We start from the raw sequence: 108,266 nt of genomic DNA, 5'->3' as shown, positions 1-108,266 counted from the left end.
GATAGATATAGGCGTAAGGCACCCATTTTCGCGCGAGTAAATCGTAGTTGAGGAACATCGTGGTAAAGCCTTCGACATCGCGCAGTTTCTGCATACCGAGAAGGATCATCGACACCGAGATGAACCAGCCAAGTGTCTGCCATGTGATTGCTCCGAGAAATCCAATGGAAAGTGCCACTGCGGTAAGCGCTGCAACAGCGAACAAATACAACACAGGTCGATAGGTTGTTGCTGTAGGATCCCAGCCGGTTAGTTTCTCGCGCAGGTCTGTGTAGCCACCAACGCGTTCGCCCTCGATCCAGGCCTGGGGTGTCGTATTGACGTCGTGCTTAGCCTTGAAGGCATCCACTTCGGCGCGGGTTCGGAACAGCCGGTCATCGACGTCATAGCCCTGACGTTCGAGAAGCCAACGCGCCTTTTGCCCGGATGGGCATAGATGATCTGGCAAGGCCATTCGGTAAAGCACAGCAGTTTTGCCAACCGCTTCTTCAGCCGGATTTGTTTCAATTTCAGCAACATCGCGTGCGTCTTTAGGCATTGGCTTCTCCGTTTGCGTGCTTCGTATGCGGGTGCGGTGCTTGCGTTTGAACTGCCTAGGTCTATATACCCCCCTAGGGTATATAATCAAGACCGCGAGATTTAATCCCGTGTTCTCTCGACTTTTTCTCTGCCACCATGCGAAAAGAAGGCCATGCACAACAATCGCGAAGCCACGCTAAAACGTCTCAATCGCCTTGAAGGGCAGGTCCGCGGAATCGCCCGGATGGTCGAAGAAGATCGTTATTGCGTCGATGTCCTGACACAGATCGCGGCAGTCCGCGCGGCGCTCAAAGGCGTCGAAAAGCTCGTGATAGATGATCACGCGTCACACTGCATCGAAGATGCGCTCGCCTCGGGGGACCGAGAGGATCAGCGGGCTAAATTCACTGAATTGCTCGAATTGCTCGACAAGGCGCGCGGCTAAGTCGTTAGAGATTGACGGGTGGTGTCGTTACACTAGTGATCGTTGCGGTTGCCAATAGGATTAGGACCACAGCTAGCATTTCAACTGAAATAGACCGTCGAAGCGCATGTGCCGCGCCAGGTTTCCCAGCGCGCAAAGCAGGGACGAGCCTCACCTTATTGAAGGCCGCAAAGCCCAGAAGTACCGCAACAATCGCGACTTTGAGCAAAAGCCCTAAGCCATAGGCGGTTCCAAATAATGCAGTGACGGAGCCTGAAAGGAGCCAGGAGAGCGCTGTGCCTGCAAGGATCAGAACGGCCACTCCGAAAGCAGCGACATTGCCAAAGTGGTGCAACACGTCAACGCCCGAGGGAGTAAGCGCCGCGCGGCGCAAAGGTATAAGTGCACCGACCCAAAAAGCTGCGGCCAGAATGTGAAGAGCAAGCAAGACAGCAAGAACCATCCTGGGATCACCCAGAGCGTGGCCCACCTGAGCAAAAGATATGGCCACGGCAAGGCTGCCCACCAAAGCAATCCATTGCCCAATACGAGGCACCAAAACCGCCAGTATCGCAAGTTCGCCAAATCCACGCCAAATCGCGGCGGTGCCAAGTGGGCTTTCCCAAACAAACCCGAGCATCATCGGGTCCGTTGCGCCCTCAAATCCCATCCCAGATATGCGGGCGGCACGAATGCCAAAACGTATAGCCAACACAGCCAGGCCAACCAGTACCGCACCGACGGCAAGCTGCCTAGCAAGGCGCAGGACAGACGCCTCGGCGCGCTTCGCAAAGATGAAGGAAAACAAGACGCCCCCAATCGCGAGCAGAACCGCGCCATAGCCAATCGCTTTGGCTACAATGGCCAAGACGGCAAGACCGTCGATTGGGGCCAGTCCGGTCACTCCGCGACCGTGAAGGAGAAGCTACCCTGCATCGGGTGACCGTCTGAGGCCATGCCGCGCCAGTCGAAACGGTAGCTTCCAGGCGCAAGCGCATCCAATGGCACTGCTCGGAATTCCGTTGCTGGTTCCATACCGGTCTCGCGTTCGATTTCGATGTCATCATCGGTTGCAGTCAGCGTGACTGAAATGATGCGCATCGGATCATCGAACCGCATCGAAAGCTCCGAAACTTCCGTGACAGTCGCACCATCAGCAGGTGTCGTTGCTTCGGACTTGGAATGCGCTGCAGCAACCACCGGAGCGGCTGCGACGGCCAAGCCAAGAAGAAATTGTTTGATCATCTGAATTCTCCTTTATTCGGACTGGGAATTGAGTCTGTCGTGATGCTCTCGAATATCACTGGGCCAGGTTGATTTAATGAAGGATAGCACGGCAATGATCTCTTCATCGCTGAGCACTTCTTCATAGACAGGCATACCGGATGGGGGTGCATTCTCCATCAGTCCGGCAAGCCCATATTTGGTCAGGGTGAAGAGCGTTTCATCGTCGTGGTGCCACGTGTGCCCGGTCGCGTCATGCGGCGGTGCTGGTAGCAAACCATCTTCGCCCCGCATCCGCCAGTTCGGTTGCCCTTCGAGGCGCGCCCCGTGGCACGCAGCACATTGAGCCACGTAGATGCCCTGACCAAGGGCGACCACTTCAGCGTCATCGGGTGACAACAGACCGACCCCATCGGAGGGTTGGGCCATGACAAAGGCGGCGGCGAAACCGGCGAGCGCGAGCCCGCCGGTCATAAGAACTGCCTTGCGACTTGCCATCACGTGTCGAAGGGCTGTGCTGTACCAGCTCGGTAGTACACCGTTCCGGTGCCCGCCTCTCCGCCAAATGCAATGACGTCGTAACGGGCGGACGGATCATCTCCCATGCCGGGGGAACCCATCGGCATGCCCGGAACGGCAAGCCCGGTGACGTCTGGGCGATCCTGCAGGACTGCTTCCAATGCTTCAAACGGAACATGCCCTTCGAAGACATATCCATCCGCTTCAATGGTGTGACAGGATGCCAGTTCAAGCGGTATGCCGCGTTCTGACTTCTGCGCCTCGGGGTCGGTCAGCTCTGCGACAGTGACAGCGTAGCCGCGTGCGCGGGCCAAATCGGCCCATGCGTGACAGCATCCGCACCCGGGAGAGGCGAGAACGTGCATAGGCGTACCTGCGCGCGCAGGAAGAGCGGCCACGACAAGAGCCGCTGCGGAAAGATTAGTGAAGTGACGACGTGTGATCATGTCTGTCGGTCCTTTGATTTGAAAGTTGAATGGATTGCGGACAAGCGCCCGTTGCCGTTCAAACTTTCGGAGGACCGGTCGGAACAGCCCGTGTTAGGTTCGAGAACTCGAAATCAGCATAAAGCACACCAATGACCATTTCGCGTGAGGGACTAACTGGCAAAATCGCCGTCGTGACTACAAGATCACCAAAACAGGGCGTTGATCCCATGCCGCCCGTGGTATCACAGCAGTCCGCAAGCGCCTTCTCTGCATCAGCCACCGGATCGTTTTCTGTCATTTCGGCGTGGTGGTCAGCGTGATCCGATCCATAGTTCAAGCCATGCATAACAGACGCGGTGGAAGCACCGGCGAACGCAACAACAAGAATGATCGACAGCACTAAGCGAAACATACCAAATACCTACTGGGGGTATATGGTTTTGACAAGTCACGAGGATGTGTCGCCGTTGGACAACCTAGTTGCACCCATTATGGTTGCGCCACATCTCCGGATCATGCCCGTCAGGAACGGCGTCACATGGATCATCTGAGTAGCCGCGCAGCACCGAATACTGGGTCACTTGAGTGTCAGTCAGCAATGGCAAAGTCAGCAGGTGCGCGTTGAGGTGAACCAGGCGTAAGTTTGCCCGCGCCTCACCTGCCTCCACGACGAGCCGCTCAAGTGTCCCTGCATCCGGCGCACCAAGTTGAAAAGCTTCGTCCAGCGATTGTTCCGCCGCGACGAACCGCTCCCCAGCAGTTATGGCGTCTGCCCGCATCTGCGCCCGGATCACCTCGATGTCGTGGCGCTGCTGTTCGGTCAGACCGATTTCATCGGCAAGCTCAAGGAGATGCGTTGGCCCGGGAACGCCATTCAGCTCGGCGGCGCGTGCAAGACCCCAACCGCCGCCACGTGCGATCTCTTCCAAGTCGTCCTCGGAAAGGGATTTGATAAGGCGCGTTTCTTGCCCTGCATAGTCCGATGGGGCTGAGCCGTGGTTTCCAGAGTGGTTTTGAGCAAAGGCAAAGGTGGGCAAGAACAGCATGAGAAATGCGAAGCGCTTGGTTGTCATGTTTGATATCCTTGTTTGATCCGGTATTTGCGCAAAGACATTGCATATGATGAGCAACATGAAACATGATATAAATCATGTTAGATCATTGGCTCACATCATTCGAAGGCGCATCTGTTCGAACACTAGACGCAGGCGCGTATCTTTTTCGGCGTAACGATAAGGTTGAAATGGCTTTCCTTGTAAGAGAGGGCCAGGTGCTTCTTCGGCGAGCTCTGAAAGATGGCGGGCTTCTCACGTTGCACATTGCCAACGCGGGCGATCTGGTCGCTGAAGCGTCCTTGTTTGCAGATCAGTATCACTGCGATGCGGTGACGGATCGGACGACAAAGTTTTCGGCCATACCTAAGGCGCAGCTTTTGAAGGACCTTGAGAACGGTTCTTGGGGGGGAAATCTATCGGTAAGAGCATTTGAGCGAACGACCAGAGAACTTCAGGCACTGCGGACGCGCATTGAGATCATGCGTTTGCGAAAGGTAACAGATCGGCTGGATGCCTATCTCGAACTTAATGGACCTCCAAAAGAAGGCCGTTGGGTACACGTCTCCGATTGGATTGGGGTGACGCCACCCGCTCTTTACCGCGAGCTTGCGAAGCGTCGACGGGATAATTTGGCATGAGCCTAGACGCAAATACCCTTGTTCAGATAGCAGACTTTCTGTGCCCGATAGCAACCAGATAGGTTCAGACTTTAGGTGCTTGCGAAGTCGGTTCTCCTCCATAAAATGAACTAGAGAGGAAAGATAATGTTGCCTGAGCAATTTTCCGGTGGGTGCTCGTGTGGAGCAGTCCGATACAAATCCGAAGGTGTTGCCCGCTACATGGGTAACTGCCATTGCCGCGATTGCCAGCAGGCCACTGGAAGTGCCTATTTTCCAGCTGTGCTGGTGAAACAAACTGATTTCAGTTTAGAGAAAGGTGAACCAAAGTGGTTCGAGCGCCAAGCTGATCGCGGCCATGCAATGCTTCGCGGTTTCTGCGCTGAATGTGGATCACCGCTGTTTCTGATCAACCAGGCAAGCGAAGGAGCAATGATCCTGTTCGCGGGTAGTTTGGATGATCCGAGTTGGTACCAGCCAAGCCGTGACATTTACGTGAAGAGCGCACAGCCTTGGGATCAAATGGACCCCAGTCTTCCGAAAGCTGATGGAATGCCTACCTAGCTTTTTAGTATTGTTACATTTTTGGTGTCAGTCGCAATCCGACCTTGGCTCGTTGCGTACCTCAGAAGAACCTCCCCACACGTGACGCGTACTGTTCGAACGCGCTTCCGTATTGATCCTTGAGCCAAGGCTCCTCGGAAAATGGCGCTGCAATAAGCACCACTATTCCAGCCAGTCCTACGACTATAGCCCAAGGCGCTGCTGACAAGATCATCCAGCCAAATACGATGCCAATGTCAGCCATGTACTGCGGGTTCCGCGAGTAGCCATACATGCCTTCTGTGCGAAGGGTCCCTTTGGCTCCACCAGTCTGCCGCACCCCGAAGTGTGAGACTTCCATCCACACGACGATATTGCCGATCAGGATGAGAGGCAGGCCGACGCCAAACCGCAACCAACTCGGTATGGCCAGATCAGCCCACCCCCAAATACCCAGCAGGATGAGAACCCCGAACAGCGTGAATGTTGGCACCCAGACAAAGAAAGGCGTGAGTGTCGTGTATCGTCTTGGCGGCCATATCCGCCGCTCAGGAAAGGCGATCGACCAGAGGATTGCTGCAAGGGTCATAGCGGTAACCGCCAGACCCAGAAAAATGAGAAATCCCTGCATCATGCCTCCGCGTGTTCGTGGTCGATTATTTCCCGTCGTTCTGCGAGGGCTTGCCGCACGATCTGGAAAGCCGATGATAGAAACAGCCCCGCCATGATTGTTGCAACGATCAGGTCAGGCCAACCCGTTGCAGTGCCCCAGACGCCCAAGGCGGCGAACATGACGGCGACGTTGCCGATGGCGTCATTGCGAGAGCATAGCCAGACAGATCGCACATTGGCGTCACCGTCTTTGTAGCGCGCCAGCAAGACCACACTGGCAAGGTTTGTGAGCAATGCCAGAAAGCCAACAACACCCATGATCTCGGCTGTGGGAACCCCGACATAAAAGATGCGGTAGCCGGTCGATCCGAATACCCAAAGTCCCATCAGCAACAGGCTAAAACCCTTGAAAAGTGCGGCATTGGTACGGGCGCGAAGAGAGGCACCAATGACGGCCAGAGAAATGCCATAGGTCATTGCATCACCCGCAAAGTCGAGAGCGTCGGCTTGCAACGCCTGTGACTTCGCCAGATGGCCAGCCGTCATTTCAACTGCGAACATCGTCGCGTTCAATGCAATGACGATCCAAAGCCTTCGCTTGTAATCGTCTGATACGCCGTCAAATTTGGTGTCGTGTCCGCAGCAACCTGACATGGGTGAATCCTCTTTCATCTTACGTTGGTGATAGTGTAATGTCTCTAGTGACTAGAGGTTCAAGAGGTTTCTTCATGTTTTCTATCGGCGAGCTTTCAAAACGCACAAAGGTCAAGGTTCCAACCATTCGTTACTATGAAGAAATGGGACTTTTGGCAGAGGCCGAGCGCACAAGTGGCAACCAAAGACGCTACGATAAGGAAGGATTGGAACGACTGAGTTTCATTCGTCACGCTCGTGATCTGGGATTTTCGATTGAGGCTATTCTGTCCCTCATCGAGCTCCAGGAACACCCGGATCGTTCTTGCCAAGCTGCTACGGAGATTGCGACATCGCAGCTCACGGATGTGCGCGCCAAAATCAAACGGTTGCGCGCTTTGGAGAAAGAACTCGTTCGAATGTCCAAGGGATGTGAAGGTGATGGCGTAGCCGAGGATTGTTATGTTCTGGCGTCACTCGCTGATCATAAGCTTTGCAGGCGCGAGCATTGATATGAACAACGCTCTTAGCAGCAGGATTTGCCTTCTTGGATAGGTGGACATGGAACCGTTGCGTAAGAACAGTAGACGCAGCAATCCCCCTCTAGCGGTTTCATGACGGTCTGACATGACTTGCATTCATAAAACCACTGGCAGGCATCGGTCGGCATAGTCTCGGTTTCAACGTGCCCGCAAGATGGACAGGTGAGAGTCGATTGCAGCACTACTTTTGCGTCTTCTGTCGCCATATCGCGCACCCCGTGAGTATGAGAAATCCTGCCAATATCGGCAGCAAGAAAGCATCGCTGTAGACGACACCAAGTAAGCCCGTCAGACCAAGCGCGGTCAGCGCGACCGGCAGCAACGGCGTGAAGCAACAGAGCGCGGCCAAGATCGTGCCACCCACCCCGAGCGCCAGGAGTTTGTTCTTCATCGAGTCGATCTCCACAAATCCCACATAAAACGTTGCGCTGACGCCTCCCAGAGCGGCGAAGACAGCGCGATCAAAAAGGCGATAGATGCAAGTGACGTCCAGATAATTGCAGACCGCCTGCGCGTTGAGCATGGCTTGCGCCGCAGCACCCGATACCAAGCCCAAACGAGGGCAATCGCGACACCTGCAAGAATGAACCCTCGATAAGCGATGAATGGCCCAAGCATGGTGAGCCATGCACCGCCAAGGCCCAGTATCGAAAGGCCGATAGGCAAAACGCAACATGACGCCGACAACAGCGCCAAAAGCGCAGCGAAGGGCATCAATAGGCGGGCAGCGATGCCGGTGTCCGCCAAGGGTTGTTGATTTGCATTCATGTCCATTTTACTTTTCTACTTCCTGTAGCCACTATAGGAGCAAGCGAAATGTTCACCATCGGCAAAGCGTCAGAACAAAGCGGCGTGAACATCGAAACGATCCGATACTATGAACGAGAGGGTGTTGTTCCGAAACCGGGGCGCTCGGCAGGAGGGCGTCGGCTGTACTCGTCAGATGAAATCGCCAAACTCAGGTTCGTGCGCCGGTGTCGCGATTTGGGCTTCCCGATCTCGATTATTCAGACCTTTCTATCTCTGACCGAGCAGAGTGACCGATCCTGTGGCGAGGTGAAAGCAATGGCTGAGAACCATCTGGGTGAGATCACCGCCAAGATTGAGAACTTAGTGCGCCTCCAAGACGCGCTCTTGAGCCTTTCCAAGAACTGCGACGATGGCTCTGCGGCTTGTCCTATGTTGGACGCTTTGATGAAGGATGGCTTTGGCGGCAGCCTACACGAGTAAAGCAGCCGTTAGCTTGAGTTTCGCGAACGGTATCTCTGTCCCATTATCTTTCATATTGGCGAAGCGTACGGCGAAAGTTCGGTCTTGGCTCAGGCACAATCGGGGCCTCTGATCGACCGGTATGGCGACATCAGCTGCGACACAGCGATGAACGCGCCGCGCGTGCGAACTAATGCTGCTTCAGCAACAGCCGCGCCTGCATAAGTCCGGTTTGTCCCGCATCCTACCAGTTCGCGCACGGCGCAGCGAAGGTCCGGTCTACAACTTCTCCGTCACTCCATGGCTCTAAGGCTAGTCAGTGAACACCTGTCTCGCTGACGCCAGTCGCATCCAATCCCGGCCGCCGAACGCGACAAGAGCGAGATAAATCTGCCCGGCGTCTACATCCGGTTTGAATACGATGGTCAGTCGCTGACCGGCGCCGCCATGGCGCACGAGCCATCCATCCAGTTTGTCGTTCAGCCTGACACCTGAATTTGGATTTGAGGCAATCGCTTCTAAGAGCGCGTCTACTTCATCCAGGCGACGGCTCGCGGCTGCAACGTCACCATCGGTCACCTCAACAATATGATCAACGATACCGATAAGGTCACGTTCGAAGAACGGATGCCTGATAAATCGCATCAGGTCTTTTTGGCCATCGCGGCAAGATGGGCCCGTGCGCTGGCCGTGACGTCGGACGCTTCGCCGACGGGTTCCCATTGGTCGAGTGGAAGAGACAGGCGGCGTTCCAATTCTGCTTCGAGCAAAGTTCGTTCGCGATCTCGCTCTGCCTTGGCCTTCGCCAATTCACCCGAAACAGCCGCGCTCATATTTGGGTACTCTCCAGCTTCGACCAGTTCCTTGGCAAATGTGTAGGCCGTGTCGGTGAAACTGACGGATTGCTTTTGAACGCTCATAGTAGCTCCTCTGGTGCTCCAACAGACTACCATCGCCAGTCTTCCTTTTCAATTGCTTTCAGGGGCAGGTGGTCGGACGTATCTTGAAGCCGACGTGCCCGGCCTCCCCAGCTCGCCAGCCATGTCGCAGGGGAGAACGGCCCTTCGGTCCGTCGCGCATTCGGCCATGCGGCCTCACCGCGGCGTCGCACCTAGGCCCCCGGTTTGCCCGCCTCGCGAGCACGTCCCTCCCCGGCCGCTCCGCCGGATTGCGCTCTGGTCTGTTTTGGCCCGAGGCCAAAACGATCCCGTCGCTCCATCCGTCTCCCGCGTCCGGTCGGGCTGTTTGCCTGCTCGGGTCGGGCAAACCTACCGTCAAAACACACACACATGAGTGCGGAAGCATATCCTCCGGATGGCCCCCAAATCAGCCCGCGTCAAGGATCGCAAAACTTTTCGGCGAGGGCGGGGCATGTTGCGCGGGATGGTCCCGTGCGTGAGGGTGCGCGTGTCTCGGGTGTCGCGCGCGGAAAACTTTTGCCCCCGGGCAAGCCGGCGGCTGCGCCGTCCCTGACCCGGCCAGATTCGGAAACCAGGCATTCGGCCATGCCACCACACTCACGTGGTGGTCGAACAACCGAACACTGGAGAACAGACATGGCTTACGACAATGCGAACACTTACGAGACCATCGAGCTTTTCGGACTGACCGAGAAGGACGCACAACTCCCGATCCCCGAGGATCACATCCTGACCGACCACATCATCCGCGAGAGCTTCGAGGCTCTGCTCGGTCAATTGCGAAATACCGGGCTCGAGGCGGAAATCGAACCGCTGGCGTACGGGCTCGCCACCATCCTGCAGCGCCGCAAGGTGGCGCTTGGCAAGGAGGTCGACCGCACCGCCGACAAGATCGGTGCGCTGGCAAAATCCCACGACGGATCAGAGATCGCCGAGACCGCGCTCGAAGAAGCGCAGGCGCGCTTTCTGCAGCTGCGCGAGATTGTCAGCGCCATCGAGGTGATGAGCGAGGCAGCGGCGGAATGCTACGAGATCGAGACGGGTCACGCCTTCATCCCGGCAGCCGGCTCGCGCGCGAGCGTCCGGGCGCAGGAGACCGGCGCGGTCTTCGAGGCGCGGCAGCTCCTCGAGCAGCACGACCGCGAGACTGCCGAGAAATCGAAAGTCGAGGGGGTGCCCCTGATCGTCTCAGGCGCCACCGACTGGACCGATGTCGATGTGATCTTCAACACGCTCGACAAGGTTCGCGAACGGATCAAGCAGAACCGCAACCAGGAGATCTTCCTCTGCCACAAGGGTGGCAAGCACGGGGCGGAGATGATCGCGGCTCGGTGGGCCCGGGCACGCGGGATAGCACAGGCGCGCTTCGATCCGCGCTGGTCCGCGCACGGGCGGGCGGCACCGTTCAAGTGCAACGACGAAATGCTGGACGACAAGTTCGCCGCGACGGGGGTTGTCCTCTTCGGCGGCAACGGGGTCGCGCTGAACCTCGGGCAGAAGGCGGAAGCGAAAGGCCTGACGGTCATGCGGGTTGCGGACCCGGCGAAGAAGACTGCGCAGGATTGAAGAAAGGGGGTCGCCTCCGGGTGGCCCTTTCGTCGCTCCTCATGGACGTGGTGGTGTCCTCACGTCCTTTTGCCTAGCAATTTTATCTTTTGATAGGTATATGCGTGCCAAGCAAAACTTTGAAATGATTGGCATGACCCCACTTAGCAGCATCGCGATGAGCGCTTACACCGATCTGGTGCGCCTTCTGAAAGACGACGCCCTATCCGGCGTGGAAGGCAAACCAACGCTCAAGGAGCGCGGCGACAAGGCCTATTGGTACGCCGCGCGACGCGTCGGAACGGAGATGCGCTTCATCTATATCGGCGAAGACAGCTACGAGACGCGTGCACGTATCGACCGGATTGAAGAGCTGCGCGCGACCGCCAAGGATCGGCAGGCAGAACGGTCGCGGCTCGTTCGCCTCCTGCGCGCCGAAGGCATGACCCCCACCGACCGGGCCACCGGGTCCATCCTGTCGGCGATGGCGGCGGCCGGGACTTTCCGTTTGGGTGGCACCATCGTCGGGACAAACGCGTTCCGGCTCTATGAGGGCGAGCTAGGTGTTCGTTTGCCCTTGGGCGGCATGGCTAATACCGGCGACATCGACATCGCCCAGTTCGAAAAGCTCAGTGTGGCGCTGCAGGATCAGGTTGACCCTGGTCTCGCCGAGACCTTCTCGGCGCTCAAATTTGATCCCTTACCGGCTCTTGACCAAGGCCGGACCTGGCGATGGGCGCAAGGCGGCAGTGGCCAGTTGGTCGAGTTTCTAACACCGGCATTCGGAGATGAGACCATCCGTGATCTGCCAGCATTGGGCGTGAACGCCCAAGGATTGAACTATCTCAACTTCCTGATTGCCGAACCGATTCATGCGGCGGCGATCTATCGATCCGGCATACTCGTGCAGGTCCCGCGCCCGGAGCGCTATGCGATCCACAAACTGATCATTGCGGATCGGCGGCGGGACGGGGAGGGGAGCCTAAAGTCGGCCAAGGATCGAGAGCAAGCAGCCTTCCTGATCGAAGCGATGGCCGAGGACCGCCCTGATGATCTGGCCCGCGCCTATGCCGCTGCTCTGGAGGTTGGCCCACGCTGGCGGGAGCACATCGGAAACTCGCTGAAGCGGATGCCGGGGACAAAGGCGATCCTCGAGAGCTTGGGCGCATAATGGTGGAGGCGAGGACATACAGGATCCACCCTGCTATTGATCTGCCGCTCTCAAGATCACGTGCCAATCCTGCCCGGCTCCCAGGACGCGTAAGATGATCAACTGATCTTGCTCAACCCGATAAATGATCAGATGCTCAGCGCTGGGATGGATGCGGACAGGTGGATCGAACTCTGGGCGCTCGCGTGCCATCTCCGGCATGAAGAGTAACCGATCGAAGGTATCTTCCAGGATGTCGGTGTAGCGGTCGGCCTGCGCCATCGACCATGTTTGTGCTGTGTAAAACCAGATGTCTTCCAGATCTCGCTGGGCGGCGGGTGTCAGCCGGTAGGCGGTGAGATTACTTGCGGGCATGCTTCTCCCGCATCCGCGCCTTGAACGTCTTGAAGTCGAATGGCTCGGGGTCGCCGCTCTTGAGGCCTTCATCGATCGCTTGCTGCAAAGCATCGATCGCTTGCGCGCGCTCCTGGTCACGGCGGATAAGGTGACGCACATAATCACTCGTATTGCTGAAGCTGCCATCCTTCAGTCGTGCTTCAACCCAGGTCTTCATCGGATCGGGGAGAGAAACATTCATCGTCGCCATAGCAGTCCTCCTTCATTGACCCAAGATATCATCACCTGCCATATCTTGTCAAAGAAGTTGGCAATATTTGCCATGATCTTGACTACCGTCAACTTCGTGCGCGTCACATGGTGGGCCCTTCGGGGGTTCGAGCAGCCATGTGAGGTAGTCCTGATCAGAAGGTGGGTCGGGGTCGCGCTTGGCGCGGCCCTTTCGTCATGTCTCATGGTGCGTGCAATCGGTCACGCGTGATCGGCAGTCTGCGGCGGCCAGCACCGTTATCCCTTTACCCAGTCCGTCAGAGTGCGGCCCATCCGCATCGGTGCGGGCTGGGGATGGTGCGCACCTCAGACACATCGTCCGCAGCGCAAGACGCGAGGGGTCGAGACATCGCACATGAGGCTGAAGAGCTGCACGTCCCTCGGGGCGTGTTTCGGAACATCGCATCCACGCGGGCGGGCATCATCAGCACCCCGGCCAGGTTCGGCAGGACGTGGACGCGGATGGTGGCGACTGCGTGATGGCACAGGTCAATCGGGTCCCTCCTTTTTGCTATGCATGTGGATCGCACGGGGTCGGCCCGTTCGTGCCCTCAGCTCACGCTTCGGCAAGCACAAATACGGCTTCCACGGCGGAGCCGCGGACCCTCCGCATTTGCGCTTGCGACCGTGCCTCTTGCCCCCGTGCCGGGTGATCCCCATCGCAACAAGGAGTAACCCAAATGACCAACCACTACGTCGCCACCGTCCCCGTCAAGTTCACCGATACCGATGGCCAGGAGCGCACCCGTTTTCAGCGCGTGGGTGCGATGTTCCGCAACACCCGCAACGGGGATGGCTCGGAGTTCTTCAGCCTCAAGCTCGACTTTCCGGTCGCGGTCTCGGAGCTGGTGATGTTCCCGCCGAGCGCGAAGGACCCTCAGGACTGAATCCTCTGATGAAGATGGGCCGCCCCGAGACGATCTCGAGGCGGCCTGATCCCGGTTCCAGGGATGCCGGGTCCGGCGGTTAGATCGCCCGAGGCGACCTCACGAAGCCGCCGGTCGCTGCGTATTGAACGGACGCACTTCCCCCGGAATGATCAGGCCGCGACAGACCGGCCAGTCAGCCTCAAGGGGGCCATCCGCAAAAACCTATCGGCCAGGGCCTCCCGGTTTTTGCGGCAGAGATTTGGCGGAGCCAAATCTGGCCCTCCTTGACCCTGCCTGTCCGCCCTGTCGGTGGGGTTTGCGCCCGCCCGCGGTTCCGTCCGAACACGTGCGTGTTCGGCCAGACCCTCGGGCGCTGCTGGGGAAGGGGACCCATTGGACAGGTGGGTCGCCCGGTGGTGAGGGCGGCAGGCCCGCGCCCCTGCGGGCCGCGGGGGAAGCGGACACCAAGGCTGCCTGGGACTGAATGCACCGTAAATATATAATTGACAGCTTAGTATATTATCGTAAGGTAGGGGCAGCCTTGGTGGAAGGTGGCAGGAAATAGGGGGTCTTTCTTCGCATGTCGCGCTCAAAACGTCTCTCAGATGCGGACCGCATGGAGATCGTTCGCGAGGCTGCGGAAGGCGTTTCCACTTCGGTGCTTGCTGAGCGGTTTGGCGTGTCTCCGCGGGCGATCCAGTACACGCTCAAAGCCGATGCGGAGCGCCAGACAGATGCCGCAATTCCGGTCTCGGCGGTCAGTGTGAAGGTCACGGCTGCGGAGCTTGCGGCGCTCGACGCGGTGTTGGCGAAGGCCGGGATCGAGAGCCGGGCCGAGGGGCTTCGGCGGCTCATCCAGGCGGCAGGCGGGGTGTTCGTTCCGGACGCGCAGATGGCAGCAGAGATGGCGCGCTACCGCGCTTCTCTGCACGAGGTCGGGAATGGGGTCGGGCAGATCGCCAAGCAGATGACGCGGGCCAACCGGATGGGGCACGCGGCCGTGGCGCGCGCGAATGCCGAGTTCACCGAATTGCGCCTTGCGCAGATGCGGGGGCTGGCGCGGTTCATTCTGGATTCCGCCGACGAGATCGACCTGCTCCTGCGCCGCCGTCGGGATGCGATGCAGCTCGAGGCTACGGCCGCGCTGAAGGAGTTTGCCCATGCGGCTGAATGATGCAGTCGACGCCGTCACCGGCGAGGTGTTCCGGGATGGCTGGAGCCGCATCCGAGGCTCGATGCAGGGGCTGCATGTCGCCAAGCAGAGCCAGCTTGTGCGCGCGGCAGCCGGGCACCGTCCGGCGGTCTTCAAGGCGATCCGGGGCGGGGGGACGCATACCAAATCGCAGCTGATGAACCAGCTCGAGTACCTCACCACCAAGTCCACCCATATCGTGGACAGTAGCGGGTTTCTGGATGGCAAGGCGAGGCTTGAGGCGAAGGACATCAAGGACCTCACCGAGCGCTTTGCCAAACGGTGGGATGCGGGCTTCAAACCCAAGCTTGGTCAGACCACCCACATGCTCATGTCCTTCCCCATCGGCACCCGCGGCGAGGATGTGCGCGACATTGCGACGGATGTGGCCGAGCGGTTCTTCCAGACCGATGAGGGGCATTTCGATTACATCATTGCTGTGCACGAGGACCGCGATCATCCCCATGCGCATCTGGTGCTGAACCGCCGCTCGCAGGAAGGCGAGTTCTTTTTCCTCGGTCGCAACCACCGCTTCAATTATGACGACTTCCGCCTCGCCATGGTCGAGGAGGCGGAAAAGTATGGCGTGCGCCTTGAGGCCACGCGCCGCGTCGATCGCGGTGTCGTGCATTACCCCGCCCGAGCTAGCGAGGTCTACGCCGCGAAAGAAGAGGGTCGCGCGCCACGCGAGCGGGAACGTGTGGGGGCCGACCTGACCCGGACGCTCGCGGAGATCGCCAACACCAGGACCGTCTACCATTCGCTTGCCGCGGAAGCCTCGCGGGAGGCTCGCGAGGATATTGCGGCAGCCCTCTTCCGCGCGGGCGAGGTGCTCGCGCATGGCGGGCAGGTGGACCGAACAGGAGATGTCTATATGGCCGAGGATCAGAGTTTCGAGGATCTGAGAAGCCTCTATGCGGAGAAGCTTGCGCGGGTGCAGGGCATGGTCGCCGAGAAGTCTGACGCGGAACGTCCCGTGCTGGAAAAGCGCCTCATCGAGATCCAGGCGCAGGTCCAGCACATGCAGCCTCTCGGATTGCGTTCGAGCACGTTGTCTGAGGCGCCGTCGAAAGGCGGGGTCTACTCCGACGCAAACATCCAAGAGAACCAATTGGAGCGCCTCACTGAGCCGCGCCTGCGCTCACGGATCGACGCTGCTCTGCGGGGCACGGGTATCAGCACATCGGAAGTGGTGGCCCGGATCGAGACTGGGGCCTCCAATGCTGCGCTGGAGCATCAATGGATCGCTGATGATCTCTCCAAGGTGGCCGAGGCGCGCGATCTGAACCTCGAACGCCGCGCCGATCTGGAACAGGCGCGCGTCATTCTCAACGATGTGCATGTGGAGCTTGGCACGCTGTTGGAGCGAGAGAACGTGCCGCGCCGGGATGGGGTCATGGAAGCGGAAGCGGTCAGCGAGCGGTTCCATTATCACGAGGACGCCGTGCGGGCGATGGAAGGGACAATCCGTCAGGAGATGCGCGCAGACGGCCTGACCGCGCAGCAGATAGAGGACCGGGATTGGGAGGTGGTCTCACGGGCGGAGCGCCGGATTGAGACGGAGCAGCGCACGTATCTCGAAGCACACCCGGGCCTGCTCGCACGCCCCGGCGATGTGATTAACCGGTCTGAGCCCTACAGGGAGACCATCACCGAAGCGACCCGCGCCAGCGAGATCACCCGCGAGGTCGACCGGATCATGGAAGGACGCGACCTCCGCACGCCCATTGCGGATGCTGTCACGGATGATTTGCGCGCGCGCTACCCGGACATGCCGTCCCACCTCGCCCGTGGGCTCGGTGCGACCTATGCGGCCGTCGTCGAGATCCGGGACACAGAGGCTATCAATCAGGTCCGCCGTGAAACCGAGATGCGCGACGGGCTTGGGGTTGGCACGCGCGACGACATCCTCGCGGCCCGCGATGAAACTGCACCGCAGTCTGACCGTACCGACCGTCTCGCAGACGAAATCGCGCGTGTCTTGGACCATGAGCGGGCGGGGAAGTTGTCCGCGCCTTTCGAGACCGAGGCGGAGCGGGACGCATTTCGCGACGAGATCGCGCGGGTGCTGGACGTTCGCCAACTCGACCGGCTCACATCTGGCGATGCCGATGCGCTGGAGAAGGTTCTCGAGGACCGCCTCGACCGGCTCTATGTCGCCAAAGTCTATCTGCAATCCGATGCCGCGACGGCCAACACGGAGGCCTTGCGCCAGGTGGTCGATGATCTTGCCGACACCGAATATGAAAAACACCGCGCGACAGACGTGGATGGCGAGATCGAGCGGGGTCAGGTCCATTGAACGCGTCCATGGGAAAGGCGCGGATCGCGGCCGGTGTGTTTCTCGTCACGCTTGTGACCGCCGCCATGGGCTATACTATCGTCTCGGCGGTACTGACCTACCAGGATCTCGGCTTCGGGGCTGAGATCGACTTTGCCTACATCGCGCAGAACTATCTGACGATCCGCGATCGCCGCCCCGAGGATGCCCAGCTCATCCATCTGATCATCGGCAGCTTTGCCGCCGCCGGCCTGATGCTGAGCCTCGCCCTCTCGGGGTCCGCCCTGACACGGTTTGGCCAGACCCATTGGCAGACCGCGCGTGAGATGAAGGCCAACGGCTTCTTCGGGGCGCCCGGTACGGGGTTCATCCTCGGCAAGCTGGGGCCGCCGGGCTCCCGCGCCAATTACATTTGCTCCAAGGTCTTCCCGCATGCGCTGATCGTGGCCCCCACGGGCCGCGGCAAGACCACGGGCTTTGTCATTCCGAACCTGCTGACCTGGCAAGGCTCCGCCGTGACACTTGATGTGAAGGGCGAGTGTTTCGAGGCCACGGCCCGCCACCGCGCTGCCCAAGGCGACAAGGTGTATCGCTTTGCCCCCACCGATTGGGAGGGCAAGCGCACGCATCGCTACAACCCGCTCCTGCGTATCTTCGAGCTGAAAGATCCCGCGCGCCAGCAGATGGAACTGCAGCTCCTGGCGACGCTTTTTCTGCAAAGCGACAACGACCGCGTGCAAGGCCTCCTCAAGGGCGGGATCGATCTCTTCGTGGCGGCAGGGCTTTTGGCCTTCCAGCGCAAACGTCCGACCTTGGGCGAGATCTACCGCATCGCCGCCTCGGGCGGGAACAAGCAGAAGGAGTATTTCGCACGGGGCCATGAGGTCGACAACAGGGCCGCCAAGCTGATCTTCACGCGGTTGGCTTCGACCAACAATGACACCCTGACCTCTTACGTCTCGCTCCTGATGACCTCGGGGCTCGATCAATGGCAGAACCCGGCCATCGATGAGGCGACGGCGGCGTCGGATTTTGATTTCCGAACGATCCGCAAGAAACCCTTCTCCGTCTACCTCGTGGTCCAACCGTTGATGGTGAAGCCGCTGGCGCCGCTGATCCGGCTCTTCTTTTCCGATCTCCTCTCCGCCATGCAGGAAAAGGACCCCGGGCCGGATGAGCCCTGGCCCGTGATGATCATGCTCGACGAGTTCAATCGTTTGGGCAAGATGCCCATTGTGGTCGAGAGCATAGAGACCCTGCGCACCTATCGCGGTCACCTGGCCGTGGTCACGCAAACGATCCCAGCCCTCGATGAAATCTATGGCGAGAACACCCGCCGTGCCCTGCAGGGCAATGCGGGCGTGAAGCTCTACCTTACTCCTTCGGATGAAAAGACTGTCGAGGAGCTGAGCAAGGCGGTCGGCAAGACCACGAAGACCGTGGTCACTCGCTCGCAGTCTATCGGCAAGAACCCCTTTGAAGGGCGTAGCCAATCCACACGGACCGAAGAGAGCTCTCTGCTCCCCGAAGACGAGGCGCGCCGCCTGCCGCTTGATGAGATCGTTATGGTCATCGATGCGCAAATGCCTGTCCGTGCAAAGCGGATTCAATATTTTGACGACCGGCTCTTCAAGGCGATCCACGCGGCGCAATCAGGCGAGTTGCCGTTTCCGAAGCCGGGGGGAGGGGGATCGCAGGGCAATCTCCCGTTGAGCGTGCGCGCCATGCCGATGACTCCGCCTTCGAACGGACCAGGTGGGTCTGACGCCGTTGTGGAGACCGCACACCAAGATGCTGGCAGCCAAACGTCAAAGCAAACCGACGTCGCTCCAAAAAAGACCGCGCCTGTCGTTCAAACCGTTATCGCCGAGGAACAGCGCCAGATGGAGATGGATTTTGGAAGCCAGGTCGCCGATGCAGAGGCAGCGAGCGTAGCTGATGAGGCGCAGATGCGCTCTGCAGTCGATGGCTTGGACGACATGGAAGCGATGCTGCGAGAGGAGGATGGTGAAAGGCTGGTTGCGCGATAGGGTGGCGGGCATGGCGACCTGCGCGTAGCTTCCGTAACGCTGAATGTCACAAACGATGCTTTTTGACGCCGAAAAAAGGGGCTGGTTTGCATGACCGTTCGATCTTTCGCTCGGAACGTCGTGGGCAGGGTCCAGCCATCTCCACCTTGTTCAGATTATGCCCCGAGACGGCGCAGCCGCTTGTCGATCTCGGCGGGGGGTAGGAAGACCGCCTCATCCGCCCGCCAGATTTGCAGGGCGGAGACAAGAAGCCCGACATCGCAGGCTTCGGCGGCGTGCAGCTCGTCGATGATCCAGAGGACGCCATGAACGCGCACCGCGCGAGCGGTGGCGACCTTGCGTAGAAGGTTGTCGCCGGTCAGGAGGATGCCGTTTTCCTGGCAGGTTGTCGTCACGAGGGCGAAGCAATCATTGGCCGACAGGCGGCTATGTTCCCGCTTTAGAGCGAAAACCCGCGCGACCTCTTCCCCCGGCAGATCGTAGGTGGCGAGGCCACCGTCTTCGAGCATCCGCCATTCCTGCGCCGTGAAATCGAGCAGCTCCTCCTCACGGATGGGCAGGGGCACGATGAAGCGATAGGGCAGCCGCAGCAGGACGTGCAGCAACTCTCCCTTCTTCAAGTCGATCAGACAGGACGCATCATTGACGACAACACAGGTCACTGGTCACGAGGCCCCCTGATGTCGCGTTCGACAACGCTCAAGGGGAGCCCGAGCATCTGCGCCGCCCGCACGGGGGAAATCATCTCCTCGCCGAGGGCGCGCCAGACGAGGCGCTCGAAGCGCTGCGGCTTCTCGAAGGCCGCAAAGCCCTCGCCTGGACCGATAGGCTCCGGCTCCTCGCGCCGCCAGCTTCGCGCATAGGTCTTGAACGCATATTCCACAGCGCTCTTCGACAGGATGCCCACCTGGCCGAGCCGCACGAGCATCGCGGCGGCGGAGACGCCATAGGTGCGCTTGAGCCGCATGATCTCTATCCAGGTCATGCCGTGACGGTTTCGGCCAGCTTCCTCTTCCAGATGCTCACGCGGAATGAGGAACGCCCCCGCGAAGCGGTGCATCGAGGGCTCCTTTTTCAGTGCGGCATTGCCGGTTTCGGTGATGATCCGGTGCGCGAGTTCGTGGGCGAGGTTGAAGCGCTTGCGTTCGACATTGGTGTGCCGCGAGACGACGATCACCTCAGTCGGTGCGCCCTCCGCCCGTTCGACATGACAGGCCAGCCCGTTGATGCGTTCCGGGAGATCGGCCTCGATGACCTTGAGTCCCTTGTCTTCGAGCAGGGCGGTCATACTCGGGATCGGGTCGATCCCAAGCTGCCACTCGCGCCGCACGTCCCGCGCCTTGGCGTCGATGGCCTCTTCATCGGCCACCATGTCCACGCGCAGCGCGGCGAAGGGGTCTTCAGCGGGGTGCATATCGAGGATGTTCTCGATGGCGAGATAGTCTTCGAGCTTCTCGATGACGATGGATTCCGCCATCGCGCGATCCTGCGCCGAGGCGGTCGAGTTCTTTCGCCACTCGACGCTTTCCAGAGCTTCGACCTGACCGCCGAGCAGGAAGTCCAGTGACACGCCGAGCGCCTTGCCGAGGCCGACCAGCACTGACGAGGACGGCATCATCTTGTCCGCCTCGTATTTGCTGATGGCCTGCGCTGACACGCTTGGGGTTACGCGCTCCGCGAGCGCTTGCATGGATAGACCCGCCCGCTTGCGGGCAAGCCTGAGTCTTTGTCCGAACATGATCCTCTCCCGGCGGTTATTGTTGTGGTTGATAAACGCCATTTCTTCCTGTATATTTAAACACAAGGTTGTCGCATCGTCAACCGAAATCGACACGTGAGGCTTGAAATGTCTAAGAAAAATCAGCATGTTGTGCCGCATGAAAGCGGTTGGGCAGTGAAGGGGGCGGGTAACTCCCGCGCGTCTTCCGTCCACGGCACGCAGCGCGAGGCCATCACGGCCGCGCGGGAATCCGCCATTCGTCAGGGCAGCGAGATGCTGATCCACGGCGAGAACGGTCGCATCCGCGAGCGCAACACCTATGGCAAGGACCCGTATCCGCCGAAAGGCTGAAGGGCATAAGCGGAATGGATGTCAGGATGAGCAACGGTGGGAACAACAGGCAGATACGTCGCATCCTCTCCATCGACGGGGGCGGGATTAAGGGCACGATGCCCGCTGCATTCCTCGCGGGGCTCGAGGAAGATCTGGGCCAGCCTATTGGGCGCTATTTCGATCTCATCGCGGGCACATCGACGGGTGGCATCATCGCACTCGGCCTTGGCCTCGGCCGCACGGCAAAGGAACTGCTCGAGCTTTACGAGCGTCGCGGGCCTGTCATCTTCGGTCAGGACAATGCGGATGATGAACCGCTGGGGAGGATACGGCAGGCATGGCGCACCCTCACCGCCACAGGTCGGCACGTAGTCGGTCCAAAGCACGATGCGGCAATTCTTGCCCGTGAACTCAAGGCCGTTCTCAACAACGATCTGATCGGGCAATCACAGACCCGGTTGGTGATCCCGGCGTGGGATGCCGATCTCCGCAGCCCTTATATCTACAAGACCGCGCATCACACACGCCTGCAAACCGATTATCGCAAGACTGCGCTTGATGCCGCCCTGGCTACGGCAGCGGCACCTACGTATTTCAAGCGACATCGCACTGCTGATGATATTGGCCTGACCGATGGCGGGACATGGGCCAACAATCCCACAGCCATTGCTGTCGTCGAAGCCATCACTCTTCTGGGGTGGCATCCGTCAGACCTGCGCATTCTGAGCCTGGGGTGTCTGGACGAAGTCTACATGCTGCCCGAAAGTCCAGGGTTTGCCGGACTCGGCCTCAAAGTCCTCAACCTTTACGCGGATGGGCAATCACACGGCGCCCTCGGCATGGCAAAACTCCTGACGGGACACCCTTACGATGGGGATCGCATCTACCGCATTTCGCCGTCTGTCCCGAGCGGGTTTTTTACCTTGGATGACACCACGAAGATCGGCCGCCTCAAGGGCCTCGGTATGTCAGAAGCCCGAAAAGCAAAGCCCCACCTGACCCCGATCTTTTTCACCCAGCCTGCCGATACCTTCGTGCCGGTCTATCAACTCAAGGAGAAAGCGGCATGAATCAGATGTTGCGACAGCCGCTGACCGACTGTGATATTCGGCGGCGCATGCAGATATTCACCATCCTGGACGAGATAGGCGAGGATCTGGACCTCACTGAAACCCAGTTTGATCGTGCGCGCCAGAGCTATGGTGCCGTCGGAGACTGGCTGTCCGGTTCAACTGATCCCCTACTCGTCAGTGTTCTGGTCTATCTCCAAGGGTCCAGTGCGCTTGGAACGGCCGTGAAGCCAATCGGGCGGCGGGAATTCGATGTCGATCTGATCTGCTTTTGTGCAGGTATCGCGTCTGGCATCTCACCAGCGACCCTGAAGGCGGCGGTTGGAAACCGGCTCAAGGAACACGCCACCTATGTGCGCCTTCTCGAAGAAAAAAAGCGTTGTTGGCGTCTCAACTATGCGGGGGACTTCCACCTCGACCTATCCCCGACGATAGCAAACCCGGTCTGCGGCAACCGGGGCGAATTGGTGCCCGACCGGGCTCTGAAGGAATGGCATCCGACAAACCCGCGGGCCTACAAGACCCTGTTCGATGAGCGCGCCGCACTCCGGCCTACCTTTGTGGGCAAGTTTATCGCCATGCAGCGGGACGAGGCGACGGTGGAGCCGTTCCCCGTCCGAGAAGCAGTGAAAGGCATCCTGCGCCGCATCGTGCAATTGCTCAAACGGCACCGCGACGTTTTTTATCAGAACAACACGCAAGACGTGGCCCCGATTTCCGTTATCATTACCACCCTTGCGATGCAGTCCTATGCCTATTGCGTGCGCAACCACGTCTTCCATGACGAAATGGATCTGTTGGTCGAAACGATCAGGATGATGCCGCACTTCATCGACCGCCCCATTCTGGACGGACGGCGGGGCTATGCCATCCTGAACGAGACAACCAACGGGGAAAACTTCGCCGACAATTGGAACAAGGATGAACGCCGGGCACCAGCATTCTATGCGTGGCACGCACAAGCTCTGTCCGACTTTGAAGTCCTTCGCGATGCTGTTGGTCAGGACCGTGTGTCATTGAACATGGAGCGTTCGTTCGGTTCCGGTGTCACCGGACGGGTTCTCGGCAACCGCGTCAATGCGGTGTCGGATGGTCGCAAATCGGGTCTGCTTTCTGTCGCACCTGTGGTCGGGCTGACGACATCGAAGGTCGCAGCATCAACGACCGTGCCCACAAATACGTTCTTCGGTGATTGATGATAGGACGAGGCGGGCAATACGACCTGACCCTGTCGCAGCAGCTGCTGTTCCTGAAGGCAAGCCCGACTATCAGTGGTGTGGGGCAGGTCCGCGCAAACAAATTGACATGGCAAGAGCCTATACAACCGACCGCCTTGGCGCGCTCCTACCTTGCCACTATCACGTTTCAGCCGGGTCAAACGCCCGGTGTTCAGATAGACGACCCGGATCTGGAGTTGCTGGCGGCAGGGCGTCCTTTGCCTCACGTCTACAGAGATCCGCTGCGCCTTTGTCTTTATCTTCCAGGTGCCAGGGAATGGGACGCGCGGAAGCGGATCGACCAAACCATCATTCCGTGGACTTACCTTTGGCTCTATTATTTCGAAGATTGGCTTTGGTCAGACGACTGGAAAGGTGAAGGGCAACACCCCGGCGAAGAGCCTGAGCCAGTTGGCAATCGAGCGATGCGCAGGGCCGTGGCTCGGTGCTGAAATTGTCCATTCGTTTTTGGCCACGTGCCTTGTGTCGCGAGGGGTCAACCGTTTAGCGATGACAAAACCCGCGGCGAAACCTTTGCGGTTTTGGCAAGTTTTTGGCACATGGCTGTCACCGCCTGCCCAACCTACCGAGTCTTGAAAGCTGTGCCAGCATTCGGGCGCCTGTTCCGTTTGCGTCACCCGGACGAGCCGCAGTTGGCCCTCCAGCAGTATTTGGTCGGCTCGGCAAGGCTTGCACGCCAAAGAATTGTCGCGCTCGAAGGGCTGCGTATTCAGCCCCAGTTGCGCCACCGATGGCATAGCGATTGTAAACTTGTTGGCTACCTGCAAGCCCTCTGGCGAAGGCATAGCTTCCCCCGAACCCGGCCGAGAGTGCTGGCATCATGATGTTTCCGGAAATCGCCCGAACCAAGAAAGGCGTTGCTATGATGAAACCCTTTGCCATCAGCACCATCATGAAAAATGGGATAAGGGCCCCTATGTTCGAGGCTCCCTCCGGGTCGCCCAGCTCGGCAAGAAGCGCCCGAGAGACCCCCGTGATCGTCGCGAACACGCCGGCGACTACGATCGGATACATCGCGAATGAAATGAGCGCGGATAACCAGCGCGCGAAATAATCCTTGGTCACCTCGAACAGGGTCAAGAAGATCATCACTGGCGCAATGCCAATTAGCAGAGCGATCATGAGCCGCGACGCCACAACAATGAACGCCGCCAACCCGCCAAGAATCGAGAGCAGCAGAACCCCAAGTGTATCAAGCAAGGCACCCGCCATCCAGTTCAGCTCAGATCCCGCAGCATTCAGATAGTCCCCGAGCGCTGCAATCAGTTCGTCAAATTCCTCTGCAAAGGTACCGGACGGACCAGGTGATCCGCCGCCGACAGAAGCCACAAGTGCCCCGGCAATGCTGTCAATTCCGTTCAGTATTGCTGAGGCAAGCGCATTGAACTGGACCCAGTTGGCCGCGAAGACCCCTATAAGTCCGACCTTCACGGCCAGCCAAAAGGCAGTTCGGCCGTCCATGGCGCGATACTGGTAGATCATGTTGATGAAGACCAGAATGACAACTAGTGTTGTGCCCAGAACCAGCAACGTGCCGACCGTTGCTGCGACCGCACCAAACTGAGTTTCGGCAGCGGTATCTAGATACCCTTCGGACGTTTCCACGAAGTAGGTGACGACACTCATGGATTGCTACCAGTTGCCAGCTGCTACGCAGATTGGCATGGCGGCGCGGCGCAGATCATTTGCCTGTCGTCGGTATTCGGACGTCGCTTCGACAACGTCCCAGTATTTAGATGAAGCATAGCGCTCTGTGTAGAAGCGTACGGCGTCCTCCCAAGTTGGATACCGTGTGGGACAGTCGCAGTTTTGCGAGTCTACGACGCGCTCCATGCTTTGAGCCCGATATATCTGTTGGATCAAAAGGCGCTTATAGGATTCGCGCACATTGATGTTCTGCATCCACTTCGGCTCAGGTGGCTGGTCTGGGCAAACATTTGGGTGGTTGTCGAGCGTCGGGATCAGGTTCCGCTCGGCTACGCCAGCAGTTGTGCCAAAGATCAAGAGCAGGCCAGCGACTGCAATAGCCCGTGTCATTCCGATGCCGCCTTCATTGTACCAGTCTCACGCTTCAAGAAAGTGGTGTAGCCGTAGTCGCCGGCTTCGGCGGTGATAACCTCCCACCCTTCCGCGCCGCGCTCATTCAAAGCACGTCGCACCTCGTCGTAGTCCTTTTGCTTCTTCACCGGAAAGAACAGGATGTCATATTCAAAGGTTTTCATGGGGAAGTTCCAATCTCAGTTGCGCCGGGGAGGTAGAATTCGGTGATGCCGCGTTTGCCGTCATGGCGACCGGCCTGGATGATCACGTCAATGGAATTCTCAATGTACTGGATCATATCGGTATAAGTCATCGGGATCTCGGTCTTGAGCGCCGCGATGGCCAGGCGCTGCACGGCGAGTTGCGGGGTCTCGGCGTGTAGCGTGGTCATGGACCCGCCATGGCCGGTGTTAATCGCCTCGAGGAAGGTCATGGCCTCCTTGCCGCGCACTTCGCCGAGGATGATCCGGTCGGGACGCATCCGAAGTGTCGCGGTGAGTAGTACATCGGCGGTCTGGAGTTCCGCATCGCGATTGGCGATGAGGGTCACGGCATTCGGCTGGGTCGGCAGAAGCTCGGCGGCTTCCTCGATGGTGACGATGCGTTCCTCGGATGGCACATGAGAGAGGATCTTGCGCGCGGCGACGGTCTTGCCGGTGGAGGTGCCGCCCGAGACGATCATGTTGAGCTTGTTGTCGACGCAGAAGGCCAGGGCATCGTCGATGACGCCAGACGCCACGACCTCGCGCAGTTCCCGGGTTTTCTCGAGGCGGAGTTCTTCCAGCTTGCGCTCTTTGCCATAGAGGAAATCAAGCGCGATCCCGTCGAGCGGCAGGCTCGAGAAGAACCGCAGGCTGATCGACATCGCCGAGAGCACGGCAGGCGGTGTGATGACCTGTGCCCGGATCGGGCGGCCCTTGTACGTGATCGAGACCGAGACGATCGGGCGGTCCTTGCTCATGGTGGTATTGGCGGAAGAGGCGATCTGGTTGCCGAGGTCTTTCACTTCCGTTGCGGTCAACGCCTGATCAAGCCTGCGCATGAAGTGATCGCCCTGGAATTCTCCCCAGCAGCTGCCGTCAGGGTTGATGCAGATCTCGATGACATCGTCCCGGGCGGCGGCGTCGATCCGATCAAGCGAGGTTTGGAGATAGCTCAGCGACATGGACTCAGAAGATCTCCAGATCGCGGTCGACCATGACCGTCACGCGGGCGCCTTGGTCGACATAGATAACGGGGCCGATGGAAAGATAATCGCCAATCACGCTGTCCGTGGCATCGGCAAGATCATCGCCCACGTCTTCGAGCAAATCCGCGGCGGTCTCGTCTTGGACGTTTGCAGCGGCGGCGCTTGGCGCGGCGGAGATCAGCGAAATCAACGCCGCTGAGCCAAAGCGCTCATCAAACCGGGTGTCGACAAAGCCGGTCACGCCGGAGCGCCCCAATTCGTCACCCCCGAAAGAGCTGATCTGGATGGTCTGGTTGTCGGGCAGGATGATCCGGTCCCAGGCGATGGTGACCCGGCGCTGCGCGATATCGACGCCTGAGCGATAGCGCCCGATGAGACGGGACCCGCGCGGGATCAGGAGGCGGGAGCCATCGAAGCTGTAGATATCTTCGGAGACAACTGCCCGGGTCTGGCCGGGCAGGGAGCTGTCGAGGGCGGTTTCCATGACGGCCTGGATCATCGTGCCCTGGATGATGGTGTTGGACGGGTTGGCGATGACTTCTGCCTGCGTCACCGACGTGGGAAGCGCGCCGTTCAGCACGAAATCCGTCACCTCGCCAAACGTGCGTTCGGTTAGGGCCGTCTCATTCGCACCGGATGCACCTCCAAAAGCGATCGTCGGCGAGGTGATGCGGCGCTCCTGGAATGCGCGTTCCTCAGCCGCGCGGCGTTCGAGTTCCGCCAGCCGCCGTTCCTCCTCCTCCCGGCGCAGGCGCTCTTCTTCCCGCGCGCGCAGCTCGTCCTCTGTGGGTCCGACAGGTGCGGGAATGGGACGGTTGGCCTCAAGCTGCGCGAGTTCGAGGTCCATGCGGAGTTGCTCGAGCGCGCGGTCGCGCGCCGTGAGCTCATCGCGAAACTGCTGTTGCGCGGCTTCTGACGCTGCTTGCAGCGCCGCGATTTGGGCAGTCAGCGCATCGATGGCTTCGGCGGCAGCCGTGTCTTCCTCCACGACGGGCTCGGGCGCGTTGCGCAATTCCTCGATCTGGGCCTGAAGGGCGGTAAGCTGCGCCAAAAGCTCGGCGTTCGGTTCCACCGGTTCCGGTGCGACCAGAACGACTTCAGGTTCGGGTGGGGGGAGGGTTTCGATGGCGCCGAAGCCGTCGCCCTCGTTCTGGAACACGTCCGGTGTCGCTGTGGGCAGGGCTTCTTCTTCCTCGGGTTGCGACAGTAGATAGAGCAATGCACTGCCTGCCCCGATCACGAGGACGACGACTAGTGCGAGCAGCGGCGAGCGTCGCGGGGCAGGGGGCGAACCTGCGCCTTTGCCTTGTTCGAGAGCCGCGAGACGTTTCTCGAGGTCTGCGTTTCCGGTGTCACTCATGAGCCTACCCCCGCAGGCGGTGTGACCTCGATACAGACCACCTCGTCACCGATCCGCAAAACCCATTGCCTGTTCACACCTGAGACCCGGATCACGCCGTCATCGGTCGCTTGGGTGTTGACTGTCCGTTCGCGGCCATTCGTGTAGCGAAAGATTGCGGGCACCGGCGCATTCCGCGGAAATACGAAATACGTGAAGGTCCCGTCATCCCAGACGCGGGTCGGGGTGAATTCAGTGCGCGCGCTGGCACTGTAATTGTAGTTCGGGGCTTGGGCCGCGATGGCGCGTGTGGGCCGCACATTGTCTTCGGGGTAGCGGAACTGCACCACGTAAAAGGTCGGGCTGCGGGTCTCCTGGACGTTGAAGTAGTAGCTGCGGCGGTTGGTATAGACCGTCACATTGGTATGGACGCCGCGCGCAACGGGCTTGATCGCGAAGGCTTGCCCGCCTGGCACGCCATCGATCTCGAAGCCCTCTGTGTCCCCTGCGATGATCGAGCGGATGCTTTCGCCCTCGCCGAACTCGACCGTGGTCACATGGGTGAGCGACACACTGAGGCGGTAGACCTGGCCTTCCTGGTAGGTGGCCAGCCGCACCCGATTGTCGTTGGGTCCGCCGCGCGGGATCGCTTCGGCATGGGCGAGGACCGGCAGCAGGGCAACTAGGCCAGCAACAAAGAACTTACTGATCAAACTAATTCTCCAATCTGTCGGAGCGGATGGAATATTCGAGCACGGTGAAGCCGAAGGGGTTGGTCCAGACCTCATCGATGGAGCGGCGGGTCTCGGGACGGAACTCGAAGAGCAGCGTCGCAGTGAAGAGGCCCGTCTGGACGCCATTGATGGATGTCAGGCGCTTGCGCAGGCGAACCGTGGCGCGGTTCGTTCCAATGCGATTGATGCTGAGGATTTCCACATCGAGCCGGGCATTGGGGCCATAAACCGTCGGCGGGTAGGTCTCGTTGGCGCTGTTCCAGATCTGGCGCAACCCTCTCTCGGCCGCACCGTCCGAGCGGCGCAGAACACTGCGGATGCGCAGATCATTGTCGAGCTGGTTGTAAACCTCTCGGTCGGTAACATAGCGGAAGACCTCCGCCTCGATGATGGCCTGGTTGGCGGTGACCGACGTCGCGCCCACCGAAGCCTCGGGCAGGGCAAAGCCGGTGGCGGGATCATAAGGCACGACCACAGGCGGCGGATCGACATCGAGGATCGCGACAGCCGCCGCGCTCAGGCATCCGAGAATGCCGAAGATGAGCCCGATGAGCCCAAGGCGCTGCCAGAGCCGTTCACGACGCAGCGCGCCATAGACCAGCTCTTCTTCGATGATTTCCTGTTCACTCGCCACGCGTCACACCTCAGCTCGGCGTTTCGAAACAAGCTGAATCGGTTCTTCGCTGCCTCTCGCTTCGCTCGTACGCGAAAACCGATGTTTGATTTTCTGGGTCAATTTCGAAACGCCTTAATCCGCACGCAACTCGGGAAGTGTGAAATCCATGAAGCGCTGCTCTTCAGCGATGGTGGCGGCATCGATCACGCCGCCTGTACCGTCGCCCACGGTCTGCACGGCTTCGAGCTGCCACATGGCGACGAGCGCAATGGCGAGTTCCGCCGTCACGCGCGTGTTGAGATCCACGCTTTCCTTGAGTTCATCCATTTCATCGATCAGCCCGACGAGCCGGTCGACACGTTCGAGTGATAGGCCGGCATCTTCGTAGCTGTTCTGGGCCGCCGCCGAGACGAGCGCGCCGGTTGTGGCTTGGGTCGCCACTCGGTTCGCGCCCGGATTGCCGCTGGTGGCCATTTCCGAAAGCGTGTCATCGTCAAATCCGAGATCGGCCAGGACCCGGTCCATCTGGGTTTCGATCTCGCCCGCGCCAGAGCCCGAGAGGCCTGAGAAATCGCCCGTCTTGATGGCTTCAATGGTGGCGAGGATGTCTCCGAACTCCTGATCGAGCAGGCCGTTCAGCTCGTCCTCCATCTCGGTACGGATGATTTCTGGAAGTTCGGCAAGACGGGTCAGCGCCTCGTAGGTTCTTTGCAGCTCCGCGAGTTGGTCCGTGAGTGTCGCAAGCTGTTCGCGGAGCTGCGTCAGCTGCTCGTTTTGCAGGATCTCGTCTTCGATCATCTGCCGGAGCTGCTGGATGTTTTGCGCGATGTTCTGGGTGTCGACGACGGGTACGCCCTGCGCTGCGGCGGGGGCGGGAGTGGTGAAATGCAGGCCAATCCCAAGTGTCGTGGCCAAAGCCGTCTTCATGAGTAAATGTCCCATCAGTCTATCTCCCTGATCGTGAATTCCATGAACGCGCCCTCGGCCATGCGGGCGCTGACCTGTGCCAGTTCCTCGGCGGAGAGGACGCGGGTGCGCGCCGCCTGTAGCCGGATGCGGGCCGCGACGAGACGCACGAGTTCGGCGCGGGCATAGGTGTTGAGCGCGATGCTTTCCTGCACGTCTTCCGTCTCAGAAATCCGCTGGACGATGGCTTGGATGCGCAGGGCGGCTTGCCTGATCGCGGCGGGTGAGTTGTTGCCATAGAAGGCCGCACCATGCCCGGTGATCGAGAGGTTGGCATTGGCCAGCAGAGCCGGGTCGATCGTACCGAGCGCTTCGATCCCGCCGATGCGGCCCAGGTAGAGATTGTAGCGTTCGGGGATGACCTGAACGTAGTGCTGGGTCTCGCGGAAGGGTGGCACGCCCCCATATTCGAACACGCGACCGGGTCCGGCGTTGTAGGCCGCGAGGGCGTTGATGATATTGCCGTCAAAGGTGTTGAGCTGGGCTGCCAGATACCGCGCGCCGCCATGCACCTGCAGGTAGGGGCTGTCATAATATTCCGGGTTGATACCAAGATCGCTGGCGGTGCCGGGCATGATCTGGGTGAGGCCAAAAGCGCCGACCGGCGAGCGGGCGCCGATGGTGAAGCGGCTTTCCTGCCAGATGAGAGCCTGCAGCAGGGCTCGCCATTGGACTGGGGAGAGGCCCGCGCGGCCCACGCCCGCTAATCCGCTGGTTTCCCGGGCGACGCGGATGATGAGCTGCTCGATGTTTTCCGCCGCATCGCCAAACATCTGTGCGCCGCCGGGATTGGGGTCGATGTCGGCATTGCCATAGACCGCTTCGACGGAACGGGCTGGATCGCCGCTTCCGTTTTCCAGCCCTGAAACCATCGCGGGTAGGCCCTGACCGCCGAAGCTGGTTTGGGCATCGAGGATGCGTTGCAGGGTTTCCAGTTGGTCGCGTTCGATCTCGGCAATGAGTTCGCGCACGGCAAGCTTGTCCGCCTGCAGGGCCAAGTCGGCCTCGCGATCGCCGGTCTCAATGATATCGCGCGCGGTCAGCCCGCTGTCATTGGTCGGCACACCTTGGGACAGGGCGAGACCGGGCAGCAGGCAAAGGGCCAGGATATGGGGCAGGCTAGACTTCAATGTCGCCCCCCGGCGCGCCAAGGGGTGTGAAGGTGCAATCTGGTGCGACGGGTGCCGTCGAGGCGAGGAAGGTAAAGCAATTGGCCTGCGGTTCCTGGTACTGGGCGCATGAGGCCAAAGCGCCGAGCGCGGTGAGAAGAAACAGAGTACGAATCATGAAAGCCTCCAAAAGTCTGGGCGGTCGCGGTAATCGGCGCCGACGAGCGCCTCGCCTTTTTCCATGCCGCCGAGGATGGTGAGATTGGGCCCGAGGGCGCTCAGATCGGCATCAATGACGATCGAGCCCTGGTCGTCGCGGATGAGGGCCAAGCGGCTGTCGCTGCCGGTGTTGAGAAGCACGTCGAGTTCCTTCTCATGGAGGTTCAGCATCGCGTAGTCGGCCGCATGGGCGCGGATGTTCGGAAGCAGGATTTGTGTGGGCACCGCTTCGACGATGGTCTTGCCGGTTCGGGTGCGCTCGAGCTGGCTGGCGTATTGCGTCATCATTACCGCAACGGTGTTCTGCTTGCGCGCGGTCACGAGCCAGTTCGACAGCCGCTCGGCGAAATACGCGTTGTCGAGCGCCTTCCAGGCCTCGTCGATGACGATGATGGTGGGGCGGCGATCCTCGATCTCGCGCTCGACCCGGCGAAAGAGATAGGAGAGGACCGCCATGCGTTCTTTCTCGGCCTCGCTGTCGAGAATGCCGGTGAGATCGAACCCGACGACATCGCCTTCGAGCGAGAACGTGTCTTCCAGCGTCTGCCCGAAGATCCAGCCATAGCGGCCCTCTTCGGTCCACTCGAGCAAACGCTGGTGCAGATCGCCGCCATCGTCGGTGGAGACAAAGAGCGATGCGAAATCCCGCCAGTTCCGTAAGGCGGGGTTCGTGGCCTGCGCGTTCTGGCGCACCACTTCCTGGATGCGGTTGGTCTGTGCAGGCGTGAGCGGTTTGTCGGCACGATAGAGCAGGGTGGCGAGCCAGTCCGAGAGCCAGGCGGTGCCGCGACTATCTGTTTCGGTCCAAAGCGGGTTGAGGCCTGTGGGTTGGCCGGCTTTCAAAGACGCGTAGCGCCCGCCATTGGCGCGGACCGCCATCTCCATACCGAGACGGTAATCGAAGACGAAGATCCGCGCCCCTGCGCGACGGGCTTGCGTCATGAGGAATGCGGAAAGCACCGACTTGCCGGACCCGGGCCGTCCCATGATCAGGGTATGGCCGCTGGTCGGTTCTTTGTCCGGGCTGCCCTGCTCGTGATAGGAGAACCGGTAGGCGCTCTGTTCGGGCGTTGGTAGATAGGTGATGACCTTGCCCCAGGGTGTCTTCGCGGCGGGTTTGCCTAGCTGGGTCCGATGAAACGCCGCGAAATCCGCGAAGTTGCGATTGGTGATCGCACTGGCGCGCACGCGCTTGGGCTGGTTGCCGGGATGCTGGCTGAGGTAATGCGCCTTGGCGGCGACCCGTTCGCCGATCATCTTCACGCCTTCGGCAGCGGCGGCGTTGACGATCTCGGCGCTGAGCGTTTGCAACTCGTCCAGCGTATCGCAGAAGATCGTCACCACCATGTGGTGCTCGCCGAAGCTCTGGCGTTTGGCCTCCAGATCATCGGCGGCGATGTCGAGCGCTTCCATGAGCGAGAGGGCCGCGTCCTGGCTGGCTTGCATCTGACGCTTTTGCCGCTTGATCCGACCCGCCATGAGGTTCGAGTTGATCGGCGTGAAGGAGTGCGTGACGATCATGTCGACCGGCAGGTTCAGCATGTCGAACATGGTGCAGGAGGTGGCTTCGGAGTATTCCCCGATGGTGAAACTCTTCCCAAAGCGATGGCCCACCACGCCTTCGGAGAGCTCGAAGTGATCCCCCTGAAACGTCACGCGGGTGTTGGCGACGTTGAAGGACAGGAAGCCGTAGGTGTTTGCCGGATAGAGCGGCAGTTCCTGGCCGGTGTTCAGCGCGCCCAGAAAGCCGATCAGCTCGCCGCTTTGCGCTGTTAGCACGCGCGGGTTCAGCTCCGTCAGGCCTGACACGAACATACTCACGGCCTCGCCCAACCGACGCAATCGTTTCTGCGTGACCTCCTTGAGACGATCCGGCGCGCTGCGGTTCAGGAACGGCAGGACGCTTTTCGGGGGCGGGCGGTGAATGACCGTGAGGGTCAGGGTTTTGTCGCGCAGCCCGCTTGTTTCGAGTTTCTCGCGCCAGACACGGTCAACTTTCCCCGCAAAGCTGTCCTCGCGCACGGGCTCGAGGTCCGGTGTGATCGCCTTGGAGACCTTGTGGACGTAGTAACTGAACTCCGGCCCCAGCTGCGCGATGATCCGGGCGAAGAGTGCGGTCACCTTATCGAGATAGGCATCATCGGTCGTATAGCTGTTGACCCCGTCGAGACGGATGCACTGGAAAAGCTCGTTGACCCGCGTCCGCACGGTGCGGTCATTGACCAGGCTGACATAAGGCAGCATATGCGCGAGGCGGGTTTCGCGGGCATACCAGTCCGGCGTCATGGTGCGGGGATCGAGCGTTTCGCCCATGGCAGTATTAGGGCGCATAACTGTCCCCGCCATGAATAGAGCGGTTGCGCGTCGGTGGGGTTTCCTGCAGCGCCGTCATCATCACATCTATGAAGCGCGGGTCCCAATCTGCAGCCTTCCAAAGCACAGGGTAGAGCAGGGCGGCCACGCCCAGCACCGCGATGTGCTGGACCCAGACGAACAGGAGCACCGAGCCAAATAGCCAGACCATCGCGTACATGATGGGCAGGCCCAGAAGCTTCGGCGGGCGCACGAGGCCGAGAAAGAGAGGCGAGCGCTCAGCCACCGGCAAAGACCGCAGCAACGATGGTGGGGGCGGCTGCAACTCCGGCGATGCCGACAAGCACCCAGAGTGCCTGCCGCAGATCGATGATGTTGAAGAACCAGCTCAGGAAAACACCGAGCACGGCGAGCGTCGCGATGACGACGCCAAGCGGGCCGGTCAACGCATCGACGATGCCCTGCAATAGGCTCTGGATCGGGGAGAGGTCGATGCTCTGCGCGAGGGCCGGTTCTGCATTGAGCAGGAAGATCGCCAGTGAGGCGACGAATAGGTTTGAAATCTGTCTCATGAATCTGACTCTTCCAATTGGGCCACGACGGCCATGACGCGCGCGACGTGGTTTTGGGTTTCTCGGTAGGGTGGAATGCCGCCATACTGGCGGACCGCATCCGGGCCGGCGTTGTAGGCTGCGAGGGCAAGACGCGGATCGCCGAACGTCTCCAGCATCATCGCAAGGTAGCGGGCGGAGCCGTCGAGGTTCTGAAGCGGATCACGCGGGTCAACGCCGAGATCGCGCGCCGTCGCGGGCATCAATTGACCAAGGCCAATGGCGCCAGCGCTCGAGACCGCATCCTGTCGGTAGGCGCTCTCCACCTCGATATTGGCGCGATAGAGGGTCAGCCACGCGGTGACGGACAGCTCGGCACGGCGCAGGCCGGGATGCCCGGCGTAGCGAAGGGCAGTGGTCTCGATGGCCGCCAGGACGTCCACGCGGGCCAGGGGCGCAGGCCGCGAGAGGGCTGCAAAACGCAACGTGTCAGGTTCAATAGCTAGGTCTTCTTCACCGAGGATTGCCAGCTCATCAGCCGCCGAACCCTGGCCGATGCCGTCGTTGTAGTTGCGCGCAAATCTGTCCTGAGAGCGAGACGGGGTCAGAGAGCCATCGCTCTCCATGACCAGCACCATCTGCGCAGTTGCGGGACCCGCGAGATACCAGACAAGGAGAAGGCTACTTGCTGCTGCCTTTGTCGGTCGCAGCCAGCGTGTGCGTTGTCCGCTGGCCTTCTTCGAGCGGGACATCGGCGTGGGAGAAACCGATCCCGATGAGGAAGGAGACCACGCCCGTGATGGTTTTGAACTCGCGGATCTTGATGTCGTTATAGGTCGTCCGGGTGCGGGCCGTGACCAGTAGCTTCTCCACGCCCTCGTCAGAGACGACACGCATGATCCAGACCCCGTAATAACTCGGGCCCTTCTTGTGTGCCGACTCCTGGCACAGGATTTCAGCGCTATAGCCGCTTTCCACGAGTTCGCGGAAACGTGCTTCCGTAACCACATTTGGTGCTTCGATGTCCCAGTTCATGGCCCGGCTCACGCTTTCTTCAAACACGCAACGCCCGGGCATTCCTACTTGAAGCCCAGTGTTACGATAGTATACTATTAACTGCAATGATATATTGCAGCAGGTACGGCTGTATCTCGGTTACTCAAACTCTAGGCACGGCCATTGGCATCTATCAAGGAAAATAGGGGTTTCAGAAACCTGCGGTTGAGCCGATGGGTGAAGATTCAGGCTGTGGCCTTGCTGATGCTCGCTCCGGTCGCAAGCCAGGCCGGGTCCTGCCTCGCCCCGGTCCGACCGTTCGTTCCAAGCGATTCGCAGGCCGCCCGGGACTATGCTGACATCATCCGGCAGGACTTCGAGGTCTACATCACGGACATTCAGGACTACTTTCGCTGCCTGGAGCAGGAGCGTGCGCGTGCCTTCGAAGAAGCCCGTGAAGTCAGTCAGGACTACGGCCGGTTTCTCGAACTGGTGGGGGATTGATGGGCGATCGGGTGTGCATCAGGCTTGCACCCAACGGAAACCAGACGCCGATAACACCCTCAAATATCTACTTTTTAGATAACAGATTTCATCCGCTAGCGACGTCACAAAAGGTATGTGACGCGTGGCAAAAACAATCAGAACAAATGGCCAGTTGGCGCTCGTCCGTGCGTTGGTTGATGCACGTCAGAATGCGGGTCTCAGCCAGCAGCAGTTGGCGGCCAAGCTCAAACGCCACCAGTCGTTTGTGGCGCGTCTCGAAAGCGGCGAGCGCCGAATCGACGTCGTGGAGTTTACAGTTCTGGCGAGGGTCATTGGCTTTGACAAAGAAGAAGTCTTGTCGATTGTCGAAGCCGCCACGGAGCCCGACCACAGGATTTGACAGCAAAGAATTTTTGGGACGCCTAGCTTCGTGCGTCCTCATGTGAAGTGAGTTCTTTCAGGAAGAGCAATCAGCCAACATCCACCAAGTGCGGCATGCGGTGCAAGCAAGCACCAAAGCACGTCACGCCGCAAAAGAAGAGCCAAAGTGCAGGAAGTCAGTAAACAGTGAACGATGATAAAGGTGAGGGCGTCGCGATCGCCAATCTGATCGGGACCGATGGGTGCAACACTGTTGGTTGGGTTTATCGCTGGAGTACAGGCGGGCATGCGGTGATGTGGGACGTCCACGGGCCCCAGCCGGTGTCGGAAATCCGGCCGGCTCTCACTGCGGAACAGAAGCAGGAAATCGACTTCGACGGATTGAGACGGATCGGAAGAGACGAGGGCGGATAGGCTCCTCAGCTAGCCGCCAGTTCATCTTTGATGGATAGGGTCCGCCGGCATACCGGGCACTGGGCCCGCACGCGGCGAATGGCTGTAAAGAGTCCAGAGTCCTAGATTCTGCACGCCACGCAAATGACCTGAATCCGCTGCACAAAGCTGTCGTTCGACCTTTTTCAGCCCCGATTTAAGGGGAAGCTCACGCCGCCGCCGAGTTTTCCCGAAAGCGGCCACTGCTTGCTGGCCTCCGTCGCGTGACAAAATGTTGTCAGTACGCAAATGCAAATACACGAATTTGTGTGAAGCGAAGATTCTTATTGAACCTCCAGTTGGTGTAGGTTGTACCTGTCTTATGGAGCATGCGGCACATAATACGCAAATTGACTATTAGGACGGAGACAAGTTCAACATGTTGACAAGACGCCATTTCATCGCAACCACGACTGCTCTTTTTTCAGCCCCGCTGGCGTCGCCCGCTTTCGCCAACACATGGCCATCTGCGTCGCAAAAGGCTACCTGGGACGCGCAAGTTACTCCAGAAAACTTCGTTCTTGAGACATCTAACCCATGGGATCTTGCACCGCGTTTCCTGCCGCAACGGGTCGAGGCGCGGGATGGGCTGGTGCCTGGCGATATCCACGTCGATGCTGTCGCAAGATACCTCTACCACATCGAAGAAGGTGGCACGGCGATGCGATACGGCGTCGCGATTGCGCGCGGCAATCTTTATGAACCGGGCACCTATACGGTGCGCCGTCTGGTTGAGTGGCCGCATTGGACACCCACCCAATCAATGATCGAGCGTGACCCTGTGAACGCCCAGTGGGCTGACGGCATGGAGCCAGGTCCGACAAATGCCCTCGGCTCCCGTGCGATTTACCTCTACGTGGGCCAGCGTGATACGTATCTACGTATTCATGGCACGCCTCACCCCAGATCGATTGGGGGCCGCGCGAGTTCAGGCTGTGTTCGGATGGTGATGGCGCATATCAATGCGCTTTATCCAAATGTCGAAATGGGTTCGACTGTATATCTTTACTCCGCTTCGGATAGCGTGCTCTCAACTAGCTGACAGTCAAAGCATCGTCGATCACAGCAAACGAATGAAAATGGCTCTGATGAATTTAGGGCCGTTTTCGTTGTTACGTCTCAGCGGGCTGTTGAATGCAAATGTGACGGCTATCAGAGGTCCTGAGTGGCAGAGGTGTTCTTTCAACCGGGCCATTGTGCATGTACCAAAAGCAATTGTCGTCGGGGCGCAGGAAGGCCGACATAATGTCCTGATTGGGCCCTGCAATTGCAATCACTTCCTCAGGTATAGAACGTGTCGGGCTTGCGGCTTCAGGCTCGGTCATGGTGACCGCGCAAGCGCTCACGAGCGGTATAAGTGTGAATACGGCTGCACTTCGCTTGATCATCTTTTGGCTCCATTTACCTGAATATTGTTGCTTCGCTGATATGATGAAAGCCATACGATATTCAAGCTTTCCCGCCGTCGGCCTCAAAACTTGCTCCGGCGCGATGTTCGAAGGTGACTATTTGAGGCAGGTTTTCGCGGTTCAAACGAAAATCGGACGCGTTGTCATTTTTCTTCTTGAAGCTCTAGTTGCTGTAGCTCGTATCCTAATCAAAATAGTCGCGAATCTGAGGATAACTCATGCCACACGATGCTGCTCATCATGATCACGATCATGCCGCTTCTTCGCCTGATACAGGCACAAGTTGCTACGGTGGTGATGCTGTTCCGCCAACGCAAGTCAGCGCCTCCGACGGGCGTAGTTTCCACGTCAGCGGTTTGGACTGCGCGGAAGAGGTCTCGATCCTCAACCGCGTCGTCGGACCAAAGGTCGGTGGAGCGGAGTACCTCGCCTTTGATGTTATCAACGCGCGCATGACGGTTCTGGATGGTGGGACGAACCCGTCGTCGAAACAGATTATTGATTTGGTTGCTTCAACAGGCATGACGGCTAAGCCGTGGGATGCCGAGGACGCCAGCGCCGATCAGGCTGCACATTTGAAGAAACAAAAGCAGTTTACGATGTTGAGCGGAGGCTTTTGGGCGGCGGGGTTCATTTACCACCTCGTTGAAACCGGGATTGGCGGGGCCATCGGCATCTTTGCCGGCCATGGGGAATCCGCGATGCCAATGGCGGAGGTTGCCTTGTTCGCTGGCGCAATTCTATTCGGTGTGTGGCTGGTGGCACCTAAAGCATGGTCGTCTGCGCGCCGGATCTCTCCTGATATGAACCTGTTGATGGTGGTTGCCGTTGCCGGTGCCATTGGGCTTGGAGAATTCTTTGAGGCCGCAACTGTTGCGTTTTTCTTCTCACTCTCGCTCTATCTTGAAAGCTGGAGCGTCGGGCGGGCACGCAATGCTGTCTCGGCGCTTCTCGACCTCGCGCCTGCGACGGCGCGGGTAATAAACGAGGATGGGTCTGAGACGGATATTCCCGCCGCGGCCGTCGCTGTCGGAACCAAGTTCATCGTGCGCGGTGGGGACCGCATTCCCCTGGACGGAGAAGTTGTCGGCGGGGCGGGAGCTGTCGATCAGGCGCCCATTACGGGTGAAAGCGCTTTGGTGCCAAAAGAGGCGGGCGACGATGTTTACGCGGGCACCATCAATGGTGAGGGCACGTTGACCGTACGGGCAACGATGGCCGCGTCTGACACGGTTCTGTCCAAGATCATTCGCATGGTTGGCGATGCACATTCGCGTCGCGCTGAGGTCGAACAATGGGTGACAAAGTTCGCCCGCATTTACACTCCAGTTGTGATGGTGTTTGCCATTTTCATTGCCTTAATCCCGCCACTTGTCGCGGGCGGCGACTGGGGCTTTTGGTTCTATAACGCGCTGGTTTTGCTGGTCATCGCCTGTCCATGTGCCTTGGTGATCTCGACCCCAGTGTCCATTGTTGCATCGCTTGCGGCATCCGCCCGAAATGGTGTGCTGATCAAAGGCGGGGCCTATGTCGAAGCCCCCGGGCGCACCACTGCGTTGGCAATGGACAAGACCGGTACGATCACCATGGGTGAGCCCGAGGTTGCGGCCATTTATCCGCTTGGTGGCACAACCGAAGCCGAATTGATGGCACGGGCCGTGGCCCTCGAAGCGCGTTCCTCACATCCTCTAGCACGGGCTATCCTTGGCCGTGCAGAGCGGGACGGAATAAAAATCGTCGCCGCCGAGGATACCCGAACCGTCCCTGGGCGCGGCCTTGAGGGTCAAATGGGCGGTCAGTCCATCTGGCTCGGCTCAGACCGGTTTGCCGAGGAAAAGGGTCTTGGCGGGAATATTCCGGCTGATCTGCGCAATCAGATCGAAGGCGCTGGAAGCACGCTTGTGGCGATCGGTGATGCAAACGGCGTCAACGGCGTTCTCGAACTGCGCGACCGGATCCGGCCAGATGCCAAGGGCATTGTCGCGCGTTTGCACGCACAAGGTGTCAAAAAGATCGTGATGCTGACCGGCGACAACGCGGCCACGGCAAGAGCAGTGGCTGCCGAGGTGGGCATAGATGAGGTGCGGGCCGAACTCCTTCCCGAGGATAAGGTCACGGCCATCGAAGAACTGGTGGCGCAATATACGACCGTCGCGATGATCGGGGACGGAGTGAACGACGCACCGGCAATGGCGCGTGCGCATTACGGCATAGCAATGGGCGCAGTTGGGTCGGATGCTGCGATTGAAACGGCAGACATTGCTTTGATGACGGACGATATTGGCAAACTTCCATGGCTGATCGGGCATTCGCGCAGGACCATGTCGATCATCAAACAGAACATCGGGCTGTCCCTTGCAACCAAGGCCGTCTTCGTCGTGGCGACTGCCTTCGGTATGGCATCCATGTGGGGCGCGATTGCGGCAGACGTCGGGGTCTCGCTTCTCGTTGTCGCCAACGCCTTGCGATTGATAGGAGCACGCGACGGCGACCAAGGACCGCGCAGCGGAGAGCAAGTTGGCGAGGAAATGGCAAAAGGCGCGCTGGCACACGGCCATTGATCGGTGAAAGGCAACGCTGTATCCGATAGGCACAACGAACCTCCAAAGAAGAGGCATAGGGCAGTGATGATAACAAGATTACCGAGACGGCTTTTCCTATCTGGTGCGGTGGCTACATTCTTGGCCGGATGCGCCAACAAATTCAGGTCGTACACTGGCCCTGATGTGACACGCCTGCGCCTCTACAAATCTCAACGACTGCTCGTTCTCGATGGCGCGCAGGGTGTGTTGCGCACTTTCCCGGTCGGGCTTGGTTTTGCCCCCGAAGGACACAAGCAATTCGAGGGCGACGGACGCACGCCCGAAGGAACCTACACCATCGATCGCCGAAATCCCGAGAGCCTGTTTCATCTCTCAATAGGCATTTCTTACCCCAATGCCGAAGACCGTGCTTTCGCGGCTGCTCAGAGCCGGTCTCCAGGGGGTGATATCTTTATCCACGGTGGCCCGAGGCGGGGCATTGATCCGACAAATAAGCAGGACTGGACCGCAGGATGTATTGCGGTCACCGATCGGCAGATTGAAGAGATTTATGCCATGGTGCGCGATGGAACGCCCATCGACATTTATGCCTGAAAACGTGCCCTCCGCAGCGGATACAACAAAAGTACCCCCACGCCACACACGACAAATACATCGGCAAGGTTGAAGGCCGGCCAATACAGGCCAGCGATGTGGAAGCTCAGAAAGTCGGTAACGGCTTGAAATCGGAAGCGATCTACGACGTTACCGAGTGCGCCGCCAATGATAGCACCAAGCGCGACAGCTTCGATGTGATTGTCGCTGCGAAAAAGCATCACGCCGAGAACAGTGCATATCACGAGCGCCAATGCCGACAGTCCCCACCAAGGCATGCCCCCGAACATCCCGAAGCTAACCCCATCATTTTGAACATACACAAGGTCGAAAATGGGTAAGATTTGAATGCCGGTGGCAAACGAGGATGCGTTGTCCATGACAAAGAACTTCGTGACTTGATCCACGAAAAGAGCGATCAACACTGTAGTCAGGCCGGGAAGGATGAATATCTTCATCGTTTTTTACCCGAGCCAGACGTCCAAAAACAGCATGATGACCAAGCCGATCGCAAGGCCGAGCGTGGCCTTGTTCTGATGACCGCTTCGGTGGGTTTCAGGAATGATCTCGTGACTGATAACGTAGAGCATCGCGCCTGCCGCAAACGCCAAACCCCAAGGGAGAAGCGGTTCCGAGATCGTGATGATCCCCGCACCCAAAAGTCCGCCAATGGGTTCAACCATGCCAGTTAATGCGGCGATCCCCCAAGCCCGGACTTTCGAATACCCTTCGCCGAGCAGTGACACCGCGACGGCCAGACCTTCGGGCGCATTCTGCAGCCCGATCCCGATGGCAAGCGGCATACCGCCTGACACACCGTCTGCGCCAAAGCCGACGCCCACCGCCAGCCCTTCGGGAAAGTTGTGGATCGTGATGGCGATGATGAACAACCACACCCTGCGGAGCGATGCTGCCTCAGGCCCTTCGCGACCTGTGCTGAAATGCTCATGCGGTAGTTTCTCGTTCATGAGTGCCACGGCACCCATCCCAAGAAGGATCGCAATACACACAATTGCGGCCGGTGCTGCCTCGTTCACATATCGCAATTCAGCCGCATCAAGAGCAGGAATAATCAGCGAAAAGAAGGATGCAGCAAGCATCACGCCCGCCGCGAAACCAAGTGACAGGTCTCGGGTAGCGCGAGACGGCACGCGACCAAAAAGCACGGGTATTGCGCCAATGGCCGTCATTGAGCCTGCGGCAAGACTACCCAGAAATCCGAGCATAATAGGGGAGAGAGTGTCCAAATTCAGATCTTTCGTTTCAAATGGCTTCAATCGCCAGAATAGCTTGAGAAGACTTCTGTCGACCCGTCGTTGTTGATGAGAAACACGTCGTAGGCCTCACGCCAGCGGCTCTGATCCATACCAGGTGAGCCAAGTGGCATGTCCGGCACCGCGAGGCCTATTGCGTCCGGCCTTTCGCTGAGTAACCTGCGAATATCATCTGCTGGCACGTGGCCCTCGATCACGTAGCCCTCTACCAGACCCGTGTGACAGGACACCATTCTTTGCGGAACGCCATTATCGAGTTTGAAGCGTACAAAAAGGCCCGCAAACATATCTTCACCTGTGGGTTCGAAGCCGTTTTCTTCGAGGTGTTTCATCCACGCTAGGCAGCAACCGCAACCATTCGTCTTAACGACTTCAATTGGGGTCGTTTGGGCAATCGATTGCCCAGCCAATGCGAGCGTGAGCAAGGCGGAGAGTGAGAGTTTTTTCATTATCTAAAGCCTTTCCGACATCGTTTGAGCGACATCCGAATCAAGTAATCCAGTAAACTGGGCCCGGCTCTCATGAAGACGTGCTACAATGTCTGGATTGGTTCCTTCTGCGTTTGCCGCTTCGGCAAGCCGTTCTTCCGACATTGGATCTGTGGGTCGGCCATCCACCCGCACTTCATAATGCAGATTTGGACCCGTCGCAGTTCCTGTCGCGCCAACGCGACCGATAGCCTCACCCGCTGTAACCCTATCTCCGACCGAAAGACCGTCGGGCACGAAACTCAGATGGGCATAGCGGGTCATAGTGTCCGAGCCATGCGCGATCTCGACCACGCGTCCATAGCCGCCGCGTCGGCCAACAAAGGAGATAGTTCCAGGTGCGGTGGCATAAACGGGCGTCCCATGCGGAGCTGCAAAATCGACCCCTGTATGCATGCGCACATCTCCATACACCGGATGTCTGCGGTTGCCATACACCGAACTCAACCGCGCTCCCTTCACAGGCTGCGCGAACACGCGCAACACTTCTCCATCGACAAAAATTGTCGCGTTTCCAGAGTTGTCGTCCGGCCACACGATCTCATAACGGGTTTCGTCGATGGTCAGCGCAGCGAAGGACAGGTGAGGTTGTCCGATAATTTGGTCGCTGAGCCTGGCTTCACGCCACATCAATTGCAACGGTTCGTCGCCTTTCAAATCACGCCGGAAGTCTACAGTCCCCCCCAACATCTCAGCCAAGTCTACGGCAAACCGAGCGGGAACATCTGCCGATGCAAGAGTTGCCGAAATCGAGTTTTGCACCGTCGTATCTGCCGCCCGCAGCACCAAATCAGGCTCAGGCAGTATTCTCCGAGTGGCGGTCTCATCTGTGAAAACCGCTTCGATTTGGACGCCTTCGTCAACAGACAATACGGCTCGTCTCAGCGATCCGGAAACGGAAGTTTCAATCTCGATGCCATATCCGGGTCTAAGCTTGCGCAGGTCATATTCTGCCGCCATGGCCAGAGCTACTTCGGCGCGATCACCAGCAGAAAGGCCCGCCGCAGACAGCAATGCATCTAAGGTTTCACCCGAGGACAAGGTGCCCGACCAGGATACCACTGGCGAGGCCGTTTCCAAAAATGCTCTGTCGTAAGCTAGGGGCTCCGGCGGTTCTGAGGACCAAATGACTTTGTCAGCTGCCGCAATCGTGCTCCAGGAGGGTGCCTCCGTTTGCAGCGACATAGATGGCTGTCGCAAGGGAACGGGCTGCCAATTCGACGCCACAGCAATTGCATCGGGTGCCCGGGACGTTCCCCAGTTGGTCTGGGATGCCAAGATTAGCGTTAGGACTAAAGTAGCGCCTAAGACACCAAAGGCAGGATACCTCAACTTCATGATGTTTCTTCTTCCATTGTCAGGACGCGGCGGATTTTTGGCACCGCGAATTCCCGTTGTTCATGGTAATCTATCGTGCCGGAAAACTGCCCCTCAGCATCAAAGAGAAAGACGCTTGCCGTATGGTTCATTGCATAGTCGCCGCCCTCCGTGGCGACTTTTTCATATCGTGCGCGGAAGCCCGCCGCTGCCCGTGCCGTCGTATCCAGCGTTCCGCTCCAGCCTTGGATGGCAGGGTGAAAATAGCTGATATAGTCGGCCATGGCGTCCACGGTATCGCGTTCTGGGTCTACCGTGATGAATACGACATTCAGGTCCGCAACCTCATCGCCAAGATCGTCGAGCCAACCAGAGATGTCCGACAATGTGGTGGGGCACACATCAGGGCAATATGTGAAGCCGAAAAACACCATTGATGGATTACCGATAAGTGACGCAGGTCCAACGGTTGCCCCGTCCTGGTTGGTCATCTGGAATTCCATTTGGGTAAGCGGCAAAGGTCGCTGAGCCACCGGCTCAGGCGCACCCGGCCCATCAACCTGCCACCAGCCGATGAACAGCGTTAGCGCAACAACGCCGCTCACGGCTGCGCCAAAAGTAAGGAGCGTGCGCCGGTTCATCAGCCCTCCGGCCCGCGGGCGGCAATGCCAAGAATAGGCACATCAACGTTCAGCGTCCCGCCATCAGCAAAGTTCAGTGTCAGCGGAAAGGTCTCCCCTTCGACCATCTTGGTTTGCAAGCGCATCAACATGGCATGCATGCCGCCCGGTTCCAGCGAAACACTTTCGCCCGGAAGAATGGTGATTTCACCGACAGGGCCCATGGAACTGACACCATTTAAATCAGTCGTGGTTTCGTGGATGTCCGGCATCATGGCCAATGGGGTTTCCAGCCCGACCAATGTCACCGGGTCAGAACCCGTGTTGCGCAGGATCATGTAAGCTGCGCCTGGGCGGTTGGTGCCGATAGAAGCGCGGGCCCATGCGTCTTCGACTACAATGTCGCCGGAATCCGCCACAGCAGAGGCGGGCAACCCAATTAAGAGGCTGAATGCGATGGCGATGTAGGCAGTTGATTTCATGGGTTTGTTCCTAATAGCCAATTGTTCAGGATTCATGCGCAGCGACTTCCGCAGCAACGAGGGCGCGCAACTCGTCGGCGCCGAAGGGATCAAGAGGTTTGCCGTTTACAAAGAAAGTGGGGGTGCCACGGATCTCCATCGTTTCAACGTCTGCGCGGTCCTGATTAAGGATTGCAACAGTTTGCGGCGCCCTCATTTGGTCTTGGGCCGCTTCAACGTCAAGGCCAGCCTGTTCCGCAATACTAAGGAGCAAACCCGGCGCAGGTTCACCGTGCGACGCCCAGCGTGGCTGTTGTTCTAGGATCGCTTCTTTGACCGGGATAAAGACACCCTGCATGCGTGCCGCTTCCATTACCCTGATCGCCTCTTCTGACGCCGGGCCATGAAACGGGGTGTATCGAAGAACGACGCGAACCTGATCGCCGTGCTCAGCCATGATGTCCTTTATGATCGGATAGAAAGCACGGCAGGCTTCGCAGGCGGGATCGAAAAATTCCACGATTGTGACGGGGGCGTCCTCGGGTCCCATGATGGGAGAATAGGGACGCATCAGCGCCTCTGTTTGCTCGGATTGAAGCGGTTCGACCACGGCAACTGGTGCAGTGCGGGATTGATTCCAGGCAGCGGCCGCAAATATTGCGAGACCTGCAGCTAATGCGACTAGAACGATTGATTTACTTTTCACGTGCGGGGCTCCTTCAGGGAGATTAACGAAAAGAGTGCGATCAGAGCGAAGGCTATGAGCGCCAAGAGCGGAATTGGGACGCCAAGGAATAACTGGTTATCGCCGGTACAAGACGGGCCAGTCTCGGTGCAGGGTTTGATGGGTTCCGGAAGGATGCCTGTGTAAAGTCCAAGATGCCAAAGCGCGATGGCGGCCCCGCCAATGGCGAGCGCAACGCCGTAGCGGCCGACCCGATGATCCTCCCACCAGAGACCGAGGCCAAGAACGATTACTAAGGGGAACATGAAAGCGCGCTGAAACCAGCACAGATTGCAAGGTGCCTGACCCAGAACCTCACCAATATAGAGCACTGCTAAGGAACTCCCCAAAGCCACGATCCAGGCGGCGGCAAGAGCCGAATCTTTTGCCATCACTCGGCTCATATCTACATCCTCGCCCTTAGATCGGAAACAATCTCTTCAGCTGATGTGCCATATGTCCAAGCCCCGACATATCCGCCTTGGGGATCAAATAGGAACAGCTGGGAGGAATGTCCCATCGTGTATCCATTGGGCGAAGCGGCTTCCTCGATCTTCTCAAAGTACACGCGGAAGGTTTCCGATGTTCGCTTGATCTGATCGGCCGTGCCGGTGAGGCCTACTATATCTGCCTCGAAAGCCGGAACGAACTCTGCCAGTTTTTCGGGCGTATCACGTTCGGGGTCAATCGAGATAAAGAGCGGCTGGACTTTGGCGGCATCGGAGCCGAGCGCATCCATGACAGCGGCAACCTCTGCCAAGGTCGTGGGGCACACATCGGGGCAATTCGCAAAGCCGAAGAAGACGAGCAACCAGCGCCCTGCGAAGTCTTCGTCCGTCTGCACTATGCCTCGGTGATCGGTCAGTTCGAAGTCAGCTTGGAACGCGGGCGCATCAGCGCGCTGTTCTTCTCTGATAGAAAACTGCAAAAAAATGGACCCAACAACCACGATCGCGGTAAGTCCCCAAAGCATTTTTTGTAACGTAGAAAATTTCATTGGTTGTATTGCGCCCGATTCCGCCCATTTTTAAAGCGGTCTAAATGTTCTAGTTGCTAGAGGTTCAAGTTGTTTTTCGGCATTGCGGCGGCGTGTCACGGATCTGTGATTAGGGTGCTGGCTTGCGGATGCCAATAGCTATAGCTACCAACGCTATAGATATGGAGGTCACATGCTGACAATTGGAAGTTTGGGAAAGAAGACCGGAACAAAAGTTCAGACTGTCCGGTATTACGAACAGATCGGCCTGATGCCCGAACCAGGTCGCACCGAAGGCGGGCAGCGGCGCTACGGGGATGCGGAAGTTGACCGCTTGTCCTTTATCCGGCACGCACGCCAGTTGGGGTTTCCCCTTGAAGCGATCCGCGAGCTTCTCGATCTCAGTGATAATCCCGACCGCTCTTGCCATGAGGCGGATTCCATCGCCCGGCGGCAACTCAAGCAGGTAGAACTAAAAATGGATCGGCTGAAAGCGCTGCGCACAGAATTAAAGCGCATGATCCACGAATGCAGCGGAGGCAATACAGCGGACTGCAAGGTTCTCGAGGTTTTGCGCGATCATTCTGAGTGCCTGACCGATCACAATGAAATAGGGGCTTAACCGTTTCCACGGCTCTCAAGCTACTAAAACGAAGAGAACACTTGAACCTAAAGTCACTGTAGCAATTACATCTATCTCAAAGGCGATTCGAGGAGATAAAAATGAGCGCTGGTGATCGGCTGTTGGCAACAACCCCAATCCTAAACTTCAACCACCCGTCGATTACACAACTGATCGAGGACCGAGGGTGGAAAGCCCTTTCCCAACATGATCGGATCGGCGCCGTCTACGATTTTGTCCGCAATGAAATTGCCTTTGGGTACAACCGCGCAGACGATATCCCGGCGGCCGACGTCCTCGATGACGGTTTTGGTCAGTGCAATACCAAGGGCACGTTACTTATGGCCTTGTTGCGCGCGGTAGGTGTGCGGTGTCGCCTTCACGGGTTCACGATCCACAAAGAACTGCAACGGGGCGTTGTACCAGAGCTCGTTTATCCTCTTGCCCCCAATGAGATCGTCCACTCATGGGTTGAGGTGGAGACCGAGATGGGTTGGGCGAACCTCGAAGGGTTCATTCTGGATGCAGAGTTTCTATTGGCGCTCCAATCCGCATTTACCGATTCACCCAGCCTCTGCGGTTATGGGGCGGGAACCGATTGTCTGCAGGCTCCGCCGGTAGAATGGACAGGGGGCGATACCTACATCCAGGAGACAGGCATCGCTCAGGACTTTGGCACTTTCGACGCACCCGACGAGTTCTACGCCGCTCATCAGCAGTCGTTTAGCTTCGTAAAGGGCATATTGTATCGCCATATCATACGCCATTGGATGAATACCCGCGTGCGGCGGATCAGGTCCGGTAACGTGCCGCAAATACCTGGCTTGGCGTTGCCCAATCATAAGCACGAGGAGTCCCGTCATGCCTCATGATCACGGTCACGCGCATATTGATCCCGCTTCTGGCGACCGCCGTGTCTCTATCGCGATCTGGGCCAACGCGCTTCTGACGGTCGCGCAGATCGTCGGCGGGATCTTGTCGGGCAGCCTCGCGCTTATTGCAGATGCGCTCCACAATTTCTCGGACATGGCATCCTTGGTGATCGCTTTTGCAGCTCGGAAAATCGCAAGACGCCCTGCGGACGAGCGCATGACATTCGGCTATGGCCGGATCGAAGTTGTGGCTGCCTTGATCAACTACACCACCCTCATCCTCGTTGGCTTCTATCTCATCTACGAAGGCGGAATGCGTTTGATCGAACCGACCGAAGTGGCCGGTTGGACAGTAGTGATCCTTGGTTCGGTGGCGCTGGTCGTGGACACGTTGACAGCGCTGCTGACCTATTCGATGCAAAAGGGCAGCGTCAACATTCGGGCGCTCTTCCTGCATAACCTGTCTGACGCACTGGCTTCTGTTGCCGTAATTATCGGCGGCTCGCTCATCCTGCTCTATAACATGTGGTGGGTCGATCCGGCGATCACGATCGGCATCGCGCTCTACATCCTCTACCTTGCAGTTACCGAAATCGGTGGCCCTATTCGTATCCTGATGCTCGGAAGCCCACCCAACATCGACAATGATGCCGTTGTTGCTGCAATCAGCGACGTCGATGGTGTGCATGATGTCCACCATGTTCATCTGTGGCAGATGCAAGAGAATGAGGCGGCGCTAGATTGCCATGTCGTGACCGCTGATGGCGCATTCGGCGAAGGGATCAAAGCGGCAGTGAAAGCGCGCCTCGCCGAAGAGTTCGGCATCCGGCACTCCACTCTCGAATTGGAGGATCTGGGGAATGCACACGATGGAGCGCAGCTCTATGGGCATGAGGAGACCAGATAATGATAGAAGTCATCTTGATTTACTTAGGTCTGGGAATTGCTGCGCTGACACTTGCTTCGATCCTTTGGTCAATCGCTTTCCCCGAGCGTCGTATCTGGCCGCCCAAGCGCTACACGTCGATCACACCAATTCTGGTCTGGGTGCCAACGTTTTCGTTGTTTGGCATTCTGATCATGCTTGGCATCTTGGGCTGGGGTGATCTGGCGTTTCCCACCTGGCTGCGTTTCGGGGTCGGGATACCGCTCATTGTGTTCGGCAATGTTGTCGTCTGGTCTGAAGTCGCTCATTTCGGGGTTCCGCAAACGGGCGGCGCGAAAGGTACGCTGAGGACCGCTGGCATGTATCGTTACTCTCGCAATCCTCAGTACTTGGCCGATATCGCGATTGTTGGTGGATGGATGATACTTTCTGCAGCACCATCAACGCTCATTATTGGAACGGCTTCGATCTTGGTTTTGGTAGCTGCGCCATTCGCGGAAGAACCGTGGCTCAAGAAGCAATACGGGTCTGATTTTGAAGAGTATATGGCGTCAACCCGTCGTTTTATCTGAGCCGCCTCGCTAAGAGGCTTTTCGAAGGTTCGTTGACCCTTCAGCTGCGCGAGGCCTGAATCGCCCCTAGGCGCAGCAGGACTTACCTTCTTGAATCGGCGGACATGGAACAGTTGCGTAAGAACAATAGACGCAGCAATCCCCCTCGAGCGGTTTCAAGACTGACTGACATGACTTGCATTCATAGAACCATTGGCAAGCATCTGTCGGCATAGTCTCAGTTTCGACGTGTCCGCAATTTGGACAGGTGAGAGTAGATTGCAGCACTACTTTTGTTTCTTCTGTCGCCATAGCGCGTACCCCGTCAGAATTAGAAATCCTGCCAATATCGGCAGCAAAACGGCATCGTTGTAAACAACGCCAAGTAAGCCCGTCAGGCCAAGCGCTGTCAGTACGACCGGCAGTAACGGTGTGAAGCAACAGAGCGCGGCCAAGATCGTGCCACCCACTCCTAGGGCCAATAGTTTGTTCTTCATTGTGTCGATCTCCACAAATCCCACATAAAACGCTGTGCGGATGCTTCCCACATGGGCGAAGATAGCGCGACCAGAAAGGCGATGGACGCGACTGTAGTCCAGACGATTGTGGACCGCCTGCGCGTTGCACATGGCCTGCGCCGAAGCACCCGATACCATGCCCAAACGAGGGCAATCGCGACTCCGACAAGAATGAAGTCCCGGTAAGCGACGAATGGCCCAAGCATGGTGAGCCATGAACCACCTAGGCCCAGTATCGAAAGGCCGATAGGCAAAACACAGCACGACGCCGAAAACAGCGCCAGAAGTGCTGCGAAGGGCATCACAAGCCTGGAAGCAACGCCAGAGTTCGCCACCGGTTGTTGATTTGCATTCAAATCCATTTTGCTTTTCTACTTCCTGTAGTGACTACAGGAGCAAGCAAAATGTTCACCATCGGCAAAGCGTCGGAACAAAGCGGCGTGAACATCGAAACGATCCGCTACTATGAACGAGAGGGGATTGTTCCGAAGCCGGGGCGATCAGCAGGTGGACGTCGGCTGTACTCGTCCGCTGAGATTGCCAAACTCAGGTTCGTGCGCCGCTGTCGCGATTTGGGCTTTCCGATCTCAATCATACAGACTTTTCTATCGCTCACTGCACAAAAGGGCCGATCCTGTGGTGAAGCGAAGACCATGGCTGAGGACCATTTGGGTGAAATAAACGCGAAGATAGAGAACCTCACTCGCCTCAGAGAAGCGCTCTTGAGCCTTTCCAAGAATTGCGACGATGGAACCGCAGCCTGTCCAATGCTGGACGCTCTGATGAAGGATGGTTTTGGCGACGGGCTACGCGAGTAATGCAGCCGTAAGTTTTTGCTTCGCAAACCGCAACTCTGTCCTGCAACTCAATCATCTGAAGGTGAATTTCGCTAAAATTTGCTCGAACGGCTGCTCTTGCTAGTTTGACGCGATGCATACACCGGATCAATCTCAAACCGACTTCATCGGCGGGTGTCGCGATGCACCGAAACCGGCCGTCGATTCAAAATTACGCAAGGTCGGCTAGGTCCGCTCAGCTGACCTTGGTATCGACAGCAGCGAACGTCCGGTGATTGAGTAGCTCCGAACACTTAGGTCGACACGGATGAATGCCAACACTTTCTTTATCGGCGCTAGTAGTTCACCTGCTCAAAGCCGTAGTTGCCTTCATAGTCACGCCAATCGACGAATACTGAGCGGTGATAGATGCCGGGGCAATTTTGACCCCATCTTTCGAGACCAATATGAGCGGTGGGGAGGGCAGTGATGGAAGTTCTTTGCCAAGCGAACTCACCTTGCGTTCCATATGTGCCAAGAACAACGTTGGCGCTACGTTCGCAATCTCCTTCGCTTCCAGCCTGGTATTGTCTTGCGTACTGGACATTAAAAACGCGAATTGACCGCACGAAATTGAACTCAGGTCCGCTGATATCGATGTCCGCGCGATCTTGAACGAGCTGGGCGGCCCTATCGGCGAGTACAAAGTTAATAGGGGCTTCTGGAGTGCGCCAAGCAGCCTCAATCCGGGTAGCGGCATCTTGCGCTGGAAAAGACTGTTGCGGTCCAGCGCTTTTGTTCTGGAAGAACGCTTCAAAGATGCGGTCTGCACTGTTTGATGAAGGAGAGGTCTCATAGGACGCGCCCATGGGACAGCGCCAGATTTGCAGTGGCGGTTCCACCGGCCAGGGCGTAATCCGCCGGATGAACTCGGCGCGAGCTCTGGCGCAAGGGACTGAATCAGGCCAGCCGCCAGACAGGCACAGGAGGATCGCACAATCGATCGGGTAGGTCTGCGCGCGGGCGGGCATCGGCAGCGAAGAACTTGTCACAGTCAAAGCGACTGCAACCGAGGGGAGGAGCTTCTTGAGTAGATGACGCATGCTAAGGACCCTCTGTGACAGGGATCAGCATACATATGAAAATATACTATCGCAACACTAAGTATAAATACGCATAATGAAGTTTATGTTAAGAAATTGTGTACTTCCCCAATGTTGCAACCAAGTAGAAATGTCACCGGGTTGGCAAAGCAGAAGTGTCACCACTGGTAGCGACGTGAGCAAAGCCTGACAGGGCGGAGACCTCAATTATCGGAGCCCTGGCTGGCTTTGCGGTCCGCGTTTCGCTTGCGGTCTGCGAGGGTGTTCCAGCCGTTGTTGCGGCGTCCGTTCTTCCGGTATCCGTTTCTGGCACTTTCCGGGTGCACCTCGGCTCTGGCGGCGGCCTTGTCCTGCTCAGCCTTGATATGGGCGAGGACCGAGCTGAGATGTTTGTAGTCTGTTATCGCGGCGTGCGTGACGCGCTGCTGATGTGGATTGAAGATGGTGCAGGGCAGGGCGATGCCATTGTGCCGAACCTGGATGCGCCCGTCTGGGAATTCGTAGGTGTCGGCGTATGTACCAACCAGACCGCGCGTCAGATCGTTGACCTCCAGCCGGATGCGTTTGTGGTCGTACTTCAGGGTCAGGTCCTTGCTGACATAGCGTTTGTTGCGCAGACAGAAGATCTCGGCCAGCCGATCCGGTGCGGCGTTCAAGGCACGGTGCAGATTGTCCGGACGGGCAGCGGGCTTTGCGAACCTGTCGTTATAGCGCGCCATGAAGCCAGGGAGGAACGCGTTGCCGTCCTCCATGTTGGAGATGCCTGCGATGCGCAGCTCTTTGACCAGGCGGTCCTGTAACGTCCGGTTCGCACGTTCCACGCGGCCCTTGGCCTGGCTGGTATTGGCGCAGAGAATCTCGATCTGCAGCTCTGCCAGAGCACGCCCGAACTGGGTCATGCCGGTCATGTGCTCGCTGGGTTTTGGCACGCGAAAGACCGTGTGCTTGTCGCTGTAGAACGCGACGGGCGGCCATGCGTCGTTAGATAGCGTTCCAATGCTTCGAAGTAGCTGAAGGTGTTCTCAGACGTGACGAAGCGCAGTTCCATGAGCGTGCTGGTCGCATCGTCAATGAAGACGAGCGGGGTGCAGGGATCGCCCCGATCCTCGAACCAGCGGTGCTCCGAGCCGTCTATCTGAATGAGCTCGCCGAAACACTCTCGGCGAAGTCTGGGTTGATGAAATGTCCGGCGCTGTTTGCGCGAGAGCCAAAGACCGGCACCGGACATCCACTTGCGAACCGTCTCGCGCGAGACTTCAAACCCATGATGCTCGGCCAGCATCTCCGCCGTCAGGGTCGGCCCAAAGTCGGGATAGTTCTCTTTGATCAGCGACAGCGCGTAATCCCGTTTGGCTTTGTGGATACGATTGTTTGGAGGCTTCCCGCGCGCCTTATGTCGGATCCCCGACGCGCCATCCTGACGATAAAGCTTCAACAACCGGAAAACCTGCCGGCGCGTCAGTGCCAGCATGTTTGCTGCATTATCGACGCTCAACCGCCCATCATCGACCTGCGCCAAAACCTCCACGCGCTTCAGCTCGCGCTCGCTCATAACCACCCATCCCATGCACTATCTCCCTTAGTCTAAGAAGGGAGAGTGACATTCCTGAATTGCTCATGGGTGACATTTTAGCTTTGCGGCTACACCCCAAGGAATCCGAAAGTCAATCTTATGTTAATTTATCTTGCCTTTTCGCTGAATACTGAGAACCTGTCATACCTTTGAATTCGAGTTCGTTGAGCATCCCTATCAAACGATTGTACAAAGGAAATCGGACGGCAAGCTGTCTATACGCCGGCCGTCCAACTCGCGTTTGAATGTAGATCTCAAATGCTTAGGCAGCAGCAGCTTTTTTTGCAGATTTGGTTGCATCATTTGCGGCCTTCTGAACGGCAGCAGCAGCCTCATTCGACGCTTCTTTGCCAGCGGCAACAAGCAGTTCAACAGCTTCGGTCTGTGCTTTGCGAGTGATCTCGGCAAAAGCCGTGAGGTTTTTAGTAGCCTGGTCGGCCGCAAAGTTGGCGAAGTCGGTCACCCCCCCCTATAATTGTGAACGGCGGAGCAATACTCGGCCACGGTAGCAGCGCCGCTGTGGTGTCGCGGGCGGCGTAAAAGTCGGCCACTTTTGCCCTTTCGGATTTCGGGAGGGCTTGGGGATATTCACCGTGGACTTGTATTTGAAGGTGCGTCAGGCTCACTTCCAAGATGGCTTGAGCGGGCGCCAGATTGCCCGGGATTTCGGTATCAGCCGGGACTGAAGTGGTCCCAGTATTTTGGACAGGTTTGCAGCGTTTCTAAGGTGTATCGGTTTTAGGTTTCATGCTGCTTTTTGCTCTTCCAAGCCTGCCCAATATGCGTCGTCTGGCGTGAGCCGATCAAGCGCGGAATGTGGCCGCTCGGTATTGTAGAATGCTAACCAATCCTTGATGACGCGTCGGGCCTGGAACCCGTCATTGATTTCTTCGAGATAGATCGCCTCCTGTTTCAGGGAGCGCCACAGCCGCTCGATAAAGATGTTGTCGAGGTAACGACCCCGCCCATCCATCGAGATACGCACGCCTGCATCCGTCAGCGTCGTGATCCAGGCTGATCCGGTGAACTGTGAGCCTTGATCCGTATTGCATATCTCGGGCGGGCCGTATTTGGCGATGGCCTCGTTCAGCGCTTCGACACAGAAGTCCGCGTGCATCGTATTCGATAGCCGCCAGCTTAGCACTTTGCGCGTGGCCCAATCCATGATCGCCACCAAGTAGAGGAAGCCGTTCTTGACCGGCACGAAGGTAATATCTGCGCACCAGACGTGGTTCGGGCGGTCTATTACCATCTTTCTAAGCAAGTACGGATAGACGGGATGCTGCGGATGCGGCTGGCTGGTTCTGGGGCGTTTGTAGATCGCCTCTAGCCCCATCGTCGTCATTAATCGTCTGACGCGATGCCGCCCTACAACTGTGCCCTCTCTTCGTAGATAAGCAGCGATCTGACGACTGCCGAAGAACGGATATTTGGTGAAGACCCGGTCAATCTCTTTCATCATGGCCAGCGTATCCGCGTTGATCCCGACAGACGTGTAATAAAACGCCGAACGCGACAGCCGCACCAGTTTGCACTGCTGGCTAATGCTCAGCTCAGGGTGATCTCGCTCGATCATAGCGCGTTTCTTTGCCGGGCTCATCGCTTCAGCCCTGCGGACAAAAAATCGTTCTCGACCGCCAACCTCCCGATCTTGGCATGCAGTTCTTTGATTTCTGCTTCTGTCGGCCCGCTCTGCTTGCCGCCTGAGAAAACGTCGGCCATCCCGTCGATACCTTGCCGCTTCCATGTGCTGACCTGATTTGGATGCAACTGATGCTTCGCTGCAATCTCCTGCACGGTCTTGTCGCCACGCAGTGCTTCCAAAGCCACCTTGGCCTTAAACTGATCTGTAAAATTCCGGCGCTTCGCCATTTTCGTATCCCTTCATAGGTTTGGGATACACCTTAGCTAACTGTCCAGTTTTCTGGGACCGCTTCAGCTTCTGCATGACGTGCGACGTCCTACAATTTCAGGCTATCTTCAATAGCTCGCCTGCGTCTTCAAAAAAGTGCTTTTGGCAGCCATGTCGCCAGATCCGGCAGTAGCCATATCAACGTGATGCCCACAATCTGCAGACAGATGAACGGTAGCACGCCTGCATATATCTGGCCGGTCGAGATTTCATCCGGGGCCACGCCGCGCAGATAGAACAGCGAAAAGCCGAAGGGCGGCGTCAGGAACGAGGTCTGCAGGTTGATCGCAATCAATACGCCCAGCCAGATCGGATCATGACCCAGTAAGATCAGCGACGGCGTGATCAGCGGCAGCACAATCACCGAGATTTCGACGAAATCCAGAAAGAAGCCCATGATGAAAATCACTATCATGCAAAAGACCAGCGCGCCGTTGGCCCCGCCCGGCATTTCGGCCAGAATGCCCGCCACGCGTTCCTCGCCGCCCAGTCCGATAAAGACAAGGCTGAAGAACCCGGCGGCAATGATCGTTGCAAAGATCATCGAGGTCATGGTCATGGTCGATTTCACCGCCTCTTGCACCATTTGCTTTTGCAGTGCGGCGCGCAAGGCCAGCAGTACCGACAGCCCGCCAACCACCGCAAGCCCGGCATAGAAAATGCCAAGCACATATGCGCCCGAGCTCAGGTCGCTACGCTGAAACCGCACCGGAAAGGCACCCGCCAGAATACCCAGCGCGATCAGGGCAACCGTGCCCAGCAGGATGATGCGTGGGGCGATGCCAATGCGATAGCCGGTCATCAACAGCGCACCGACAGCGCCGACTGATGCGGCCTCGGTCGGGGTGGCGATGCCGCCCAGAATGGCGCCCAGCACGGCGAAGATCAGCAGGACAGGCGGGATCACCGCGCCGACGACCTCGCGCCAGTCGGGTTTGGCGATGTCGAGGGGCGCAGGGGGCATGTCCTGCGGGCGCAGCCATCCGCGCGCCACGATATAGATCAGGTAAAGGCAGACCAGCACCAAGCCGGGGATTACAGCAGCGGCGAAAAACTGGCCTACCGACAGCGCCTCGACCGAAAACTTGCCCTGTTCGTACTGCGCCTGCTGGAACGAGGTGGACATTACGTCCGCCAGAATGATCAGCAGGGTCGAGGGCGGAATAATCTGCCCCAGCGTGCCAGCCGTGCACACGATGCCCGATGCGACCCGCGCGTCATATCCGGCGCGCAGCATGGTGGGCAGGGCAATCATCCCCATCGCCACCACGGTCGCCCCGACAATGCCGGTTGACGCTGCCAGCAACGTGCCGACCAGCACGACCGAAATGCCCAAGCCTCCGCGCAACTGCCCGAACAGCCGGCCCATCGTGTCCAAAAGCCCTTCCGCAATGCGGCTTTTTTCCAGCAAAGCGCCCATCAGTACGAACAGCGGAATGGCGATCAAGACGGGGTTGGTCAGAACGCCAAACACCCGTTGGCCCAACGCGCCCAGCAGGGTGATGTCCATTTGCCCCAGCATCCAGCCCAGATAGGCAAAGATCACGGCAACCCCCGCGATGCTGAACGACACAGGGAACCCAAGAAGGATCGCACCCATGAGGGCTGCGAACATGATAAGGTCGAGATATTCGATCATCAGGTCTCTTTCACGGCCAAAAGGCGGATCAACAGGGCTAGGGATTGCAGCATCACGAGGACACAAAAGGCGGGCATCAGGGATTTCAGCAGGAACACCGCCTCGATCCCGCCCACGGAAATTGGGCCTTCAAGGATCGCCCATGAATTGCGCACCGACGGCCACGACCAGTAAATCAGTGCAATCATCGACGGCATCAGCAGGAACAGATGGCCGAAAATGTCGATCCGGCGGCGTGTCTTTGGCGTTGCCTTGGCATAGAACACGTCCACCCGCACATGCTTGTCGACCAGCAGCGTATAGCCCGCCGCCAGCATGAACAGCGCGGCGTGCATATAAAGAACACTTTCCTGCAACGCGATGGAATTCACGCCGAACGCATAGCGCCCGACAACGATGGTGAACTGCACCAGCATCATGGCCAGCGCCAGCCAGCGCACCACATGGGCGACACCGATGTTTACCTTGTCCAAGGCGTTTGCCAGTTGCTCCATCACCTGCCCCCGATGCGAAAGGTCACGAAGGGCGCAGCCATCGCCGCGCCCTTGTTCGATAGGTCTTAGTACCCCATGACCAGATTACGTGCGTTCATCTGACCGTTGTCAGCATAGACCATGTATTTACCGACCGATGCACGATAGGCCACGAAGCTTTCGGTGATCCGTTTGACCAGCTCGTCATCGTCATTGCGCAGATCGTCGATGACCTCGGCGGCGGCTTTGCCCATGCCGGTGATGACGTCTTCGGGGAACATTTTCACCTGAACGCCGTGCTCGGCCACCATCGCTTGCAGCGACAGGGCGTGCTTGGTGGTGTATTCGGTCCAGACCTGATTATACAGGCTATCACAGGCCGCTTGCACAACCTGTTTCAGGTCGTCGGGCAGGTCGTTGAACACGTCTGCGTTGACGCCGCATTCCTCGGCCGACGATGGCTCGCCCACGCCGGGCCAGTAATAGTTCTTGGCGACCTGGTAATAGCCAAGCGCGCTGTCGGTCCAGGGGCCGATAAATTCGCCCGCGTCCAAAGCGCCGGTTTGCAGGGCCTGGAACATGTCCGGGCCGCTCATCGTCTCGGCCGCCATGCCCATTTTGGCCGCCATTTCGGACGCCAGACCTGTGGTGCGGAACTTCATGCCTTTCAGGTCTTCGGCCGAGTTCACTTCGTTGCGGAACCAACCGCCCCATTGCGGGCCAGAGTTGCCGCACAGGAAAGGCTTGATGCCAAACCGGCCATACATTTCGTCGTAAAGTGCCTGACCGCCGCCATGCACCATCCAGCCGACTTGCTCGTCCGCGCGCAGTCCAAAAGGTTGCGAGCCGAACAACAGGATACCCTTGGATTTCGACCCCCAATAGGCGGGAACAGCGTGATACAGCTCGGCGGTGCCTTCGCTGACCGCGTCAAAGACGCCGCGACCGGGCACAAGCTCTCCGGCAGGGAAAAGTTTGACCTCGATCCGGCCCCCCGACAGGGTCGTGATCCGGTCGGCCAGTTGTTGTGCGGCCACGCCCGGCCCAGGCAGGTTCTTGGGCCACGCTGTGACCATCTTCCACTGGCGCTTGTCCTGCGCGATGGCTGGGGTTGCCAGTGCCGTTGCTGCGGTGCCGATGGCACCCGTGGTCAGAAATGTCCGTCTTTGCATGCGCCTCTCCTCCAATCAGGCAGTTGCGACCTTGGCGTTGGCTAAAGCCGTCCCTTGGTCAAATCCGTGCATAAAGCTATTATGTAAATACATAATAGAGTCAATCATTACGGCGAGAAAACCCGGTCAAGCCAGCAATCCTCGCGCAATGATTGTGCGCTGGATCTCGGATGACCCTTCATAGATGCGGAAAATCCGCAGATCGCGCAGGTAGCGTTCCAGCGGGAAATCGCGGGTATAGCCATAGCCGCCGTGAATTTGCAGCGCCCGGTCGGCAATCCGCCACGCGGCTTCGCTGGCATACAGCTTGGCAAAGGCGGATTCGCTGGAATAGCGCACGCCGGTCCCGCGCAGGGTCGCCGCCCGCATCGCCAGCGCGCGGGCGGCGGCCAGTTCGGTGGCACTGTCGGCCAGCATCCATTGCAGCCCTTGGAAGTCCGCAATCGCATGGCCGCTGACCTGCCGTTCCTTGGCATAGGAAATCGCGGCCTTCAGCGCGGCGTCGGCAATGCCGGTGGCCTGTGCAGCGACTTCGATCCGGCCATTGTCCAGAACCTTCATTGCAGTACGGAACCCCGTGCCTTCGTCGCCCAGACGGTTTTCGTCCGGCACCCAGCAATCAAAGCTGATGCCAAAGACATGCCCGCCCTTCAGGCCCATCGTTTTTTCATTGGGCGCGACGGACACGCCGTCGATTTTCTTCGGTTCAACAATAAAAGCGCTGACACCGCGTGCACCGGCGGCGGGGTCGGTCTTGGCATAGACCACCATGAAATCCGCCGCGCCCGCGTTCGAGATAAAGCACTTGGACCCTTTGATCCGATATCCATCGCCTTCGCGCTTGGCCGTCGTGCGCATGTCGGCGGGGTTCGATCCGGCCTGCGGTTCGGTGAGGGCAAACGCGCCCAACGACGTGCCCGCCGCGGCATCGGGCAGAATGCGGGCCTGCAAATCGGCATCCGCCCCCAGAAGCAGCGAATCCGTGGCCAGAAAATGCGCCGTCAGCATGGATGCGGTGGACCCACAGGCGCCCGCGATCGCTTCGACCGCCGCATACAGCGCGGGGCCGGACAGGCCGATCCCGCCGTGGTCTTCGGGCAGGTTCAGACCCAACAGACCCATGTCCGCCATCGCGTCCAGATGGAGAGTGGCGAACAGCGCCTCTTCGTCGATCTGCGCCGCTTTCGGGGCCAAAACCTCGGTCGAGAACCGTTCGATCTGCGCGACCAGCGCGCGTTCGTCGTCGCTCATCGGATAGGTGGTCATGCGCTTTGCTCCTTGTTCAGAGTGTTCAGAATGTCCCCCGCATCGGCGTTCAGGGCTGGGGCCGGTTTGCGCCCGCCGCGCGGGACGCCGTTGAAATGGACGGGCTGTTCGGGGACGTTCAAAACGCCCAAATCGGGATGCGTAACGGTGGACGCCAGCCCACGCTCGACCGCCTGTGGCGACGCCCAAGCCTGTGCCACCGATTGAATGGAGGATGCCGGAATACCTGCCGCTGACAGTTGGTCCACCACCTGATCCACCGGCAAGGAACCCGCCCACTGGTCGATATACTCGGCGAGCGCTGGTTCGTTTTCGCGGCGCAAAGGGTCGCTGGTAAACCGCGCGTCCTGCACCAGTTCGGGCTGGCCGATCACGTCGCAGAAGGTGGCAAACAGCCGGTCGTTCAGAACCGCCAGCGCGAAATGCCCGTCCGCCGCCGGATAGGTGCCAAAGGGCGCGGACAGCGGGTGGCGGTTTCCGGTGCGCACCGGGGTCTCGCCGCCCATCAGGGTGCGGCAGGCCAGAATGGGCATCATCGACACCAACCCGTCAAACAGCGCCACATCCACATGACGCCCCAGCCCGGTGCGGCTGCGGTCAAACAGCGCCACCATCGTGCCCCAAGCGGCGAACAGGCCACCGGCCACGTCGCCCAAAGCCTCGCCCACCATCGTCGGTGCACCGTCGGGTTCGCCGGTGGCGTCCATCAACCCGCTCATCGCCTGCACGATGATGTCATAGGCGGGTTTTTTGGTGTTTGGCCCGGTCTGCCCGAAACCCGAAACGGACACGTAAACCAGATGGGGAAAATCCTTGGCCAGCGCGTCATAGCTCAGCCCCAGCTTCTCCATCACGCCGGGGCGGAAGTTTTCGATCAGCACGTCGCAGTCGGCCAACAACGCCTTGACCATCGCAATCGCGTCGGGCGATTTCAGGTCCAGCGCAATTGACCGCTTGCCCCGGTTGATTGCCTGAAACAACAGGCTTTCCCCGTCCTTGAACGGGCCGATATGGCGGTAATCGTCGCCGTGCGCGGCTTCGACCTTGATCACATCCGCGCCCAGATCGGCCATCATTGCGGTGCAGTATGGCCCCGCCAGAACGCGGGTGAAATCAAGCACGCGCACCCCGCTGAGGGGTTGGGGCGTTTGGCTGTTGGGGGGCTGAGTGGGCATATGATCCTCCGGTGTTGATCGGTTGAGCATAGGCGCGGTCATGCTATAAGCAGAAATACAGATTACTGATAGAGCGATAAATGCAAGCTATACCCGTCAGCCTTCGCCAGATCGACTATGTCATTGCCGCCGCGGACACCGGCAGCACCGCCGCCGCCGCGCGGGTGTTGAACGTGTCGCAACCATCGGTGTCACTGGCGATTGCCAAGGTCGAGGAACACTTTGGCCGCCCGCTGTTTGCCCGCAGCGCAGGCCAAGGCATTGCCCCCACCGCGTTCGGGCTGCGCAAACTGGGCGCCTTGCGCAGCCTGCGCGCACAGGCGCAATCGGTGCTGGATCACAAAGACAGCGGGGCCGAGGTGCTGAACCTTGGCGTCTTTTCCACCCTTGGCCCACGCTATGCGCCCGCCTTGGTGGGCAGCTTTCAGAAAGTCGCGCCCGACGCCCGGATCGCACTGCACGAAGGCGATCTGGACCGCCTGACCCGCTGGCTGGAAAACGGTCGCATCGACCTCGCATTGATCTATGATTTCGGCCTGCCGTCGTCGCTTAAGATCACACCGCTGGCCGATGTGCGGCCCTATGGGCTGGTCGCGCGGGCGCACCCTTTGGCGGGGCGCGGGACGGTTGCGATGGCGGATTTGCTGACCGATCCGCTGATCCTGATGAACCTGCCGCACAGCCGCAATTACTTCCTGACGCTGGCGCAGATGAACGGCATCCGGCCGCGCATCGCGCATGAAACAAGCTCGGTCGAGATGTTGCGGGCGATGGTTGCCAACCGAATGGGTGTGGGGCTGGTTGCCACCGATATTGCGCAGGATACGGCCTGCGACGGTCAACCCGTCACGCGGCTGGAACTGTCAGACCCGCTTGTGCCGCATCGCATCGCGCTGGCCCGTGCGCCGCATCCGCATACCGCGCCGCTGGTGGCCGCGTTTCACGACCATGTGGCGCGCAGTTTTGACGCCTGACACATTATGTCTGGCCTTTTACGCCTTATGTCTATATCTTTCGGGCTCAATCCGCCGGGTTCACCCGATACCGCACGGTCGAAAGGCACAGCATGTCCATAACCTATCGCGAGGTGAAAGCCGATATCCTGCGCCAGATCACACAAGGCGAACTTGCCCCCGGCAGCTCGATGCCGAACGAGGTTGATCTGGCCGCAAGCTATGGCTGCGCGCGGGCGACTGTCAATCGGGCAATGCGCGAATTGGCGGATGACGGCATCATCGAACGCCGCCGCAAAGCTGGCACGCGGGTCAGGCTGAACCCGATCCGGCAGGTGCGGCTGAACATTCCGATCGTCGGGCAAGAGATCGAGGAACTGGGCGCGGCCTATCGCTATGCGTTGGTGCACGGTCAGGCCGAACCCGCCCCGAACTGGCTGCGCGCGCGTATGGCGTTGAAGCGTGACGACCGGGTGTTGCATCTGACCTGCATGCACTATGCCGATGGCGCGCCGTATCAGCACGAGGATCGCTGGATCAATCTAGGCGCTTTGCCCGAGGCTGAACAGCATGATTTCTCGGATATCGGTCCCAACGAATGGCTGGTGTCGACCGTGCCGTTTACCGATGCGCAGATCAGCTTTCACGCCGTTCAAGCCGACGCCACTATCGCGGATTATCTCGACTGCACCGAAGGCGATGCCCTGTTCCAGGCCGAGCGCATGACGTGGCTTGAGGGGCAGACGATCACTTTTGTGCAATTGACCTATCGCCGCGGCCACCGTATGACGATGCAATACTGACCGCGCGTGAAAAAGCCTGCGCGGAGTGCTCCGCACAGGCCATTAGTTACTTGCCCCAAGATGGGTAAACGCCCTGAATCAAAGGATTGCCGGCAGGTTCAAACCATTCTCGCGGGCGCAGTCTTTGGCGTCGTCATAGCCCGCATCGGCGTGGCGCATGACGCCCGTGGCCGGGTCGTTCCACAAGACACGCTCGATCCGGCGGTCTGCATCTTCAGTGCCGTCACAGCAGATCACCATGCCCGAGTGTTGACTGAAACCCATGCCGACGCCGCCACCATGGTGCAGTGAAACCCAGGTTGCGCCAGATGCGGTATTGAGCAGCGCGTTCAGTAGCGGCCAGTCCGACACCGCATCCGAGCCATCCAGCATCGCCTCGGTTTCGCGATTGGGCGATGCGACTGAGCCTGAGTCCAGATGGTCGCGTCCGATTACGATCGGGGCTTTCAATTCGCCATTGCGCACCATTTCGTTGAACGCCAGGCCCAGCTTGTGACGCACGCCCAGACCGACCCAGCAAATCCGCGCGGGCAGCCCCTGAAACGCGATCCGCTCGCGCGCCATATCCAGCCAGTTGTGCAGGTGGCTGTCCTCGGCCAGGATTTCCTTCACCTTGGCGTCGGTCTTGTAGATGTCTTCCGGGTCGCCCGAAAGGGCCGCCCAACGGAACGGGCCGATGCCACGGCAGAACAGCGGGCGGATATAGGCGGGCACGAAACCGGGGAAATCAAAGGCGTTCTCCAGCCCTTCTTCCAGCGCCATCTGGCGGATATTGTTGCCATAGTCCACGGTCGGAATACCGGCGGCGTGGAAATCGACCATCGCCTTGACCTGCACCTTCATCGAGGCCCGCGCGGCTTTTTCAACGGCTTTCGGATCGCTTTCGCGCTTTTCGCGCCATTCGGCCATCGTCCAGCCCTGCGGCAGATAGCCGTTGATGGGGTCATGGGCGCTGGTCTGGTCGGTGACGATATCGGGGCGGATGCCACGGCGGACAAGTTCGGGATACACATCGGCAGCGTTGGCTTGAAGGGCGACTGACTTGGCTTCGCCGGCCGCGGTCCAGCGGTCGATCATCGCAAGCGCTTCGTCCAGACTGTCGGTCTTTTCGTCCACGTAGCGGGTGCGGAGGCGGAAGTCGATGCTGTCGGGGTTGCATTCGACCGCCAGACAGCAGGCCCCGGCCATCACAGCCGCCAGCGGTTGCGCCCCGCCCATGCCACCCAGACCGCCGGTCAGGATCCACTTGCCCTTCAGGTCGCCACCGTAATGCTGACGCCCGGCTTCGACAAAGGTCTCATAGGTGCCCTGCACGATACCTTGCGAGCCGATATAGATCCAGGAACCTGCTGTCATCTGGCCATACATCGCCAGACCCTTCTTATCCAGCTCGTTAAAATGATCCCACGTCGCCCAATGCGGCACGAGGTTTGAGTTGGCGATCAGAACGCGCGGCGCATCCTTGTGCGTCGGGAACACCCCGACAGGCTTGCCTGATTGCACCAGAAGGGTCTGGTCTTCTTCCAGGTCCCGCAAGGTGGCGACGATCTTGTCGAAATCGTCCCATGTGCGCGCGGCGCGCCCAATGCCGCCATACACAACCAGCTCATGCGGGTTTTCGGCCACGTCGGGGTGCAGGTTGTTCATCAACATCCGCAGGGGCGCTTCGGTGGTCCAGTGCTTGGCCGTCATTTCGGTGCCGGTTGCGGGATAGATGTCGCGGGTGTTCTTGCGCGGATCGCTCATGATGTTCCTTTCAGATCAGGTGCCAGATCGGCCAGAGTTGTCAGAATGGTTTTCAAATACCCGCGCAGCCGCGCGGATTTTTCGGTGTCATAGGTCCAGGGCGCAGCCTCGTCCTTCAGATAGGTGCTTTGTGCCAGCTCCATCTGAATTGCGTGCAGCCCGTCCGCCGGTCGTCCGTAATGGCGCGTTGTCCAGCCGCCCTTGAAGCGGCCGTTGGTGACGCTGGAATAGCCCTCTGCCATCTCGCACAGGTTCTGAACAGCGGCTTCGATCTCTGGGGCGCAAGTGGTGCCCAGATTGGTGCCAATGTTGAAATCGGGGAGCGTGCCGTCGAACAGAAACGGGATGTGCGACCGGATCGAGTGGCAATCATACAGGATCGCAACCCCGTGCAGGTCACGCACCCGCTCAAGCTCGGCCTCAAGGGCTTCGTGATAGGGCGCATGGAAGGCTTGGCGACGGGCCTCGACCTCATCCTCGGTGGGGGGTGTGTTCCAGATATCCTGCCCGTCGAAATCGGTCAGCGGCACCAGCCCGGTGGTGTTCTGACCGGGATAGAGCGATACGCCCGATGGGTCGCGGTTGGCGTCGATCACGTAACGATGGAAGGTTGCGCGGACCGTGGTCGCGCCGGGCAGCAGCCCGTCATAAAGCGTGTGGATGTGCCAATCCGTGTCGTCCAGCCCCTGCCCCCGCGCGTTCAGCCGCGCCTTGATGTCGGCGGGCACGTGGGTGCCAGTATGGGGCAGGCCCAGCACGATGGGGCTGTCGCCCCGGTGGATTTCAACGGGGGTCATGGGTGAAGCTCCGGCATGTGGGTGTTTGTGGCGGCCACAATCGCGTTGGATGCGATCAGCGCTGCCGCTTTTTCCAAGTCAGGCGCAAGGTAACGGTCGTCGCCCAGCGTTTCGACCTGTTCGCGCACGGCGGCGATCACGGATGCCAGCGGCGCACTTGTCTCCAGCGGGGCGCGGAATTCGACACCCTGCGCGGCGCACAGAAGCTCGACGCCAAGGATACGTTCCAGATTGGCGACCATGCGCGACAGGCGCACCGCGCCGTGGGCGGCCATGCTGACGTGATCTTCCTGATTGGCCGAGGTGGGCGTTGAATCCGTCACGCAGGGGTTGGCCAGATGCTTGTTTTCGCTCATCAACGCGGCGGTGGTCACTTCGGCAATCATATAGCCCGAGTTCAGCCCCGGATTGGGCGTCAGGAACGGCGGCAGATCGTGGCTGAGCACCGGATCCACGATCAGGGCAATCCGGCGCTGCGCAATCGCGCCGATCTCGGCAATTGCCAGCGCGATCATGTCAGCGGCAAAGCCCACGGGTTCGGCGTGGAAGTTCCCGCCCGAGACAATCAGCCCGGCTTCGCTCAGCACCAGCGGGTTATCGGTGGCGGCGTTCGCCTCGATCTCTAACGTGCGCGCCGCCATGCGCAGCATGTCCATCGCAGCCCCCGTCACCTGCGGCTGGCAGCGGATGCAATAGGGGTCTTGCACGCGCGTATCGCCTTCGCGGTGACTTTCGCGAATGACCGAGCCATCCAGAAGCGCGCGCATGGTCGCGGCGGCTTCGATCTGGCCTGCATGGCCGCGTAAGCTGTGAATTTCGGGTTGCAACGGCGCGGTCGATCCCATGATCGCGTCCGTGGACATGGCCGATGTGACCAAAGCCGAGCACATCGCCCGCCACGCGCCAAACAGGCCGATCAGGGCATAGGCGGTGGTGAATTGCGTGCCGTTGATCAGGGCCAACCCCTCTTTCGCTCCCAGCACGATGGGGGTCAGGCCTGCGCGGCGCAACGCCTCGGCCCCCGGCAGAACCTTGCCTTCGAACGTCGCTTCGCCGTGGCCGATCATTGCCGCTGCCATATGCGCCAGCGGGGCCAGATCGCCGGACGCGCCGACCGATCCCTGCACCGGGATCACCGGCGTGACGCCCTGCGCCAGCATCCCTTCCAGCAGTTCGACCAGCTCCATCCGCACGCCGGACGCACCGCGCCCCAGCGACAGCAGTTTCAGCGCCATCATCAGGCGGGCGTGGGGTTCGGGGATCGCCTCGCCCACGCCGCAGCAATGGGACAGGATCAGGTTGCGTTGCAGGGTGGCAGTGTCGGACGGGTCAATCTTGACCGAGGCCAGTTTGCCAAAGCCGGTGTTCACGCCGTAAACCGCGTCCGTCCCATTGGCCGCGTCAGCAATCTGTGCCTGCGCCGCACGGATGCCGTCATGGCAGGCCGGATCAAGGCGCACGGCAAGCCCGTCGCGCCAGATCATTTCCAGATCGGCCAGAGTGGTGGCGCCGGGTGTCAGGGTCAGTGTGGTCATGCGATTTCTCCGGTGATACGAAACGCCAACGGATTGAAGCCGATGCGATAAGACAGTTCTGCCGGTTCGGCGATGTCCCAAACGGCTAGATCAGCCACCTGACCGGGCGCAATCGTGCCCAGATCCGTCAGCCCCAGCGCGGCGGCGGCGTGTTGCGTGACGCCGCGCAGCGCTTCTTCTGGTGTCATGCGAAACAGGGTGCAGCCCATGTTCATCGTCAGCAGGATCGAGTTCAGCGGAGAGGTGCCGGGATTCAAATCCGTCGCGAGCGCAATCGGCACCCCATGCTTGCGCAGAAGGTCAAGCGGGGGCTGCTGGGTTTCACGCAGGGTGTAGAACGCACCGGGCAGGATCACGGCCACGGTGCCAGCGTCCGCCATCGCGCGCACGCCGGGTTCGTCCAGATACTCGATATGGTCCGCCGACAACGCGCCATAGCTTGCCGCCAATTTCGCGCCGCCCAAATTGGACAGTTGTTCGGCGTGCAGTTTCACCGGCACGCCAAGGTCGCGGGCCACGTCAAACACGCGGGCGATCTGGGCGGGCTGAAAGGCGATGCCTTCGCAGAACCCGTCCACCGCATCCACCAGCCCTTCGGCGTGGGCGGCGCGCAGGGCGGGGATGCAGACCTCGTCAATATAGTCATCGTCACGACCGGCATATTCGGCGGGCGTGGCGTGGGCGCCAAGGAAGGTGGTCTTGACGCGGATGGGGCGCTGGTCGGCAATCATCCGTGCGACACGCAGCATCCGAAGCTCGGTCTCCGTGTCCAGACCATAGCCCGATTTGATTTCGATGGTCGTCACGCCTTCGGCGATCAGCACGTCAACGCGGCGCAAGGCCTGCGCCAGCAACTCGTCCTCGCTGGCCGCGCGGGTGGCCGTGACGGTCGACACGATGCCACCCCCGGCGCGCGCGACTTCTTCATAGCTGGCCCCGTTCAGGCGCATTTCGAATTCGACCGCGCGGTCGCCGCCATGCACGATATGGGTGTGACAGTCGATCAGGCCGGGTGTCACCACGCGCCCGCCCAGCGACCGTTGATCCAGTCCGGCAAAATCTGCTGGCACGTCTGTCTGAGGCCCGACCCAAGCGATTTTGCCATCCTGAATGGCGATCGCTGCGTCGCGGATCATCCCATAGGGCGCATCGCCATGCGCCATGGTTGCTACGTGCAGATCGGTCAAAAGCTGGAGCATCGCCGTCATAAGATCGGTCCTTTTCGCGAAGTTTCGCCTTTTCTGGTATAATTTTATGTGCAATATGTCTATACATAAAATGAAATACACAGGATAAAGACCATGATCCACGCCCGTCAGGCCTTGCTCGCGTCCGGTTGGGCGCAGGATGTTCGCATCACCCTTAAAGATGGCCGCATTGATCAGATCGCGCCCAATACGGCTGCCCAGACGGGGGACGTGCGCGTTGATACGCTGCTGCCCGCCTTGGGCAACCTGCACTCGCACACGTTCCAGCGCGCGATGGCGGGCATGACCGAGCTGCGCAAGGCCGGGCGCGACAGTTTCTGGACATGGCGCAAGCTGATGTATCGCTTCATGGACCGCCTGACCCCGGAGCAGATCGAGGCCATCGCCGCGCTTGTTTTCGTCGAAATGCAGGAGGCCGGGTATGCCAGCGTGGGCGAGTTTCACTATGTCCACCACCAGCGCGGCGGCGCGCCCTATGATGCGCTGGCCGAATTGTCGCTGCGGGTGATGGCGGCGGCGGGCGAGACCGGCATCGGGCTGACCCATCTGCCGGTGCTGTATACCTATGGCGGGGCGGGCAAGGTGGCGCTGGCCGAAGGGCAGATGCGCTTTGGCAATGATGTCGACCGCTTTGCCGATCTGGTGCAAAGGGCGCGTGCGGGGCTTTCCGCCCTGCCCGATGACGCCCGCGTGGGCATCGCGCCGCATTCGTTGCGCGCCACATCCCCCGACGATCTGGCCCGTGCGCTGGCGGATCATCAGGGCGGGCCGGTGCATATCCACATTTCGGAACAGCCCAAGGAAGTCGAGGACATCCAGAATTGGCTGGGCGCATGTCCTGTCGAGTGGCTTTTGGCCAATGCCCCCGTCGACGCGGGCTGGTGCCTGATCCACGCCACCCACATGACCGAGGGCGAGACCCGCGCGATGGCAGCCTCCGGCGCGGTCGCGGGCCTGTGCCCCATTACAGAAGCGAACCTTGGCGATGGCCCCTTCAACGGCCCCACCTTCCTTGAGGCTGGCGGCGCGTTCGGCGTCGGGTCGGACAGCAACGTCAATATCTCGCTGACTGAAGAACTGCGCACGCTGGAATATTCCCAACGTCTGCGCGACGTGGCACGCAACGTGATGGTAGTCGGCGAAGGCTCGGTCGGGGCAACGCTTTACACAGGTGCGGCCCGCGGCGGCGCGCAGGCTTTGGGCCGCAACGCGGGCGAGATTGCGCCGGGGCGTCTGGCAGATTTGGTCGCCATCGACAGCACTGACCCCACATTGTGCGCCCTGACACCTGACCAGATCCTTGACGGTCTGTGTTTCGCGGCGAAAGACACCGTCATCACTGACCTGTGGTCTGCCGGGCGGCACAATGTGACTGGCGGGCGGCACATCGCGCGCGACGCGGTGGTCGCGCGGTATCGCAGTGCGGTCGCGGACCTGCTCGCCTCGCTTTAGTCTTTAGGGCGCAGGGTGATGGTCAGTGCGACCGCATCCTGCGCCAGATCGAAACGCAACGGCGCGTCGGTGCGGATCGCCGTGTCGCCCACGTCCAAAGCCTTGCCTTCCACCGACGCGGTGCCCGCGATCACATGCAGCACACAGGTCTGCCCGGCTTGCCCGACCTTATACGTGCCAGCATCGCGCAGGGTCTGCGCATCGCCTTCGCACCGCGCGGTGTCGAACATCAGGTTGAAATCACGGATCGGGCCTTGGGTCAGCGTGGCCGTGACGGGTGCCCCTCCGTCGAACCGCACGGGCTGCGCATAACCCGCCTGCAGATCGCCATCCGGCCCATGCAGCACCATGCCATCGCCCTGAATGACCGTCAGGATACGCGTCAGGCCCGGAAAGATGGAAAAAGCCCCGTCGCCATCCACATCCGCCATGCTCAGCCGCCACAAAGTGCCCGTTTTATCCTGTTCTTTGGCGATATTGCGTGTGATCCCGCCACCGTTTTTCCAAGGTGTTTCCACCAAGTCGCATTGCCGAAAAATCATGATCTCTCTACGCAAAACTCGCTTAAGCGCCTCATTTTTAATACTCTCACGCCGACAGAACCACTTCACGACGAGTCCCATTTTACTATTGAGGACGCTCTTGATCCTCACCAAGCGAATCCCAATCCGTCTGCAAGCTTCAGGGAAATATCGGTTGGATGCAAGAAAGACACAGCCATTGACTGGAGGCCAATACCATCGACGTTAAGCCGGCAAACGATTGGCGACGTCAGCCTTTGCGTTTCTGATCATCTAGGCCATTCAGTGAATACCCTACCAAGGGCAGCTGGAGGGCGGCCAGAAAGCGGGGCCATCGTAGCTTCGGCCCGCTCCTCCCAAGTTTTGATGCCATCGAGATGGCGCACCGCGCTCTGTATCGGGCGTCCCCCTGCCCCTCCCATAGCGAGCGGTGCAAATACGGCTCCTCTTCCATCCTCAGCGGCGATCCGACCGGGGGTGACAGCGGCCTCACTCAGGTCACCGACACACCAGTTCAGGTCCGTAGCCTCCACCAAAGCAAGCCGGTGCCGCCAGCTCCCCCCGCATCCGGTCGTCCAAGACCCCGAACTACCCAGCCACGCGAGCCAGATGTGCCGCACAACTTGCTTCTGCCCGCGTCCAGTCTGCCATGGTCGCCCCTTCGGACGGGGCGGCAGATAATCCGGCTCCGCTTCGGGCGGGCTTGCAGAAACCACAAAACCTAATCTGACGTCTCCTCCTCGGGTGCGGCAAGGGGGTCATCGCAATCGTCAAGGTAGCTGGGGCTTTGGGGATCTATATAACCAAATAACGCTGATTGTGCGTGACCCAAGCGGTTTTCCGGGCCATGCCTGCGCCTTTTACTCAGTGCGGGCGCGTGCCCGCCGACCAACCTTTTCCAATCGCGCGCAGCCCAAGTGTCGCGTTGCCCTTAAATCTGAGACGCGACGCGTTAGGCGACAATTTTTGCCCTTAATTGCGAGATTCGGCTGTCATGGGGCCTGCGCTTCTCGCGCGCCTTTGCGCGATGTGATCAACCGCGGCAAGCAGACGTGGCTCCTTATCGAAGGCGCGCAAGAGAGCAACCCTTGCATAGTCGTCGATGCCGGAGCTGACGATGGCTGCTTTAGCCAAGGGACGAGATCGCGCGGCAGCGATTGCGGCGAGGCAGAACAGCCTAACTTCCGATCTGGGGTTCTGTAGAGCGAACGACGGATCCCCGCGGAAGGTCTTAAGCGACATGGCAAAGGTGACTGCGCGCATTGCGCGCCGAAGTTGCTTGGGGCCACGTGATCGCGCGGCGTGTTCCAGCATCCCTGCCCCGCAGCGCGCTCGGTATATCAGTTTTTCGGATATTTGTTCCTCTCCGGGTTGGCCAAGAGTCTGCACAAGTCTCGTCCGGCAAACCTGACAGTCAAATGCCCAAGCCCGCCTCCAATGCCTGAGCAAAAGACCCTCTCTGGAGCATTGCAGGCAATGCTGGAATGGCATCTGAGCCGTCAGCGAGGCTTCTCGTGGCGTCATTGCCGGAAAGGTCAAAGATCGCACAACATCTGGGTCGACCCGTGCGGCGTTGGCAATCTTCTCCACCGCAACCGCGTCGACGCTGAAGTCCAAGGCGGTGCCATGCGCGATATCGATTTTCAGATGAGCCAGCAGTTCCGCGTCATCGCAGTAGTTGGCCGCAGCCAGCCGAGACAACCAACTTGATAACAACTCGTCTGGGATCGGCGCGACAGTCTTCGGCAGCGGGTGCGGCTTCACACCCCGGACTTCTCGAGCCGCCGATTGGCGTTCGCATGGCGCGACCAAACCGGCGTCCATTTTGCGATTGCGTCATCGGTGATGCATTCATTACCTGTGACAATGGCGTAGATGGAAAGATCCTTGATCAGGGCGAAGATGCGCGAGGTCACCCCGCCGGTCAGCGCAAGTATCTGCTTTAGTGACTTGACCTTCAGATTGGATTTCTTCTCGAGGGGCATTGCCGCGATGAGTGTCTGGATCATGTCCGAGAACTCGGCGTCGTCGCGCCAGTTTGGCAGGTGATGTTCGTCCAGCCGCCTGGCAAGCTGGATATCACCACGGATGGCATCGACGGCCTCGCTGACCCCCAAGCAGACCAGTGACACTTCGAGTTCATTGCTGAGATACCGCAGAACATTGAGAAAGCGGCGCTGTTCGCGGTGGGTCCCGGCCAAGAGGTTGTGGACCTCGTCGATCATGATCATCCGCAGGCCAAGGTCGCGCAAAAGCGCGACGACACGGACTTCGAGGGAGGCCACATTTTGAGCGCGCGCGCTCAGTGCCGTGGCCGGTGCCCCGACGGTCGCAAGGATGTGCAGATAGAACCGCCGTTCGTCGGGAGCTGGCGGCGCTTGTAGCAGCAACAGCGGCGTTCGCGTAATTCCCGATGCTGGGTCATATTCCGGTGCGTATTTGCGCGACAGGTTTCGGGCGATCATCGTCTTGCCGATCCCGGAGGCACCATGCACAAGAAGCCCAGGCATACGGGTTTGTCGTGGCGCTTCGATCATGACCTGCAAGCGGTCCAACACCTGTTCCGCCCGTGGAAAGCCGATCCAGATATCCGATTGAATGAGGACGATCCGGCCGTCTTCTTCAGTTGTCCCTGCCCTCAATTCACCATCTCTCCACCTTGAACAATGGGCGCGATGTATCACCCGTATCGATCGCGCGCAGCCCTTCGGTTGTCGAGATGGCCGAGTTGGCGCCCTCCAATGTCCCTTTTCTTTCACGGGATCGGCGTTCGGCCCTCGTCAGGCTCAGGCTTTCAGACTCGATTTGGCGTTGCTGTCGGATCAGCTCAGCCAGGACCAGCTCATTGGATCCGGACTTGCCAACGGCACGGGCATTCCTCATGGCTTCGCGATATTCCCAGAGCGACACAGGCGGAATTTCCAGGTTTCGGTACCGAGCTTCGACGTATCGGTCATTATCCAGTTCGACCCAGATCACCGAGAGGTCGCGAGGGTCGTAGCGGACGACCACCTTTCCATCCCCGCGCCCGATGTGGCCTGCAAGCGCATCGGACCAGTACCGTATCTGGAACAGATGGATGCCGTCACGCCTGACCTTGCGCAGTTCACTTGGCAGAAAGCTCACCCGAAAGGCTTCAATCTCGAAGGGGATATCGCCCATCATTTGCTCTGAGAGCGCCTCCCATTTGGCAACGGGCGTGCAGCCAAGACTTGAATGAATGCTGTTGTTGTAGCGGCAGATTTCCAGAGCAAACCAGCGATCGAAGTCGCTTAAGGTCATCGTGGCCATGCCCTCGGCGTCATAGTCGCCCTTGGCCACGACCGAGGATTGCGTTGTTCCAGGCAACAGGTGCACGGCCCCCATCATCGTGCCGATCAATCGTTCGATGTGCCCTCCGAAATGAGGACTGCCTGGCGGCCGATAGACCAGATCGATCCCCCATTCCGCACATGCCGACCGAAAGGCATGCGACCGGAAATCGCGCCCGTTATCGACGTGGATGCTATGTGGTTTACCCTGCGCGGGCCAAGGAACATTGCACACCAATTCCGCCAGAAGTTCCGCCTTGGGGGCCACAGCCTGTGTCAGGCAAAGCGCCACCGACAGACGCGAAGGTGCCTCGAGAGAGGTGTAATATCCGGTCACCATCCGCGTTGCGACGTCGATCGCCAGCGTGACCCACGGTCGGCCAATTGGTTGGCGCTCAAAACTGTCAACAAGAATGATGTCGGCAGGTGTATGGTCGATTTGCACGACCTCCAGTGGCTGACTGGCCTTGTTCTCGCCTGTGAAGGCCGCAAATTTTTGGCGGGCGGCCTTTGCCCCCTCTCGTGCCTTTGCAACTTCGCGGGCATCCATTGCATCCAGACGACGCTGAACCGTCCGCCGTGTCGGCGGTTGCAAGCCCTGCTGCCAGCACGCGCTGCGGATCTCAGTCACGACGCGCGAGAGGCTCGAACGCTCCCGGCGCAAGAAATATCGGCGAAGATGCTCTTCGATCACCGATTCAACTTTGCCGGATATCAAAGTTGTACCGGCCGGACGACCCCGTTTCCGCGGAGCCAGTGCGCTGGTGCGCCCACCCTCTTCCGCCAGCCGCTTTATCCAACGCCAGACCGTCGCCCTGCTGACACCAAGCTCCCAAACGGCGTCATTGATGCCGCTTTCCAGACTGCCAGCCCCATTGAGATATGCCTGAACAAGCGGACGTAGCACGGCGGCCCTGCGCGACTCTTCAGCACCAACTGCAACGGAGGCTTCGCCATCATCATCCATCGATATTTGCCGCACATGTCTGTGAACCCTGTCTCAGGTTTAAGGGCAAGAATATCGGAATTAAAGGCAAAATCTCATATTTAGGGGCAAAGGACAGCCGTTGATTTCGTTGGATTTCTCATCTCATAATTAAGGGCTACGCGACAGCAGCACGCTCGCCGATTGGGTTGGCACCGCCGCCTTCCACCTTGGCCCGGTGGTCGACAGGCTGGCCGAGTACCTGAAGACATCGACCAAACTCTTCATGGACGAGACCACCGCCCCGGTGCTGGATCCGGGACGAGGCCGGACCAAGACCGGGTATCTCTGGGCGTTGGCCCGCGATGACCGGAGATGGGGCGGCGAGGACCCGCCCGGCGTGGTCTTCACCTATGCCCCGGGCCGCGCCGGGGAAAATGCAGAGAAAATCCTGCAGGGCTTCGACGGCATCCTGCAGCTCGACGGCTATAGTGGCTACAACCGGTTGACGCGTCCCTCCCGCAAGGGCGGCGATCCAATTCGCGTGGCGCATTGTTGGGCCCATGCCCGCAGGAAGCTCAAGGAAGTGTTCGACCGAGACGGCTCGGAGATCGCCGCTGAAGGCCTGCGCCGCATCGCTGAGTTCTACCGTATCGAAACCGAGATCCGCGGCATGGGCCCCGGACAGCGGCTGTCGGCACGGCAGGCCCGCACTGCGCCGCTGATCGCCGGGTTTGGAGAATGGCTGCAAAGCCAGCGCCTGCGCATCTCGGCCAAGTCACGCCTCGGCGAGAAGCTGATCTACATCCATCGCCAATGGGACGGGCTGCAGACCTTCCTGCATGACGGCCGCGTCGAGATCGACTCCAATGCCGTCGAGAATCTGATCCGCCCTATCGCCCTGACGAGAAAGAACGCGCTCTTCGCCGGTCATGACGAAGGCGGCCGAGCCTGGGGCCGCATCGCTTCACTCATCGCCACCGCGAAGGTTAACGACGTCGAGCCCTTCGCTTACCTCAAAGCCACCCTTGAAGCCATCGCTGCCGGCCATCCCGCCAGCCGGATCGACGAACTCCTTCCTTGGAACTTCGAGCCGTCAAGCTGATCCTGGGTGAGGCGGGGGCAACGCTTACGGACAGTTTAGGCTGAATTGATAAGAGAGGGTTTCTGGCACATCGTAACCACCAAGGAGTGGAGATGAGACAGAAACCCGGAACCAAGCAGAGCCACGGCGAGAAGGTCGTAAAGGACATCCGCCGTGCGACCATCTTCGAGATGAACGTGGAAAGCTACAGACGGCGGACGGCGATGGAGGCGAAACGGAAGAGAGGAAGGCCTGCCGCTTACGCGACAATCAAAAATACACCGCTGATTGACGCGGAGCGATAAACAGCTGCAGAAGAAATTCTTGCCAGCGACAATCACGGTGATATCGTCTCCGATGCCGCGACATAGAATCTCATCCTGTTTGTCGCCAGCGTCTCACCCAGATTGTCGCGCTATAGTTCCTGCGATCACTCATGTGGGAGAACAGGGTAATCGATGTATCCCTCGGCCCCGCCGCCATATGCGGTCGCGCCGTCAAGTGCGTTGAGGGGTGCGTTCTGCTGTAGCCGGGCCACCAGGTCCGGGTTGGCAATATAGGGACGACCAAAGGCGATTAGATCGGCGGCGTCACTGCGGCGCGCCGCAATTGCAAGGTCTCTGTCATAGCCATTGTTGGCGATGTAGTTCCCGTTGAAACGCTGCCGCAAGATATTCAGATCAAATCCACCCTCGACGGCTCGTGCTCCGCCCGTCACACCTTCCACAACGTGGAGATAAGCCAGATCAATATCATTCAACTGATCGACAAGTGCGGTGAACACGGGTGCAGGATTGCTGTCCGTAAGGCCATTGGCAGTGCTGATTGGGGATATCCGAAGACCTGTGCGGCCATCATCGCAGATGGCCGCGACAGCTTTCGTGACCTCAAGTGTCAGCCGAATGCGGTTCTCGACCGACCCACCATAGGCATCGGTACGCTGGTTGGCCCCGTCACGCATGAACTGATCGAGTAAGTATCCGTTCGCGGCGTGAATCTCGACGCCATCAAACCCTGCGGCAAGAGCGTTGTGCGTCGCTTGCGCGTAATCTGCGACAATCCCCGGCAACTCCTCCAGGGCCAGCGCCCGCGGTGTGAGTGCTGGTTTCTTTCCATCCGGAGTGAACGCATCCACTTCAGGGCGAACAGCGGAGGGAGCGACAGGCAATATCCCACCGGCCTGCACATCCGGGTGGGACACCCTGCCGACATGCCACAGCTGAGCAAAGATGCGGCCACCCTTGTCATGGACACCGGCCGTGACGGGGCACCAGCTTTCGATTTGCTCGTCGGTCCAGATCCCGGGAGTAAAGGCGTACCCTGTGGCCTGCGGCGAAATGTTCACGCCTTCACTGATGATCAGGCCTGCCGATGCGCGTTGGGCGTAATATTCCTGCATCATTGGGGTGGCGATGTTTTCGGGGGACCGCGCGCGGGTTAGGGGGGCCATTACGATGCGGTTTGACAGCGTATAAGGTCCGACAACGACGGGGGAAAAGAGATCAGTTTCAGGGATGGTTGACATAATAACTCCTCGTCTCCTGGCTGGCAGGAGAGTGAATTTGGGACAAAGGGGTGGGCCGGTTGCTTTGGGCGTGTCGGATGTGGCCAACGCCTGATCCGGTCGTTTTGGGGGCGAATTTGTGGCGGCGGCGCAGGGCTTAGGTTAAAGGCGCTGCGCTGCCGATCGAACTTGCAATGCAGGGTTTCCGATCTACAGATTGGTCATCTGCATCCCTTGTTCCGTGTAACGGCCGCCAGCGGCAGCGCCGCGTGAGAACAAGGTGTCGAGGCGGGTGAGAATGTCCTCGGTTAGTGTGACATCGGCGGCCCCAATATTGTCTTCAAGATAGGTGCGCCGCTTGGTGCCCGGGATCGGAACAATATGATCGCCTTGGGCCAAGACCCATGCGAGCGCCAGTTGCGCAGGCGAGCATCCGGCGCTGTCGGCGATGGCACGGTATTGCTCCAGCAAGTTCAGATTCTGATCCAGATTTCCATCGGCAAAGCGCGGCTGGGTGTGCCGGAAATCATCATCAGCCAGGTCGCTTAGTGTGGTGACCTTGCCGGTCAGAAAGCCGCGCCCAAGCGGGCTGTAGGGTACAAAAGCCGTACCCAATTCGGCGCACGTGGCCAGCATCTCTGCCTCTGGGTCTCGCGACCACAGCGAATACTCTGTCTGAACCGCAGCAACCGGGTGCACCGCATTTGCCCGACGCAAAGTTTGTGCGGAGATTTCGCTTAACCCGATCCCCCTGATCTTACCTTCTTTGATAAGATCGGCCATCGCTCCGACCGTGTCCTCGATCGGGGTCACCCCATCAAGGCGATGCGCGTAATAGAGGTCGATCTGATCAATCCCCAGACGTTTCAGCGACGCCTCGACCGCCTGTTTCATGTAGGCCGGGCTGCTGTCGATGTGTCGTACGGCCGGATCGTCGGATCGGATGATTGCGAACTTGGTCGCCAGCGTGACGTTGTCCCGGTTTTGCCGGACGAAATCCGACAACAAGGTTTCATTCGCGCCGATACCGTAGGTATCGGCGGTATCGTAGAACGTGACACCCAATTCAAGCGCACGGTCCAGCGTTTCATAGGATTGATCGCGGTTGGTCGGGCCGTAGAATTCGGACATGCCCATGCAGCCAAGCCCAATGGCTGATACGGATCCCAGTCCGCCACCCAGATTACGCGTTTTCATGTGTTTTCTCCTTGAATTAGGGTTGTGTGCAACGAGGATCAGCGGCCTGAAAAGCAGCAATCTCTTCGTCGTCGATAGACAGTGGCTCGCAGCCGTGCTCTTTCTCGCAAACAAAATCGTACTCAAAGCCAGCGGCGTGACAGCTCAGGCACTCACGCCCCTCAAAGTTGACCGCGTGGTCGCCCCGGCTGGTAATCGTCGTGCTCTCCGCCGTCACGTCGAGGGCAAGAAATTCCCAGCCATTGCTGTCCGGGTAGTCTGCGCTCGAGTGTTTGATCATCGCTTCAAACGGGACAAGCTGCATCACCGTGCCGACCGGGTATTCGATATCAGGCACGCGGTCGGTAAAAATACGGATGGCTTCCTTGAGCTTTTCCGGGTCGGAATGGAACAGGAAGGTGTTGCGCACTTTGGGGAAATCATAAATGCAGCCAAACATCTCCGAGGTGGCCTCAATCTCATTATTGGCTTGGGCTGAGATTTCGGCCTGGATTGGGAGAGCAACGAATGATGCGACAAGCAAGGCCGCAGCGGTCACCAGTATGGCGTTAAATCGACTACATAGACTTAGTATTTTCATGTGTCTTTCCCTTGGATTAGAGTTGTACGAAGCGGATAGCCGTGTCGCGGGAAATGCACGGCAACCGTTCCCACCTGTGGCGTGTCCCGATGCAGAATGATGCGGGTGTCGTCGATATGGGCCAGCGTACCGTCGATGACTTCCGTGCCAAATTCATCGACCAGAACCTGTACCGGCGCGCCTATCGCGGGATGTGCAGCTCCCGTTTCTGGAAGGGGGGCGGGGGGCGCCGAAAGCGCGATGTTGATCGCTTCAGCAGGCGCCAATTCGGTTCGTGTGCCGTGACCGAACTCCGCAATGCGCGCCATCCATGCCGACAATGCCGGGAACAGCGATAGACCGCTGCCGCTGGCGGCTGTGTCAGCTTTGGCAAAAAACCAAACCACATGATAGAGTGCCAGATCAGTCAGCGCGGGCGTGTCCCCGGCAAAGAAATCGGCACCGCCCAGCAGGTTCTCAAGCCAACCAAGCCCTGTTGTAATTTGGCCGCGATGATAGCCGACATCCGCTTTCAGGCCGTCCAGATCAATCTTGTGATCCCAAAACGCCTCGCGGTCATGGATCAGGGCTGGGGGAACGGCATCAGCGCGCAGACCCATGCTGTAACGAACCACTTGCCAGAACAAAATGCGGTCCGCCCAATTGTCGAGCAACGGGGTTGCTGTGCCCACAGTGTTCGGGGCAAGGGCGCGCGCCGGAAACCGCTGGTCAAGCTCGGCGGCGATCAGGGCGGAATCACAGTAGATATCCGCCCCGATCTGAAGCACTGGGGCCCGCCTGTAGCCACCCGTCAAGGCCAGCAGATCAGCCTTTGGCGCAATAGGAGGCACGATGACCGATGACCATGACAGCCCCTTGAAGCCCATCAAAGTTCTGATTTTTTCGGAATAGGGAGAGGCTTCATAGTGGTGCAGGATCAGGTCGACCATCGTTTTTCTCCTACTTCAGCAGCCCGAGGATATCTTGCGCGGCGGCGGCGGATGAGGCGGGGTTCTGGCCGGTGACCAGTTTTCCGTCACGCAGCACGAAACTGGCCCAATCCGCCCCTTTTTCATACTGGCCACCATTGGCCTTCAGCATGTCTTCCACCAAGAACGGCACAACATCGGTAAGGCCGACGGCCTCTTCTTCGGTGTTGGTAAAACCCGTCACCCGGCGACCAGACACCAGCGGTTTGCCGTCCGCACCTTGGGTGTGGCGGAACACGGCTGGGGCGTGGCAAACTGCGCCTACAGGCAAATCGGCGGCGGCGAAGGCCTCGATCAGGCGTTTGCTGTCCGCGCTTTCGGCCAGATCCCACAAAGGGCCGTGGCCGCCCGGATAGAAGATGGCGTCGAACCCGTCTTCGGTTACATCCGAAAGCTTCAGCGTCGTCGCAAGATGCTTTTGCGTCTCTGGATCGTCTTTGAACCGACGGGTGTCGTTGGTCTGTGCGTCAGCGTTGTCGCTGGACGGATCAATCGGCGGCTGTCCCCCTTTGGGCGAGGCCAGCATAATATCTGCTCCGGCGTCCTTGAAGACGTAATAGGGGGCCGCAAACTCCTCCAGCCAGAAGCCAGTTTTCTTGCCTGTGTCCCCGAGTGTGTCGTGGGATGTCAGTACCATCAGAATTTTCATGTTATTTTCCTATTTTTTCTGGCCGACGCGGATCACGCGCTTGCCAAAGTTTTCGCCATTCAGCAGGCCAATGAAGGCTTCGAGCGCATTTTCCAAACCGTCGATGATCTCTTCGCGGTACTTGATTTGGCCGCTTTCGATCCACGCCCCCATGTCTTTGGCAAAATCCGGGTAGAGGTGGCCGAAGTCGTCAAAGATGATGAAGCCCTGCACCTTGATCTTCTTGCGCAGGATTTGACCCATAAGCCAATTCATCCGGTCCGGTCCTTTGGGCAAGTCAGTCGCATTATACTGAGAGATCAATCCGCAGACCGGCACCCGTGAGTTTGGATTCAACAGCGGGATGACCCCGTCGAGGACCTTGCCGCCGACATTTTCGAAATAGACATCAATGCCATCGGGACAGGCCTTTGCAAGCTGTTCGGCAAAGTCATCTGCCTTGTGATCGATACAGGCGTCAAAACCCAACTCATTGACCGCATGGGCGCATTTTTCTGGCCCGCCCGCGATGCCGACCACGCGGCAGCCAAGGATCTTGCCGATCTGGCCCACAGTGGCCCCGACCGGGCCGGTTGCGGCCGCCACGGCGATGGTTTCGCCCGGCTTTGGCGCGCCAATTTGCGTCAGACCCGCCCAAGCGGTAAATCCGGGCATACCCATGATACCGAGCGCCCAAGACGGGTGTGCAGGCGAGGTGCCCAGATTGGTGGTCCGCGTGCCATCCGACAGCGCATAATCCTGCCAGCCATTGAAGCTGAGCACCCAGTCGCCCGGCGCAAAGCCATCAACCTTTGAGGTGACGACCTGAGCCACTGTGCCGCCCTCCATCACGCCATCAATTTCCACTGGCGCGGCGTAAGATGGCGCATCGCTCATGCGCCCCCGCATATAAGGGTCCAGCGACAGATATTCGGTGCGCAGAAGCATCTGCCCAGCACCGGGGGAGGGGACGTCCCCTTCGACCAAGCGAAGCGTGTCCTTGGTCGGTTCGCCTTTGGGGCGTTCCGCCAACACAAGCTGGCGGTTTACTGTTTCAGTCTGTGCCATGGTCATCATCTCCTACAAGGCTGTTTCAAGAATGCGGCGGGCATCTTCGGGGGTGATGGCATTTTGTTCGCCAAGGGCGGTCATGCCGTGATCCTTCAAGGCGGCGACGATAAGATCAATTTCAGGTGCAGCAATTGCGTAATCGCCGAGTCGGGTTTTGATACCCATCTGTTCAAAGAACCTGCGTGTTGCCTTGATCACGGCATCAATCCGCGCATCATCAGATCCCTCACGGATGTCCCAAACATTAGCAGCATATTGCAGCAGTTTCTCGCGTTTGGGGCCACGTTGGTCGCTCATCAGTGACGGCAACACGACAGCCAGTGTGCGGGCGTGGTCGGTGTCATTGAGCGCAGTAATCTCATGTCCGATCATATGGCTTGCCCAGTCCTGCGGGACACCTGCGCCGATCAGGCCATTCAGTGCCAGTGTTGCCGTCCACATCAGGTTGGCGCGAACGTCATAGTCCTCCGGCGTCTCAAGGGCTTTGGGCCCAAGCTCGATCAGGGTGCGTAGCAGGGTTTCGGCAAAACCGTCCTGAACGCGCGCGGCGGATGGATAGGTCAGATATTGTTCGATGATGTGAACAAACGCGTCGGCCACGCCGTTCGCGATTTGACGGGGCGGCAGCGTGTAAGTGACCTCGGGGTCCAGCACCGAGAAAACCGGGTAGCAATGTGGGCTACCAAACGGAAGCTTAGCGCCCTTCTCGGGATTGGTGATCACAGCGCCAGAGTTCATCTCCGAACCGGTGGCGGGCAAGGTCAACACGGTGCCAAAGGGCAGCGCTTGCGTGATGACCGACCCGCGAGATGTCAGGATGTCCCAGGCGTCGCCATCATATTTGGCCGCCGCCGCGATAAATTTGGTGGCGTCAATAACGGAGCCACCGCCGACAGCCAACAGGAAGGTGATCCCTTCTTGGCCAATCACGTCGACAGCCTTCAGCGCAGTGGCAAAGCGCGGATTGGGCTCAATACCGCCAAATTCGACCAAGGTCCGGCCCGCAAGTGCCGCACGCACCTGACCAAGGACGCCTGTTTTCTCCGCGCTGCCTCCACCATAAAGGATCAGCACCTTTGCGTCAGCCGGAACCTGATCCTTCAGGTCCGCGATACGACCCTTTCCAAACAGGATATGTGTCGGATTGCGAAAGTCAAAATTGTTCATGGGCTCAGTTTCCTTCAGTTTCAATGTGCAGGCGCACGTCAACGTTTCCGCGTGTGGCGTTGGAGTATGGGCAGACCTGGTGCGTCGCTTCGACAAGTCTTTCAGCATCCTCGCGGGTCATGCCCGGCAGATGTGCGGTAATGTCGAGATCAAGTCCGTATCCGCCCTCGGGGCGTTGGCCGATGCCCACCTCAACCGACGTTGATGCCACTTTGGCATCCAGTTTGAGTTGTTTTGCGGTCATTTCCATCGCGCTATCAAAACAGGCCGCATAGCCAAGCGCGAACAACTGCTCGGGGTTCACCCCCGCCTCGCGGCTGTCCGGGCGGACCATCTGGACTGAAAAGCTGCCGTCGTTGAGCGCGGCGGTGCCCGAGCGTCCTCCGGTTGCCGTTGCAGTGGTTGTGTAGAAGATTTTCATGAGCTTCCTTTCGCGAATAGACTGGTCGTCTATCGATGTGTCAAAATTTTTAGGGTTATGGTCCTGGAACGAGCACCTTTGTGGCATTCATAGCGGAATTGAGCGGGGCTTCACTGTGCGAGAGGCTCGCGACGAGGCTAGCTCCAAGCCACATGTGGTAGATCATTTCTGCCGTGGAGCGGGGGTCTTCAAGCGCGGCGATCGTGCCATCGTTCGTTCCCTGTTCAAGGGTCTCCGTCAGGCGCGCGACGATTTCGGACACACTTTTCTGCAAGATATTGCTCATGTTCTCCGAGAGGTCAGCAACCTCTGCGGACAGTTTGACGACCAAGCACCGGTCTTCGAGGTTGGGGCTGATCTGTTTTTTCCGCCACTCTTCGAAATAGGTCAGAAACCGAGACCGTGAATCCATGTCCGGATGCGCAAGCGACGCGTTCAGGCGTGTGCCATACTCCGTCATAAAATCATTCAACAGCGCACAGCCATAAGCTTCCTTGGAGGCGAAATAGTGATAGAACGACCCCTTCGGAACGCCGGCCTCTTTCAAGAGCGCACTCAGGCCGACACCTGTGTAGCCCTGCTTGGCTGTCAGGCGGCGTCCTGTGGTCAATATCTGTGAGCGGGTGTCGTTTTTCTGTTCCATGATCCCAGATATAGTCTCATTAGACCGGTCGTCTATGGGTGGCGTAGCTTTTTCTAATCACAGGGCTGTGAGCGGCGCTGTGAAACGGAGCGGGAAAGGCGCTAGCCAGCATGCACACCAGTTAGCAGCTTTGACATCCAGCCCAGAAAAACAAGCAATGCATACGCAAATCGATGCGGCACGCCCTTAGTTTGCGTTCAGCACTGCTTCCAGCAAACCAGGAAAGCGACGGTCAAGCGCATCTCTTCGCAGTGAAAGCAGGCGACCCCGCCCCTTGGGGATATTCCGGATCACACCTGCTTCGCGCAACACTTTGAACAGGTGCGACTTGGTGGATTTCGCCACTTCCGGATCCATTAAATTGCAGTTTGCCATTTCGACCGGGCCGTCGCGGAGCTGACGCACGATGTCCAACCGGCCCGGATCGCTGAGTGCGAACAAGACTTGCGTCAGTTGCAGCTCCTGTTCCTGCGGGTGCGCAAGATCGGGGCTGACAGTGTCGGGTAAGATACTCATGGTTCGAATATACTTGAACCTTCCGCAGGAAGAAACTAGAGAAAGGTTCGATAAACTTCGAACCCTTATGAAGGACTGCATTCCAAAATGACTACGATTGTGATGTCACCCAAGGCTAGAGAGCGCGCTGGTTTCGCAATCGTGCTTACTGGAAGCGCTCTGATGATGGCGAGCGCGAGCGCGCCGTCCCCCTTTTATCCGCTACTGCAGCAGCAACTTGGTTTTTCGTCTTTGGTCGTGTCGGAGATATTCGCAATTTACGCAATTGCCCTTCTTGCGACACTGTTAGTGGCCGGATCAATCTCGGATCATGTCGGGCGGCGCCCTATTCTGTCGATAGGGTTCGTGCTACTCGCTGTTTCCGCCGCCGGATTCGAGCTGTCAGGTTCTGTGCCTGCGTTGTTGTTGGCTCGTGTAGTACAGGGCGTAGCATGCGGCCTTCTTTTGTCTACGCTGTCGGCTGCGATTACGGATTTTGAACCCCCTGAATTCAAGGGCATCGCGGCGATCTGTAATTCAGTCATCCCCCTCGTCGGGCTGGCCCTGGGGGCCTTGGTATCCGGCTTCGCGATGGAGCACCTTACCGAGCCAAAATTTGATATATTCACTGGGATTGCAATGGCCAGCCTGGTGTTGGCGCTGGCCACATGGGGCTTGCCCGAAACATCGCCACGGCATGAAGGCTTGTTGCAGGCGCTGAAGCCTCGCGTTGGCCTCCCGATCGAAGTCAGGGGCACGTTCTGGCGTGGCGCTCCGACGCTATTCGCGGGCTGGGCCACAGGGGGGCTGTATCTGTCGCTTGGCGCACTCATCATCTCACAGGTTTTTGGTATTCAAAATGTGATTGTCCAGGGCTTCGTGGTCGCATTGCTGGCCGGGGTTGGTGCGCTGGCTTGTTTCATTGCGCGCAACTACTCTGCTCGTGAGGTCACGTTGTTTGGCGCCGCAGCGCTATCAATGGGAACCTTTGCCACTTTGTTTGGCATTCATTACGAAAATCTAGTGCTCTACCTTATTGCGCTCGCCGTTGTGGGGGCGGGTTTCGGCACCTGCTTTTACGGTTTCATCCGCTCGATTATTCCACTGGTACCGGAGGATGTCAGAGGAGAAACTTTCGCTGCGCTATTCTGTATCAGTTACTTGGCATTCGGCTTGCCAGTGGTAATTGCCGGACTTTTGGTGCCGGTATTCGGGCTGAAAGTCGTTGTGATCTGTTACGGCAGTCTGATCGCCTCTCTGGCCTCTCTCGCAGGGCTGATGCGCAAATTTGGTCGAACCGACTAAGGACCCAATCTAGCCTCAACACATTGGCTGCATTACCGAATGCAGCGGGTGATTCAGGCTCTAGACGCGTTAAATGTCCCGGAAGCAAATAGACCGAATTTGACCGTCCCAGACATGGTGTCGCCGTCGCGCGCTCCCAAAAACTTCAACTTCATCGGCATCGGAAGCTCAATCTTTGTGGACCACGCAATGGCTGCTGCGCTAATTTCCAAATCTTGCATTGGACCTTTGCCATTTTTGCCAGCCATCTCTCCAACCGGAACACCACCGTCATTCCCCAATTTCAGTGTCGCATCAAATTCTCCCGTTGGCGCTTTGATAGTAATATTCCAGTATTCCATTAACGAGTTCCTTGCAGGTGTTGCAGAGAGTTGCGTATTATTGTCAAAATGATCTGCGTCTTTCCCAAGAATCTCAATCTCTTTTTCTAGGCGCCTCTGAATGGTGCAAGGAACCTAGTGAGGCATGCCATCGGAACTGGCCAGAGAACAAATACTGGCGATAGCCTTGAGGCACATTATTTGAGCCCGTCGCGCGGCAAAGCTTGTGCGACGGGCTCCCCAGTCGTTATCCAGCAGCGTATTGTGTCGCTTGCCCAGCAACCACGAACCATGTGACCAGCAGCGCGTTTGCGAAGGCGCCTGGCAGATAGCTCGCAGTTCTTTGATAGAGGAATGTGCTGATAATCGCCGCGGTCAGCAGCAGTGGCACAAACTGAAACATGACGATGGTGTTCAGTGGCTCGGATGGTGTCAGCAGTATGCCGTTGGAAAACAACGCGGCGTATTGCATGATCAAGAACACCAGAAACCCACCCATCAGCGCCAGCGCATTCAAGGTGTAGGTTGCGCGCAGGCTTTGCCCCGCAACAGACAGCCCCCCATGCAAAGCGCGCATTGCCAGAACGAAGTAGATCGTAAAGGGCACGAGATAGACCAGCGCAGTCGCAAATCGTTCAGCGGTCAGCAATTTGACACCAACGAACCAGAAGCGAAAATCAACCTTTAGGAAGAAATCGACAATTACAGCCGAAAGGTAGGCCACAAATACCGCAGCCCCCGCCAACACCAGTGACCGGGCGATGTTGATCGGGAAGACGACCGGCTGCGTGCGGATCACGAGCCCGACAAGCCCTGCGACGGCACCGTTGATGACGGCCCAAAACGCAACCTGTGACGTGATGGTCTGAGGGAGCAATGCCGAGGCGGGAAACAACGACTCAGCAAGGGTGAAGAGCGGATAATAGTTCGCCACCGGGAACAGCGCGCTAAACAAAAATATTCCCCACCACTTTGGACCGCGCGTGGTATGCGCCGCAGCCACGGGTGTGGCTTGCAGATCGCGCAACCAGGGCAGGGACAGTAGCCCGTTCAACGTGCCCATGATCAGCACTACGAAGCCTACCAAGCCGATTAATGTGGCAAATTCCTTGTAAAACCAGATTTGGTTGTCGGCAGGCAGCGGGCGCGCGCCGTCCAGCGTTTGCGCAAACCAATCCACCGAATGGCCAATAGCCGCTCGCGATAGGTGATCACCGGGGTGTGTGACAGGTGGTTGCCACAGGATGCGCGCGTTGCCTGCTGCTATGTCGCCATAAATTTTGCCTTCTTCTACAGGCGTTTCAGAACTGAAAAACGCCATCAATTTTGGGCTTTGCTCTACATCATCGGCCTTATCCACGCCCCACATGAGGCTTGAAAATTCGTCGTATGCAGAAAACACGACCGACACGTTGCGTGGCCAGTCTGCGGTACCTTCAGCTGCAAATGGCGCGCCGACGCTGGACCCTTCCAGTACGATAGATTTGTAATCATCGGGATAGGTGGCTGCCGCTGCCAATACTGTCCAGCCGCCCATTGAGTGGCCTTCCATGCCGATGTTATCAACATCAACAATATCGAGACCGCGCAGATATTGCAGCGCTGCGGGCCCGCCGAAACCGGCTGAAAAAGCGGCCCCCTCGGAGTAGCCATGACCCGTTTGGTCAATAGACAGAACCACATAGCCGCGCCGCGAATATTCAATGGCAAAGCCGGATTGAACCTCGCGGGTGTTGATATAGCCATGAACCGCCAGAATGGCCGGCGCTTTTGTTTGGGCCGTGACGCCTTCAGGCACGTAAAGTAGCCCGCTTTGCAGATTGCCATTGGCACCGATAAAGCGGACATCTTTAATGGTGACACCGTTTGTTGTTTGCACCAAGTGAGCCGCAATAGATCCGACAAATACCAACACCAGACCCAAAGCGAATATTCGCCAGTTCGTTTTCATGTTCTGTCTCTCCCTTCCGTTAATTAAAAAGGGGGGCCGATGGCCCCCCTGAATTAGTGATCAGTTGACGCCGTAGGTATCAGCATCAAGCCGGTCATAGATTTCGCTGCGCGCCAATGCAGCGAGTGCCTCCGTGTCGGTACGGTCAACATCTTTCAGCAGCGCTTCCCAGCGGTCGATGATCCCTTTGAAAGCTGTCAGAACTTGATCTGGGTTTTCCACACCGCGCGATGTTGCGTTTTCGATCAGCGCGGTTTCGTCGGCGACAACGAAATCAGCCAACGCTTGCTGCAAGGCCGCGTCAGGGTCCAGAACAGTCATGCCGGCGTCCTTGGCCGAAGCGACGGCTGTGGCAACATCGGCGTCAAAGGCGACGCGGTGCTGCGCCAGCTCATAAGCCATTTCATCGAACAGAACGCGGCGCTGTTCGGCGGTCAGCCCCTGCCAAAACCCTGCGTTATAGCCCCATTCAAACCCTGCGTAGTAGTTGCCGATGGCGAGAGTATTCATCGAGGTGACGACATCCTTGAGGCTAAAGCTGTCGAGGGCATCCGCAGCCGCAACCGCGCAATCCAGCGAGCCTGTGTCAAGCCCGGTGTACATTTCGCTTGACGGGATCGAAACCGGAACGGCACCGACAAATTCGGCAAAGCGGGACCAAGCGCCACCGGCCATGCGCATCCGCTTGCCTTTTACATCCGCTAGGGTCTCAACGTCTGTGTTGCACATCATGAAATACTGCGATGTTGAATAGCCACCGCCGAACACAACGCCATTGTCAGCCCATTCTGCGAGGGCGGCAGGATTTGTCAGGCCGAATTCGGTCGATGCAAAGGCCATGACCATCGGATCGGTATTGTAGAACGCCATGTTGCCGATCAGGTTGGCAATCGGCAGTTCGGCCGGGGTGTAGGTACCGGCATGATAGCTGACCTGCGCCACACCATCGCGTACCCCCTGCAAGGACGAGGCTGGCGGCAGCAAGGAGCCTGCGGAAAACACGCGAAACGTCACCTCGCCATTGGTGCGGTCGGCCACACGTTTGGCAAAGTCCACATAGGGGCCGCGCACCATTGAATGCCGTTCGGCGAAAAAATGGTTTGCGTTATATTCGGCGGCCGCCGCAGGCGCTGCAATGGCCAGGCCAAGCAACGTCGCGTTGAGGGTGTTGGATATTTTCATAGTCGTCTCCTCCAGTTGAAATTTTGTCAGTTGTTCATGAATGACGGCAAGAACAGGCTGATCGCGGGAAAGGCGATCAGCAGGATCAGGGTCAATAGATCCATGGCGATGAACCATGTGGTGCCGGACATGATGTCCTTAAGCTTTACCCGCCCGGCCAGCGCGCCGTGCAGGACATAAAGGTTCAGACCCACGGGTGGTGTAACCAGGCCGATCTCCAGCAGTTTGATGGTGATGATGCCGAACCAGATCAGGTTTACATCCGCCGCTTCCAGTACCGGCAGCAGCACGGGCAAGGTCAGCAGCATCAGACCGATTGAATCGATCACCATGCCAAGGATGACGAACAGCACCGCGATCATCACGATGATGATGATCTGGTTGTCCGACACCGCCAGCATGCCATCAGCCAACGCACGTGGCACACCCGACAGGCCCATGAAACGGGTGAACATGATGGCGCCGATCGAAAGAAAGAAGATCGACGACGTGGCGATCACTGTTTGGCGGATGGCTGTGCCCAGGGCTTGGCGGGTCAGGCTGCGGCGGAAGGCGGCGATGGACAGGGCCAAAAACGCCCCGACACTGCCTGCTTCGGTCGGTGTGAAAAAGCCACCGAATATGCCACCCAACACACCAGAGATCAGCACCGGGAACGGCCAGACGGATAGCAGAAGCGTCCAGAATTTCGGCCATGCGAAGGGGTTTTTTACCGGCGGAGCGAGCGATGGTTTCAGCGTGCAGCGCACCGTGATCATGCCCATATAGACCAGCGCGGAAAGAACACCTGGGATCAGTCCTGCAATGAAAAGCTGGCCTATAGATTGCTCAGTAAAAATCCCGTAGAGCACCATAAGGATGGACGGGGGGATGAGTGAGCCCAATGTGCCGGACGCGGCCACCACTCCTGTCGCCAATGAAGGGTGATAGTTTGCCCGCAGCATTTCGGGCACAGCGATACGCGACATGGCAGCAGTCGTGGCAATGCTCGAGCCCGAGGCAGCAGCGAAAAGACCGCATGCCCCGACACTGGCCGAGGCCAAGCCACCTGGCACCCGCGCCAGCAGCATCCGCAACAGATCAAAGGCGCCTGCCGTCAGGCCGGTACTGGCCGCGATAAAGCCCATCAAAAGAAACATCGGAATGGCCGTCAGCGACCAATCCCCGATAAAGCTGAAGGGCAACGCGCTGATAATACCAAAAGCCGCCGTCAGATTTGTCATAACGGTGATGCCAATAATTGAGACAATCATCAGTGCCACACCAATCGGCGTGCGGATCGAAAGCAGCGCGAACAGGGCGGCAACACCGGCCCAACCAATCATAAGTGCACTCATCCCGCGGCCTCGTCAGTGGTGTTTCGCGTCACGGTTTTTCCTTGAATGACCATGATCGCGCGCAGCAAAGCGGCTATCGCAGCCAGCGTGAAACCAAGGGGCAGCATACAACGGGCGGGCCAGACGATGATCTCTCGACTGCCCATTACCACCTCGCCCACGCGAAACGCGCGGATGGCGTCCTGCCCTGTGCGCCATGCAATCACGGCCAGAACGGCGGCAGTCGCCATCAGCGTCAGCAGCAGACAAACTTTCTGAACCGGTGCCGGGAATAGGTTGAACAACAAATCAACGCTGATTTGGTCATCCTCTAATTCGACAAACGCCATGGGAAGCATGACGATAGCAACCATGTAGTAATAGGATGAAATCTCGACCGTGCCCTGGATGGGGGCATTGAACGCGACCTTCAATACGACATCCAGCGTCACATGCAGCATCATAAAAAGCAGACCCGCGCCGCCTATGTACATCAGCGTTTGCGTTAAGCGTCGAAATGCCGTTTCCATCTTTCCCCCCTTCATGCCACGCAAATTGCATGCGCATGCCTCCGGCTCCTTTCTTTTCTTGTCCAGCAGCTACAGGCAAATACCATTGCTTGATCGGTTGATCGCATTTCGTTATCAGTCTCAGCCAGAGAGGGCATTTCATGCAGAACAAACCATCAAGCCTTGGGATCCGGCATTTGCGCTATGCGCTCGCTGTTGCGGATGCGGGGGGCTTTCGTGCCGCAGCTGAAATGCTCAACATCGCCCAGCCAGCTATTTCGAAAACCGTGCGCGATACCGAAGAAGACATGGGGTTTGAGATCTTTGTTCGAGGCACCAAAACCGTTGAGATCAGTGAAAACGGGAAGCGGTTTCTAGACGATGCGCGTCAGACCGTGGCCCAGTTTGAACGCACCATTCGCGCGTCGCGGCGAAATGGGGTGGGCGATAGGGGCCATATCATTATCGGCTATTCGGCCTTGGCCACGTCCACTCAGTTGTCAGATGGGCTCGAAACGTTTCAGGCACTTTATCCAGGCGTTCAAGTGGAAATGCACGTCATGTCGACCGACACCATGATGCGCAACATCAAAACTGGTGCGATTGATTTGGGTTTTTTGATGGCGCATGACACGGTGCGTGATCCGGGCATTTCGCAGCGTGTTGTCTGGACCTCGCCCATCGGCTTGGTCGCGCCGCATGACGCTGCTGACATGACGTTGGACGCGCTGCGCGCTGCACCGTTTATCATGGGTGTCCGCGAGAATTGGCGGGCGTATCGCGCGCTGTTGGATGACGCATTTGAACAATCGGGCTTCACGCCGATCGTCGAGGACGAGGCATGGGATATTCACGTGATCCTGCAACGCGTCGCGGACGGGCGTGGATATACCTTCCATCCGATCACAGCAGAGTCGGCGATGCCTCGTGCACTGCGGATTATGCCGCTTGAGGAGCTTGATGCCGAGCTTTCGATTGCGATCGCCTGGAGCGCTGCGGCAGATACGTCCCTATTGCGTATGTTTCGCGCGCAATATGCATCGCAGGCAAGTGTGACTGATCGCCAACCGTGATCGGCTGATCGTATATCTCTATTTGTTTTTCGGCCTGCAAAACTTGATTTCGAACGAAACGGACGAATGACAGGATTGAAAGCCATATGGAAAACGACAGCACCGCGCCTTTTCTTCTTGAAGGATCCCGTTGCGGTGTCTTGTTGCTGCATGGCTTTACCAGCACGCCGCAAAGTGTGCGCTATGTGGGCCACCGATTGCACGCGCTTTCCGGTGCCACGGTGATGGCCCCCTTGCTTGCCGGGCATGGGACGACGCCAGAGGATTTTGCCCAAACTGGTTTTCGCGATTGGTTGAAATCTGCAGAGGACGCGTTGGAGGCGCTGAGCGCACGGTGCACTACCGTTTGCGTCGCAGGGTTGTCGTTGGGCGGGACGATCGCGTTGAACCTGTCGATCCGGCGCGGTGATCTGGTTGACAGAGTTGCCACAATCAATGGGTCAACGGGCCTTTATTCACCGCAGCAGATGAAAGCGTTTTTTGATGGCTGCACCGGCGATTTTCAACCCGGTATTGGTTCGGACATTAAAAACCCCGGCTACAAAGAGACCTGCTATGACCGCATTCCAAATGCCGTTACCCAAGAGCGGTATGTTTTGGTGACTGCAACAGGGCAAATGTTGCCACTGCTCGACAAACCTTTGTTGATCCTGCAATCGCGTACGGATCATGTCGTCAGTCCTGAGAACGGCAAACGGATCGAAGGTGCAGTTGCCTCTCGTTCCATCACCTTTTGCTGGCTCGAAAATTCTTATCACGTGGCTACTCTGGATAATGATCGGGACTTGATTGTACAGGAACTTACAAATTTTCTGACCGCAGAATAGCTCTTGTCGCGTTGCCCTTAAATCGGGAGTGGGCAAAACTTGGGGGTGTCTGTGTATGTTGGTGGTTCATTGAGAAGGGAACTACCATGGAAGTGCGGATTATTGTCGAGACGACCCTTGAGAACGGAACCACAAAGAGGCATCATCTTGGCCGTTTGTCCCGCACGTTTCGACCCACGCAGCCTGAGGGGTTCGGGTTGTTGCTCGAAGATGCAAAGACGATCCTCGGGCAGTTGCAGAAAGCGATCCTGCTCGACCAGATCGAGGAGATTTCTCAAGCAAGCAGGATCTGTCCCGACTGCGACGGGGTCCGGGCCATACATGATTATCGGTCTCGGGTGCTCGACACGCTCTTCGGCAGGTTCGAGGTCAAGGTGCCGCGCATTCGCCGCTGTGCCTGCAATGCAAAATCCGATGTTGTGTTGGGCGGACCGCTTTCGCCTCTCGCGCACTTTTTTCCGGATCGATCGACCCCGGAACTGCGACGCCTTCAAGCCGAACTTGGGGCGCGTCATTCCTTCCGGGAAGCGGCGCGTATCCTGGAAACCTTTCGGCCTTGCGCGAAGCAGGTGAACACATCGGTGCGCAATCGACTGGGTAAAGTTGCCCGGGAGATCTGCGACAGCGAGCTGACTGAGCCGCTGGTTCCTTCAGCCGCCGAAGAGGCGCCTGCGCTGACGGTTTTCCTGGACGGTGCGCATATCCGATGCAGACCGGAATACCAGAAACGACACCTCGATGTTGTGGTGGGCAAGATCGAAAGCCACGACAAGTGCCGCCGCTTTGGCCTTGTTCAACAGGCGGTGCTGTCACCTGCCAGCCAGCTTCGCCAGGACTTGAGGGCTCTCGGTTGGGATCGCGGAAAAACCGTCACGGTGATCTCGGACGGGGAACCCGCCCTGCCAAACCTCGTGCGCGGCGCAGTCGGTGGAAAGGTCCGCCACATCCTCGACTGGTGGCACATTTCGATGCGTATTCAGCACATCGAGAACGCGGTGAAGGGCCTGCTGCAGGTCAGGGGCTTTTCCGGCATTCCAGTGCTGTTCAAACGTCCGGCCGAAGCGCTGCGATGGTACCTGTGGCATGGAAAAGTCCTGACTGCCACGACCAGTCTGCAATGGTTGATGGTCGATTGCGCCCGGCTGGGTACAGATGACCGCGTGGCAACTGAAGCCGTCCGGCGGGTGCAAGCCCGGTGCCGGGATCTCTATTCCTACCTTGCGAACAACATGGACAATCTGACCGACTATGGTCGGCGGCAACGTGCGGGGCTTCCGATCTCTTCATCCCGGGCCGAGGGCTGCGTAGACGACATCGGCAACACCCGCATGGGAAAACGTCGCCGAATGAGATGGTCGCCCAAGGGAGCCCACCGCGTGGCCGTTGTGCGTGCCGCCGTTCTCGACGGCCGTCTAACTGGTGCGTACCAAAGAGCAGCCGCATAACCCCCAAGTTTTGCCCACTCCCCCCGCGATCACGCTTTGGCTGGGAAGCACCGTCGGTTAGGCTTGAGCCACACGCAAAACGAATAGCGACGGGCGAGGAGTAATCCTCGCCCGTCGCATTGTTCAGGCGATGTACTTAAAAGCTCAGCAGTTCCGCGATATGATCGGGTGCCTTGGGCACGATCCCATTGGGATTGAGCGCCTTGATCGAATAGTAGCCATGCAGGATGTGATCCATGTTCACCGTTTCCCGCACGCCGGGCAAGTCGAGCATCCGTGTGATGTAGTCGGTGAGCCGGGGGTAGTCCTTGACCTGCCGCCGGTTGGTCTTGAACAGACCATGATAGGCTGCGTCGAACCGGATCAGCGTCACGAAAGCGCGAATGTCCGTTTCCGTCACGCTGTCGCCGAACAGGTAGTCGCCAGTCAGCCGTTCCTCAAGCTCGTCCAGCATGGCGAACACGCCCTCCAGCGCCTCTTCATAGGCAGGCTGAGACGATGCGAAACCAGCCTTGTAGACGCCGTTATTGAGCAAGTCGTAGAGGCGGGGGGTCAGAGCGTCGATCGCGGCTGCCAGGTCCTCGGGATAGAGCCGCAGATCAGAAGGCATGAGATGTTCGAAGGCGGTATCGAACATGCGCAGGATATCGGCGCTTTCGTTGTTCACTATCACATTCCGCTTGGTGTCCCAGAGCACCGGAACCGTTGCGCGCCCGGTGAAGCTTGGATCGGCCTGGGTATAGATCTCGTGCATATAGCGTGACCCGAACAGCGGATCCTCGTCGGCGTCGGGAAAACCACCGAAACGCCATCCCTGATCGGTCAGGGTCGGATTCACCACGGTCACTGGGATCATGTCATCGAGTCCCTTCAGCTTGCGCGCAATCAGCGCACGCGACGCCCAGGGACAGATTAGGGCCACATAAAGCCTGTAGCGGCCAGCTTCGGCCTTGAACCCGCCCTCCCCCGTTGGGCCGGGCGCGCCGTCCGGCGTGATCCAGTTGCGAAAGCTGGAGGTCTGGCGCACAAAGCGGCCATCCTTGTCGGCCTTTTGCACCGGTTGCCAGTTTTCCATCCATTTGCCGTCCATAAGCATGTCCCGGTCTCCTTAGTTCGCGTGAAAGATGAAGGACCGCATCGACACCGATCCAAGATCGATCGCATCGGTCATGAAGGTCAGGTCGTCGCGCGCGTCTGACGCGCCGGCGATTGTCAGCGCCGGCAAGTAGTGATCCACGGTCGGATGTGCCGCCGTGAAGAGGGTGCCCAGCCCTTCCGCATCGGCGAGCGCGCCAAAGTCCCGGTCCGCGAGACAGTCGGCAAAAAACGCATCGAATTCCTGCGCGAAATCCTGCGGCGGGCCACCCCGGCGCATGGCGCGCAAATTGTGGACGACATTGCCCGAGCCGAGGATCAGGACGCCTCGGTCCCGCAGTTCAGATAGATCGCGGCCGATTTCCAGTTGATGTTCCAGCCCCCGCCCCATGTCGACCGAGACCTGAAAGACCGGCACATCCGCATCGGGATAGAGATATTTCAGGACAGCCCAGGTACCGTGGTCGAGACCCCAGGTTTCATCCCCGGCGGCGCGGTGACTGTGGAGAAGCGATATCACTTCACGGGCCAGATCGGGTTGCCCATGGGCCGGATATCGCTCTTGATACAGCGCCTCGGGAAAACCGTAGAAATCGTGAATCGTGCGCGGCATGGCAGAGACATCCACAAGTGTCGTTCCGTTGGTCATCCAATGTGCCGAGACAACGAGGATCGCCTTCGGTCGTGGCAGGCTCTGGCCAAGCAGCGCCCAGGACCGGCTGAACGGGCCGTCTTCGATCGCATGCATCGGGCTTCCGTGCCCGAGAAAGACGACCGGCACCCTATCGGATGGCGCAAACCGATCCTTGAGGTCTCGTAAACTATGTATCCGCATGATGGGCCGCTTTCGATTGTGTCCGAGCGGCCCAAGGGCCGCCCGGAAATGATTGGAAAATCAGGCGAACTGACCCAGTGCCCTTTGCAGCGCAGGGACTTTCAGCGCGAAGGCACCGCGGCCGAGCGCTGCAATCGCGCCCTGCACGACTGCCCAGAAGATCGGGAATTCCCAGCCGCCTCCTTCCGCCGAGAACAGCCAGCCATTCCCGGCATGGACCCAGGTTGCCCCCAGAAGCACCGGGATCAGCGCCAGCGAGACAAGACGCGTGCCGATGCCGAGGATCAGGGCGATGCCACCGACGATCTCGGCCGCGATCGTGAAATAGGCCAGAAGCCCGGGCAGGCCGAGGCTCTCGAAATAGCCGACGGTTCCGGCGATGGTGAAGACGCTGATCTTCAGCCAGCCATGGGCGAGAAAGAGCGAACCGCTCGCGACGCGAAGTGCGAAGGCGGCATAATCAGAGTTTGTGTGCGTGGTCATATCCGTGTCCTTTTGTTGAAAGCCGCCCGGCGACAGCCTGTCTGTGAAGGAACATACGCCTTGCGGATAACTCCCAAAATGACGAAGATGGAGAATGACTTTCCACGATTTGTTCGCAATAGTAACATGGACCTTTTCGATCAGCTCCGCGCCTTCGTCGCCACGGCGCAGTCCGGCTCCTTCACAGGAGCGGCAACTCAACTGGGTATTTCGAACCGATTGACCTCGAAGTATGTGGCCGAGCTCGAGCAACGCCTCGGTCTGCGGCTCTTCCAGCGCACAACCCGAAAAGTCGGGCTGACGCCGGCCGGTTCCGACCTGCTGTCCCGTGCCCCTGCCCTGCTGGACGATCTCGACGACTTGCTGGCAGATGTCTCGGACTCCTCGAAGGGGTTGTCAGGCGTTGTCAGGATTTCCGCTCCGATCACCTTCGGCGAGGTCTACATTGCGGGAATGCTGGCGCGGTTCGCCGAAATCCACCCAGGGATCACCATCGACCTCAGGCTGAGCGATGCCTTCAGCGACCTTGCCGCAGAGGGGATCGACCTTGCCTTTCGGATTGGTCGCTTCGATATCGCCTCTCTCAAGGTCCGACGACTTGGTACGTTCGAGAGCCTCCCCGTCGCCAGCCCGGACTACCTCGCGCGGGTCGGCCGCCCAGAAACGCCAAACGACCTCTCAGAACACAGCTGCATCGTCGATACCAACCGCAGAAACCCCAAGCGTTGGACCTTCGAACAAAACGGCACTCAGGTCGTGGCTCAGATCGAGGGCCGATTTCACGTTAATTCAGCAAGTGCCGCGGTCGATCTAACACGCCGCGGCCTTGGGATCGCGTATGTTCCAAGCTTCGCCTTGTGCGGCGCACTCGATCGCGGCGAGCTGGTCCGGTTGCTTGAAAGCCATACCGGGGAACGCGGCGACGTCGCTGCCGTCTACCTTGAAGGGCGCACACTGCCCCAAAAAGTGCGCGCGCTCATCGATTTTGCTGTTTTGGATTTCGGAACTACAAGATCAATCTAGAACGCGACCCGCCACATCCTGAAGCGTCCTTGCCCTGTCACTTCTCGGATCAGGCCTCTCTCTCCCATCCAGGCGAGGTTCCGCTGGACAGCCGTGCGACTTGCGCCTGTCAAGGTCTCGGCCATTGGGGCCGACACCAAAGGCCACTCTGTCAACGCCGAACATAGAGCCATCGGAGTTCGTCCCGAAAGCTGGGATGTTGTTTCTTCTGCCCGGGACCCCCATGCTTCGATCTCATCTAGATGACGCATCGCCGTCAGAATTGCGCTGTTCATCCCATCCAACCAGCGGGCCAAGCGTTCAGCTGGTGAGCTCGAGGCACGTAGCCCCCCTGCCCCACCCATAGCGAGCGGTGCGAAGATGGCGCCGCTTCCGTCGCTGGCAGCGATCCTGGACGCGGTGACGGCGGCTTCGATCTGGTCGCCGTGGTGTCCGAGGCCCGCCAGACTCCAGAGATGAAAGCCCATGCAAGCCCGCGTGACCGGGTGGAGCTCGGCTGCGGCGGCCATGACGTCCAGCCATCCGCCCGCGCGATCTTGGAGCCGCTCAGCGCTGTCTTCGATGGTCTCGGGATCGCGGCGATCCAGGAAGGCGGCCAAGTCAGCCTCCGGTCCGGGACCGCCGATCAGGCGCCGAGCAGCCCATCCAACCCTTGCCAGTGCATTTGGGTCATCCTGTGCGCCCGAGAGCCGCATCGATACCCAGAGCGCCAGACGATCAGAACTCACCCGATCCCCTGCGAACCAGCTGAGGTCCGCCGCCTCGATGAGGGCCAGGCGATGCCGCCAGCCTTCCGGGCCACGCTGCAGCCGGTCATCCAGAGCTCCTAGGCGTCCAGCCACGCGTGCCAGTCGCGCAGCGTGAAGCCCCTCTGCCTTTGCCCAGTCATTGACGACAGCAGTTTCGGGCGGTTCCGCCCGCGGCCCGGGAGGCAAATCATCCGGTTCTTCTTCGAGTGGCCCAGGCAAAAACCAGAGATCGTCTTCGTGAGCCTCCGCCTCCCCCTCGATGGTGATGAGGGGATTGTCGAAATCATCATTTAAAGTAGAGGCTTGCGGCTTCATATGTGCAAAATACAGAGCTTTTGCACATTACCCAAGCGTTTTTCTGGCCGTTGCTTGCGCCCTTTATATAGTACGCGCGCGCGGCTGTCGGCGGAACCCCTCAGATCACGCTCAGCGCAAGGAAACCAAGGGTTTTTGGACGAGCACGACGAGAGAGCGCCTACTTGCATTCGTTTACAAACGGTCGTTTATTAGTGGTATGTAAAACTGTAAAAAGCATGATTTGATGCCCTTGATAGGCTACGCGCGAGTTTCCACAGAGGATCAGACCCCCCTGCCCCAGTCTGAGGCCCTTCAATCTGCGGGTTGCGTAGAGATCTTTGAAGAACACGCCTCAGGCGGCAATCGCGCGCGTCCTGTACTCGCGCGTTTGCTCGAACGCGTTCAGAGCGGCGATACGCTGGTCGTTGTGCGGATCGACCGGCTTGCGCGGTCTCTGTCGCACTTGCTGGAGGTGATCGAACGTCTGGAGGCCAAGGGAGCGTTCTTTCGTTCCATTCAGGACCCGATCGACACCGGATCCCCTCAAGGGAAATTCACATTGCAGGTTCTGGGCGCCGCGGCCGAGTTCGAGCGCGCCTTAATTAGGGAACGCACCAAGGCCGGCCTTGCCAGCGCACGCACAAAGGGCCGCGTGGGCGGCAACCCTGGGCTGCGGGCCAAAGACCCTGCCGCTCTTCGCAAGGTGCGGCTGGCACGACAGGACGGCTACATGGAGCGTCTGAACGAAACGGCACAAGATTGGGTTCCTCATGTGCGCCGGTTGCGCCCCGACTTGGCCTGGGAAGACGTGGTGCGCATCATCAACGGCCCCTTGCCTCAGGCGCGTCGTTGGACCCAAAGCCGCCTCTTGCGCGCTGTGAAGGCCTACGTCCGCGACGGCCTCCTGCCTACCGAGGTGCTGGCTCGCGCCGGGCGCCGCGAAACCGACGACCGCCTGCCCGCCATCGTCGCCGCCATCAAGGGCGCGGACCCGGACATCACGCTCCAGGCGATCTGTGACCGGCTGGAATCCATGCGCGAACGCACCCCGCGCGGACGCGCCAGCTGGCAGCCATCGTCCGTGAGGATGCTTTTGGAGCGCGCGGAGAAGTTGGGCTTGCTGAAATCCGCGCAATAAACGCAACCTTGCAAATCCTCCAACTCATGGAACGATTGCAGGGTTGCAGCCCATTTTCTGGTCAGGTGAATGGATTCATGACGCGCAACTGATCTTCGACCAACAATCCGTCGTGCATATCTTCGCTCCACAAAGTCGTGCATCCAGCAATAAGAGCGGCCGACACAATCATCGCGTCATAGACCGAAAGCTGGTATTTTTCTGCCAAAGCTCGGCCCACAAGATGGGTTTGCACAGACAAGTCTTCGACCGGACATAAGGATTGTACCCCTGCAAGAAAAGCGCCGGTCTCCTCCCAACTGAGACCGGCTTTCCTCCGGCAATTGACCATCGCTTCGTTCAGGACCTGCACACTGATCCGCGGCCGCTGCCCCAGGATGTCTTCCGCCTGATCCGCCTTTGGACCGTCGTCAAGAAGGTAAAGGACGACATTTGTATCCGCGAATTCAGCGCTCATGCGCAGCGTCGCGGCTCAAGCGTGCGTCCTTGGATAACTTTCCGCGAAACCGCCTTAGCCCTTGCAGGACTTCATCGGCGCGAGGTTGGCGCTGGACGAGCAAAGTACCGTCGTCCTTTATCAGATCGATTTGGTCACCTTCTTTGAGGCCAAGTTTGCGCACAAGATCGGCAGGCAGCCGGACCGCGAGCGAATTCCCCCATTTTGCAACTTGCATGTTGTCCTCTCCGGTGTGGATAAACATCAAATCAAGTATATCCAAAGCCATCAAAAGGCAAGCTTTGGTTCGTCCAAGGCATTTCTCGCATCTGCACCTGGCGCAGCACAGTTTCTCTCCGTTAGGCGCTTGCCGATGTGTATTAGACTTAGTCCAAGAGTGGGCTTCCGCTACCCTGCAATATCACCGAAAGAATGGCAGCCGTTCGTGGACAGCGACTTTCGCCCTCGGTTTGCCTCCCGATTTGGGTAGGTCGCATGAGTGCCATGTCGCAGCCGTCGTCCCTTCCTTGTCGGTTTTCGCACTCCCCCTCCCCTGCCCCGCGGCGCCTCGTGTCCGGCGCGGTTCATGTTCGGACAGCTAACTGGTTGCTGCGTATCACGCGGCAACCAATGAACGAGAAGATCGATGACGGAGGGCGGAAAGATCGAAGTCACCACATTTGGGTGCTGCATCTAGACACTGATCTCCAAGACCAATTCTAGGCCTGAGAGGCGCGACAGAGCGTAGGATAGGGTTGAGATATTTGTGGTCACTACGTTTACAGCTGTAAACTCGGTCTAGATTGCGCTCGCGGATATAGTCCCCAACTGCCTTCATAGACACTAAATAGAGGAAAAATCTTGACTTAGCCGCGTGAATCGCTGCTTTTATCCCCAAGTGGCGCGAAAAAGGCCACATTTTGGAAATTGAGGCAACCAGATGATTCCAGTGACACCATTGTCAAATGAGCGCCCATCGGCCCTTGCAACGGAGATATCCGAACGGCTCAACGCTGCCATCAGGGAGCATCTACTTTCTGCTTTTGCCCCAGACAATTCAAAAACGCTACGTTCTTTTTCGGCACCAGAGACCGCTGAGCTCTTGGGCGTGTCCGGGCAGTTCATGCGAAAGGTCCACGCTGAAGGGACAATCCCGGAGCCTGAAGATATCCGGGGTGGCAGGCGCTACTACACAGCCCAAGAAATTTGGGACGCTCGTGAAATTCTGGAAAAAACCTCTCGGAAGAAGGGACGTTATATGCCTCGCCGCTCCGGTGAGGAGAAGCTGCAGATTTGGCAGCTGATGAACTTCAAGGGCGGTTCCAGTAAGAGCACAACGAGCATCCACCTCGCTCACTACTTTGCGCTTCGAGGTTATCGGGTCTTAGCCTTGGATCTGGATCCGCAGGGATCGCTCACATCAATGTGTGGTATTAGCCCCGAAATCGAGTTTGATGGACTGACTGTCTATGATGCGATCCGCTACGATGATCCGGTCAGCATGGCGGACGTCGTAGTCCCGACATACTTTCCGGGGCTCTCGATTGCGCCGTCTCGCTTGATATTGTCGGAATTTGAGACGGAATCAGCAGTTCACTCGAACCCGGACCAACCATTCTTTACGCGCATCCGGAATGCCTTGGCGCAGGTCGAGGATGATTTTGATATCGTTCTTATGGATAGTCCACCACAACTCGGTTTCTTGACCATTGCGGGGATGGCTGCCGGCAGCTCCCTGATCGTTCCTCTAACTCCATCGATGTTGGACGTTTCTTCAACAGCTCAGTTTCTCGAACTTGCTGGGGCGTATATGGGCGTGATCGAAGATGCTGGTGCAACTCTGCAGTATGATTTCTTCAGATTTCTCATCACCCGAGACGAGCCAACGGACGTACCTTCTCAGCAGCTGACCTCTTTCATGCGGGCTCTGTTTCAAGACCGGGTGATGTCGGCGACTGCCTTGAAGAGCACAGCAATCAGTGACGCCACCATGCTTAAGCAGTCGATTTATGAAGTGGTGCGTTCAGAGATGACTCGCGCCACGTATGATCGGGCCAAGGGCTCGATGGATGCGGTAGGGCATGAAGTGGAAGCGATGATCCATCAATCGTGGGGGCGTAAGTAATGGCTAGGAAATCTCTTCGCGATATGTCTGGAATTGCCAACACGATCGCGCGTTCCGGTGGATCACAGTCAGAGAGACCGGCGAAGACCAGTGCACCTGCTTTGGGCGCCCTTCAAGGTTCTCTGGCATCTATCCGAGAAATTGATCCAAATCTAATCGACGATTGGGGGCCCGCAGACCGGCTTGAAGAGTTTACAGCTGTAAACTTCGAAGATGACGACGAGAGCTTCGAACGACTAAAAAGCAGCATCCGTGATGGCGGTCAGCAAGTGCCTATTCTTGTTCGACGGTCAAAAGTTGCTGAGGGGCGCTTTGAAGCAATTTACGGACGGCGCCGCTTAAAGGCCTGCCGTGAACTCGGCATAAAGGTTCGTGCAAACGTCCAAGATATTGATGATGCTACGGCTTTGCTGGCGAAAGGATTGGAAAATGCAGCGCGCCGCAACCTGTCTTTCTACGAGAAAGCGCGGTTCGCCGAGGCTATCCAAGCTGCTGGCCACGATGGAGCAACTGTTAGGCAGGTTCTCAACCTCTCTGCGTCCGGTCAGTCGCACCTAACGAAGGTGACGCAAAATGTCCCGGTCAAGATAGGTGACCTGATTGGCGCGGCACCGAAGTCCGGGCGTCCGAGGTGGACGGAGTTAGCAGAGCTCTTTCTCTCCAGAAAGCTCACTGAACGTGCGGCTCTCGATATCTTGGCTAAGATCAGTACAACAGCGAATTCAGACGAGCGCCTTGAATTGCTCATCAAGGAAGCGACAAAGCGCGGCGCGAAGACGTCGAGCGGAACTCGGGAGATCACGCCTTTAGAGGGAGTGACCATCAAAGCTGGTCGCGCAACACTGTCACTTTCAGTGAAGAAGTCTGGCACAAGCGCTGAGTTTGCAACCTGGCTTGAGAGCAATCTCGCAGAGATTATCAAGAAATCCTATGCCGAATTTGCAGATGTAAATTCGGTGGATGACAACTGAGGACGAGCAGAAAGGAGGAACGGCAAACAAAGAAAACCCCCGAAACCGGAGTTTCGAGGGCTGCTGCGCAAGCGCAATTCTTAGATTAGACACCTAGAATCTAGCAGCCAACGAATCACCACACAAGAGAAAACGCTTCTGAGCGAACGGGATTTCTTTGTCGCTGACACAAAATGACGAAATTCAATGATGCTCCGCATGGAGCGACTGAGACAGGCATGCCTCAGAACGGTGGAGGTATGTCCAATATCAACCAACCCTCGGGGTGGCGGAAGGCGACAGCCGGACTCGCCGTTGCTGAACAGCACGCACATGATGGTGAAAGATCAGCCGTACCCAAGACACAGGCCTTTGTTGCCGTGAAACGCGTAGGTGCGCATATCGGCCTCAAGGCAGGGGATATGATGCTCCTCGATACGCTTGGGGCCTTCACGCAGGCGCAAGATTGGGAAGAGGGTCAGCGCCCGATCGTCTGGGCCTCCAATGCCTATCTGATGGAGCAGACGGGCTTTTCACTCTCTGCGCTCAAGCGCCATGCCCGGCGCCTGGCCGAGAGCGGTGTAATCGCCTTCAAAGACAGCCCCAATGGCAAGCGTTGGGGCCACAGGGACGCAGAGGGCCGTATCATTGAGGCCTACGGCTTTGATTTGTCGCCGCTGTCCGCTCGCGTAGAAGAGTTTCAGCAGCTACACGCTGAGCTGCAGGCCGAGCGCGCGCACTGTCAGCGCCTGAAGCGGCAGATCACTGTGTCCCGCCGGATGATCCGGGCGCGGATCGAGGCTGCGCTCAGCGGCGCGCTGAGAGGCCCGTGGACGCAGCTCACAGGCCTTTTCGAGGATCTTTTGGATCGCCTTCCGCGCAGGAACACGGCCTCTGAGGCACTGGAACGACTCTTGGCGTGGTTCAAAGAGCTCCAGGAACGTGTAGAGGCCACGTACCTCAAGGCAGTTCGAGCGGATGAGGTTGTGGAAAACACAGCTAAAACCACCGAGCAAGCACTTAAGAAGACTCAAGAAATGAACTCCAGGGAGGTCATTTCCGAACCTCATATACTAATTACAACACAACTTAATCCTGTAACCTGTAATCGCTCAGAAACTGAGCAAGCGGCGGGCGTGGTGCCCAATGCGCCACCGGAGGAGCAAATTGATAGGGAGTTGGAAGATTGGGTGGCTGAAACGCGCAAGAAACGCGGGGCCGCCCTGGATCTGCCGACAGTCATGCAAGCTTGTCCTGAGTTTGCGTCCTGGGCGCGCAATATGGGCGGATATCTGAAGGATTGGGGCGATCTGCACCGTGTTGCAGGGCAGTTGAGGCCGATGATCGGCGTCTCAGAGCACGCCTGGAACATTGCGCAGGACCGGCTTGGGCCTCAAATCGCGACTGCGGCGCTGGTTCTCACGTTCGAAAAGCATTGTGCAGGCGAAGTCGCATCTCCTGGTGGATATCTGCGTGGAATTGTCCAGAAAGCCGGGGCAGGGGAGCTGCATCTCGAGCGCAGTTTCTATGGCCGGTTGAGCGGGCAGGCGGCATGATGGGATGGGGTAGCAGTTTCTCCTGCATTCAGAGGTCCAGAGGGGTCCGCGGAGATTGGCGCCAGTATTCTCCGCATATTGCGCGGCGAATGCTGTTGTCTTGCGGAGTTTGCCGGTATAATCTCCGCAAGGAGTGCGTAAAATATGACCTACATTCACGAACTAACTGATTGGCCGCAATTTTTTTGGGACAAGGCCAAGCTGTCATCACAACTTGCCGCTGTCCGCCACCGGCAAGGCAAGCTCTTGGGACGCATGGAGGGCCTTGGCTTTGATCTTCGCAATGAGGCGATGTTGAGAACTCTCACCAGTGATGTCGTCAAGAGCAGCGAGATCGAAGGCGAGACGCTCGACAAGGATCAGGTTCGGTCGTCTATCGCAAAACGGCTGGGGCTCGAAATAGGCGGGCTGATCCCGTCTGATCGCCATGTCGATGGGGTCGTCGAGATGATGTTGGACGCGACGCAAGCTTATGACCAACCCATGGACGCAGAGCGATTGTTCGGCTGGCATGCCGCCCTTTTTCCAACGGGGCGAAGCGGAATGACCCGGATCGCCGTAGGGCAGTGGCGGATCGGCCCTATGGAGGTTGTTTCAGGACCTATGGGTCGCGAGCGCGTGCATTTTGAGGCGCCAGGAGCAGCACGGCTTGATATGGAGATGGCGCGGTTTCTAACCTGGTTCAATCAGGCCCCCGATACGGATCCCGTTATTCATGCCGCAATTGCACATCTGTGGTTCGTCACGATCCACCCCTTTGACGATGGCAACGGGCGCATTGCGCGTGCGATCGCGGATATGGCGTTGGCGCGATCCGAACGCAGTTCACAGCGGTTTTACAGCATGTCGACCCAAATCCGGCAGGAGCGGAGCGCCTATTATGATATGCTCGAGACGACGCAGAAGGGGGGGCTTGATGTCACGACTTGGCTCATTTGGTTCCTGAATTGCCTCGACCGCGCATTTGATGGCGCAGAGATCATTTTGGAGGCTGTGTTTCAAAAGGCGCGGTTCTGGGAGAAATACGGAACGGCCAACATAAACGACCGCCAGCGGGACATGCTTAACCGCCTCCTGGATGGGTTCGAAGGAAAACTCACGACGTCGAAATATGCTAAGATCGAGAAATGTTCGCAGGACACCGCATATCGCGACATCCTGGACCTGATCGACTTGGGAGCACTTGAGAAAGATGACGCTGGTGGACGTAGTACCAGTTATTCCCTGTCGGCGGAGTGAAGAGGCTTGTCGCATCCGGTGCTCAGGACAAGCACCGCCAGGATATATCAGACAGTCGCCAGAAAAAATTGCCGATCTAAGATTTGCTATAATTCATTGATATAAATTCTAAAAATGGAACTCTTAGGTCTGGCAATGCCGATGTTCGTTGCCGATCCGGAGTTTCTGCGTGCAATGAAGAAAACTGGGGCCGTGCCGGCCCCTGAAGTTCTTTTCCCGGGCTGGTGGGGCCGGGAAAAGTGAAAGTGTCCTTCGGGTTTTGTGACTGACGGATGAGGGCCTTTGGGGTCCCTCAGATGGGTCCGGGCCGGGTTCCGGTCTGTCTTTCCTGATGAAGGGCATTCCGATGCAAACGGGTGTATTGCGCGTGCTCCGCGCAACCGCTGCCTCCTGGTGGCGGCATAGAGATCTGCGCCTAACTGGCCAGACGGCGCTGGCACAGCGGCTCGAACGCCAGACCGTCCTGCGTGATCTCGGCTATCTCAGGCAGGCGGCGACGCTGCCGAATGCCCATGTGATCTGCGGAGAGGGCGGGACATTCATCCATCTCGGTTGGACCACCGTTTCGACCTTCGCGCCGATCGAGCGCTTTCCCTTGGCCACTCTTGCGGTCGCACGAGGGACCCCGTTCATCGATATCCGACCCGTCACCGATGTCATCGCCTTCGCGAACTTGCCGCGGGTGGCGCGGGACGGATCGGTCGACCCTGAACCCTGGGGTCCTGGCAAGTCCGTCTCGCTGACCACCTACATCGACATGGTCGAAGCCCTCGGTGCCAGGATCATCAACGATCCGCGACCCCGTCAGTCAATCTGATCACCATTTCCTCTCACCAAAACTCGAAAGGAGGCCAGCCATGGCCCGATCCCGCACACCCAAATTCGATGCCTCCGAGGTCATCACAAACGAAATCATCCGCATCATCGAGCGCGGCGTCCTGCCGTGGCGCAAGCCATGGACCGCAGGTGGCAGCTCTCGTCCCCTGCGCGTGGGCGGAGAACCCTACCAGGGAGTGAACAACTTCCTGCTGACGATGCGGACCGTGATGGCGGGCCACAGCTCTCCCTTCTGGATGACGCTGCCGCAAGCCAATGCGTTGGACGCAAAGGTCCGCAAGGGCGAAAAATCCTCTGTCGTCGTTTATTACGGTCAAAGCCGGAAAGACGCGGGCGCAGATGAGCATGACCGCAGTGACGGGGATGATCACTCCGAGGAAGCCCGCATCTTCCGCTTCCAGAAATCCTACCGCGTGTTCAATGCCTGCCAGATCGACGGGCTACCCGACAGCTTCTATCCCGACCCGGAGCCCGTGCCCGAGCATCCGCCGTCCGAGCCCATCCCGCACATGCAGGCGTTTTTCGATGCCATCGACATCACGACCGTCTTCACGGGCACGGAGGCGTATTATTTGCCGCCCGTGGACAAGGTCTACATGCCGTCCATCACGCGGTTCCAGGACCCGCGCAATTTCTACGGGGTCTGGGCCCATGAGCTGGCCCATGCCACGAAAGCCCCCCATCGACTGAACCGTAATTTCGGATTCTCGAAGTTTGGCAGCACGTCCTATGCGCGCGAGGAGATCGTCGCGGAATTGACCTCGGTGTTCCTGGGTCAGACGCTGGGCTTTACCGCGCATACGCTCGAGATGAATGCCGCCTACCTCCACAACTGGTTGCGCGTTCTTCGGTCGGACAAGGGCGCAATCTTCCGGCACGCCGCGGACGCGCAGCGGGCCTGCGACTATCTGATCGCCAGATCAGAGGCGTGCAGGGCAGGGGAGGGCGCTG

General features: G+C 58.7%; 121 protein-coding genes and 4 pseudogenes (1 of these 125 running past the window's edge). 42 read left to right on the top strand and 83 right to left on the bottom strand.

Going from position 1 to position 108,266, the window contains the following annotated elements:
- A protein-coding gene (locus Z946_RS0102880) for a MauE/DoxX family redox-associated membrane protein (protein ID WP_025054238.1) crosses the window boundary here: on the bottom strand, window positions 1-538 show its 5' portion. The gene continues 248 nt to the left of window position 1, outside the view; 538 of the gene's 786 nt are visible here — the first part of the coding sequence; the start codon lies at window positions 536-538; the stop codon falls past the left edge of the window.
- 153 nt (window positions 539-691) lie between these two features.
- Here Z946_RS0102880 and Z946_RS0102875 point away from each other — a divergent pair, with 153 nt between their 5' ends.
- A complete protein-coding gene (locus Z946_RS0102875) occupies window positions 692-964 on the top strand; it encodes a metal-sensitive transcriptional regulator (protein ID WP_025054237.1) in 273 nt (90 codons plus the stop codon).
- A 4-nt stretch (window positions 965-968) separates the two neighbouring features.
- Here Z946_RS0102875 and Z946_RS0102870 read toward each other — a convergent pair whose 3' ends face one another.
- The 6 genes from Z946_RS0102870 to Z946_RS0102845 all read right to left on the bottom strand — a co-directional run bounded on the left by Z946_RS0102870 (window position 969) and on the right by Z946_RS0102845 (window position 4,187).
- The gene (locus Z946_RS0102870; protein ID WP_025054236.1) at window positions 969-1,847 is read right to left on the bottom strand and encodes a CopD family protein; all 879 of its coding nucleotides are present in this window, start codon (window positions 1,845-1,847) and stop codon (window positions 969-971) included.
- Complete coding sequence (locus Z946_RS0102865) at window positions 1,844-2,188, bottom strand: copper resistance CopC family protein (RefSeq protein WP_025054235.1); 345 nt, start codon at window positions 2,186-2,188, stop codon at window positions 1,844-1,846. Before Z946_RS0102865 ends, Z946_RS0102870 begins: the two co-directional genes overlap by 4 nt.
- A gap of 12 nt (window positions 2,189-2,200) precedes the next feature.
- Window positions 2,201-2,641, bottom strand: a complete 441-nt coding sequence (locus tag Z946_RS0102860; RefSeq protein ID WP_025054234.1) for a c-type cytochrome — start codon at window positions 2,639-2,641, stop codon at window positions 2,201-2,203.
- 23 nt (window positions 2,642-2,664) lie between these two features.
- Window positions 2,665-3,132, bottom strand: coding sequence for a DUF411 domain-containing protein (locus tag Z946_RS0102855; RefSeq protein WP_037969029.1), 468 nt, complete (start codon window positions 3,130-3,132; stop codon window positions 2,665-2,667).
- A 58-nt stretch (window positions 3,133-3,190) separates the two neighbouring features.
- The gene (locus Z946_RS0102850; RefSeq protein WP_025054232.1) at window positions 3,191-3,526 is read right to left on the bottom strand and encodes a hypothetical protein; all 336 of its coding nucleotides are present in this window, start codon (window positions 3,524-3,526) and stop codon (window positions 3,191-3,193) included.
- 64 nt (window positions 3,527-3,590) lie between these two features.
- Window positions 3,591-4,187 carry a hypothetical protein gene (locus tag Z946_RS0102845; protein ID WP_025054231.1) on the bottom strand — a complete coding sequence of 199 codons (597 nt, stop codon included), beginning with the start codon at window positions 4,185-4,187 and terminating at the stop codon, window positions 3,591-3,593.
- 77 nt (window positions 4,188-4,264) lie between these two features.
- On the opposite strand from Z946_RS0102845, the gene Z946_RS0102840 reads away from it, so the two are divergent.
- Together Z946_RS0102840 and Z946_RS0102835 are read left to right on the top strand one after the other, a co-directional pair.
- Entirely contained in the window at window positions 4,265-4,807 is a 543-nt protein-coding gene (locus Z946_RS0102840; RefSeq protein WP_025054230.1) for a Crp/Fnr family transcriptional regulator, read from the top strand.
- Between the two features lie 126 nt (window positions 4,808-4,933).
- Complete coding sequence (locus tag Z946_RS0102835) at window positions 4,934-5,350, top strand: GFA family protein (RefSeq protein ID WP_037969028.1); 417 nt, start codon at window positions 4,934-4,936, stop codon at window positions 5,348-5,350.
- A gap of 61 nt (window positions 5,351-5,411) precedes the next feature.
- Here Z946_RS0102835 and Z946_RS0102830 read toward each other — a convergent pair whose 3' ends face one another.
- Together Z946_RS0102830 and Z946_RS0102825 are read right to left on the bottom strand one after the other, a co-directional pair.
- Window positions 5,412-5,960: a methyltransferase family protein gene (locus Z946_RS0102830; RefSeq protein ID WP_160170261.1), complete on the bottom strand. Its 549-nt coding sequence runs from the start codon at window positions 5,958-5,960 to the stop codon at window positions 5,412-5,414.
- Window positions 5,960-6,595, bottom strand: coding sequence for a cation efflux transmembrane domain-containing protein (locus tag Z946_RS0102825; RefSeq protein WP_025054227.1), 636 nt, complete (start codon window positions 6,593-6,595; stop codon window positions 5,960-5,962). Before Z946_RS0102825 ends, Z946_RS0102830 begins: the two co-directional genes overlap by 1 nt.
- Window positions 6,596-6,669: 74 nt before the next feature.
- Between Z946_RS0102825 and Z946_RS0102820 the strand changes: the two genes are divergently transcribed.
- Window positions 6,670-7,086: a MerR family transcriptional regulator gene (locus tag Z946_RS0102820; RefSeq protein ID WP_025054226.1), complete on the top strand. Its 417-nt coding sequence runs from the start codon at window positions 6,670-6,672 to the stop codon at window positions 7,084-7,086.
- 14 nt (window positions 7,087-7,100) lie between these two features.
- Here Z946_RS0102820 and Z946_RS21770 read toward each other — a convergent pair whose 3' ends face one another.
- Complete coding sequence (locus Z946_RS21770; protein ID WP_081780760.1) at window positions 7,101-7,322, bottom strand: GDCCVxC domain-containing (seleno)protein; 222 nt, start codon at window positions 7,320-7,322, stop codon at window positions 7,101-7,103.
- Window positions 7,298-7,639, bottom strand: coding sequence for a mercury resistance system transport protein MerF (gene merF, locus Z946_RS21765; protein WP_241461292.1), 342 nt, complete (start codon window positions 7,637-7,639; stop codon window positions 7,298-7,300). The genes Z946_RS21770 and merF (Z946_RS21765) overlap by 25 nt, the downstream gene beginning before the upstream one ends.
- Window positions 7,640-7,932: 293 nt before the next feature.
- On the opposite strand from merF (Z946_RS21765), the gene Z946_RS0102810 reads away from it, so the two are divergent.
- Window positions 7,933-8,346, top strand: coding sequence for a MerR family transcriptional regulator (locus Z946_RS0102810; protein ID WP_025054225.1), 414 nt, complete (start codon window positions 7,933-7,935; stop codon window positions 8,344-8,346).
- Window positions 8,347-8,637: 291 nt separating this feature from the next.
- Here Z946_RS0102810 and Z946_RS0102805 read toward each other — a convergent pair whose 3' ends face one another.
- Together Z946_RS0102805 and Z946_RS0102800 are read right to left on the bottom strand one after the other, a co-directional pair.
- Entirely contained in the window at window positions 8,638-8,970 is a 333-nt protein-coding gene (locus Z946_RS0102805; RefSeq protein ID WP_025054224.1) for a hypothetical protein, read from the bottom strand.
- Window positions 8,970-9,245, bottom strand: coding sequence for a hypothetical protein (locus Z946_RS0102800; protein ID WP_025054223.1), 276 nt, complete (start codon window positions 9,243-9,245; stop codon window positions 8,970-8,972). The genes Z946_RS0102805 and Z946_RS0102800 overlap by 1 nt, the downstream gene beginning before the upstream one ends.
- A gap of 636 nt (window positions 9,246-9,881) precedes the next feature.
- Between Z946_RS0102800 and Z946_RS0102795 the strand changes: the two genes are divergently transcribed.
- Both Z946_RS0102795 and Z946_RS0102790 read left to right on the top strand, forming a co-directional pair.
- Window positions 9,882-10,811 carry a DUF2493 domain-containing protein gene (locus Z946_RS0102795; RefSeq protein WP_025054222.1) on the top strand — a complete coding sequence of 310 codons (930 nt, stop codon included), beginning with the start codon at window positions 9,882-9,884 and terminating at the stop codon, window positions 10,809-10,811.
- Between the two features lie 133 nt (window positions 10,812-10,944).
- Complete coding sequence (locus tag Z946_RS0102790) at window positions 10,945-11,961, top strand: nucleotidyltransferase family protein (protein WP_025054221.1); 1,017 nt, start codon at window positions 10,945-10,947, stop codon at window positions 11,959-11,961.
- A 33-nt stretch (window positions 11,962-11,994) separates the two neighbouring features.
- On the opposite strand, the gene Z946_RS0102785 is transcribed toward Z946_RS0102790, so the two are convergent.
- Both Z946_RS0102785 and Z946_RS0102780 read right to left on the bottom strand, forming a co-directional pair.
- Window positions 11,995-12,315 carry a type II toxin-antitoxin system RelE/ParE family toxin gene (locus Z946_RS0102785; RefSeq protein WP_025054220.1) on the bottom strand — a complete coding sequence of 107 codons (321 nt, stop codon included), beginning with the start codon at window positions 12,313-12,315 and terminating at the stop codon, window positions 11,995-11,997.
- The gene (locus tag Z946_RS0102780) at window positions 12,302-12,547 is read right to left on the bottom strand and encodes a type II toxin-antitoxin system ParD family antitoxin (protein WP_025054219.1); all 246 of its coding nucleotides are present in this window, start codon (window positions 12,545-12,547) and stop codon (window positions 12,302-12,304) included. The genes Z946_RS0102785 and Z946_RS0102780 overlap by 14 nt, the downstream gene beginning before the upstream one ends.
- Before the next feature lie 700 nt (window positions 12,548-13,247).
- Between Z946_RS0102780 and Z946_RS0102775 the strand changes: the two genes are divergently transcribed.
- The 4 genes from Z946_RS0102775 (at window position 13,248) to Z946_RS0102760 (ending at window position 18,939) form a co-directional block, all read left to right on the top strand.
- Window positions 13,248-13,454 (top strand): hypothetical protein, encoded by a 207-nt coding sequence (locus Z946_RS0102775; RefSeq protein WP_007120662.1) that lies wholly within the window; start codon window positions 13,248-13,250, stop codon window positions 13,452-13,454.
- Between the two features lie 562 nt (window positions 13,455-14,016).
- A complete protein-coding gene (locus Z946_RS0102770) occupies window positions 14,017-14,610 on the top strand; it encodes a helix-turn-helix domain-containing protein (RefSeq protein WP_025054218.1) in 594 nt (197 codons plus the stop codon).
- Complete coding sequence (locus Z946_RS0102765) at window positions 14,597-16,930, top strand: relaxase/mobilization nuclease domain-containing protein (RefSeq protein ID WP_025054217.1); 2,334 nt, start codon at window positions 14,597-14,599, stop codon at window positions 16,928-16,930. Before Z946_RS0102770 ends, Z946_RS0102765 begins: the two co-directional genes overlap by 14 nt.
- Before the next feature lie 8 nt (window positions 16,931-16,938).
- Window positions 16,939-18,939: a type IV secretory system conjugative DNA transfer family protein gene (locus Z946_RS0102760; RefSeq protein ID WP_025054216.1), complete on the top strand. Its 2,001-nt coding sequence runs from the start codon at window positions 16,939-16,941 to the stop codon at window positions 18,937-18,939.
- Between the two features lie 155 nt (window positions 18,940-19,094).
- On the opposite strand, the gene Z946_RS0102755 is transcribed toward Z946_RS0102760, so the two are convergent.
- The gene (locus Z946_RS0102755) at window positions 19,095-19,601 is read right to left on the bottom strand and encodes a PIN domain-containing protein (protein ID WP_009815557.1); all 507 of its coding nucleotides are present in this window, start codon (window positions 19,599-19,601) and stop codon (window positions 19,095-19,097) included.
- Complete coding sequence (locus tag Z946_RS0102750) at window positions 19,598-20,719, bottom strand: XRE family transcriptional regulator (protein WP_037969027.1); 1,122 nt, start codon at window positions 20,717-20,719, stop codon at window positions 19,598-19,600. Before Z946_RS0102750 ends, Z946_RS0102755 begins: the two co-directional genes overlap by 4 nt.
- A gap of 66 nt (window positions 20,720-20,785) precedes the next feature.
- Between Z946_RS0102750 and Z946_RS0102745 the strand changes: the two genes are divergently transcribed.
- The 4 genes from Z946_RS0102745 to Z946_RS0102730 are packed head-to-tail and all read left to right on the top strand — an operon-like array spanning window position 20,786 to window position 23,731.
- Window positions 20,786-21,010 carry a DUF2188 domain-containing protein gene (locus Z946_RS0102745; RefSeq protein ID WP_009815559.1) on the top strand — a complete coding sequence of 75 codons (225 nt, stop codon included), beginning with the start codon at window positions 20,786-20,788 and terminating at the stop codon, window positions 21,008-21,010.
- Window positions 21,011-21,036: 26 nt separating this feature from the next.
- Window positions 21,037-22,062, top strand: a complete 1,026-nt coding sequence (locus Z946_RS0102740) for a CBASS cGAMP-activated phospholipase (protein WP_233486458.1) — start codon at window positions 21,037-21,039, stop codon at window positions 22,060-22,062.
- The gene (locus Z946_RS0102735) at window positions 22,059-23,258 is read left to right on the top strand and encodes a nucleotidyltransferase domain-containing protein (RefSeq protein WP_025054214.1); all 1,200 of its coding nucleotides are present in this window, start codon (window positions 22,059-22,061) and stop codon (window positions 23,256-23,258) included. Before Z946_RS0102740 ends, Z946_RS0102735 begins: the two co-directional genes overlap by 4 nt.
- Window positions 23,258-23,731 carry a type II CBASS E2 protein gene (locus tag Z946_RS0102730; protein WP_025054213.1) on the top strand — a complete coding sequence of 158 codons (474 nt, stop codon included), beginning with the start codon at window positions 23,258-23,260 and terminating at the stop codon, window positions 23,729-23,731. The genes Z946_RS0102735 and Z946_RS0102730 overlap by 1 nt, the downstream gene beginning before the upstream one ends.
- Window positions 23,732-23,846: 115 nt before the next feature.
- Here Z946_RS0102730 and Z946_RS0102725 read toward each other — a convergent pair whose 3' ends face one another.
- The 15 genes from Z946_RS0102725 to Z946_RS0102660 form a co-directional block, all read right to left on the bottom strand.
- Window positions 23,847-24,926 carry a TrbL/VirB6 family protein gene (locus tag Z946_RS0102725; protein WP_025054212.1) on the bottom strand — a complete coding sequence of 360 codons (1,080 nt, stop codon included), beginning with the start codon at window positions 24,924-24,926 and terminating at the stop codon, window positions 23,847-23,849.
- Window positions 24,927-24,932: 6 nt separating this feature from the next.
- On the bottom strand, window positions 24,933-25,337 hold the full coding sequence (locus Z946_RS0102720; RefSeq protein WP_025054211.1) for a hypothetical protein: 405 nt from the start codon (window positions 25,335-25,337) through the stop codon (window positions 24,933-24,935).
- Entirely contained in the window at window positions 25,334-25,522 is a 189-nt protein-coding gene (locus tag Z946_RS0102715) for a hypothetical protein (protein WP_009820227.1), read from the bottom strand. The genes Z946_RS0102720 and Z946_RS0102715 overlap by 4 nt, the downstream gene beginning before the upstream one ends.
- Window positions 25,519-26,505, bottom strand: a complete 987-nt coding sequence (locus tag Z946_RS0102710) for an ATPase, T2SS/T4P/T4SS family (RefSeq protein ID WP_025054210.1) — start codon at window positions 26,503-26,505, stop codon at window positions 25,519-25,521. Before Z946_RS0102710 ends, Z946_RS0102715 begins: the two co-directional genes overlap by 4 nt.
- 4 nt (window positions 26,506-26,509) lie before the next feature.
- Window positions 26,510-27,889 carry a TraB/TrbI/VirB10 family type IV secretion system protein gene (locus Z946_RS0102705; protein ID WP_025054209.1) on the bottom strand — a complete coding sequence of 460 codons (1,380 nt, stop codon included), beginning with the start codon at window positions 27,887-27,889 and terminating at the stop codon, window positions 26,510-26,512.
- A complete protein-coding gene (locus Z946_RS0102700; RefSeq protein ID WP_025054208.1) occupies window positions 27,886-28,581 on the bottom strand; it encodes a TrbG/VirB9 family P-type conjugative transfer protein in 696 nt (231 codons plus the stop codon). The genes Z946_RS0102705 and Z946_RS0102700 overlap by 4 nt, the downstream gene beginning before the upstream one ends.
- A 1-nt stretch (window position 28,582) precedes the next feature.
- The gene (locus tag Z946_RS0102695; RefSeq protein ID WP_025054207.1) at window positions 28,583-29,236 is read right to left on the bottom strand and encodes a VirB8 family type IV secretion system protein; all 654 of its coding nucleotides are present in this window, start codon (window positions 29,234-29,236) and stop codon (window positions 28,583-28,585) included.
- Window positions 29,237-29,350: 114 nt separating this feature from the next.
- A complete protein-coding gene (locus tag Z946_RS0102690; protein WP_025054206.1) occupies window positions 29,351-30,160 on the bottom strand; it encodes a type IV secretion system protein in 810 nt (269 codons plus the stop codon).
- Complete coding sequence (locus Z946_RS0102685) at window positions 30,160-31,314, bottom strand: lytic transglycosylase domain-containing protein (protein WP_025054205.1); 1,155 nt, start codon at window positions 31,312-31,314, stop codon at window positions 30,160-30,162. Before Z946_RS0102685 ends, Z946_RS0102690 begins: the two co-directional genes overlap by 1 nt.
- Complete coding sequence (locus Z946_RS21645; RefSeq protein ID WP_169736903.1) at window positions 31,304-31,471, bottom strand: hypothetical protein; 168 nt, start codon at window positions 31,469-31,471, stop codon at window positions 31,304-31,306. Before Z946_RS21645 ends, Z946_RS0102685 begins: the two co-directional genes overlap by 11 nt.
- Window positions 31,468-33,825, bottom strand: coding sequence for a VirB4 family type IV secretion/conjugal transfer ATPase (locus tag Z946_RS0102680; RefSeq protein ID WP_241461291.1), 2,358 nt, complete (start codon window positions 33,823-33,825; stop codon window positions 31,468-31,470). Before Z946_RS0102680 ends, Z946_RS21645 begins: the two co-directional genes overlap by 4 nt.
- Before the next feature lie 7 nt (window positions 33,826-33,832).
- Complete coding sequence (locus Z946_RS0102675; RefSeq protein WP_008327373.1) at window positions 33,833-34,111, bottom strand: VirB3 family type IV secretion system protein; 279 nt, start codon at window positions 34,109-34,111, stop codon at window positions 33,833-33,835.
- Window positions 34,104-34,397, bottom strand: a complete 294-nt coding sequence (locus tag Z946_RS0102670; protein ID WP_025054203.1) for a TrbC/VirB2 family protein — start codon at window positions 34,395-34,397, stop codon at window positions 34,104-34,106. The genes Z946_RS0102675 and Z946_RS0102670 overlap by 8 nt, the downstream gene beginning before the upstream one ends.
- Window positions 34,394-35,014 carry a lytic transglycosylase domain-containing protein gene (locus Z946_RS0102665; RefSeq protein WP_025054202.1) on the bottom strand — a complete coding sequence of 207 codons (621 nt, stop codon included), beginning with the start codon at window positions 35,012-35,014 and terminating at the stop codon, window positions 34,394-34,396. The genes Z946_RS0102670 and Z946_RS0102665 overlap by 4 nt, the downstream gene beginning before the upstream one ends.
- Window positions 35,015-35,057: 43 nt before the next feature.
- Window positions 35,058-35,411: a hypothetical protein gene (locus tag Z946_RS0102660; RefSeq protein ID WP_025054201.1), complete on the bottom strand. Its 354-nt coding sequence runs from the start codon at window positions 35,409-35,411 to the stop codon at window positions 35,058-35,060.
- Window positions 35,412-35,636: 225 nt separating this feature from the next.
- On the opposite strand from Z946_RS0102660, the gene Z946_RS0102655 reads away from it, so the two are divergent.
- The 5 genes from Z946_RS0102655 (at window position 35,637) to Z946_RS0102625 (ending at window position 41,217) form a co-directional block, all read left to right on the top strand.
- The gene (locus Z946_RS0102655; RefSeq protein ID WP_174416544.1) at window positions 35,637-35,876 is read left to right on the top strand and encodes a hypothetical protein; all 240 of its coding nucleotides are present in this window, start codon (window positions 35,637-35,639) and stop codon (window positions 35,874-35,876) included.
- A 124-nt stretch (window positions 35,877-36,000) separates the two neighbouring features.
- Window positions 36,001-36,258, top strand: a complete 258-nt coding sequence (locus Z946_RS0102650; RefSeq protein WP_025054199.1) for a helix-turn-helix domain-containing protein — start codon at window positions 36,001-36,003, stop codon at window positions 36,256-36,258.
- A gap of 792 nt (window positions 36,259-37,050) precedes the next feature.
- Window positions 37,051-37,713 (top strand): L,D-transpeptidase, encoded by a 663-nt coding sequence (locus tag Z946_RS0102640; RefSeq protein ID WP_025054197.1) that lies wholly within the window; start codon window positions 37,051-37,053, stop codon window positions 37,711-37,713.
- A 585-nt stretch (window positions 37,714-38,298) separates the two neighbouring features.
- Window positions 38,299-40,641 carry a heavy metal translocating P-type ATPase gene (locus Z946_RS0102630; RefSeq protein ID WP_025054195.1) on the top strand — a complete coding sequence of 781 codons (2,343 nt, stop codon included), beginning with the start codon at window positions 38,299-38,301 and terminating at the stop codon, window positions 40,639-40,641.
- A 66-nt stretch (window positions 40,642-40,707) separates the two neighbouring features.
- Window positions 40,708-41,217 carry a L,D-transpeptidase family protein gene (locus Z946_RS0102625; RefSeq protein ID WP_037969026.1) on the top strand — a complete coding sequence of 170 codons (510 nt, stop codon included), beginning with the start codon at window positions 40,708-40,710 and terminating at the stop codon, window positions 41,215-41,217.
- On the opposite strand, the gene lspA is transcribed toward Z946_RS0102625, so the two are convergent.
- From lspA to Z946_RS0102580, 9 genes are all read right to left on the bottom strand, one after another.
- A complete protein-coding gene (gene lspA, locus Z946_RS0102620) occupies window positions 41,208-41,675 on the bottom strand; it encodes a signal peptidase II (RefSeq protein ID WP_025054193.1) in 468 nt (155 codons plus the stop codon). The genes Z946_RS0102625 and lspA overlap by 10 nt on opposite strands.
- 6 nt (window positions 41,676-41,681) lie before the next feature.
- Window positions 41,682-42,464 (bottom strand): ZIP family metal transporter, encoded by a 783-nt coding sequence (locus tag Z946_RS0102615; protein ID WP_025054192.1) that lies wholly within the window; start codon window positions 42,462-42,464, stop codon window positions 41,682-41,684.
- A gap of 26 nt (window positions 42,465-42,490) precedes the next feature.
- The gene (locus tag Z946_RS0102610) at window positions 42,491-42,940 is read right to left on the bottom strand and encodes a DUF411 domain-containing protein (RefSeq protein WP_025054191.1); all 450 of its coding nucleotides are present in this window, start codon (window positions 42,938-42,940) and stop codon (window positions 42,491-42,493) included.
- A gap of 3 nt (window positions 42,941-42,943) precedes the next feature.
- Window positions 42,944-44,164: a M23 family metallopeptidase gene (locus Z946_RS0102605; RefSeq protein WP_234969169.1), complete on the bottom strand. Its 1,221-nt coding sequence runs from the start codon at window positions 44,162-44,164 to the stop codon at window positions 42,944-42,946.
- A gap of 149 nt (window positions 44,165-44,313) precedes the next feature.
- Window positions 44,314-44,937 carry an SCO family protein gene (locus tag Z946_RS0102600; RefSeq protein WP_025054189.1) on the bottom strand — a complete coding sequence of 208 codons (624 nt, stop codon included), beginning with the start codon at window positions 44,935-44,937 and terminating at the stop codon, window positions 44,314-44,316.
- On the bottom strand, window positions 44,937-45,398 hold the full coding sequence (locus Z946_RS0102595; protein WP_025054188.1) for a copper chaperone PCu(A)C: 462 nt from the start codon (window positions 45,396-45,398) through the stop codon (window positions 44,937-44,939). The genes Z946_RS0102600 and Z946_RS0102595 overlap by 1 nt, the downstream gene beginning before the upstream one ends.
- A 25-nt stretch (window positions 45,399-45,423) precedes the next feature.
- Window positions 45,424-46,083, bottom strand: coding sequence for a DsbA family protein (locus Z946_RS0102590; RefSeq protein ID WP_025054187.1), 660 nt, complete (start codon window positions 46,081-46,083; stop codon window positions 45,424-45,426).
- Window positions 46,080-46,505, bottom strand: coding sequence for a disulfide bond formation protein B (locus tag Z946_RS0102585; RefSeq protein ID WP_025054186.1), 426 nt, complete (start codon window positions 46,503-46,505; stop codon window positions 46,080-46,082). Before Z946_RS0102585 ends, Z946_RS0102590 begins: the two co-directional genes overlap by 4 nt.
- Window positions 46,506-46,507: 2 nt before the next feature.
- The gene (locus Z946_RS0102580; RefSeq protein WP_037969025.1) at window positions 46,508-47,098 is read right to left on the bottom strand and encodes an SCO family protein; all 591 of its coding nucleotides are present in this window, start codon (window positions 47,096-47,098) and stop codon (window positions 46,508-46,510) included.
- A 172-nt stretch (window positions 47,099-47,270) separates the two neighbouring features.
- On the opposite strand from Z946_RS0102580, the gene Z946_RS0102575 reads away from it, so the two are divergent.
- The 4 genes from Z946_RS0102575 (at window position 47,271) to Z946_RS0102560 (ending at window position 50,029) form a co-directional block, all read left to right on the top strand.
- Window positions 47,271-47,699 carry a MerR family transcriptional regulator gene (locus tag Z946_RS0102575; RefSeq protein WP_025054184.1) on the top strand — a complete coding sequence of 143 codons (429 nt, stop codon included), beginning with the start codon at window positions 47,271-47,273 and terminating at the stop codon, window positions 47,697-47,699.
- 101 nt (window positions 47,700-47,800) lie between these two features.
- The gene (locus Z946_RS0102570) at window positions 47,801-48,571 is read left to right on the top strand and encodes a transglutaminase-like domain-containing protein (RefSeq protein ID WP_025054183.1); all 771 of its coding nucleotides are present in this window, start codon (window positions 47,801-47,803) and stop codon (window positions 48,569-48,571) included.
- On the top strand, window positions 48,561-49,478 hold the full coding sequence (locus tag Z946_RS0102565) for a cation diffusion facilitator family transporter (protein WP_025054182.1): 918 nt from the start codon (window positions 48,561-48,563) through the stop codon (window positions 49,476-49,478). The genes Z946_RS0102570 and Z946_RS0102565 overlap by 11 nt, the downstream gene beginning before the upstream one ends.
- The gene (locus tag Z946_RS0102560) at window positions 49,478-50,029 is read left to right on the top strand and encodes a methyltransferase family protein (protein WP_025054181.1); all 552 of its coding nucleotides are present in this window, start codon (window positions 49,478-49,480) and stop codon (window positions 50,027-50,029) included. The genes Z946_RS0102565 and Z946_RS0102560 overlap by 1 nt, the downstream gene beginning before the upstream one ends.
- 66 nt (window positions 50,030-50,095) lie before the next feature.
- Here Z946_RS0102560 and Z946_RS21760 read toward each other — a convergent pair whose 3' ends face one another.
- Together Z946_RS21760 and merF (Z946_RS21930) are read right to left on the bottom strand one after the other, a co-directional pair.
- Window positions 50,096-50,320 carry a GDCCVxC domain-containing (seleno)protein gene (locus Z946_RS21760; RefSeq protein ID WP_076400265.1) on the bottom strand — a complete coding sequence of 75 codons (225 nt, stop codon included), beginning with the start codon at window positions 50,318-50,320 and terminating at the stop codon, window positions 50,096-50,098.
- Window positions 50,296-50,664, bottom strand: a complete 369-nt coding sequence (merF, locus tag Z946_RS21930; protein WP_306345465.1) for a mercury resistance system transport protein MerF — start codon at window positions 50,662-50,664, stop codon at window positions 50,296-50,298. The genes Z946_RS21760 and merF (Z946_RS21930) overlap by 25 nt, the downstream gene beginning before the upstream one ends.
- A gap of 266 nt (window positions 50,665-50,930) precedes the next feature.
- Here merF (Z946_RS21930) and Z946_RS0102550 point away from each other — a divergent pair, with 266 nt between their 5' ends.
- A complete protein-coding gene (locus Z946_RS0102550; RefSeq protein ID WP_025054180.1) occupies window positions 50,931-51,344 on the top strand; it encodes a MerR family transcriptional regulator in 414 nt (137 codons plus the stop codon).
- A 314-nt stretch (window positions 51,345-51,658) separates the two neighbouring features.
- Here Z946_RS0102550 and Z946_RS20355 read toward each other — a convergent pair whose 3' ends face one another.
- From Z946_RS20355 to Z946_RS0102500, 10 genes and pseudogenes are all read right to left on the bottom strand, one after another.
- Window positions 51,659-52,405: a hypothetical protein gene (locus Z946_RS20355; protein WP_025054179.1), complete on the bottom strand. Its 747-nt coding sequence runs from the start codon at window positions 52,403-52,405 to the stop codon at window positions 51,659-51,661.
- 203 nt (window positions 52,406-52,608) lie between these two features.
- Window positions 52,609-53,972 (bottom strand): annotated as a pseudogene (locus Z946_RS20350) (ISNCY family transposase).
- A gap of 268 nt (window positions 53,973-54,240) precedes the next feature.
- Entirely contained in the window at window positions 54,241-54,441 is a 201-nt protein-coding gene (locus Z946_RS0102535) for a hypothetical protein (RefSeq protein ID WP_025054178.1), read from the bottom strand.
- Window positions 54,442-54,723: 282 nt separating this feature from the next.
- Window positions 54,724-55,662 (bottom strand): annotated as a pseudogene (locus tag Z946_RS0102530) (IS3 family transposase); the annotation flags it as partial.
- A complete protein-coding gene (locus Z946_RS21980; protein ID WP_025054176.1) occupies window positions 55,575-55,850 on the bottom strand; it encodes a transposase in 276 nt (91 codons plus the stop codon). The pseudogene Z946_RS0102530 and the gene Z946_RS21980, both read right to left, overlap by 88 nt.
- 128 nt (window positions 55,851-55,978) lie before the next feature.
- Window positions 55,979-57,529, bottom strand: coding sequence for a TRAP transporter large permease (locus tag Z946_RS0102520; RefSeq protein ID WP_025054175.1), 1,551 nt, complete (start codon window positions 57,527-57,529; stop codon window positions 55,979-55,981).
- Entirely contained in the window at window positions 57,529-58,023 is a 495-nt protein-coding gene (locus Z946_RS0102515) for a TRAP transporter small permease subunit (protein WP_025054174.1), read from the bottom strand. Before Z946_RS0102515 ends, Z946_RS0102520 begins: the two co-directional genes overlap by 1 nt.
- A gap of 65 nt (window positions 58,024-58,088) precedes the next feature.
- The gene (locus Z946_RS0102510; protein WP_025054173.1) at window positions 58,089-59,174 is read right to left on the bottom strand and encodes a TRAP transporter substrate-binding protein; all 1,086 of its coding nucleotides are present in this window, start codon (window positions 59,172-59,174) and stop codon (window positions 58,089-58,091) included.
- Between the two features lie 126 nt (window positions 59,175-59,300).
- Entirely contained in the window at window positions 59,301-60,440 is a 1,140-nt protein-coding gene (locus Z946_RS0102505; protein WP_025054172.1) for an acyl-CoA dehydrogenase family protein, read from the bottom strand.
- Window positions 60,437-61,615: a CaiB/BaiF CoA transferase family protein gene (locus Z946_RS0102500; protein WP_025054171.1), complete on the bottom strand. Its 1,179-nt coding sequence runs from the start codon at window positions 61,613-61,615 to the stop codon at window positions 60,437-60,439. Before Z946_RS0102500 ends, Z946_RS0102505 begins: the two co-directional genes overlap by 4 nt.
- Before the next feature lie 80 nt (window positions 61,616-61,695).
- On the opposite strand from Z946_RS0102500, the gene Z946_RS0102495 reads away from it, so the two are divergent.
- Window positions 61,696-62,589, top strand: a complete 894-nt coding sequence (locus Z946_RS0102495) for a LysR family transcriptional regulator (RefSeq protein WP_037969024.1) — start codon at window positions 61,696-61,698, stop codon at window positions 62,587-62,589.
- Between the two features lie 92 nt (window positions 62,590-62,681).
- The gene (locus Z946_RS0102490) at window positions 62,682-63,371 is read left to right on the top strand and encodes a GntR family transcriptional regulator (protein ID WP_025054169.1); all 690 of its coding nucleotides are present in this window, start codon (window positions 62,682-62,684) and stop codon (window positions 63,369-63,371) included.
- Between the two features lie 78 nt (window positions 63,372-63,449).
- Here Z946_RS0102490 and hutU read toward each other — a convergent pair whose 3' ends face one another.
- The 4 genes from hutU to hutI are packed head-to-tail and all read right to left on the bottom strand — an operon-like array spanning window position 63,450 to window position 68,657.
- Window positions 63,450-65,117: a urocanate hydratase gene (hutU, locus tag Z946_RS0102485; RefSeq protein ID WP_025054168.1), complete on the bottom strand. Its 1,668-nt coding sequence runs from the start codon at window positions 65,115-65,117 to the stop codon at window positions 63,450-63,452.
- Window positions 65,114-65,914, bottom strand: a complete 801-nt coding sequence (gene hutG, locus Z946_RS0102480) for an N-formylglutamate deformylase (protein WP_025054167.1) — start codon at window positions 65,912-65,914, stop codon at window positions 65,114-65,116. The genes hutU and hutG overlap by 4 nt, the downstream gene beginning before the upstream one ends.
- The gene (hutH, locus tag Z946_RS0102475) at window positions 65,911-67,449 is read right to left on the bottom strand and encodes a histidine ammonia-lyase (protein ID WP_025054166.1); all 1,539 of its coding nucleotides are present in this window, start codon (window positions 67,447-67,449) and stop codon (window positions 65,911-65,913) included. Before hutH ends, hutG begins: the two co-directional genes overlap by 4 nt.
- Window positions 67,446-68,657 (bottom strand): imidazolonepropionase, encoded by a 1,212-nt coding sequence (gene hutI / locus Z946_RS0102470; protein ID WP_025054165.1) that lies wholly within the window; start codon window positions 68,655-68,657, stop codon window positions 67,446-67,448. The genes hutH and hutI overlap by 4 nt, the downstream gene beginning before the upstream one ends.
- Before the next feature lie 93 nt (window positions 68,658-68,750).
- Between hutI and Z946_RS0102465 the strand changes: the two genes are divergently transcribed.
- Window positions 68,751-70,109, top strand: coding sequence for a formimidoylglutamate deiminase (locus tag Z946_RS0102465; RefSeq protein ID WP_037969023.1), 1,359 nt, complete (start codon window positions 68,751-68,753; stop codon window positions 70,107-70,109).
- On the opposite strand, the gene Z946_RS20960 is transcribed toward Z946_RS0102465, so the two are convergent.
- From Z946_RS20960 to Z946_RS20340, 5 genes and pseudogenes are all read right to left on the bottom strand, one after another.
- Window positions 70,106-70,651, bottom strand: a complete 546-nt coding sequence (locus Z946_RS20960; RefSeq protein ID WP_025054163.1) for a HutD/Ves family protein — start codon at window positions 70,649-70,651, stop codon at window positions 70,106-70,108. The two genes, Z946_RS0102465 and Z946_RS20960, sit on opposite strands and share 4 nt — an antisense overlap.
- 254 nt (window positions 70,652-70,905) lie before the next feature.
- Window positions 70,906-71,348, bottom strand: a pseudogene (locus Z946_RS21750) (hypothetical protein); the annotation flags it as partial.
- 254 nt (window positions 71,349-71,602) lie between these two features.
- Window positions 71,603-72,394: a TniQ family protein gene (locus tag Z946_RS0102455; RefSeq protein WP_025054162.1), complete on the bottom strand. Its 792-nt coding sequence runs from the start codon at window positions 72,392-72,394 to the stop codon at window positions 71,603-71,605.
- Window positions 72,391-73,314, bottom strand: coding sequence for a TniB family NTP-binding protein (locus tag Z946_RS0102450; RefSeq protein ID WP_277618948.1), 924 nt, complete (start codon window positions 73,312-73,314; stop codon window positions 72,391-72,393). Before Z946_RS0102450 ends, Z946_RS0102455 begins: the two co-directional genes overlap by 4 nt.
- Window positions 73,274-74,908, bottom strand: a complete 1,635-nt coding sequence (locus Z946_RS20340; RefSeq protein WP_025054160.1) for a Mu transposase C-terminal domain-containing protein — start codon at window positions 74,906-74,908, stop codon at window positions 73,274-73,276. The genes Z946_RS0102450 and Z946_RS20340 overlap by 41 nt, the downstream gene beginning before the upstream one ends.
- A gap of 142 nt (window positions 74,909-75,050) precedes the next feature.
- On the opposite strand from Z946_RS20340, the pseudogene tnpC reads away from it, so the two are divergent.
- A pseudogene (gene tnpC / locus Z946_RS0102440) lies at window positions 75,051-75,971 on the top strand (IS66 family transposase); the annotation flags it as partial.
- 92 nt (window positions 75,972-76,063) lie between these two features.
- Complete coding sequence (locus tag Z946_RS21300; protein ID WP_025054158.1) at window positions 76,064-76,255, top strand: hypothetical protein; 192 nt, start codon at window positions 76,064-76,066, stop codon at window positions 76,253-76,255.
- A 125-nt stretch (window positions 76,256-76,380) separates the two neighbouring features.
- On the opposite strand, the gene Z946_RS0102430 is transcribed toward Z946_RS21300, so the two are convergent.
- The 10 genes from Z946_RS0102430 to Z946_RS0102385 form a co-directional block, all read right to left on the bottom strand.
- Window positions 76,381-77,475, bottom strand: a complete 1,095-nt coding sequence (locus Z946_RS0102430; RefSeq protein WP_025054157.1) for an alkene reductase — start codon at window positions 77,473-77,475, stop codon at window positions 76,381-76,383.
- Between the two features lie 189 nt (window positions 77,476-77,664).
- A complete protein-coding gene (locus tag Z946_RS0102425; protein ID WP_025054156.1) occupies window positions 77,665-78,651 on the bottom strand; it encodes an aldo/keto reductase in 987 nt (328 codons plus the stop codon).
- Window positions 78,652-78,667: 16 nt separating this feature from the next.
- Window positions 78,668-79,231 (bottom strand): hypothetical protein, encoded by a 564-nt coding sequence (locus Z946_RS20950; protein ID WP_025054155.1) that lies wholly within the window; start codon window positions 79,229-79,231, stop codon window positions 78,668-78,670.
- Window positions 79,228-80,160, bottom strand: a complete 933-nt coding sequence (locus Z946_RS0102415; protein ID WP_025054154.1) for a glutathione S-transferase family protein — start codon at window positions 80,158-80,160, stop codon at window positions 79,228-79,230. Before Z946_RS0102415 ends, Z946_RS20950 begins: the two co-directional genes overlap by 4 nt.
- 10 nt (window positions 80,161-80,170) lie before the next feature.
- Window positions 80,171-80,848, bottom strand: coding sequence for a type 1 glutamine amidotransferase domain-containing protein (locus Z946_RS0102410; protein WP_025054153.1), 678 nt, complete (start codon window positions 80,846-80,848; stop codon window positions 80,171-80,173).
- A 9-nt stretch (window positions 80,849-80,857) separates the two neighbouring features.
- Window positions 80,858-81,895 (bottom strand): NADP-dependent oxidoreductase, encoded by a 1,038-nt coding sequence (locus Z946_RS0102405; RefSeq protein ID WP_025054152.1) that lies wholly within the window; start codon window positions 81,893-81,895, stop codon window positions 80,858-80,860.
- A gap of 12 nt (window positions 81,896-81,907) precedes the next feature.
- Window positions 81,908-83,065, bottom strand: coding sequence for an iron-containing alcohol dehydrogenase (locus tag Z946_RS0102400; protein ID WP_025054151.1), 1,158 nt, complete (start codon window positions 83,063-83,065; stop codon window positions 81,908-81,910).
- Between the two features lie 4 nt (window positions 83,066-83,069).
- Window positions 83,070-83,486: an organic hydroperoxide resistance protein gene (locus Z946_RS0102395; protein ID WP_025054150.1), complete on the bottom strand. Its 417-nt coding sequence runs from the start codon at window positions 83,484-83,486 to the stop codon at window positions 83,070-83,072.
- A gap of 55 nt (window positions 83,487-83,541) precedes the next feature.
- Window positions 83,542-84,129 (bottom strand): TetR/AcrR family transcriptional regulator, encoded by a 588-nt coding sequence (locus tag Z946_RS0102390; protein WP_025054149.1) that lies wholly within the window; start codon window positions 84,127-84,129, stop codon window positions 83,542-83,544.
- 186 nt (window positions 84,130-84,315) lie between these two features.
- Window positions 84,316-84,645, bottom strand: coding sequence for an ArsR/SmtB family transcription factor (locus Z946_RS0102385; RefSeq protein ID WP_025054148.1), 330 nt, complete (start codon window positions 84,643-84,645; stop codon window positions 84,316-84,318).
- A gap of 102 nt (window positions 84,646-84,747) precedes the next feature.
- Here Z946_RS0102385 and Z946_RS0102380 point away from each other — a divergent pair, with 102 nt between their 5' ends.
- The gene (locus Z946_RS0102380) at window positions 84,748-85,929 is read left to right on the top strand and encodes an MFS transporter (RefSeq protein WP_241461296.1); all 1,182 of its coding nucleotides are present in this window, start codon (window positions 84,748-84,750) and stop codon (window positions 85,927-85,929) included.
- 53 nt (window positions 85,930-85,982) lie between these two features.
- Here the strand turns inward: Z946_RS0102380 and Z946_RS0102375 are convergent, their stop codons facing one another.
- The 5 genes from Z946_RS0102375 to Z946_RS0102355 all read right to left on the bottom strand — a co-directional run bounded on the left by Z946_RS0102375 (window position 85,983) and on the right by Z946_RS0102355 (window position 91,228).
- The gene (locus Z946_RS0102375) at window positions 85,983-86,270 is read right to left on the bottom strand and encodes a hypothetical protein (RefSeq protein WP_025054146.1); all 288 of its coding nucleotides are present in this window, start codon (window positions 86,268-86,270) and stop codon (window positions 85,983-85,985) included.
- Between the two features lie 226 nt (window positions 86,271-86,496).
- Entirely contained in the window at window positions 86,497-88,200 is a 1,704-nt protein-coding gene (locus Z946_RS0102370) for an alpha/beta hydrolase family protein (protein ID WP_025054145.1), read from the bottom strand.
- A gap of 60 nt (window positions 88,201-88,260) precedes the next feature.
- A complete protein-coding gene (locus Z946_RS0102365) occupies window positions 88,261-89,382 on the bottom strand; it encodes a C4-dicarboxylate TRAP transporter substrate-binding protein (RefSeq protein ID WP_025054144.1) in 1,122 nt (373 codons plus the stop codon).
- Between the two features lie 26 nt (window positions 89,383-89,408).
- A complete protein-coding gene (locus Z946_RS0102360) occupies window positions 89,409-90,719 on the bottom strand; it encodes a TRAP transporter large permease (protein ID WP_025054143.1) in 1,311 nt (436 codons plus the stop codon).
- Window positions 90,716-91,228 carry a TRAP transporter small permease subunit gene (locus Z946_RS0102355; protein ID WP_160170260.1) on the bottom strand — a complete coding sequence of 171 codons (513 nt, stop codon included), beginning with the start codon at window positions 91,226-91,228 and terminating at the stop codon, window positions 90,716-90,718. The genes Z946_RS0102360 and Z946_RS0102355 overlap by 4 nt, the downstream gene beginning before the upstream one ends.
- A 140-nt stretch (window positions 91,229-91,368) precedes the next feature.
- Here Z946_RS0102355 and Z946_RS0102350 point away from each other — a divergent pair, with 140 nt between their 5' ends.
- From Z946_RS0102350 to Z946_RS0102340, 3 genes are all read left to right on the top strand, one after another.
- The gene (locus Z946_RS0102350) at window positions 91,369-92,280 is read left to right on the top strand and encodes a LysR family transcriptional regulator (protein WP_025054141.1); all 912 of its coding nucleotides are present in this window, start codon (window positions 91,369-91,371) and stop codon (window positions 92,278-92,280) included.
- Between the two features lie 86 nt (window positions 92,281-92,366).
- Entirely contained in the window at window positions 92,367-93,107 is a 741-nt protein-coding gene (locus tag Z946_RS0102345; RefSeq protein ID WP_025054140.1) for an alpha/beta hydrolase, read from the top strand.
- Between the two features lie 86 nt (window positions 93,108-93,193).
- Window positions 93,194-94,552 carry an ISKra4 family transposase gene (locus Z946_RS0102340; RefSeq protein WP_025054139.1) on the top strand — a complete coding sequence of 453 codons (1,359 nt, stop codon included), beginning with the start codon at window positions 93,194-93,196 and terminating at the stop codon, window positions 94,550-94,552.
- A gap of 136 nt (window positions 94,553-94,688) precedes the next feature.
- Here Z946_RS0102340 and Z946_RS0102335 read toward each other — a convergent pair whose 3' ends face one another.
- Genes Z946_RS0102335 through Z946_RS0102325 form a run of 3 tightly spaced genes read right to left on the bottom strand, consistent with a single transcriptional unit; the run spans window position 94,689 to window position 96,965 of the window.
- The gene (locus Z946_RS0102335; RefSeq protein ID WP_025054138.1) at window positions 94,689-95,648 is read right to left on the bottom strand and encodes a glutathione S-transferase family protein; all 960 of its coding nucleotides are present in this window, start codon (window positions 95,646-95,648) and stop codon (window positions 94,689-94,691) included.
- Window positions 95,649-95,660: 12 nt separating this feature from the next.
- Window positions 95,661-96,482: a 4,5-DOPA-extradiol-dioxygenase gene (gene ygiD / locus Z946_RS0102330; protein WP_025054137.1), complete on the bottom strand. Its 822-nt coding sequence runs from the start codon at window positions 96,480-96,482 to the stop codon at window positions 95,661-95,663.
- A 60-nt stretch (window positions 96,483-96,542) separates the two neighbouring features.
- On the bottom strand, window positions 96,543-96,965 hold the full coding sequence (locus Z946_RS0102325; protein WP_025054136.1) for a DoxX family protein: 423 nt from the start codon (window positions 96,963-96,965) through the stop codon (window positions 96,543-96,545).
- A 126-nt stretch (window positions 96,966-97,091) separates the two neighbouring features.
- Between Z946_RS0102325 and Z946_RS0102320 the strand changes: the two genes are divergently transcribed.
- Window positions 97,092-97,988 (top strand): LysR family transcriptional regulator, encoded by an 897-nt coding sequence (locus Z946_RS0102320; protein ID WP_025054135.1) that lies wholly within the window; start codon window positions 97,092-97,094, stop codon window positions 97,986-97,988.
- On the opposite strand, the gene Z946_RS0102315 is transcribed toward Z946_RS0102320, so the two are convergent.
- The gene (locus Z946_RS0102315; protein WP_025054134.1) at window positions 97,985-99,052 is read right to left on the bottom strand and encodes a hypothetical protein; all 1,068 of its coding nucleotides are present in this window, start codon (window positions 99,050-99,052) and stop codon (window positions 97,985-97,987) included. The two genes, Z946_RS0102320 and Z946_RS0102315, sit on opposite strands and share 4 nt — an antisense overlap.
- A gap of 226 nt (window positions 99,053-99,278) precedes the next feature.
- Here Z946_RS0102315 and Z946_RS0102310 point away from each other — a divergent pair, with 226 nt between their 5' ends.
- Complete coding sequence (locus tag Z946_RS0102310) at window positions 99,279-100,172, top strand: recombinase family protein (protein ID WP_025054133.1); 894 nt, start codon at window positions 99,279-99,281, stop codon at window positions 100,170-100,172.
- Between the two features lie 61 nt (window positions 100,173-100,233).
- On the opposite strand, the gene Z946_RS0102305 is transcribed toward Z946_RS0102310, so the two are convergent.
- Window positions 100,234-100,629, bottom strand: a complete 396-nt coding sequence (locus Z946_RS0102305; RefSeq protein WP_025054132.1) for a PIN domain-containing protein — start codon at window positions 100,627-100,629, stop codon at window positions 100,234-100,236.
- Window positions 100,619-100,846 (bottom strand): AbrB/MazE/SpoVT family DNA-binding domain-containing protein, encoded by a 228-nt coding sequence (locus Z946_RS0102300; protein WP_025054131.1) that lies wholly within the window; start codon window positions 100,844-100,846, stop codon window positions 100,619-100,621. The genes Z946_RS0102305 and Z946_RS0102300 overlap by 11 nt, the downstream gene beginning before the upstream one ends.
- Before the next feature lie 702 nt (window positions 100,847-101,548).
- On the opposite strand from Z946_RS0102300, the gene repA reads away from it, so the two are divergent.
- The 6 genes from repA to Z946_RS0102265 all read left to right on the top strand — a co-directional run.
- On the top strand, window positions 101,549-102,733 hold the full coding sequence (repA, locus tag Z946_RS0102295) for a plasmid partitioning protein RepA (protein ID WP_025054130.1): 1,185 nt from the start codon (window positions 101,549-101,551) through the stop codon (window positions 102,731-102,733).
- Between the two features lie 23 nt (window positions 102,734-102,756).
- The gene (repB, locus tag Z946_RS0102290; protein ID WP_241461289.1) at window positions 102,757-103,704 is read left to right on the top strand and encodes a plasmid partitioning protein RepB; all 948 of its coding nucleotides are present in this window, start codon (window positions 102,757-102,759) and stop codon (window positions 103,702-103,704) included.
- A gap of 239 nt (window positions 103,705-103,943) precedes the next feature.
- Complete coding sequence (gene repC, locus Z946_RS0102285) at window positions 103,944-105,239, top strand: plasmid replication protein RepC (RefSeq protein ID WP_037969022.1); 1,296 nt, start codon at window positions 103,944-103,946, stop codon at window positions 105,237-105,239.
- A gap of 144 nt (window positions 105,240-105,383) precedes the next feature.
- Window positions 105,384-106,478, top strand: a complete 1,095-nt coding sequence (locus Z946_RS0102280) for a Fic family protein (protein WP_025054127.1) — start codon at window positions 105,384-105,386, stop codon at window positions 106,476-106,478.
- A gap of 331 nt (window positions 106,479-106,809) precedes the next feature.
- Window positions 106,810-107,295, top strand: a complete 486-nt coding sequence (locus Z946_RS0102270; RefSeq protein ID WP_037969021.1) for a hypothetical protein — start codon at window positions 106,810-106,812, stop codon at window positions 107,293-107,295.
- Window positions 107,296-107,335: 40 nt separating this feature from the next.
- On the top strand, window positions 107,336-108,266 hold a 931-nt coding region (locus Z946_RS0102265; protein ID WP_025054125.1), incomplete at its 3' end, for an ArdC family protein.

This window comes from Sulfitobacter noctilucicola (assembly GCF_000622385.1).
Taxonomy (GTDB): domain Bacteria; phylum Pseudomonadota; class Alphaproteobacteria; order Rhodobacterales; family Rhodobacteraceae; genus Sulfitobacter; species Sulfitobacter noctilucicola.
This window is presented reverse-complemented; position numbering and strand designations above follow the sequence as displayed.

What these genes read in the sequence shown, in the direction of transcription:
- Z946_RS0102875 (WP_025054237.1), top strand. Translation starts at nt 692, where the DNA reads ATGCACAACAATCGCGAAGCCACGCTAAAACGTCTCAATCGCCTTGAA.
- Z946_RS0102865 (WP_025054235.1), bottom strand. Translation starts at nt 2,188, where the DNA reads ATGATCAAACAATTTCTTCTTGGCTTGGCCGTCGCAGCCGCTCCGGTG.
- Z946_RS0102860 (WP_025054234.1), bottom strand. Translation starts at nt 2,641, where the DNA reads ATGACCGGCGGGCTCGCGCTCGCCGGTTTCGCCGCCGCCTTTGTCATG.
- Z946_RS0102855 (WP_037969029.1), bottom strand. Translation starts at nt 3,132, where the DNA reads ATGATCACACGTCGTCACTTCACTAATCTTTCCGCAGCGGCTCTTGTC.
- Z946_RS0102850 (WP_025054232.1), bottom strand. Translation starts at nt 3,526, where the DNA reads ATGTTTCGCTTAGTGCTGTCGATCATTCTTGTTGTTGCGTTCGCCGGT.
- Z946_RS0102845 (WP_025054231.1), bottom strand. Translation starts at nt 4,187, where the DNA reads ATGACAACCAAGCGCTTCGCATTTCTCATGCTGTTCTTGCCCACCTTT.
- Z946_RS0102840 (WP_025054230.1), top strand. Translation starts at nt 4,265, where the DNA reads ATGTTAGATCATTGGCTCACATCATTCGAAGGCGCATCTGTTCGAACA.
- Z946_RS0102835 (WP_037969028.1), top strand. Translation starts at nt 4,934, where the DNA reads ATGTTGCCTGAGCAATTTTCCGGTGGGTGCTCGTGTGGAGCAGTCCGA.
- Z946_RS0102830 (WP_160170261.1), bottom strand. Translation starts at nt 5,960, where the DNA reads ATGCAGGGATTTCTCATTTTTCTGGGTCTGGCGGTTACCGCTATGACC.
- Z946_RS0102825 (WP_025054227.1), bottom strand. Translation starts at nt 6,595, where the DNA reads ATGTCAGGTTGCTGCGGACACGACACCAAATTTGACGGCGTATCAGAC.
- Z946_RS0102820 (WP_025054226.1), top strand. Translation starts at nt 6,670, where the DNA reads ATGTTTTCTATCGGCGAGCTTTCAAAACGCACAAAGGTCAAGGTTCCA.
- Z946_RS21770 (WP_081780760.1), bottom strand. Translation starts at nt 7,322, where the DNA reads ATGGCGACAGAAGACGCAAAAGTAGTGCTGCAATCGACTCTCACCTGT.
- merF (WP_241461292.1), bottom strand. Translation starts at nt 7,639, where the DNA reads ATGCTCAACGCGCAGGCGGTCTGCAATTATCTGGACGTCACTTGCATC.
- Z946_RS0102810 (WP_025054225.1), top strand. Translation starts at nt 7,933, where the DNA reads ATGTTCACCATCGGCAAAGCGTCAGAACAAAGCGGCGTGAACATCGAA.
- Z946_RS0102805 (WP_025054224.1), bottom strand. Translation starts at nt 8,970, where the DNA reads ATGCGATTTATCAGGCATCCGTTCTTCGAACGTGACCTTATCGGTATC.
- Z946_RS0102800 (WP_025054223.1), bottom strand. Translation starts at nt 9,245, where the DNA reads ATGAGCGTTCAAAAGCAATCCGTCAGTTTCACCGACACGGCCTACACA.
- Z946_RS0102795 (WP_025054222.1), top strand. Translation starts at nt 9,882, where the DNA reads ATGGCTTACGACAATGCGAACACTTACGAGACCATCGAGCTTTTCGGA.
- Z946_RS0102790 (WP_025054221.1), top strand. Translation starts at nt 10,945, where the DNA reads ATGACCCCACTTAGCAGCATCGCGATGAGCGCTTACACCGATCTGGTG.
- Z946_RS0102785 (WP_025054220.1), bottom strand. Translation starts at nt 12,315, where the DNA reads ATGCCCGCAAGTAATCTCACCGCCTACCGGCTGACACCCGCCGCCCAG.
- Z946_RS0102780 (WP_025054219.1), bottom strand. Translation starts at nt 12,547, where the DNA reads ATGGCGACGATGAATGTTTCTCTCCCCGATCCGATGAAGACCTGGGTT.
- Z946_RS0102775 (WP_007120662.1), top strand. Translation starts at nt 13,248, where the DNA reads ATGACCAACCACTACGTCGCCACCGTCCCCGTCAAGTTCACCGATACC.
- Z946_RS0102770 (WP_025054218.1), top strand. Translation starts at nt 14,017, where the DNA reads ATGTCGCGCTCAAAACGTCTCTCAGATGCGGACCGCATGGAGATCGTT.
- Z946_RS0102765 (WP_025054217.1), top strand. Translation starts at nt 14,597, where the DNA reads ATGCGGCTGAATGATGCAGTCGACGCCGTCACCGGCGAGGTGTTCCGG.
- Z946_RS0102760 (WP_025054216.1), top strand. Translation starts at nt 16,939, where the DNA reads ATGGGAAAGGCGCGGATCGCGGCCGGTGTGTTTCTCGTCACGCTTGTG.
- Z946_RS0102750 (WP_037969027.1), bottom strand. Translation starts at nt 20,719, where the DNA reads ATGGCGTTTATCAACCACAACAATAACCGCCGGGAGAGGATCATGTTC.
- Z946_RS0102745 (WP_009815559.1), top strand. Translation starts at nt 20,786, where the DNA reads ATGTCTAAGAAAAATCAGCATGTTGTGCCGCATGAAAGCGGTTGGGCA.
- Z946_RS0102740 (WP_233486458.1), top strand. Translation starts at nt 21,037, where the DNA reads ATGAGCAACGGTGGGAACAACAGGCAGATACGTCGCATCCTCTCCATC.
- Z946_RS0102735 (WP_025054214.1), top strand. Translation starts at nt 22,059, where the DNA reads ATGAATCAGATGTTGCGACAGCCGCTGACCGACTGTGATATTCGGCGG.
- Z946_RS0102730 (WP_025054213.1), top strand. Translation starts at nt 23,258, where the DNA reads ATGATAGGACGAGGCGGGCAATACGACCTGACCCTGTCGCAGCAGCTG.
- Z946_RS0102725 (WP_025054212.1), bottom strand. Translation starts at nt 24,926, where the DNA reads ATGAGTGTCGTCACCTACTTCGTGGAAACGTCCGAAGGGTATCTAGAT.
- Z946_RS0102720 (WP_025054211.1), bottom strand. Translation starts at nt 25,337, where the DNA reads ATGACACGGGCTATTGCAGTCGCTGGCCTGCTCTTGATCTTTGGCACA.
- Z946_RS0102715 (WP_009820227.1), bottom strand. Translation starts at nt 25,522, where the DNA reads ATGAAAACCTTTGAATATGACATCCTGTTCTTTCCGGTGAAGAAGCAA.
- Z946_RS0102710 (WP_025054210.1), bottom strand. Translation starts at nt 26,505, where the DNA reads ATGTCGCTGAGCTATCTCCAAACCTCGCTTGATCGGATCGACGCCGCC.
- Z946_RS0102705 (WP_025054209.1), bottom strand. Translation starts at nt 27,889, where the DNA reads ATGAGTGACACCGGAAACGCAGACCTCGAGAAACGTCTCGCGGCTCTC.
- Z946_RS0102690 (WP_025054206.1), bottom strand. Translation starts at nt 30,160, where the DNA reads ATGGGACATTTACTCATGAAGACGGCTTTGGCCACGACACTTGGGATT.
- Z946_RS21645 (WP_169736903.1), bottom strand. Translation starts at nt 31,471, where the DNA reads ATGATTCGTACTCTGTTTCTTCTCACCGCGCTCGGCGCTTTGGCCTCA.
- Z946_RS0102680 (WP_241461291.1), bottom strand. Translation starts at nt 33,825, where the DNA reads ATGGGCGAAACGCTCGATCCCCGCACCATGACGCCGGACTGGTATGCC.
- Z946_RS0102670 (WP_025054203.1), bottom strand. Translation starts at nt 34,397, where the DNA reads ATGAGACAGATTTCAAACCTATTCGTCGCCTCACTGGCGATCTTCCTG.
- Z946_RS0102665 (WP_025054202.1), bottom strand. Translation starts at nt 35,014, where the DNA reads ATGGTGCTGGTCATGGAGAGCGATGGCTCTCTGACCCCGTCTCGCTCT.
- Z946_RS0102660 (WP_025054201.1), bottom strand. Translation starts at nt 35,411, where the DNA reads ATGAACTGGGACATCGAAGCACCAAATGTGGTTACGGAAGCACGTTTC.
- Z946_RS0102655 (WP_174416544.1), top strand. Translation starts at nt 35,637, where the DNA reads ATGCTCGCTCCGGTCGCAAGCCAGGCCGGGTCCTGCCTCGCCCCGGTC.
- Z946_RS0102640 (WP_025054197.1), top strand. Translation starts at nt 37,051, where the DNA reads ATGTTGACAAGACGCCATTTCATCGCAACCACGACTGCTCTTTTTTCA.
- Z946_RS0102630 (WP_025054195.1), top strand. Translation starts at nt 38,299, where the DNA reads ATGCCACACGATGCTGCTCATCATGATCACGATCATGCCGCTTCTTCG.
- Z946_RS0102625 (WP_037969026.1), top strand. Translation starts at nt 40,708, where the DNA reads ATGATAACAAGATTACCGAGACGGCTTTTCCTATCTGGTGCGGTGGCT.
- lspA (WP_025054193.1), bottom strand. Translation starts at nt 41,675, where the DNA reads ATGAAGATATTCATCCTTCCCGGCCTGACTACAGTGTTGATCGCTCTT.
- Z946_RS0102610 (WP_025054191.1), bottom strand. Translation starts at nt 42,940, where the DNA reads ATGAAAAAACTCTCACTCTCCGCCTTGCTCACGCTCGCATTGGCTGGG.
- Z946_RS0102605 (WP_234969169.1), bottom strand. Translation starts at nt 44,164, where the DNA reads ATGTCGCTGCAAACGGAGGCACCCTCCTGGAGCACGATTGCGGCAGCT.
- Z946_RS0102600 (WP_025054189.1), bottom strand. Translation starts at nt 44,937, where the DNA reads ATGAACCGGCGCACGCTCCTTACTTTTGGCGCAGCCGTGAGCGGCGTT.
- Z946_RS0102595 (WP_025054188.1), bottom strand. Translation starts at nt 45,398, where the DNA reads ATGAAATCAACTGCCTACATCGCCATCGCATTCAGCCTCTTAATTGGG.
- Z946_RS0102585 (WP_025054186.1), bottom strand. Translation starts at nt 46,505, where the DNA reads ATGAGCCGAGTGATGGCAAAAGATTCGGCTCTTGCCGCCGCCTGGATC.
- Z946_RS0102580 (WP_037969025.1), bottom strand. Translation starts at nt 47,098, where the DNA reads ATGAAATTTTCTACGTTACAAAAAATGCTTTGGGGACTTACCGCGATC.
- Z946_RS0102575 (WP_025054184.1), top strand. Translation starts at nt 47,271, where the DNA reads ATGCTGACAATTGGAAGTTTGGGAAAGAAGACCGGAACAAAAGTTCAG.
- Z946_RS0102570 (WP_025054183.1), top strand. Translation starts at nt 47,801, where the DNA reads ATGAGCGCTGGTGATCGGCTGTTGGCAACAACCCCAATCCTAAACTTC.
- Z946_RS0102565 (WP_025054182.1), top strand. Translation starts at nt 48,561, where the DNA reads ATGCCTCATGATCACGGTCACGCGCATATTGATCCCGCTTCTGGCGAC.
- Z946_RS0102560 (WP_025054181.1), top strand. Translation starts at nt 49,478, where the DNA reads ATGATAGAAGTCATCTTGATTTACTTAGGTCTGGGAATTGCTGCGCTG.
- Z946_RS21760 (WP_076400265.1), bottom strand. Translation starts at nt 50,320, where the DNA reads ATGGCGACAGAAGAAACAAAAGTAGTGCTGCAATCTACTCTCACCTGT.
- merF (WP_306345465.1), bottom strand. Translation starts at nt 50,664, where the DNA reads ATGGTATCGGGTGCTTCGGCGCAGGCCATGTGCAACGCGCAGGCGGTC.
- Z946_RS0102550 (WP_025054180.1), top strand. Translation starts at nt 50,931, where the DNA reads ATGTTCACCATCGGCAAAGCGTCGGAACAAAGCGGCGTGAACATCGAA.
- Z946_RS20355 (WP_025054179.1), bottom strand. Translation starts at nt 52,405, where the DNA reads ATGCGTCATCTACTCAAGAAGCTCCTCCCCTCGGTTGCAGTCGCTTTG.
- Z946_RS21980 (WP_025054176.1), bottom strand. Translation starts at nt 55,850, where the DNA reads ATGGCGAAGCGCCGGAATTTTACAGATCAGTTTAAGGCCAAGGTGGCT.
- Z946_RS0102520 (WP_025054175.1), bottom strand. Translation starts at nt 57,529, where the DNA reads ATGATCGAATATCTCGACCTTATCATGTTCGCAGCCCTCATGGGTGCG.
- Z946_RS0102515 (WP_025054174.1), bottom strand. Translation starts at nt 58,023, where the DNA reads ATGGAGCAACTGGCAAACGCCTTGGACAAGGTAAACATCGGTGTCGCC.
- Z946_RS0102510 (WP_025054173.1), bottom strand. Translation starts at nt 59,174, where the DNA reads ATGCAAAGACGGACATTTCTGACCACGGGTGCCATCGGCACCGCAGCA.
- Z946_RS0102505 (WP_025054172.1), bottom strand. Translation starts at nt 60,440, where the DNA reads ATGACCACCTATCCGATGAGCGACGACGAACGCGCGCTGGTCGCGCAG.
- Z946_RS0102500 (WP_025054171.1), bottom strand. Translation starts at nt 61,615, where the DNA reads ATGCCCACTCAGCCCCCCAACAGCCAAACGCCCCAACCCCTCAGCGGG.
- Z946_RS0102495 (WP_037969024.1), top strand. Translation starts at nt 61,696, where the DNA reads ATGCAAGCTATACCCGTCAGCCTTCGCCAGATCGACTATGTCATTGCC.
- Z946_RS0102490 (WP_025054169.1), top strand. Translation starts at nt 62,682, where the DNA reads ATGTCCATAACCTATCGCGAGGTGAAAGCCGATATCCTGCGCCAGATC.
- hutU (WP_025054168.1), bottom strand. Translation starts at nt 65,117, where the DNA reads ATGAGCGATCCGCGCAAGAACACCCGCGACATCTATCCCGCAACCGGC.
- hutG (WP_025054167.1), bottom strand. Translation starts at nt 65,914, where the DNA reads ATGACCCCCGTTGAAATCCACCGGGGCGACAGCCCCATCGTGCTGGGC.
- hutH (WP_025054166.1), bottom strand. Translation starts at nt 67,449, where the DNA reads ATGACCACACTGACCCTGACACCCGGCGCCACCACTCTGGCCGATCTG.
- hutI (WP_025054165.1), bottom strand. Translation starts at nt 68,657, where the DNA reads ATGACGGCGATGCTCCAGCTTTTGACCGATCTGCACGTAGCAACCATG.
- Z946_RS0102465 (WP_037969023.1), top strand. Translation starts at nt 68,751, where the DNA reads ATGATCCACGCCCGTCAGGCCTTGCTCGCGTCCGGTTGGGCGCAGGAT.
- Z946_RS20960 (WP_025054163.1), bottom strand. Translation starts at nt 70,651, where the DNA reads ATGATTTTTCGGCAATGCGACTTGGTGGAAACACCTTGGAAAAACGGT.
- Z946_RS20340 (WP_025054160.1), bottom strand. Translation starts at nt 74,908, where the DNA reads ATGGATGATGATGGCGAAGCCTCCGTTGCAGTTGGTGCTGAAGAGTCG.
- Z946_RS21300 (WP_025054158.1), top strand. Translation starts at nt 76,064, where the DNA reads ATGAGACAGAAACCCGGAACCAAGCAGAGCCACGGCGAGAAGGTCGTA.
- Z946_RS0102430 (WP_025054157.1), bottom strand. Translation starts at nt 77,475, where the DNA reads ATGTCAACCATCCCTGAAACTGATCTCTTTTCCCCCGTCGTTGTCGGA.
- Z946_RS0102425 (WP_025054156.1), bottom strand. Translation starts at nt 78,651, where the DNA reads ATGAAAACGCGTAATCTGGGTGGCGGACTGGGATCCGTATCAGCCATT.
- Z946_RS20950 (WP_025054155.1), bottom strand. Translation starts at nt 79,231, where the DNA reads ATGAAAATACTAAGTCTATGTAGTCGATTTAACGCCATACTGGTGACC.
- Z946_RS0102415 (WP_025054154.1), bottom strand. Translation starts at nt 80,160, where the DNA reads ATGGTCGACCTGATCCTGCACCACTATGAAGCCTCTCCCTATTCCGAA.
- Z946_RS0102410 (WP_025054153.1), bottom strand. Translation starts at nt 80,848, where the DNA reads ATGAAAATTCTGATGGTACTGACATCCCACGACACACTCGGGGACACA.
- Z946_RS0102405 (WP_025054152.1), bottom strand. Translation starts at nt 81,895, where the DNA reads ATGGCACAGACTGAAACAGTAAACCGCCAGCTTGTGTTGGCGGAACGC.
- Z946_RS0102400 (WP_025054151.1), bottom strand. Translation starts at nt 83,065, where the DNA reads ATGAACAATTTTGACTTTCGCAATCCGACACATATCCTGTTTGGAAAG.
- Z946_RS0102395 (WP_025054150.1), bottom strand. Translation starts at nt 83,486, where the DNA reads ATGAAAATCTTCTACACAACCACTGCAACGGCAACCGGAGGACGCTCG.
- Z946_RS0102390 (WP_025054149.1), bottom strand. Translation starts at nt 84,129, where the DNA reads ATGGAACAGAAAAACGACACCCGCTCACAGATATTGACCACAGGACGC.
- Z946_RS0102385 (WP_025054148.1), bottom strand. Translation starts at nt 84,645, where the DNA reads ATGAGTATCTTACCCGACACTGTCAGCCCCGATCTTGCGCACCCGCAG.
- Z946_RS0102380 (WP_241461296.1), top strand. Translation starts at nt 84,748, where the DNA reads ATGTCACCCAAGGCTAGAGAGCGCGCTGGTTTCGCAATCGTGCTTACT.
- Z946_RS0102375 (WP_025054146.1), bottom strand. Translation starts at nt 86,270, where the DNA reads ATGGAATACTGGAATATTACTATCAAAGCGCCAACGGGAGAATTTGAT.
- Z946_RS0102370 (WP_025054145.1), bottom strand. Translation starts at nt 88,200, where the DNA reads ATGAAAACGAACTGGCGAATATTCGCTTTGGGTCTGGTGTTGGTATTT.
- Z946_RS0102365 (WP_025054144.1), bottom strand. Translation starts at nt 89,382, where the DNA reads ATGAAAATATCCAACACCCTCAACGCGACGTTGCTTGGCCTGGCCATT.
- Z946_RS0102360 (WP_025054143.1), bottom strand. Translation starts at nt 90,719, where the DNA reads ATGAGTGCACTTATGATTGGTTGGGCCGGTGTTGCCGCCCTGTTCGCG.
- Z946_RS0102355 (WP_160170260.1), bottom strand. Translation starts at nt 91,228, where the DNA reads ATGGAAACGGCATTTCGACGCTTAACGCAAACGCTGATGTACATAGGC.
- Z946_RS0102350 (WP_025054141.1), top strand. Translation starts at nt 91,369, where the DNA reads ATGCAGAACAAACCATCAAGCCTTGGGATCCGGCATTTGCGCTATGCG.
- Z946_RS0102345 (WP_025054140.1), top strand. Translation starts at nt 92,367, where the DNA reads ATGGAAAACGACAGCACCGCGCCTTTTCTTCTTGAAGGATCCCGTTGC.
- Z946_RS0102340 (WP_025054139.1), top strand. Translation starts at nt 93,194, where the DNA reads ATGGAAGTGCGGATTATTGTCGAGACGACCCTTGAGAACGGAACCACA.
- Z946_RS0102335 (WP_025054138.1), bottom strand. Translation starts at nt 95,648, where the DNA reads ATGCTTATGGACGGCAAATGGATGGAAAACTGGCAACCGGTGCAAAAG.
- ygiD (WP_025054137.1), bottom strand. Translation starts at nt 96,482, where the DNA reads ATGCGGATACATAGTTTACGAGACCTCAAGGATCGGTTTGCGCCATCC.
- Z946_RS0102325 (WP_025054136.1), bottom strand. Translation starts at nt 96,965, where the DNA reads ATGACCACGCACACAAACTCTGATTATGCCGCCTTCGCACTTCGCGTC.
- Z946_RS0102320 (WP_025054135.1), top strand. Translation starts at nt 97,092, where the DNA reads ATGGACCTTTTCGATCAGCTCCGCGCCTTCGTCGCCACGGCGCAGTCC.
- Z946_RS0102315 (WP_025054134.1), bottom strand. Translation starts at nt 99,052, where the DNA reads ATGAAGCCGCAAGCCTCTACTTTAAATGATGATTTCGACAATCCCCTC.
- Z946_RS0102310 (WP_025054133.1), top strand. Translation starts at nt 99,279, where the DNA reads ATGCCCTTGATAGGCTACGCGCGAGTTTCCACAGAGGATCAGACCCCC.
- Z946_RS0102305 (WP_025054132.1), bottom strand. Translation starts at nt 100,629, where the DNA reads ATGAGCGCTGAATTCGCGGATACAAATGTCGTCCTTTACCTTCTTGAC.
- Z946_RS0102300 (WP_025054131.1), bottom strand. Translation starts at nt 100,846, where the DNA reads ATGCAAGTTGCAAAATGGGGGAATTCGCTCGCGGTCCGGCTGCCTGCC.
- repA (WP_025054130.1), top strand. Translation starts at nt 101,549, where the DNA reads ATGATTCCAGTGACACCATTGTCAAATGAGCGCCCATCGGCCCTTGCA.
- repB (WP_241461289.1), top strand. Translation starts at nt 102,757, where the DNA reads ATGTCTGGAATTGCCAACACGATCGCGCGTTCCGGTGGATCACAGTCA.
- repC (WP_037969022.1), top strand. Translation starts at nt 103,944, where the DNA reads ATGTCCAATATCAACCAACCCTCGGGGTGGCGGAAGGCGACAGCCGGA.
- Z946_RS0102280 (WP_025054127.1), top strand. Translation starts at nt 105,384, where the DNA reads ATGACCTACATTCACGAACTAACTGATTGGCCGCAATTTTTTTGGGAC.
- Z946_RS0102270 (WP_037969021.1), top strand. Translation starts at nt 106,810, where the DNA reads ATGAAGGGCATTCCGATGCAAACGGGTGTATTGCGCGTGCTCCGCGCA.